This window comes from Halobacteriovorax sp. DPLXC-1, assembly GCF_036903125.1.
Taxonomy (GTDB): domain Bacteria; phylum Bdellovibrionota; class Bacteriovoracia; order Bacteriovoracales; family Bacteriovoracaceae; genus Halobacteriovorax_A; species Halobacteriovorax_A vibrionivorans.
The window spans coordinates 1-115,343 of the sequence record NZ_JAYMCO010000003.1; the positions used below are offsets into that span (position 1 = coordinate 1).

General features: G+C 35.3%; 104 protein-coding genes, 1 rRNA gene and 1 pseudogene (1 of these 106 running past the window's edge). 64 read left to right on the plus strand and 42 right to left on the minus strand.

Annotation, left to right across the window (positions count from 1 at the left end; genetic code table 11):
- From rrf to VCM44_RS10030, 16 genes are all read left to right on the plus strand, one after another.
- Positions 1-99 (plus strand): 5S ribosomal RNA (gene rrf / locus VCM44_RS09955); the annotation flags it as partial.
- 119 nt (positions 100-218) lie between these two features.
- Positions 219-2,651, plus strand: a complete 2,433-nt coding sequence (locus VCM44_RS09960; protein ID WP_334678713.1) for a DNA translocase FtsK — start codon at positions 219-221, stop codon at positions 2,649-2,651.
- Between the two features lie 186 nt (positions 2,652-2,837).
- Positions 2,838-3,620 (plus strand): 30S ribosomal protein S2, encoded by a 783-nt coding sequence (rpsB, locus tag VCM44_RS09965; protein WP_115362264.1) that lies wholly within the window; start codon positions 2,838-2,840, stop codon positions 3,618-3,620.
- Positions 3,621-3,646: 26 nt separating this feature from the next.
- The gene (gene tsf / locus VCM44_RS09970) at positions 3,647-4,531 is read left to right on the plus strand and encodes a translation elongation factor Ts (RefSeq protein ID WP_115362262.1); all 885 of its coding nucleotides are present in this window, start codon (positions 3,647-3,649) and stop codon (positions 4,529-4,531) included.
- A gap of 67 nt (positions 4,532-4,598) precedes the next feature.
- Complete coding sequence (gene pyrH, locus VCM44_RS09975; protein ID WP_115362260.1) at positions 4,599-5,306, plus strand: UMP kinase; 708 nt, start codon at positions 4,599-4,601, stop codon at positions 5,304-5,306.
- A 10-nt stretch (positions 5,307-5,316) separates the two neighbouring features.
- Complete coding sequence (frr, locus tag VCM44_RS09980; RefSeq protein ID WP_115362258.1) at positions 5,317-5,874, plus strand: ribosome recycling factor; 558 nt, start codon at positions 5,317-5,319, stop codon at positions 5,872-5,874.
- Between the two features lie 7 nt (positions 5,875-5,881).
- Positions 5,882-6,634, plus strand: a complete 753-nt coding sequence (gene uppS / locus VCM44_RS09985; protein WP_115362256.1) for a polyprenyl diphosphate synthase — start codon at positions 5,882-5,884, stop codon at positions 6,632-6,634.
- Positions 6,635-6,646: 12 nt separating this feature from the next.
- Entirely contained in the window at positions 6,647-7,465 is an 819-nt protein-coding gene (locus VCM44_RS09990; protein WP_115362254.1) for a phosphatidate cytidylyltransferase, read from the plus strand.
- 8 nt (positions 7,466-7,473) lie between these two features.
- Positions 7,474-9,024 carry an RIP metalloprotease RseP gene (rseP, locus tag VCM44_RS09995; protein ID WP_115362252.1) on the plus strand — a complete coding sequence of 517 codons (1,551 nt, stop codon included), beginning with the start codon at positions 7,474-7,476 and terminating at the stop codon, positions 9,022-9,024.
- Complete coding sequence (locus tag VCM44_RS10000; protein ID WP_334678714.1) at positions 9,024-9,617, plus strand: hypothetical protein; 594 nt, start codon at positions 9,024-9,026, stop codon at positions 9,615-9,617. The genes rseP and VCM44_RS10000 overlap by 1 nt, the downstream gene beginning before the upstream one ends.
- Before the next feature lie 36 nt (positions 9,618-9,653).
- Positions 9,654-10,250 carry a hypothetical protein gene (locus tag VCM44_RS10005; protein ID WP_334678715.1) on the plus strand — a complete coding sequence of 199 codons (597 nt, stop codon included), beginning with the start codon at positions 9,654-9,656 and terminating at the stop codon, positions 10,248-10,250.
- On the plus strand, positions 10,243-11,004 hold the full coding sequence (gene pssA, locus VCM44_RS10010) for a CDP-diacylglycerol--serine O-phosphatidyltransferase (RefSeq protein WP_334678716.1): 762 nt from the start codon (positions 10,243-10,245) through the stop codon (positions 11,002-11,004). The genes VCM44_RS10005 and pssA overlap by 8 nt, the downstream gene beginning before the upstream one ends.
- On the plus strand, positions 10,985-11,956 hold the full coding sequence (locus VCM44_RS10015) for a hypothetical protein (protein WP_120404083.1): 972 nt from the start codon (positions 10,985-10,987) through the stop codon (positions 11,954-11,956). Before pssA ends, VCM44_RS10015 begins: the two co-directional genes overlap by 20 nt.
- Positions 11,943-12,707, plus strand: coding sequence for a tRNA pseudouridine(38-40) synthase TruA (gene truA / locus VCM44_RS10020; protein WP_120404084.1), 765 nt, complete (start codon positions 11,943-11,945; stop codon positions 12,705-12,707). The genes VCM44_RS10015 and truA overlap by 14 nt, the downstream gene beginning before the upstream one ends.
- Before the next feature lie 111 nt (positions 12,708-12,818).
- Positions 12,819-14,099 carry a trigger factor gene (gene tig, locus VCM44_RS10025; protein WP_120404085.1) on the plus strand — a complete coding sequence of 427 codons (1,281 nt, stop codon included), beginning with the start codon at positions 12,819-12,821 and terminating at the stop codon, positions 14,097-14,099.
- A 94-nt stretch (positions 14,100-14,193) separates the two neighbouring features.
- Entirely contained in the window at positions 14,194-14,940 is a 747-nt protein-coding gene (locus VCM44_RS10030; RefSeq protein ID WP_115362238.1) for a hypothetical protein, read from the plus strand.
- A gap of 34 nt (positions 14,941-14,974) precedes the next feature.
- Here the strand turns inward: VCM44_RS10030 and VCM44_RS10035 are convergent, their stop codons facing one another.
- The 5 genes from VCM44_RS10035 to hisC form a co-directional block, all read right to left on the minus strand.
- Positions 14,975-15,625, minus strand: coding sequence for a hypothetical protein (locus tag VCM44_RS10035; RefSeq protein WP_115362236.1), 651 nt, complete (start codon positions 15,623-15,625; stop codon positions 14,975-14,977).
- A 131-nt stretch (positions 15,626-15,756) separates the two neighbouring features.
- Positions 15,757-16,386 (minus strand): flavin reductase family protein, encoded by a 630-nt coding sequence (locus VCM44_RS10040; RefSeq protein WP_334678717.1) that lies wholly within the window; start codon positions 16,384-16,386, stop codon positions 15,757-15,759.
- Between the two features lie 2 nt (positions 16,387-16,388).
- Positions 16,389-17,495 (minus strand): homogentisate 1,2-dioxygenase, encoded by a 1,107-nt coding sequence (locus VCM44_RS10045; RefSeq protein ID WP_233500258.1) that lies wholly within the window; start codon positions 17,493-17,495, stop codon positions 16,389-16,391.
- Complete coding sequence (locus VCM44_RS10050) at positions 17,495-18,499, minus strand: fumarylacetoacetate hydrolase family protein (protein WP_120404089.1); 1,005 nt, start codon at positions 18,497-18,499, stop codon at positions 17,495-17,497. The genes VCM44_RS10045 and VCM44_RS10050 overlap by 1 nt, the downstream gene beginning before the upstream one ends.
- Positions 18,496-19,629, minus strand: a complete 1,134-nt coding sequence (gene hisC, locus VCM44_RS10055; RefSeq protein ID WP_115362230.1) for a histidinol-phosphate transaminase — start codon at positions 19,627-19,629, stop codon at positions 18,496-18,498. Before hisC ends, VCM44_RS10050 begins: the two co-directional genes overlap by 4 nt.
- Before the next feature lie 130 nt (positions 19,630-19,759).
- Between hisC and VCM44_RS10060 the strand changes: the two genes are divergently transcribed.
- From VCM44_RS10060 to VCM44_RS10085, 6 genes are all read left to right on the plus strand, one after another.
- Positions 19,760-20,170: a DUF309 domain-containing protein gene (locus VCM44_RS10060; RefSeq protein WP_115362228.1), complete on the plus strand. Its 411-nt coding sequence runs from the start codon at positions 19,760-19,762 to the stop codon at positions 20,168-20,170.
- Positions 20,171-20,173: 3 nt separating this feature from the next.
- Positions 20,174-20,908, plus strand: coding sequence for an EI24 domain-containing protein (locus tag VCM44_RS10065; protein WP_115362226.1), 735 nt, complete (start codon positions 20,174-20,176; stop codon positions 20,906-20,908).
- Entirely contained in the window at positions 20,889-21,821 is a 933-nt protein-coding gene (locus VCM44_RS10070) for a hypothetical protein (RefSeq protein ID WP_334678718.1), read from the plus strand. The genes VCM44_RS10065 and VCM44_RS10070 overlap by 20 nt, the downstream gene beginning before the upstream one ends.
- Before the next feature lie 51 nt (positions 21,822-21,872).
- Positions 21,873-22,409, plus strand: coding sequence for a GNAT family N-acetyltransferase (locus VCM44_RS10075; protein WP_334678719.1), 537 nt, complete (start codon positions 21,873-21,875; stop codon positions 22,407-22,409).
- Positions 22,410-22,501: 92 nt separating this feature from the next.
- Positions 22,502-23,014, plus strand: a complete 513-nt coding sequence (locus VCM44_RS10080; RefSeq protein WP_334678720.1) for a hypothetical protein — start codon at positions 22,502-22,504, stop codon at positions 23,012-23,014.
- 36 nt (positions 23,015-23,050) lie between these two features.
- Positions 23,051-24,004, plus strand: a complete 954-nt coding sequence (locus tag VCM44_RS10085) for a hypothetical protein (protein WP_334678721.1) — start codon at positions 23,051-23,053, stop codon at positions 24,002-24,004.
- A gap of 26 nt (positions 24,005-24,030) precedes the next feature.
- Here VCM44_RS10085 and VCM44_RS10090 read toward each other — a convergent pair whose 3' ends face one another.
- From VCM44_RS10090 to VCM44_RS10110, 5 genes are all read right to left on the minus strand, one after another.
- Complete coding sequence (locus tag VCM44_RS10090; RefSeq protein ID WP_162929488.1) at positions 24,031-26,697, minus strand: valine--tRNA ligase; 2,667 nt, start codon at positions 26,695-26,697, stop codon at positions 24,031-24,033.
- Between the two features lie 116 nt (positions 26,698-26,813).
- Complete coding sequence (locus tag VCM44_RS10095; RefSeq protein WP_115362217.1) at positions 26,814-27,572, minus strand: hypothetical protein; 759 nt, start codon at positions 27,570-27,572, stop codon at positions 26,814-26,816.
- Positions 27,569-28,618, minus strand: a complete 1,050-nt coding sequence (locus VCM44_RS10100; RefSeq protein ID WP_334678722.1) for a hypothetical protein — start codon at positions 28,616-28,618, stop codon at positions 27,569-27,571. Before VCM44_RS10100 ends, VCM44_RS10095 begins: the two co-directional genes overlap by 4 nt.
- Positions 28,605-30,545: a hypothetical protein gene (locus VCM44_RS10105; protein WP_115362213.1), complete on the minus strand. Its 1,941-nt coding sequence runs from the start codon at positions 30,543-30,545 to the stop codon at positions 28,605-28,607. The genes VCM44_RS10100 and VCM44_RS10105 overlap by 14 nt, the downstream gene beginning before the upstream one ends.
- Positions 30,526-32,556, minus strand: a complete 2,031-nt coding sequence (locus VCM44_RS10110) for a heterodisulfide reductase-related iron-sulfur binding cluster (protein WP_115362211.1) — start codon at positions 32,554-32,556, stop codon at positions 30,526-30,528. Before VCM44_RS10110 ends, VCM44_RS10105 begins: the two co-directional genes overlap by 20 nt.
- A gap of 261 nt (positions 32,557-32,817) precedes the next feature.
- On the opposite strand from VCM44_RS10110, the gene VCM44_RS10115 reads away from it, so the two are divergent.
- Positions 32,818-33,660: a hypothetical protein gene (locus VCM44_RS10115; RefSeq protein ID WP_115362209.1), complete on the plus strand. Its 843-nt coding sequence runs from the start codon at positions 32,818-32,820 to the stop codon at positions 33,658-33,660.
- A gap of 3 nt (positions 33,661-33,663) precedes the next feature.
- On the opposite strand, the gene VCM44_RS10120 is transcribed toward VCM44_RS10115, so the two are convergent.
- Entirely contained in the window at positions 33,664-34,512 is an 849-nt protein-coding gene (locus tag VCM44_RS10120; protein WP_115362207.1) for an Hsp33 family molecular chaperone HslO, read from the minus strand.
- Positions 34,513-34,594: 82 nt separating this feature from the next.
- On the opposite strand from VCM44_RS10120, the gene VCM44_RS10125 reads away from it, so the two are divergent.
- From VCM44_RS10125 to VCM44_RS10170, 10 genes are all read left to right on the plus strand, one after another.
- Positions 34,595-36,901 carry a PD-(D/E)XK nuclease family protein gene (locus VCM44_RS10125; protein ID WP_334678723.1) on the plus strand — a complete coding sequence of 769 codons (2,307 nt, stop codon included), beginning with the start codon at positions 34,595-34,597 and terminating at the stop codon, positions 36,899-36,901.
- Positions 36,901-40,104: a UvrD-helicase domain-containing protein gene (locus VCM44_RS10130; protein WP_334678724.1), complete on the plus strand. Its 3,204-nt coding sequence runs from the start codon at positions 36,901-36,903 to the stop codon at positions 40,102-40,104. The genes VCM44_RS10125 and VCM44_RS10130 overlap by 1 nt, the downstream gene beginning before the upstream one ends.
- 86 nt (positions 40,105-40,190) lie before the next feature.
- Positions 40,191-40,895: an outer membrane beta-barrel domain-containing protein gene (locus tag VCM44_RS10135; protein WP_158536881.1), complete on the plus strand. Its 705-nt coding sequence runs from the start codon at positions 40,191-40,193 to the stop codon at positions 40,893-40,895.
- Positions 40,896-40,906: 11 nt separating this feature from the next.
- Positions 40,907-42,298, plus strand: a complete 1,392-nt coding sequence (locus tag VCM44_RS10140; protein WP_334678725.1) for a hypothetical protein — start codon at positions 40,907-40,909, stop codon at positions 42,296-42,298.
- On the plus strand, positions 42,298-45,126 hold the full coding sequence (locus VCM44_RS10145; RefSeq protein ID WP_334678726.1) for a tetratricopeptide repeat protein: 2,829 nt from the start codon (positions 42,298-42,300) through the stop codon (positions 45,124-45,126). The genes VCM44_RS10140 and VCM44_RS10145 overlap by 1 nt, the downstream gene beginning before the upstream one ends.
- Positions 45,126-46,025 (plus strand): hypothetical protein, encoded by a 900-nt coding sequence (locus tag VCM44_RS10150; RefSeq protein ID WP_334678727.1) that lies wholly within the window; start codon positions 45,126-45,128, stop codon positions 46,023-46,025. The genes VCM44_RS10145 and VCM44_RS10150 overlap by 1 nt, the downstream gene beginning before the upstream one ends.
- Entirely contained in the window at positions 46,022-46,282 is a 261-nt protein-coding gene (locus VCM44_RS10155) for a hypothetical protein (protein WP_115362193.1), read from the plus strand. Before VCM44_RS10150 ends, VCM44_RS10155 begins: the two co-directional genes overlap by 4 nt.
- A 9-nt stretch (positions 46,283-46,291) precedes the next feature.
- Entirely contained in the window at positions 46,292-48,190 is a 1,899-nt protein-coding gene (locus VCM44_RS10160) for an AgmX/PglI C-terminal domain-containing protein (protein ID WP_334678728.1), read from the plus strand.
- A gap of 158 nt (positions 48,191-48,348) precedes the next feature.
- Positions 48,349-49,101, plus strand: coding sequence for an outer membrane lipoprotein-sorting protein (locus VCM44_RS10165; protein ID WP_115362189.1), 753 nt, complete (start codon positions 48,349-48,351; stop codon positions 49,099-49,101).
- A 1-nt stretch (position 49,102) separates the two neighbouring features.
- Positions 49,103-50,386: a hypothetical protein gene (locus VCM44_RS10170; protein WP_120404099.1), complete on the plus strand. Its 1,284-nt coding sequence runs from the start codon at positions 49,103-49,105 to the stop codon at positions 50,384-50,386.
- Positions 50,387-50,444: 58 nt separating this feature from the next.
- Here the strand turns inward: VCM44_RS10170 and VCM44_RS10175 are convergent, their stop codons facing one another.
- The 5 genes from VCM44_RS10175 to trxA form a co-directional block, all read right to left on the minus strand.
- Positions 50,445-50,954: a biopolymer transporter ExbD gene (locus VCM44_RS10175; protein WP_115362184.1), complete on the minus strand. Its 510-nt coding sequence runs from the start codon at positions 50,952-50,954 to the stop codon at positions 50,445-50,447.
- Positions 50,955-50,969: 15 nt separating this feature from the next.
- A complete protein-coding gene (locus VCM44_RS10180; protein ID WP_115362182.1) occupies positions 50,970-51,497 on the minus strand; it encodes an ExbD/TolR family protein in 528 nt (175 codons plus the stop codon).
- Between the two features lie 14 nt (positions 51,498-51,511).
- Complete coding sequence (locus tag VCM44_RS10185; protein WP_115362180.1) at positions 51,512-52,165, minus strand: MotA/TolQ/ExbB proton channel family protein; 654 nt, start codon at positions 52,163-52,165, stop codon at positions 51,512-51,514.
- A 210-nt stretch (positions 52,166-52,375) separates the two neighbouring features.
- Entirely contained in the window at positions 52,376-52,957 is a 582-nt protein-coding gene (gmhA, locus tag VCM44_RS10190; RefSeq protein ID WP_115362178.1) for a D-sedoheptulose 7-phosphate isomerase, read from the minus strand.
- Between the two features lie 64 nt (positions 52,958-53,021).
- Positions 53,022-53,360 (minus strand): thioredoxin, encoded by a 339-nt coding sequence (gene trxA, locus VCM44_RS10195; RefSeq protein ID WP_330220808.1) that lies wholly within the window; start codon positions 53,358-53,360, stop codon positions 53,022-53,024.
- A gap of 183 nt (positions 53,361-53,543) precedes the next feature.
- Here trxA and VCM44_RS10200 point away from each other — a divergent pair, with 183 nt between their 5' ends.
- Complete coding sequence (locus tag VCM44_RS10200; RefSeq protein WP_115362174.1) at positions 53,544-54,041, plus strand: RDD family protein; 498 nt, start codon at positions 53,544-53,546, stop codon at positions 54,039-54,041.
- Here VCM44_RS10200 and VCM44_RS10205 read toward each other — a convergent pair.
- Entirely contained in the window at positions 54,038-54,505 is a 468-nt protein-coding gene (locus VCM44_RS10205) for a GAF domain-containing protein (protein WP_115362172.1), read from the minus strand. The two genes, VCM44_RS10200 and VCM44_RS10205, sit on opposite strands and share 4 nt — an antisense overlap.
- Positions 54,506-54,577: 72 nt before the next feature.
- On the opposite strand from VCM44_RS10205, the gene polA reads away from it, so the two are divergent.
- Positions 54,578-57,244 (plus strand): DNA polymerase I, encoded by a 2,667-nt coding sequence (gene polA, locus VCM44_RS10210; protein ID WP_334678729.1) that lies wholly within the window; start codon positions 54,578-54,580, stop codon positions 57,242-57,244.
- A 2-nt stretch (positions 57,245-57,246) separates the two neighbouring features.
- Here polA and VCM44_RS10215 read toward each other — a convergent pair whose 3' ends face one another.
- The 6 genes from VCM44_RS10215 to VCM44_RS10240 form a co-directional block, all read right to left on the minus strand.
- Entirely contained in the window at positions 57,247-57,738 is a 492-nt protein-coding gene (locus tag VCM44_RS10215; protein WP_115362168.1) for a hypothetical protein, read from the minus strand.
- Positions 57,720-60,362, minus strand: coding sequence for a hypothetical protein (locus tag VCM44_RS10220; protein WP_334678730.1), 2,643 nt, complete (start codon positions 60,360-60,362; stop codon positions 57,720-57,722). Before VCM44_RS10220 ends, VCM44_RS10215 begins: the two co-directional genes overlap by 19 nt.
- A 51-nt stretch (positions 60,363-60,413) precedes the next feature.
- The gene (locus VCM44_RS10225; RefSeq protein ID WP_334678731.1) at positions 60,414-60,947 is read right to left on the minus strand and encodes a hypothetical protein; all 534 of its coding nucleotides are present in this window, start codon (positions 60,945-60,947) and stop codon (positions 60,414-60,416) included.
- Between the two features lie 28 nt (positions 60,948-60,975).
- Positions 60,976-62,607 carry a hypothetical protein gene (locus VCM44_RS10230; protein WP_334678732.1) on the minus strand — a complete coding sequence of 544 codons (1,632 nt, stop codon included), beginning with the start codon at positions 62,605-62,607 and terminating at the stop codon, positions 60,976-60,978.
- A gap of 49 nt (positions 62,608-62,656) precedes the next feature.
- Positions 62,657-63,622: a hypothetical protein gene (locus VCM44_RS10235; RefSeq protein ID WP_334678733.1), complete on the minus strand. Its 966-nt coding sequence runs from the start codon at positions 63,620-63,622 to the stop codon at positions 62,657-62,659.
- A 139-nt stretch (positions 63,623-63,761) separates the two neighbouring features.
- A complete protein-coding gene (locus tag VCM44_RS10240; protein WP_334678734.1) occupies positions 63,762-65,528 on the minus strand; it encodes a chloride channel protein in 1,767 nt (588 codons plus the stop codon).
- A gap of 206 nt (positions 65,529-65,734) precedes the next feature.
- Between VCM44_RS10240 and groES the strand changes: the two genes are divergently transcribed.
- Positions 65,735-66,022, plus strand: a complete 288-nt coding sequence (groES, locus tag VCM44_RS10245; protein ID WP_115362156.1) for a co-chaperone GroES — start codon at positions 65,735-65,737, stop codon at positions 66,020-66,022.
- 28 nt (positions 66,023-66,050) lie between these two features.
- On the plus strand, positions 66,051-67,694 hold the full coding sequence (gene groL / locus VCM44_RS10250) for a chaperonin GroEL (RefSeq protein ID WP_115362154.1): 1,644 nt from the start codon (positions 66,051-66,053) through the stop codon (positions 67,692-67,694).
- Positions 67,695-67,789: 95 nt separating this feature from the next.
- On the opposite strand, the gene VCM44_RS10255 is transcribed toward groL, so the two are convergent.
- A complete protein-coding gene (locus tag VCM44_RS10255) occupies positions 67,790-67,927 on the minus strand; it encodes a hypothetical protein (RefSeq protein WP_334678735.1) in 138 nt (45 codons plus the stop codon).
- Positions 67,928-68,210: 283 nt separating this feature from the next.
- On the opposite strand from VCM44_RS10255, the gene VCM44_RS10260 reads away from it, so the two are divergent.
- Positions 68,211-68,618: a response regulator gene (locus tag VCM44_RS10260; protein WP_115362152.1), complete on the plus strand. Its 408-nt coding sequence runs from the start codon at positions 68,211-68,213 to the stop codon at positions 68,616-68,618.
- A gap of 27 nt (positions 68,619-68,645) precedes the next feature.
- Here VCM44_RS10260 and VCM44_RS10265 read toward each other — a convergent pair whose 3' ends face one another.
- Positions 68,646-69,035 (minus strand): hypothetical protein, encoded by a 390-nt coding sequence (locus tag VCM44_RS10265; protein ID WP_115362151.1) that lies wholly within the window; start codon positions 69,033-69,035, stop codon positions 68,646-68,648.
- A gap of 136 nt (positions 69,036-69,171) precedes the next feature.
- Here VCM44_RS10265 and lepB point away from each other — a divergent pair, with 136 nt between their 5' ends.
- The 11 genes from lepB (at position 69,172) to VCM44_RS10320 (ending at position 79,060) form a co-directional block, all read left to right on the plus strand.
- Positions 69,172-69,936 (plus strand): signal peptidase I, encoded by a 765-nt coding sequence (gene lepB / locus VCM44_RS10270; protein ID WP_334678736.1) that lies wholly within the window; start codon positions 69,172-69,174, stop codon positions 69,934-69,936.
- A gap of 643 nt (positions 69,937-70,579) precedes the next feature.
- Positions 70,580-71,023: a hypothetical protein gene (locus VCM44_RS10275; RefSeq protein ID WP_334678737.1), complete on the plus strand. Its 444-nt coding sequence runs from the start codon at positions 70,580-70,582 to the stop codon at positions 71,021-71,023.
- A 30-nt stretch (positions 71,024-71,053) separates the two neighbouring features.
- Positions 71,054-71,449 (plus strand): hypothetical protein, encoded by a 396-nt coding sequence (locus tag VCM44_RS10280; RefSeq protein ID WP_334678738.1) that lies wholly within the window; start codon positions 71,054-71,056, stop codon positions 71,447-71,449.
- Positions 71,427-72,110: a class I SAM-dependent methyltransferase gene (locus VCM44_RS10285; protein ID WP_158536879.1), complete on the plus strand. Its 684-nt coding sequence runs from the start codon at positions 71,427-71,429 to the stop codon at positions 72,108-72,110. Before VCM44_RS10280 ends, VCM44_RS10285 begins: the two co-directional genes overlap by 23 nt.
- A 56-nt stretch (positions 72,111-72,166) precedes the next feature.
- Positions 72,167-72,856 carry a hypothetical protein gene (locus tag VCM44_RS10290; RefSeq protein WP_133296941.1) on the plus strand — a complete coding sequence of 230 codons (690 nt, stop codon included), beginning with the start codon at positions 72,167-72,169 and terminating at the stop codon, positions 72,854-72,856.
- A 123-nt stretch (positions 72,857-72,979) separates the two neighbouring features.
- Positions 72,980-74,626 (plus strand): ABC transporter substrate-binding protein, encoded by a 1,647-nt coding sequence (locus VCM44_RS10295; protein WP_115362140.1) that lies wholly within the window; start codon positions 72,980-72,982, stop codon positions 74,624-74,626.
- 90 nt (positions 74,627-74,716) lie between these two features.
- Positions 74,717-75,676, plus strand: coding sequence for an ABC transporter permease subunit (locus VCM44_RS10300; protein WP_233500257.1), 960 nt, complete (start codon positions 74,717-74,719; stop codon positions 75,674-75,676).
- Positions 75,673-76,683 carry an ABC transporter permease subunit gene (locus tag VCM44_RS10305; protein WP_115362136.1) on the plus strand — a complete coding sequence of 337 codons (1,011 nt, stop codon included), beginning with the start codon at positions 75,673-75,675 and terminating at the stop codon, positions 76,681-76,683. The genes VCM44_RS10300 and VCM44_RS10305 overlap by 4 nt, the downstream gene beginning before the upstream one ends.
- Positions 76,684-76,758: 75 nt before the next feature.
- Positions 76,759-77,478: an ABC transporter substrate-binding protein gene (locus tag VCM44_RS10310; protein ID WP_334678739.1), complete on the plus strand. Its 720-nt coding sequence runs from the start codon at positions 76,759-76,761 to the stop codon at positions 77,476-77,478.
- Positions 77,475-78,137 (plus strand): ATP-binding cassette domain-containing protein, encoded by a 663-nt coding sequence (locus VCM44_RS10315; RefSeq protein ID WP_334678740.1) that lies wholly within the window; start codon positions 77,475-77,477, stop codon positions 78,135-78,137. Before VCM44_RS10310 ends, VCM44_RS10315 begins: the two co-directional genes overlap by 4 nt.
- The gene (locus VCM44_RS10320) at positions 78,134-79,060 is read left to right on the plus strand and encodes a FecCD family ABC transporter permease (RefSeq protein ID WP_334678741.1); all 927 of its coding nucleotides are present in this window, start codon (positions 78,134-78,136) and stop codon (positions 79,058-79,060) included. Before VCM44_RS10315 ends, VCM44_RS10320 begins: the two co-directional genes overlap by 4 nt.
- On the opposite strand, the gene VCM44_RS10325 is transcribed toward VCM44_RS10320, so the two are convergent.
- On the minus strand, positions 79,050-80,138 hold the full coding sequence (locus tag VCM44_RS10325) for a S1C family serine protease (RefSeq protein WP_334678742.1): 1,089 nt from the start codon (positions 80,136-80,138) through the stop codon (positions 79,050-79,052). The two genes, VCM44_RS10320 and VCM44_RS10325, sit on opposite strands and share 11 nt — an antisense overlap.
- A gap of 124 nt (positions 80,139-80,262) precedes the next feature.
- Here VCM44_RS10325 and VCM44_RS10330 point away from each other — a divergent pair, with 124 nt between their 5' ends.
- Positions 80,263-81,165 carry a phosphatidylserine decarboxylase gene (locus tag VCM44_RS10330; protein WP_115362126.1) on the plus strand — a complete coding sequence of 301 codons (903 nt, stop codon included), beginning with the start codon at positions 80,263-80,265 and terminating at the stop codon, positions 81,163-81,165.
- On the opposite strand, the gene VCM44_RS10335 is transcribed toward VCM44_RS10330, so the two are convergent.
- Complete coding sequence (locus VCM44_RS10335) at positions 81,129-81,908, minus strand: endonuclease/exonuclease/phosphatase family protein (protein WP_115362124.1); 780 nt, start codon at positions 81,906-81,908, stop codon at positions 81,129-81,131. The two genes, VCM44_RS10330 and VCM44_RS10335, sit on opposite strands and share 37 nt — an antisense overlap.
- 114 nt (positions 81,909-82,022) lie before the next feature.
- Here VCM44_RS10335 and VCM44_RS10340 point away from each other — a divergent pair, with 114 nt between their 5' ends.
- From VCM44_RS10340 to VCM44_RS10350, 3 genes are all read left to right on the plus strand, one after another.
- Positions 82,023-82,328: a hypothetical protein gene (locus VCM44_RS10340; protein ID WP_115362122.1), complete on the plus strand. Its 306-nt coding sequence runs from the start codon at positions 82,023-82,025 to the stop codon at positions 82,326-82,328.
- A gap of 9 nt (positions 82,329-82,337) precedes the next feature.
- Positions 82,338-82,832: a hypothetical protein gene (locus tag VCM44_RS10345; protein ID WP_120404112.1), complete on the plus strand. Its 495-nt coding sequence runs from the start codon at positions 82,338-82,340 to the stop codon at positions 82,830-82,832.
- 180 nt (positions 82,833-83,012) lie between these two features.
- Entirely contained in the window at positions 83,013-84,599 is a 1,587-nt protein-coding gene (locus VCM44_RS10350; protein ID WP_334678743.1) for an amidohydrolase, read from the plus strand.
- Here VCM44_RS10350 and VCM44_RS10355 read toward each other — a convergent pair.
- Positions 84,596-85,006 carry a hypothetical protein gene (locus tag VCM44_RS10355; RefSeq protein WP_334678744.1) on the minus strand — a complete coding sequence of 137 codons (411 nt, stop codon included), beginning with the start codon at positions 85,004-85,006 and terminating at the stop codon, positions 84,596-84,598. The genes VCM44_RS10350 and VCM44_RS10355 overlap by 4 nt on opposite strands.
- Positions 85,007-85,075: 69 nt before the next feature.
- Here VCM44_RS10355 and VCM44_RS10360 point away from each other — a divergent pair, with 69 nt between their 5' ends.
- Entirely contained in the window at positions 85,076-86,788 is a 1,713-nt protein-coding gene (locus VCM44_RS10360; protein WP_334678745.1) for an ABC transporter ATP-binding protein, read from the plus strand.
- Between the two features lie 15 nt (positions 86,789-86,803).
- Here the strand turns inward: VCM44_RS10360 and VCM44_RS10365 are convergent, their stop codons facing one another.
- The 3 genes from VCM44_RS10365 to VCM44_RS10375 are packed head-to-tail and all read right to left on the minus strand — an operon-like array spanning position 86,804 to position 92,422.
- Positions 86,804-87,784: a glycosyltransferase gene (locus VCM44_RS10365; RefSeq protein WP_334678746.1), complete on the minus strand. Its 981-nt coding sequence runs from the start codon at positions 87,782-87,784 to the stop codon at positions 86,804-86,806.
- A gap of 8 nt (positions 87,785-87,792) precedes the next feature.
- Positions 87,793-91,476 carry a methionine synthase gene (metH, locus tag VCM44_RS10370; protein ID WP_334678747.1) on the minus strand — a complete coding sequence of 1,228 codons (3,684 nt, stop codon included), beginning with the start codon at positions 91,474-91,476 and terminating at the stop codon, positions 87,793-87,795.
- 1 nt (position 91,477) lies between these two features.
- Positions 91,478-92,422 carry a methylenetetrahydrofolate reductase gene (locus tag VCM44_RS10375; protein ID WP_115362108.1) on the minus strand — a complete coding sequence of 315 codons (945 nt, stop codon included), beginning with the start codon at positions 92,420-92,422 and terminating at the stop codon, positions 91,478-91,480.
- 357 nt (positions 92,423-92,779) lie between these two features.
- Here VCM44_RS10375 and VCM44_RS10380 point away from each other — a divergent pair, with 357 nt between their 5' ends.
- Both VCM44_RS10380 and VCM44_RS10385 read left to right on the plus strand, forming a co-directional pair.
- A complete protein-coding gene (locus tag VCM44_RS10380; RefSeq protein ID WP_158536876.1) occupies positions 92,780-93,664 on the plus strand; it encodes an aldose epimerase family protein in 885 nt (294 codons plus the stop codon).
- 2 nt (positions 93,665-93,666) lie between these two features.
- Positions 93,667-94,407: an inositol monophosphatase family protein gene (locus VCM44_RS10385; protein WP_115362104.1), complete on the plus strand. Its 741-nt coding sequence runs from the start codon at positions 93,667-93,669 to the stop codon at positions 94,405-94,407.
- Here VCM44_RS10385 and VCM44_RS10390 read toward each other — a convergent pair.
- The 10 genes and pseudogenes from VCM44_RS10390 to VCM44_RS10430 all read right to left on the minus strand — a co-directional run bounded on the left by VCM44_RS10390 (position 94,400) and on the right by VCM44_RS10430 (position 105,057).
- Positions 94,400-97,531 carry a DEAD/DEAH box helicase gene (locus VCM44_RS10390; RefSeq protein WP_334678748.1) on the minus strand — a complete coding sequence of 1,044 codons (3,132 nt, stop codon included), beginning with the start codon at positions 97,529-97,531 and terminating at the stop codon, positions 94,400-94,402. The genes VCM44_RS10385 and VCM44_RS10390 overlap by 8 nt on opposite strands.
- Positions 97,532-97,635: 104 nt before the next feature.
- Positions 97,636-99,072 (minus strand): RNA polymerase sigma factor RpoD, encoded by a 1,437-nt coding sequence (gene rpoD / locus VCM44_RS10395; protein ID WP_233500263.1) that lies wholly within the window; start codon positions 99,070-99,072, stop codon positions 97,636-97,638.
- Positions 99,046-99,387, minus strand: a pseudogene (locus VCM44_RS15155) (RNA polymerase sigma factor region1.1 domain-containing protein); the annotation flags it as partial. The pseudogene VCM44_RS15155 and the gene rpoD, both read right to left, overlap by 27 nt.
- 18 nt (positions 99,388-99,405) lie before the next feature.
- The gene (gene dnaG, locus VCM44_RS10400) at positions 99,406-101,289 is read right to left on the minus strand and encodes a DNA primase (protein WP_115362098.1); all 1,884 of its coding nucleotides are present in this window, start codon (positions 101,287-101,289) and stop codon (positions 99,406-99,408) included.
- A 21-nt stretch (positions 101,290-101,310) separates the two neighbouring features.
- Positions 101,311-102,063: a tRNA (guanosine(46)-N7)-methyltransferase TrmB gene (gene trmB, locus VCM44_RS10405; protein ID WP_115362096.1), complete on the minus strand. Its 753-nt coding sequence runs from the start codon at positions 102,061-102,063 to the stop codon at positions 101,311-101,313.
- A 117-nt stretch (positions 102,064-102,180) separates the two neighbouring features.
- Positions 102,181-102,381, minus strand: a complete 201-nt coding sequence (locus tag VCM44_RS10410) for a hypothetical protein (RefSeq protein WP_115362094.1) — start codon at positions 102,379-102,381, stop codon at positions 102,181-102,183.
- An 8-nt stretch (positions 102,382-102,389) separates the two neighbouring features.
- Positions 102,390-102,602 (minus strand): hypothetical protein, encoded by a 213-nt coding sequence (locus tag VCM44_RS10415; protein ID WP_115362092.1) that lies wholly within the window; start codon positions 102,600-102,602, stop codon positions 102,390-102,392.
- 135 nt (positions 102,603-102,737) lie between these two features.
- Positions 102,738-103,706 carry a hypothetical protein gene (locus VCM44_RS10420; protein WP_334678749.1) on the minus strand — a complete coding sequence of 323 codons (969 nt, stop codon included), beginning with the start codon at positions 103,704-103,706 and terminating at the stop codon, positions 102,738-102,740.
- A complete protein-coding gene (locus tag VCM44_RS10425; protein ID WP_334678750.1) occupies positions 103,703-104,659 on the minus strand; it encodes a hypothetical protein in 957 nt (318 codons plus the stop codon). The genes VCM44_RS10420 and VCM44_RS10425 overlap by 4 nt, the downstream gene beginning before the upstream one ends.
- Entirely contained in the window at positions 104,647-105,057 is a 411-nt protein-coding gene (locus tag VCM44_RS10430) for an NUDIX domain-containing protein (protein WP_115362087.1), read from the minus strand. The genes VCM44_RS10425 and VCM44_RS10430 overlap by 13 nt, the downstream gene beginning before the upstream one ends.
- 164 nt (positions 105,058-105,221) lie before the next feature.
- On the opposite strand from VCM44_RS10430, the gene VCM44_RS10435 reads away from it, so the two are divergent.
- From VCM44_RS10435 to VCM44_RS10450, 4 genes are all read left to right on the plus strand, one after another.
- Positions 105,222-105,854, plus strand: coding sequence for a site-2 protease family protein (locus VCM44_RS10435; protein ID WP_158536875.1), 633 nt, complete (start codon positions 105,222-105,224; stop codon positions 105,852-105,854).
- A gap of 25 nt (positions 105,855-105,879) precedes the next feature.
- The gene (locus VCM44_RS10440; RefSeq protein WP_115362084.1) at positions 105,880-106,776 is read left to right on the plus strand and encodes a segregation and condensation protein A; all 897 of its coding nucleotides are present in this window, start codon (positions 105,880-105,882) and stop codon (positions 106,774-106,776) included.
- 21 nt (positions 106,777-106,797) lie between these two features.
- The gene (gene scpB / locus VCM44_RS10445; RefSeq protein ID WP_334678751.1) at positions 106,798-108,327 is read left to right on the plus strand and encodes an SMC-Scp complex subunit ScpB; all 1,530 of its coding nucleotides are present in this window, start codon (positions 106,798-106,800) and stop codon (positions 108,325-108,327) included.
- Between the two features lie 117 nt (positions 108,328-108,444).
- Positions 108,445-109,476: a pseudouridine synthase gene (locus VCM44_RS10450; RefSeq protein ID WP_115362080.1), complete on the plus strand. Its 1,032-nt coding sequence runs from the start codon at positions 108,445-108,447 to the stop codon at positions 109,474-109,476.
- 31 nt (positions 109,477-109,507) lie between these two features.
- On the opposite strand, the gene VCM44_RS10455 is transcribed toward VCM44_RS10450, so the two are convergent.
- Positions 109,508-111,481: a hypothetical protein gene (locus VCM44_RS10455; RefSeq protein WP_334678752.1), complete on the minus strand. Its 1,974-nt coding sequence runs from the start codon at positions 111,479-111,481 to the stop codon at positions 109,508-109,510.
- A 366-nt stretch (positions 111,482-111,847) separates the two neighbouring features.
- Here VCM44_RS10455 and VCM44_RS10460 point away from each other — a divergent pair, with 366 nt between their 5' ends.
- From VCM44_RS10460 to VCM44_RS10475, 4 genes are all read left to right on the plus strand, one after another.
- Positions 111,848-112,261: a response regulator gene (locus VCM44_RS10460; RefSeq protein ID WP_115362076.1), complete on the plus strand. Its 414-nt coding sequence runs from the start codon at positions 111,848-111,850 to the stop codon at positions 112,259-112,261.
- Between the two features lie 15 nt (positions 112,262-112,276).
- Entirely contained in the window at positions 112,277-113,113 is an 837-nt protein-coding gene (locus tag VCM44_RS10465) for a chemotaxis protein CheX (RefSeq protein WP_115362074.1), read from the plus strand.
- Positions 113,114-113,260: 147 nt separating this feature from the next.
- The gene (locus tag VCM44_RS10470; protein ID WP_334678753.1) at positions 113,261-115,249 is read left to right on the plus strand and encodes a chemotaxis protein CheA; all 1,989 of its coding nucleotides are present in this window, start codon (positions 113,261-113,263) and stop codon (positions 115,247-115,249) included.
- Positions 115,250-115,274: 25 nt separating this feature from the next.
- Positions 115,275-115,343, plus strand: partial view of a chemotaxis protein CheW gene (locus VCM44_RS10475; RefSeq protein ID WP_115362070.1) — the beginning only. The gene runs 405 nt beyond the window's last position; 69 of the gene's 474 nt are visible here — the first part of the coding sequence; its start codon is at positions 115,275-115,277; its stop codon lies beyond the right edge, outside the window.

Below are 115,343 nucleotides of genomic sequence, written 5' to 3' on the forward strand. Positions count from 1 at the left end.
GGGGAAACACCTGATACCATCCCGAACTCAGCAGTTAAGCCCGCTAGCGCCAAAGGTAGTGCCAGGGTAACTTGGTGTGAGACTAGGAAGATGCACCTTCTATATAAAAAGCCAGATCAATGATCTGGCTTTTTTTGTTTTAGGGGTTAAAAATCTTTTAAATCCTATCTATAAGCCTTTTCTTTTGCCTTTAGCAACATTTCATATACAATATTAATATGAAGAAAAATATCCTTAAAACTCAACTACTTATACTATTTGTTCTTACGTTATTTTCATTTACATCTTTCTATTTCGGAAATGATCTACCTGATAATTACTTTACAATTACTTCAGAAAACTCAGGCAATATATTAAGTTATTATTTTTTTTCATTGGTAAAGTTAGCTTCTTACTTTAGTGGGCCATGGATTTTAATACCTTTCTTCATTTTTTCTATTTGTCATACTTTCATTTATGATAAGCGAGAGTATTTAGTCGATGTATTGAACTTTTTTCCATTAGTATTTGTTTCTGGAAGTCTTTCATTCTTATTTTTCCAAGATAGTTTAGGTTTTGGTCTTCAATACGCATTTAAAAATGGATTCACAACACTTTGGTTATCTATCTATACAGCAGCAGCTTTTATTGCCTTTTTATTTGGGACTTTTAGAACTGGATTTAAGGATTCTATTGTAAAAACATTCTATTTTGCTAAGTCTGTACCGGCCAAAACAGTGAAAGCTAAGCAGGTTCTTCTTGCTCCCTTAGCTAAAAAAGAATCGATTGCTCAGATTGAGCACGATAATAGTCTAAAAAGGAGAATGGATAATATTCTCAAAGATGACTCTAAAAAAGAGAAAAAAGAAAAAAGTGGCTTATTTGATTCTTTAAATAAAATTAAAACTCCATCTATTTTAAAGTCTAAAAAAGACGATGATGTATCAGATGATTCAAAAGATGAGGATATTGAAGATGCTATTATCAAGCCTACTTTAACTGCAAATACTAATAAGCAGGATAGTGCAGATGAAAGTCAAAAGGCGGAGCAAGTTGATCTTCAGCAGCAACAGGCTTCTAGCGAAGAGAAATCACCACAAAGAGACCCTCAGGTTAAGAAGATCCATGTTACTGCACCTTTAAATAGAATCGCTGATAGTGAAAATGATAATCAATATTTTGATATTGTTGATACTGCAAAAGAAAGTACTGTTGATAAGGTTTCAAATGAGCCAGATAAAGCTTACTTTGAACAAATTATTACACTCCTAGAATCAAAGCTTACAGAATTCAAAATTGAAGGTGAAATTGTAAACGTACTAAAAGGTCCTGTTGTTGATACCTTTGAGTACCGACCTGGTGCAGGTGTTAAGGTTTCAAAAATTACGGGATTAGCAGATGATTTATCTCTGGCCCTTTATGGAGCCCCAATTAGAGTTGTTCCTGCGATGTCTGGTAAGGATACCGTTGGTATTGAAGTCCCTAGAAATCCTCGTGATATCATATATTTAGATGAGGTTTTAAGTTCTCAAGAATTTCAAGACTCTAAATACTCTCTTCCAATTGCAATGGGGAAGAATGCATTTGGTGACTCATTTGTTATCGACTTAGCGACATGTCCACACATGTTAGTTGCTGGTGCAACAGGGGCCGGTAAGTCAGTATTTATTAACTCTCTACTCGTTTCTCTTCTTGTGAAGAAGTCACCTGAGAAAATGAAGTTAATTCTGATTGACCCTAAACAACTAGAAATGGCACTTTATAAGAAGCTACCTCACTTATTGATGCCTGTTGTGACAGATGCCAAAACAGCATCAATTTCATTATTGTGGGCCTGCCAAGAGATGGATCGACGTTATTCAATTCTTGCAGACTTTGGTGTTAGAAATATTTCTGGATTCAACGAAAAACTTAAGCGTGCGACACCGGAGATGCTGGCAAAAATTCATCATCACTATGAGGATACGACAGCTGAAAATTACGAACTTCCGTATATTGTTATTATTGTTGATGAGTTCGCGGACCTCGTACTTACAAAAGCTGGGAAAGAAATTGAAAATAATATTGCACGTATTGCTGCAAAAGCTCGTGCTGCCGGTATCCACTTAGTATTAGCAACTCAGAGACCATCAGTTGATGTTATTACTGGTGTTATCAAGTCTAACTTCCCAACTCGTGTTGCCTTTAGGGTTTCGTCTCGTACGGACTCAAGTACTATTCTTGATAAAATTGGAGCAGAAAGACTTCTTGGTAAAGGGGATATGCTATATAAACACGGAATTAATACACAACGTGTTCACTCTTCATATGTTGATGAAAATGAAATTGAAGCACTTACTAATAAGTTAGAAGCACTTGAGCCAGGCTTTGATGAAAAAGCAATGGAATTTCTTGAGAATGGTGGAGAGGTTGAAACAGATGATTATACATATGGTTCTCATATCTCGACTCCATCTTCATCGAACTCAGGAGATGCACTTTATGATGATGCGGTAAAAATTGTCATGGAATCACGCTCAGCGTCAGCCTCAATGTTACAAAGAAGATTGAGAATTGGTTATAACCGAGCAGCAAATCTTATTGAGGAACTCGAAAAGCGTGGTGTAGTTGGTCCTGCTCAAGGGGCTAAGCCGCGTCGCGTCCTTGTCGATGGTAATTCGGCATCATTATAATCTCGAAAGGCCTTGTGCGAGTCTAGTTCAAGGCCTATACATCCTTAAAAATATTACAAAAAAATATTGAATCCCTGAAGTCATCGTGTTAAAAATGCACCATCGCAATATCGCGAAATAAACAGCTGCTCGAAGGGTTGGTCCGTTCGGTTCGAGTTAGTGTAATTAACCAACTTAGGAGTAATAATGTCAGAATTAAACATCAATGATCTATTAAAAGCTGGTGCTCACTTCGGTCACCAAACACACAAGTGGAACCCAAAAATGAAGCCATATGTATTTGGTGAAAGAAACGGTATCTACATCTTAGATCTTGCTAAAACAATTCCAATGGCAAAGAAAGCTCACGATTTCCTAAAGAAGACTGCTTCTGAAGGTAAGCCAATTCTTTTCGTAGCTACAAAAAGACAAGCATCTGAAACAGTAAAGAATGCTGCTGCTTCTTGTGGAGCTTACTACGTAACTAACAGATGGCTAGGTGGGATGCTTACAAACTACAAAACAATTAATCTTTCAATCGATAAACTAAGAAAAGTTGAAAAGATGAAAGAAACAGGTGACTTCGAGCTTCTAACTAAGAAAGAAAGAATCAAAGTTGGAAAAGAAGTTGAAAAGCTTGAGAAAAACCTTGGTGGTATCAAGGATATGAGAAAGCTTCCAGGTGCAGTTGTTATCGTTGATCCAAATAACGAAAGAATTGCAGTAAAAGAAGCTAACAAGCTAGGTATTCCTGTTGTTGCAATCGTTGATACTAACTGTAACCCAGAAGGTGTTGACTACATTGTTCCAGGTAACGATGATGCAATCAAATCAATTACTCTATTCTCTGAGTACTTCGCTGGTGCGATCTCTGCAAGTGGTGGAAAGACTAAAGCTGCTGCAGGAACTAAAGCTGCCGATAAAGCTCTAGAAGAAGAAATTCTTTCTAAGTACGAGAACGATATTGATTTAGCTGGTGAAGAAGAATAATTAAATCATAATTAGCGAGGTATAAGATGGCTATTACGGCAAGCGCTGTTAAAGAATTAAGAGAAAAAACTGGTGCAGGTATGATGGACTGTAAGAAAGCTCTTACAGAAACAAACGGAGACCTAGAAGCGGCAGTTGATTTCCTAAGAACTAAAGGTCTAGCAAAAGCTGCTAAAAAAGCAAGCCGTGTTGCTGCTGAAGGTACTGTAGTATCTGTAGTTGATGGTAACAAAGGTGTAATCCTTGAAGTTAACTGTGAAACAGACTTCGTTGCAAAAGGTGACGACTTCCAAGGTTTCGCAAAATCAGTTGCTGAATGGACTCTTGCTAACAAGCCTGGTTCTGTTGATGAACTTAAAGAAGCTAAGAATGCTGAAACAACTGAACTTACTATGAAATGTGGTGAGAAGATTGATCTAAGAAGATTCTCTGCAGTTGAAACTACAGGTGTTCTTGGTTCATATAACCACGGTGGAAAAATTGGTGTTCTAGTTGATCTAGATACTGATAAGGCCGATGCTCCAGAAGTTGCGGAACTTGCAAAAGATATCGCAATGCACGTTGCAGCAGCTGCTCCAACTTTCTTAACTTCTGATGACATTGATGAGTCATACAAGAAGAGAGAAGAAGAAGTTTACCGTGCACAACTTAAAGAAGAAGGGAAGCCTGAGAACATGATCGATCAGATCGTTAAAGGTAAACTTGGAAAACTTGCTAAAGAAGTTTGTCTTGTTGAGCAAGTATTCATCAAGAACCCAGACTTCACTATCAAGAAACTTGTTGCTGATGTAGCAGGTAAAGTTGGTGGTAACATTACTGTAAAAGCTTTCCATAAAATCAACCTTGGTGAAGGGATTGAGAAGAAAGAAGATAACTTAGCAGACGAAGTTGCTAAGATGACTCAACAGTAAAAATAATTACTAAATATAAGAAAAGGGCTTTTATAAGCCCTTTTTTTTTGCAAGGTTTTGGGGACTTATGAAATATAAAAGAATTCTATTAAAGCTATCAGGTGAAGCTTTAGCAGGGGAAGCTGGTTACGGTGTTACACACGATGTTCTAAATCAAATCTCAGAGGAAGTTAAAGATCTTGTAGAGATGGGTGTTGAAGTAGCTATCGTTGTTGGTGGAGGAAATATTCACCGCGGTGTAGCTGGAGCAACTAGAGGAATGGATCGTACTTCATCTGACCATATGGGAATGCTGGCCACTGTTATAAATGCACTTGCAATGCAAGACTCGTTAGAGCAAAAAGGTGTGTTTACAAGAGTTATGTCAGCTATTGATATGCAAGAGATTTGTGAGCCATATATCAGACGTCGCGCTGAAAGGCATTTAGAAAAGAAACGCGTTGTTATCTTTGCAGCTGGAACAGGTAATCCATATTTTACAACTGATACAGCGGCAGCGTTAAGAGCTAATGAAATTGACGCACAGGTAATCTTTAAAGCAACAAAAGTTGACGGAATTTATGATAAAGATCCTATGAAATATGATGACGCAGTTAAGTTCGATCAATTAAAATATATCGATGTATTAAATAAGGGAATCAAAGTTATGGATTCTGCCGCTATCTCACTTTGTATGGATAATGAGATGGAAATTGTGGTATTTAATATGTTTGAAAATGGAAATATTGCAAAGGCCGTAAGAGGTGAAGCAATAGGAACAAAAGTTATTAAATAAGAGGTGTAAAATGATTAATGAAATTAAAGCTGGCCTTGAAACAGATATGTCAAAAGCAATTGATTCTCTAAAGCATCAACTGACAAAAGTAAGAACTGGACGTGCATCAGCATCTGTTCTTGATGGTGTTATGGTTGAGTATTATGGAGCTCCAACTCCAGTTAATCAGGTTGGGCAAATCTCAACTCCAGAGGCTCGATTACTTCAAATTCAACCATTTGATAAAACACTTATAAGTGAAATTGAAAAATCAATCATCAATGCAAATTTAGGACTAACTCCATCAAACGATGGAAACCTAATTAGAATTCAATTCCCAGCTCTAACAGAAGAAAGAAGAAAAGAGCAGGTAAAAGAAATCAAAAAGATTGGTGAAGATAGCAAGATTCAAATAAGAAATGCCCGTCGTGATGGAAACGAAACGGTAAAAAAGGCAGAGAAAGCAAAAGAGATTTCTGAAGATGATTCAAAGAAGTTTCAAGCTGAAATTCAAACTGTTACAGATAAGTTTACAAAACAAGTTGATGAAATCGTAGCAGGAAAAGAAAAAGAGCTACTTACTCTCTAATAGAAATATGGACTTTCAAGTTAATAAACTTAAACATGTCGCAATTATAATGGACGGAAATGGGCGTTGGGCACAGAACCGCGCCCATCGTCGTGTTTGGGGTCATGTTCGTGGAAGTTCTGTTGTAAGTAATATCGTTGAAAAAGCAGATGATATGGGGGTTAAGGCTTTAACCCTCTATGCATTTTCAACAGAAAACTGGGGACGTCCCCCTTCTGAGATTAGAACCTTATTTCTACTTCTAAAAAAGTTCTTAATTAAAGAACGAAATAAAGTCTTAAAGAATAATATCAAATTCAATATCATTGGTGATATCTCTAAGCTTCCAAAAGATACAGTAAAGATTATCGATGATCTAAAACGAGATTCAAAAGATAATACAGGCTTAAAGCTCACATTTGCGTTTGGCTATGGTGGGAGAGCTGAAATTATTAGTGCTGTTAATAAATTAATTGCTGAAGATATTGAGGTAACTGAGGAGAGTATTTCAAATGCTCTTCATGCGCCTGAACTTGGTGATGTAGACTTAATGATTAGAACTGGTGGCGATCAGAGAATTTCAAATTTCTTATTATGGCAAATTGCTTATGGTGAGTTGTATTTCACTGAAACAATGTGGCCAAATTTTACTTGTACTGAATTTGAAAAAATTATCATGGAAGTTGAAAAACGTGAAAGACGCTTTGGCCAAGTAACAGAAACAGAGTCATTGGCAGCAACAAAGACTCAAGTGAAAAATAATTTTAGATTAATTAATTAAACGGACTTAATAATGACAAATACTCAGAAAAGAATCCTATCTGCGATAGTGATGATAGGAATTGTGGCCATTGCCTATTCAATTGGTGTTATCGGGATTGAAGTTTTACTCATACTCGTTAGTGCCGCCTGTCTTTTTGAGTTTAGTGTTAATTTCCTTTCTTTAAAAATTGGAAGCCTTTTTTCTATCTTAAATTTCTTTATTCTAATAGGTGTTCAGTCTTGGGCAACATTGAATCCACAGATTTTTGGAAATCAGCTGATCCCTCTGGCGGGATGTTTAGTGAACATTTTACTTATGGGATATTTGTTCATTTCACCAATGGACTCCATGAGATTTGTTAAGTTTCTAAAAAGTATTTCTATAATGTCGATGGTTATCTTTTTGATTCCATTTTTGAACTTACATTCACTTCTTCATCGAGAAAATTGGCAAGGCCTTATAATCATTCTACTTATCTTTAACTTTGGAATGGATACTGGGGCCTGGTTCTTTGGTAAGAACTTTGGCCGAACAAAGTTGTGGAAAGCGGTCAGTCCTAATAAGACAATAGAAGGGCTTATTGGTGGGGCCTTAACTTCAGGTATCCTAGGAACTTTGGCCTGGTATTATTTAATTGGTAATTTTGAGGTAAAATATATACTGATCTTTTTTATTTTGGGGATTTTAAGTCAAGTTGGTGATTTAGTTCAGTCAAAATTTAAAAGACAGATTGGTGTAAAGGACAGCTCAAATTTAATACCTGGGCATGGTGGAGTTTACGATAGGATTGATAGCCTATTATTTGTCATCCCTTTTTACACCTTATTATTAAGCGATAAAATTTTATAAGGAATACCATGTTAGAAAAAGTCGTCATTTTTATTTTATTTTTAGGACCTCTTGTATTTTTTCACGAGCTGGGACACTTCTTATTTGCCAGACTTTTTGGAGTAAGAGTTGAAGTCTTTTCAATTGGCTTTGGCCCTAAATTATTTAAGTGGAAAAAAGGTGATACAGAGTACGCGTTTTCTGCAATCCCTCTGGGGGGATATGTCAAAATGTATGGAGACGATCCATTTAATAAAGATGGTGTTCCTGAAGAAGAAAGAAAATATTCATTTATTCATAAGAAAAAGTGGCAAAGATTTTGGATTGTTTTTGGTGGGCCATTAGCAAACTTTATTTTGGCATTTTTTATTTTCTTTGCATTATTTTTAACTGGAGAAAAAGTTCCTGAGATAAAGATTGGGAATGTTACGACAGAGTCAAAATTTTATAAGCTAGGCTTCAGAAGTGGAGATATTGTTAATAAAGTAAATGAGCATCGTATTACTTCTCCAAGTGATATCGTGTTAGAGAGTGATGGCCATATTCATTCGATTACAGTTAATCGTTTAGGAGAATCAAAAGAGGTTTCAGTTGATATGAAGCCCGAACAGTTCTTTCAAGAGCTAGTTAACTATCCTCCGTTTTTACTTCTTCCAATAGTAAAATCAAAGAATGGCGATATTTTCTTAATTTCTAATAGCAATAAGCCTAGTACAAAATATAGCTTAGAAGAGTTATCAATTAACACACAGAAAGTTTACGTATTTCCAGTTAAAAGTATTGATAGTGAAACTAATAAACCAATATTTGATAAGAACGCTAAAGTTGTAAGAGAGATCGAAGTAAGTGGTGACTTAAAAGAATCTCTTGTCGCTAATGACTTATACCCAATGGACTTAATCATTAAGAGTGTACAAATGAAGTCTCCTGCAGACAAAGCCGGTTTATTGGCCGGTGACATTATTACAAATGTTGGAGGAGAAAGAGTTTACTCTTTTGATCGACTTAGAGGTCGAATTCAAGATACTGATGGGGCAGCGAGCTTAAAAGTAATTAGAAATGGTAAGCTTAAAGATTTTCAGATCACTCCAGAAGTGAAAACTCAAGGTGATGAAACAGTTAAGTTAATCGGTGTTTATAGTTATGGTATTTATGCTCCTGGTAGATATGTTACAACAGAGCCAATGAATTTCTTTTCTGCAATACCAAGAAGTTTCTATCGTACATGGGATGGAGTTGTTAAAACTTTTGAAGGCTTCAAGAAGTTAATTACGGCAGAGGTATCTTTAAAGAATATTGGAGGCCCTTTATCAATTGGAAAGGTTGCTTCTGACTCTTTTAATACATCAATATCGTATTTCTTTCAGTTAATGGCATTAATCTCAATTAATCTTGGAGTTATTAATTTATTTCCTATCCCTGTCTTGGATGGTGGGCATATTGTTTTTCTTATTTTAGAGGCTATAAATGGTGGGCCACTTTCACGAAGAAAGCTTGAGATCGCTCAACAATTTGGTCTTTCGGTACTTCTTCTATTAATGATTGGAGCACTGTTTAACGACTTTACTAGATTTTTCTAATGGCATACTTATTTATTGATACATCACATTTACTTCACTTTGGTCTTCTTGATGAGAACTTCTCATGGATAGAAAGTGAAGTTGTTGAAACAAAGAAGACATCAGAAATTCTGCATGCAAAAGTTCACTCTTTATTAGAAAAGCACAACATAGAAATAGCTAGTCTAAAAGGACTAGTCACTATTGCGGGGCCCGGTTCCTATACTGGCATGAGAGTTGGAGAAGGTTTTGCACAAATCTTTGAATTAGAAAAATTACCGGTATTTTCATTCTATAGTTCAGATATCCCTGAAATGCTCGGAGACACAGATGGGCATTGGGTTTTTCCTGCCTTTAAAAGGGAGTACTATATTCGTACAAGTGGCGAGGAAAAACTTCTAAGTGAAGAAGACTTTGGAGCGTTTGCCTCTGGTGTTGATAAGTCCCTCTTATATACTCATGGGGAAAATGAATTAAGCTCTCAATGTGCTAAGGATACTCGAGATATTCTAATCTCACGGCCACAGTCCATATTTAAGAAGGTTATTTCTGAAAAGATGAGGAAGAGACCTTATTATTTTAGACCCCTACATGTTGAATTTAAAAAGTCTTAGTATGACATGTCAGCATAATATTGGTACTTTATAAGAGTGAAAATATTTTATCTATCTAAGTCGACTATTAATTTCATAATTGTCATAGCATTTCTTCTAATGCTCTTGTTTAGCTTTTATATTTTATTAATCTATCTTTTATTAGTTAGTCTTTTTCTGTTTTTATTTCGTCGAAAATTTATTTTCTTCAAAGAGGATCAGGTTACAACTGCTGGAACAATTTACGCACCCGTTTCAGGTAAGATCTCAGAGATAAAAACGATTGATGATCAGAAGACAGAAATTTCTATAAAAATGAATCTCTTAAGTGGATATGGTATTTATTTACCAATTTCAGGCCGCTTTAATAATGTCTCTTTTAATAATAAAGAACACGGAAATAAAGTAACGATAGAAGATAGAGACAATAGAAAGATTCGTCTTTTCTTTATCAATTCTATATTTAAAAGAAATCCAGAACTCGTTGTTCTTCCAGGTGATTTAGGAAGAAGACAAGTTGATTTTGGATTTTATCCTTTTGGTGCCACCGTTAAAATGGAGTTAGACAACGTTCAATCTCTGGTTAAGCTTCATGAAAAAGTTCGTGGTGGTGAAACAATTATTGGACGCTACAATGAGGAATCACATGAATAAATATGATACACAACCACATCGATTAACATTTTTTCTACCAAATACATTCACAGCATTAAATATGGGTTGTGGTTTTGCAGCTATCATTATGGCAACAAAGGGCCTTTATTATGGTGCTTGTATGATTCTCATCTTGGGTGCAATTTTTGATAGTGTTGATGGACGTATTGCTAGATTAACAGGGACTCAATCAGAATTTGGTGAGCAGTTTGACTCAATTAGTGATGTCATCTCTTTTGGTATGGCACCGGCCTTTATTATTTATTTTAAATATTTTCAGGATCTTGGTCGTGCGGGAATGATTATTTCTTTCCTCTATCTCCTATGTGGAGCACTTAGGCTTGCAAGATTTAATGCTAATATTAATAAAGTTCCTTCTAACTACTTTCAGGGGTTACCAATTCCTGGAGCGGCCATTGCTATAATTGGTTTTATTATGGTGACATTGGAATTCGACTTTGGAATGTATAGAAATTACTATGCAGCCGCTTATGTTGTTTTCTATGCCTTACTAATGATCTCAAATATTCCGTTTAATTCTTTTAAGAATTCTGATTATGTTAGAAAGAATCGAAGAAAGGTTCTAGCTTTAATACTTCTAATCCTTGTTATGGTCTTTATTTACGAGAAACTGATGATTTTCGTGCTCATTTCTGCTTATGTGCTTGGATGTATGGTGTATAATATATTCAGTAAAGACACAAAAGTTGAAATATTTGACTGGGAAGACAATGATGAAGAAAACGAATCTTAATCTCTATATTTTATTAATAGGATTATTATTTTCATTTAATGGTTTTGCTGAAATATCTGGCCATACTGTTTCAGGAGAGTTGGATCCTAAAGATTCTCCTTATGAAAACTCAGACTCTAGTGAACCATCTGATAATACTTCTGTACCTAATATTTTTGGCTCTGTTCCTCAACAGTATACAGAAGAGGAGCTTAAGGGTGCTCAAATGTCTGCCAAGGATAAGAAGTGGCTCGAAAGTGCTTCTGAAGAGGACTCAATTCTTTTTAAATCTCATAAGAATGAATACGCAGAATTTACGACTGAAGAAATTCTAAAAGATAGCTATCAAGCAACAAAGTCGCAGATTGGCTTCTCTTATATATATGATACGTTTGATTATTATGATAATTCGGGAACATTCGAAAATACCTTTAATAATAGCTCAGCAGAAGCTGACTCAGTCCAAGCCGGTTATTTATTTGCAAGTTATAAGCATTATTTCCAAAGAAATTATATTTCAACATTCTTTCAAGGAAATGTTGGTGTCTCTTTTAATTCGGGAAAAGGAAGCTTTAATACAGGGGCCTTATCTCAAACGACATTCAACTTATGGATTTTTCCTATCGATTTAAATCTTGGTTTAAAGATTAATCCGAGTCGCTATTTTTCTTTAACTCTGCAAGGTGGACCAACTATCGCTCCAATATGGCAAAATCGAGATGACAGAGAAGATGGTGAAGACGGAAAAGATATAAGACAAGTTGGATATGGCTTTAATGGATCTGCATCTCTTGATTTTTCTATTTATAATATATTCCCTGAGTTTGGCCTAAGCTTGAAAAAGTTTAGTGATGTATCTGATATGAGCATTAGTTTAGTGGCCAGAACAATGGAATTATCTGGATTTAAAAGAGAAGATTTTAAAGTAACTGGAACCTCTTTCGGGATAGGTTTTAACTTTGAATACTTATAAGATTACTTTTTCATATAATGGTAGCGGCTTCTTCGGTTGGCAAAAGCAAATAGATCAAAAAAGCATTCAGGGTGAAATTGAAAAAGTCGTTCAAAAAATTTCTAAATCTCAAGATATTCAGGTTGTAGGATGTGGACGAACAGATGCAGGAGTGCATGCTGTTAAACAAGTTACCCGTGTAAAAATGCCTCTGAAGATTGAAGAAGATAATTTAAAAAATGCATTAAATAGCTTATTGCCTGAAAGTATTAGAGCAAGCCATGTTGAGATGGCCCATGATGACTTTCAGCCTGTGTATGATGCAAAATCAAAAACCTATCGTTATATCTTTAGTTTAAATAAAATCTCCAATCCATTTTTAAAAGATACGGTCTCTTTTATTGGGAAGGATATTAATCTAACTAAGATGAATGAGGCATGTAAGATCTTTATTGGCAGTCATGACTTTGAGGGATTTTCCACTAAAGGAACTCCTGTTAAGACGACTATCAGAGAGATAACTAAGTGCCACATCTTTAAAGAAAATATAAATTATGGGCCAGGGTTAAGTGAAGATGTTTACATCTTTGAGGTTTCTGGTAGTGGATTTCTTAAGCAAATGGTTCGACTAGTTGTGTCAGCAGTTTGGTCATATGCTGAAGGAAAGATTGAAGAGAGAGATATTCTTAATCAATTTAACAATCCGAGTGAGAATAAGATCGCTCCAACAGCACCACCACAAGGTCTTTACCTCTTTGATGTTCAGTATTAACCAATCTTATACACCTAAAACCCTGATATTCATTGACTTTTTGGCCTATTCTGGCTAATTTCGGCTATTCTTAATTATAATAATGTCGCATAGCGTAGTGAGGATTTATTCATGACTTATAAAGTAGAACAAGTTAATGACTGTACTAAGAAATTATCTTTTACATTTGATAACCTAGACCTTTCAGAGCAAATTACTGTAGCTCTTAAAGAGAAGCAAAAGTCTGTTTCAATTAAAGGTTTCAGAAAAGGTAAAGCGCCAATCGCTATGGTTGAAAAGCTATATCGTCCACAAGTTGAAGGTGATGCTCTAAATCGTTTCGTACAAAAAGAACTTTTTGAAGCAATCAATAAAGAAGATCTAAAAGTAGTTGGTTACCCTAACTTCGAAAACATGGATTACAAAGATGGAAAATCAGTTTCTTTTGATGCTGTCGTTGAAGTATTCCCAACTGTTGAACTTAAAGATTACTCAAAACTTTCTTTCACAAAAGATAAAGTAGAAGTAACAGATGCAGATATTGAAAAAGTACGTACAAACTACTTAGCTCCTAAAGCTGAAATGGTTGAAGCTGCAGAAGGTACTGCTCTTGAGAACGGACTTTTCGCTGTAATGAACTTTGAAGGTGAAAAAGCTGACGGTGAAAAACCAGAAAATATGAAAGGTGAAGAATACCTTCTAGAGATTGGCTCTGGTCAATTTATTCCAGGTTTCGAAGATCAAATGATCGGTATGAAAGCAGGTGAGAAGAAGACAATTGAACTTACTTTCCCAACTGAGTATCACGTAGAAGAACTTAAAGATGCAAAAGTTAAGTTTCATGTTGAACTTCTAGAAATTAAAGAAAGAAAACTTCCAGAGTTTACTGACGAAGTTGCAAAAGAGCTTGGTTTTGAATCTGTAGAAGATTTCCAAGTTAAAACAAGAGAAAACCTAACTAAGCAAAACGAAAGACAAGCTGCTGAAAAGTTAAATCAAGAAATCCTTGAAAAACTAATTGAAGAGAACTCTTTTGATGTTCCTTCAACAATGGTTGCTCAACAAAAAGAACACTTAAAGAACGATCTTGCTAATAACCTAAAGCAACAAGGTTTCACAGAAGATATGCTAGGTGAATACTTTGAGAAATGGGCCGGTGATCTTGATGAGAAAGCTCTTTTCCAAGTTAAGTCAGGTCTTATTCTTGAGAATCTTGCAACTAAATTTGAAATTGAATCAACTGAAGCTGACTTTGATGCAAAAATTGAAGAAAGTGCAGGTCTTTCAGGACTTACAGCTGATCAAGTAAAAGAATTCTACACAAGAGATGAGCGCATGAAAGCAAACCTTATGTATGCAATCCGTGAAGAAAAAACTTTTGCAAAACTTCATGAAGAACTAAAAATCAAATAATTTAAAAGGCCCGCTCAAAGCGGGCTTTTTTATTCCTTCTTTTAAAATCTCAAATCTCTAATATAATTATTAAATATGTTTTTTTGGAGAATTTATGAGATCGATTATTTTTACCTTTATTTTATTATCATTAATGAGCTGTGCTCAACTCGATTACAATATCCCAACTTCTCGTCTCGATAGTCCGGAAACAGCTGGTGGGCTTGGTAAGTTTGATGTTGCAATAGGTGCTGCAAGTGGATACGACGTGGATCTTGCTGAAGCTTATGACTTTGTTATTAGTGGAACGACTACACAGGAATCAGTAACAGGGCCAGAACCCTTATTAACTTTTAAAGGGAATGTTGGACTGATGCCTCGTCTTGATATTGGACTTCAAACCTACCCTGATACATCTGATCTATTAAAGGTTAAATACCAATTTATAGGAGGTGATCGTTCAACAAGTGGTCTAAAAGTATCTCTCCAAGGAGAGTTTGGCTTTGGCTATCATGAGAATGGAACACTAAATACAGATTCGAAATCATACACAACAGACCTTAAGGCGAAGTCATTAGGAGCTTCCTTAAATGTTGGCTATCGTGTTAATCCAGACTTGTTATTTTATTTAAATACTGTTTTTATGGAATATAAAGTTGACGGTGTTTTAAAAGATGGCGCTACCGTTGAGTATGATGGAGAACAGTCACCTGAGGTTATTCTTGTTTTACCAGGATTGAGGCTTGATTTTGATAGTGCCTACGTTCAAATAGAGTCAGGTTACTCTTTCTTGAATTCTTCATATAAAGAGAATAACTCTGATGATTTTACTTACGGATTAAGCTTAGGTTATACATTTTAAAAATAAAAAAGCCGCTGATTTCAGCGGCTATCTTTTAATCAATAATTTCATTCATTTCATAAATTACATCAAAGTCTTTTCCAGTGAAATCGGCCTTAATATTATTTTCACCTTCGCAGAAAATATTAGATGCTTGCTGTTTATACTTCTTTTGAGTATTTGGATCGATTGCATTTAAGACAAGATCTACTTTTCGACATACTTTTCCATCTATCTTAACTTTTGATACTTTTTCAATATCCATATAATTTGAACAATCACGATCATTTTGTGGAGCAGTTTCTACTGAAGAGTATGAATTGATATGGATACTTCTCGTATCAGAGAGCCCACGCATTAACTGAATACCAAATTGACGAGTATCTTCTATATGGAATTGGCGAAAATCACCTTCAATTACATCAGAATAAAATGCTCTCGTTGAATAACCAATATTTACAAGTGCTTGATCGTTATTAATTTGTTTATTCTTTGCGGCTTCAAGCATTTGAAAACATTTATTAAAGCTTAGGTTTTCTTTAATCTTTACTTGTGAACTTCCACCTCCATTAAGAATTGAAGATAGTCCATTTCTTAAGTTTTGTGATTGAGAAGGTGATAAGTTTAAGTTTGCTGTTAAATTATCAAATAGGTCTGCTTGAGCAGATGTTGATAGGAGCATTGTTAAAATAAGTAAGTTCTTCATATTTATCCTCTTTCTAATTGTGTGTTTCTATAAAGAGAATAGCTAATAATGGGAGGTAAGTGGCTGAAATTGGAAAAATTACTAGGGGTGTAAAGAAAGTATTCAAGCCCCTAAGGGCTTGAATTTATTGGTCATTTTTGGATTTGTGCCTTCATTAAGCGCTCAATTTGAACTCTGTGATCACAGACAATCCAGTCATTTCCGGCACCACGTCCAATTGGAGCATACTTATCTTGATCAATTCGTCCTTCATCAAGAAGCTCATCTTCAACGTGAACTCTCACAACTTCACCTGTAACAAATGTTCCCGTTCCCGGGACATCACCATAACTTAGAGAGTCTCTAAACTTACATTCAAAATGTATTGGCGATTCCTTCATTCTTTTTGGAGTGACAACTTCTGAATCAAGTTCTGTTAATTTTGCAAAATCAAATTCTGATTCACCATGAGGAAGCTCAGTTGAGCAAAGATTTACCTTTTCATAATTATGTTTTGTAACAAAGTTTACGACAAACTCTTTTTGGCGAAGAATATTTTTTAATGTGTCTTTTTGCTCTCCATCGCTTGAGCGAATCATTGGAGTAAAGCCAATAATCATTGGGTTTGCACTAACAACTGTGAAGAAAGAGAATGGTGCAATATTACTTGTTCCATCTTCATTTACAGTTGAAACCACAGCAATTGGCCTTGGAACGACTGATCCAATTAGTAGTTTATAGTTATCTTTAAATTCTTGTTTTGTTGTATCAAAAGTTGCCATAATTACATCCAGCTTTTCCAGTAGTCTTTATTTTCATTCTCTTCAAACCACTTAGTTGGTTTTAGAGGGTAGCGAGTATCAACCATGACAGCATACTCGTCAGTGTATAATTTATCTTCACCTGCTTTAAAGGCTTTTGGGTGTGGCCCGTGATGAACGCCTTGAGGGTGAAATGTAAGAGCTCCTGCATCGATATTATCACGAGAAAAGAAGTCTCCTTGATGATAGAAAAGGACTTCATCAAAATCGATATTAGAGTGATAGAAAGGAACTTTAAGAACCTTATGTTTCTTATCCTCAAGTGGTCTTTCTACAAATGAGCAAACCACAAAGTTCTTTGCTACAAAAGTTGTGTGACCTGATGGTGGAACATGATAGCGATGACTCATGATAGGGCAGATATCATAGATTGAAATCTTCCATGGATAGACTGATCCTTTCCATCCTTTTGCCGTAAGAGGGTTAAATGGATAAGTGATGGTTGTAATTTCACCAAGCCTTTTAACTCTTACCTTATATTCTGACCAATCTTGATCTGAACCTAGTGCAGCTTCAGGTGTAAACTTCGCCGTCTGATCATAAAGTGCATTTGGCCCAAGAAGTCCACGTGAAGGCTCTTCAAATTCTGAGCGAGACTCAACTTGGAAGAATTTAGCCTCTTCAGTAATCTTTATTATATAAGTTGTACCGCGAGGAATAACGATGTAATCACCCTTAACAAAAGGTATGTGTCCATAAATTGTTTCAAAAGTTCCACTACCTTCGTGAACAAAGTAAAGTTCATCAAAGTCTGCATTTCTTAAAAAGAAGTCCAGAGACTTTGTCAGTGTTCCAAGACTTAGTTCACAATCTGTATTAGCTAAGATCGTTTGAAAGTCATCTTTAAGATCTGGATGTGAAAAAAGTGAAGGAAGATTCTTAGGTTTTAAGTCTCCCGAAATATCTGTCCAGTTAACTGGTGGTTGTGTGTGATAAAGTTGGCTGACTCGCCCAAAGAAGCCATTGCGTCCATGTTCTTCTTCATATAACCCCTCGGGGATATCAACGTGTGCCTGCTTAGTGTAGACACCGCTTGCTTTAAAACTTTCCATTTTATTATCAGTTGCCATTATCTAGTACCTCTTTTAGATCCTATTTTATTGGTTAACTTTCCAATACCTTCTACTTCAAGTGTGATTTCATCCCCAGGCTTTAGCCATTTATCGATCTCAAGTCCACATCCTGTACCAACTGTACCTGAGCCAAAAAGATCACCAGATAGTACCCATTCGTCTTGAGAGACGTGAGCAATCATTTGTGCCCAACTGTAATGAGAGTCTCCAGAGAATCCTTCTGACCATTTCTCACCATTAACCGTTGCAGTCATTTTAAGATTTGGTTCTTTAAAATCAAATTCATCAAATGTTGTAATAACTGGTCCAATGACTGAACAGAAGTCTTTACCTTTGGCCGGCCCAAGACGGACGGCCATTTCTTTCTTTTGAATATCGCGAGCTGATATATCATTTAGGATAGTGAAGCCAAAGATATAATCCTTTGCATCGTCTTCACGAATATTAATTCCATCTTTTGCGATTACCATTCCTAGCTCTAATTCATAATCGAGAATTTCTGTATAACTTGGCCAAAGAACTTCTTGTTGATGGCCAATAAAACCATGAGTTGGTCCTTTGTAGTAAGCAGGGATCTCATACCAAGCTTCTGGAATTGGCTCTTTTCTTTTTTTGAATCCAGCAGCAACATGTTTTTCATGTGCATAGAAGTCGCGATAATTTGGAATTTTATCAATAGGAGTTCTCAAATTAACATCATCAGTTTTAAAGGCAATTGGTGTACCATCTTTAAGAGTAAGATCACCTACTTTTTCTAAGAATAGATAAAGGCCATAACATTCCCCTAAGAAATCAATTGGATCATCTTTTGTTTGAAGAATCTCTAATAGAGAAGGAGGGCAAACATGATTGGCCCTTTGCCAAAAATTAAAATAACCTTCTCTTTCATAATCACATGCCCAAACGTTGTTAGGGTCAATGACAAGACCGTCATCAGTGAGAATTCCAAGTCTTGCTTCTGGTCGATTTGATCCATGAGTTATGTACTGACAAATTTTCATACGAGATCCTTTCTAAATCTTTTGTTATATGCAGGTAGTATTCTGTCAAAAGCTTCAAAGAAGTGCTTCATCTCATCCTTCGTTCCAATACTGATGCGTACGAATTCTGGCATTTCATTGGCAACAAGTTTTCTTATAATAACACCTTCATTAAGGAGTTCCTCAAACATAAAGTCACTTGCTTCACTACTGCCTGTTTTAATTGTGACAAAATTTGTTATGGACTTAATAGGAGAGAAGTCCCTCTCTTCTAAGAAGCTCATTAGTTCATCATATCTTTTTCTATTATTTCTAAGTGTACGATCTAGGTGTGGTTGATCCTCAAGTGCGCCAACAGCTCCAAGTTGTCCAATTAAATTAGGTTCAAATGGAAGCTTAACTCTAGAAAGATAGCCTATTAATTCTGCATGGCCAAAACCGTATCCGACGCGAATTCCAGATAGGCCATAGGCTTTAGAAAAAGTTCTTAAAGTAAGAACGTTATCATATCGGTAATTCATTGAGTCTGGGTAATCTTCTTGATCTTGAGCAAATTCAAAGTAGGCTTCATCAAGTATTACGAGAACATGTGGAGGTACGTACTCCATTAGATAATCAAATTCTTCTTTTGTAATATAAGTTCCAGTCGGATTATTAGGATTTGCAATATAGATGACTTTCGTTTTATCTGTAATATTTTTAGCTAATGCCTTTACGTCAAAGCGATAGTCTTCAGTGAGTGGAACTTTATTAAGTTTTGCTCCTACACTTCGTGCAAGAATATAAAAACCAATGAAAGTATTATCACATGTTAAGACTTCATCATCCGGTCTTAGGAAAGCTCGAGCAATATAGGCCATAATACCTTCAGAGCCATTACCTAAAATAATATTTTCAAGTTTTAAATCGTATATATCTGCCAGTTTAGATTTTAAAGCATATGCATGCATATCTGGATAACGATGAAGATCCCAGAGTCCTCTTGTCATTTCACGAATAGCAAATGGAGATGGCCCAAGTGGATTTTCGTTTGAGGCAAGTTTTGAAACTCTTGTTAGTCCTTTCTCTCTTACAACTTCATCAATAGGTTTACCTGCTTGGTAAACTTGTAAGTTTTTTAAATATTCTGGGACAAGGTCTTTGCGGTGCATGTTGCTCCTTATTCTTCTAAGTAATTTAAATTGATATTAACCTGAGTGATTCTAACTTCTTTAGTGCTAATTGAATAGTTTTGACCGGTGCATCATGTACTTAGGATTAGGATGATTTAGACTATCATTTATGACGAAATATCACTTTGGACAATTTACCCCTGAACATCTAGAGCTTATTCAAGAAGGTCTAGAATTATATAACACTGGGCACTATTGGATGTGCCATGAAGTTATTGAAGATCTATGGATGGATGCAATGGGAGATAATGCTCGTTATGTTTATTGGGTAGTTATTCAACTAGCTACGTCTCTCTATCACCATGAGGATGACAATCTTAATGGAGCAAGTGGGATGGTTAATAAAGCAAAAGGTAAAATTGACTTCATCGAAAAAAATCACGTGGAGTCAGATATAATGGATAAATATTTAGACTGGCAAAGGCTTAAGAGAATAGTAAAGAAGATTCCACATTCTCCAAAGCTTTCAGACTTTAAAGAGTTAAAGTCTTTTAAATTTCCATTAAAACAAGGTGTATAAAAAATGGTAAGTAAAATTCCATATTTCTTTTTTCGCTCAATGAATATTTTAAAATCAGATAAGAAGATGATTCTTATTGCATTATGTCCGGTAATTATTGGCTTTGCTCTCTATTACTTTTTAGGACAATACGCATTTAATGAAGTCTCAACATGGGGTCATGGTTATATTAATGAAAAGTATCCAGATCAAGGATGGGTGAGTACTGTCTTTTCTGGTGTGTTGATTGTCTTATTAGGCGTTATTATTAATTGGACTTTTTTCCTTGTTATCTCTTTTATCGCCTCTCCATTTAATGACATGTTAAGTGCAAGAGTTGAAGTTATATATAATCTTCAAAAAAAAGAGTCAGACACTCTTGTTGCTACATTTAAAAGATTACCTAGCATTCTTTTAAACGAAGTAAAGAAAGTAGGAGTCATTGTTATTTTATCAGTGATAAACATCGCGTTTGGATTTGTTTTTCCACCAGTTACTTTTATTTTAGGTGGATTAATCTTAGCAATTTCTTTTATCGACTACTCATGGGCAAGACATGAGCTTAGAGTCTCAGAATGCATTAGAGATGTAAGAAAAGGCTTTCTTCCTTATTTACTTGGTGGAGTTTGTTTTATGTTTCTTATTTCGATCCCTCTTTTAAATCTATTTTTCTTACCTCTAGCAGTTGTCTTTTTTACTGTTATCTTTTGTGAGTTAAGAATAAATAAGCAGGCAAGTAATGAAGAAGTTTCTTCTTAGGGTTACAGGAGATGCAACAGAGTTCGCCTCTGTTTTACCTGTAGTACAAGCGATATTGAATGAGAATGAAGATAATCAAGTGGCCATCGTTTACAATGATGGGCTTGAATTAGAAGACTTTTGGTTACCTTCTCGTTGTTGGGCCTATCCAATATCTAAAAAGGAAACAGAATCGATGTTTGCTGCACATAAATTTGCTGCAAATCTTCACGATATTTTTAATACTGATTACTATATCGACTTTATTAGCGATATGTATTCTGCATTCTTAGGTTTGGCCTTTAGAGCAAATATAAAAATAGGATTACAAGGTGGCCCAAAAAGCTTTTTCTATCAGGTCTCACTTCCTGAGTTCTCAGGAGAATTTCTTGATGAAAAAAAAGTTAGCAGTTTAAATGCAATCGAAGGTGACTTTAATAACCCTGCAATCGATAATTCTTTCACTCATCAAAATATAAGAAATATATTTATCTCTTTTCCACATAAAATGGATGTAGCATTCATTGAAAAAATTAATTTTATCGCAGAATGTTTACCTACGATAAAACTACATGGTTACATATCCCCACAAAGCGTGGATATCTATGATGCCGTTAAAGTTCATGGAGCAATAAGCCTTTTTAGTGAGTCTTCAAATGTTTTGGCCCGTCGAATCGATGAGTTTGATGGAGTTATAACTGATAATCTGGCCATCGCTCAAATGTCTCGAAACCGAGGTCAGTTAGCATTTCTTATTTGTGACGAAGATGATGAACTACCACAGTGGAAGTACATGCCTGAGTCAATTGGTCGACTTAATTTTAGCGGAAGTTCTCTTCTTTCATACGGTATAAGTGAGACGATCTCATTGAAAGCTTTTCCTGATTTAGAAGATTATATCTTAAATTATCAGTCACTTAGGCTCGTTCCTTAAGCACAAAGCCCCAACGTTGCGGGCCAGTGGGAAAGTTGATAAAATAAACCTATGGCGGCCGCAAAAGATCATACATTTGCACCATTTGAAATCCTTCCTGTCGAGGTTGATGATATCAAATCTCTGGCCCGCATTTATGTTGATTGCTTTTGGGAAAATTACAAAGGCATTCTTTCAAAAGAATATCTCTACTCACTTAAATACTCCGACGTTCAACAAACTTGGGAAAGAAAAATTCCAAGACGCCCAACAGAGGGGGGGACACTTGTCTTTCATGGCCCTGATGGTGATGTTGCTGGATTTATCGATTATGGACCAGCGAGAGAGCATGAACATGGTATCCCTGGTGAAATTTATGATTTTTATATTTTAAAAAAATATCAAAAGTCAGGAATGGGTAAACAGTTATTTGAAGCAGTTGTGAAAGATTTTAAAAACCGTGGTTTTGATTGCTTTTATCTTTGTACATTTAAAGAGAATCCTTCAAAAGGTTTTTTTATCAATAACGGTGCTAAGTTGTTGAAAGAGTCTCCATTTGAATTCAACGGGGAAGTTTACCAAGAAGAGTACTTCTACTTCGAAATATAATTAATTACTTAAATTATCTGTAAAAACTTCATATTCGAAATAAATTAACTATATTTATGGTAGTTTCCACCAAATCAAATTGGAGGAAAGTAATGAAAAAAGTTATCTCAACGGCGATACTATCGCTCGTTCTAACTGTAATTCCTGTACGTTCATCAAACGCTACAATTGGAATTTACACTGCATTTTTTAGTCCTGCTGCTGCTTCAAAGTTGGCACTTACAGGTCTTGCAACTATCGCTGTCGGTTATGGTGGTTCTTACGTAATGAAGAAAACACTATGTGATGGTGAAAAAGGTTGTCTAGCACCTATGGTTGCTGGTTGGATTATTGGTATGATCTTCTTAAACGAGGAATCAGGTGTTGCTGAGTTTAAGAAAATAGATCTTAAAACGGCCGCTGATCTTGGCTTAACTTCTGTTGAAGTTGATTCTTACAATGCTGAGATTGAAGAAGTAAACGCTGTATTTAGTGAAGTCATCGCAGAGTTAGATAAAGATTCTTCTGATGAAGATGCTGCTGATGTATGGCAAGAATACGAAGAATTCTTATCGCCAAATACATTTAAAGTAATGAAGGCATTAGCAACTCCAAAGGTTGATTAATAAATTATGGAGGCAACTGCCTCCATATTTACTTTAATGATGAAAGTAATCTATCTATTTCTTCTATTTATATCTCTATCGACGAATGCTCTTGCAGCACGAGTTGTCCTAATGTCTTCTTTAGACACACCAAGAATTTGGTATCATAAGAAAGATTGGGAGATCGAAAGACCATTAAAGAAAATCTTTAAAAAGCACTTTGAAGGCTCAGGTTATGAAGTTGTTATCAAAGAAAAGGTAGATCAGGTAACTCTTTGGAAGGAACTACAGAATCCGGAGAACCTGGCGATATTTTGGGTTTCTCATGCTAAGGGACAGGCCCAAATAGGTGCTGGTATAAATTCAGAGTCAGCAGTTGTCGATTACTATGGAAATGATGTTAAAGATCTATTTAAAACAGTTCATAAAAACCTAAGGTATCTAGGTGTTGTTGGATGTAATGCAAAAGAGATGTTGGAATCGTTTACTAAAAATGGCTATTACAAAAATAATAAGAAGCTAGTAACTCACTCATTTGATAAAAAAGTTGAAGTTAGAAGAGGATTACGTCGTTCAATAAAATATTCTGCAAATGCTTTAGGACATTATAAAAATACTTTTGGCCCAGGTGGACGAATAGATATTGAGAGTGAATTACTAGAGGATTTTCAATCATATAATAATGAAAATAAAGACCCAAAATTTTTCGAAATCAATTATGAAAGGTTTTCACAAGTTGACTCTGAAAGTGTTGCCATTAAAGTGAATGGATTAGTTTTAGATGTATTAGAGTCGCAGAAAGCTGGTGAATTATCTAAAGGTACTTTAAAACTACCTCATGACTTAGATCCAAGAAAAATTACTGTTGATTCAAATCGGTTTTATTCAAATAAGAAACTAGATCTAGGTGAGTTTATATTCGTAGGTAGAGAGATGAGCTGGAAACCATTTGCTAAAAGAGATGGCACTCCAATAGGAGCAACTCGAAATATATATCGATTAAAGAAATAAAAAGGCCTCTTTAAAGAGGCCTTTTTTTATGATTTGAATTGTTCGATTTGTTCTTCTAGTGATTTTATTTTTTCTTCAAAGCTTGCGGCTTTTTCTCTAACTTCTGTAACGACTTCATCAGGTGCATTTGCCATAAACTTTTCGTTATTTAATTTCTTGCCAATTTTATCTAGCTCTTTCTTTGTCTTATCATAATCTTTTTCAAGACGTTTGATTTGAGCATCTAGATCAATTACACCATCAAGCTTTAAGAAGATATCCGTGTGAGTTGTTGCTTTCATAATACACTTTTTCGGGTTCTCAGTAGATTTGGCTGCAATCTCTACATCTTTTGCACGAGCGAGATCTTGTAAGCCTGCCATATTGTCTGCAAAGTAAGAAGATGCTTCTTCATCATCTGTTAAAAGGACAACTTCAACCTCATCTTTAGGTTTAATATTTACTGATTGTCTTAGGAAGCGAATACTTGAGACAACTTCAATAAACTTATTCATCTTAACTTGTTCACTTGGGTAGTTAAGAGATGTATCGTATTCTGGGTAATCGGCTGAGATTAATAGGTCTTCGTTTTCTTCCTTTAAGTATCCCCATAGCTCTTCAGTGATGAAAGGAGTAATTGGGTGAAGAAGGGCAGTGATCTTTCTAAAGCAGTACTTTAGAACAGTTGCTCTTTGAGTTTTTGCTTCTTGATCATCTCCGTTAAGAGTGTTTTTAGAAAGTTCAATAAACCAAGAACAGAATTTATCATATACAAATGAATATACTTCAGAACATGCATCGTCGTAGCGGAAAGCATCGAGTGATTCATTGACAACTTTCGTTGCATCATTAAGTTCTGATAGTATCCATTTCTCTTGATCATCAAGCTTTGCAGGAAGTTCTTTATTTGCAAGATCTAAGAATGGTGAGATGAAACGGAAAGCATTCCATATCTTATTAATGAAGTTTCTGTATCCTGCGATTCTTTCTGGATCAAGATTAATGGCACGATTGTAACCAGAGCCTGCTGCTAGTGTAAAACGAAATGCGTCTGCACCATATTGCTCAACCATTTCAATCGGATCAATTCCATTACCAAGAGATTTACTCATCTTGCGACCAAGTTTATCTCGAACGATTGCATGGATATAAACTTTATCAAAAGGAACCTTGTTAGAGAATTTTGTTCCCATCATCATCATTCTAGCTACCCAGAAGAAAATGATATCAAAACCTGTAATAAGTACTGAAGTAGGATAGAACTTATCGAATCCTCTTTGTTCCATTCTTTCTTTATTTGGCCAGCCAAGTGTCGTCATTGGCCATAGCCCAGAAGAGAACCATGTATCTAGTACATCAGGGTCTTGTGTATAATCTTTTGTACTACACTTTGGACAAGAGCTTGGTTCAAGTTCTTCGTCTGCCCATTGGTGCTCACAAGAGTTGCAAGTAAATACTGGAATTCGGTGTCCCCATAAAAGCTGGCGTGAAACACACCAATTCTTTGGTTCACGAAGCCAAGCAAAGTAAGTGTTCTCCCACCCTTTAGGATAGAATCGAGTTGTATCATCCTCAACTCTTTCTACAGCTTCTTTGGCCATAGAATTTACATCAACAAACCATTGCTTTGAAATCATTGGCTCAATAACAACGCCTGATCTTTCTCCATGACCAACTTGATGTACGTGCTTTTCTTCTTTAACAAATAACTCTAGTTCTTTTAACTTTTCAACTACGCCTTTACGAGCTTTCTTACAAGGTAGGCCTTGCCACTCTAGTCCGTGCTCATTAAGAGTTCCGTCTAGATTAAGAATATTGATTATTTCAAGATTATGTCGTTTTCCAATATCAAAGTCATTAAAGTCATGACCAGGTGTAACCTTAAGGCAACCAGTTCCTTTTTCAATATCAACATGCTCATCACCAACGATTGGAACCTCTCTATTACATAGAGGAACAATCGCTTTCTTACCAATTAAGTGAGCGAACCTTTCATCATTTGGATTAACGGCAACAGCTGTATCTCCAAGAAGAGTTTCTGGTCGTGTCGTTGCAATTTCTAGCTTAATATCACTATCTTTTACAGAATATAGAATATGATAGAAGGCACCATTAACTTCTTTGTGATCCACTTCTGCATCAGAAATTGCTGATTGTAGTTTTGGATCCCAGTTAACAATATAATCTGATTGATAGATAAGGCCTTCATTATAAAGAGTCACAAATGCACGTCTTACAGCATCATTTGCCTCAGGGTCCATTGTGAACATTGAGTAATCCCAATCACAACTTGCACCCATTACTTTTTGTTGGTTTGCAATAACACCACCATATTGCTCTTTCCATTCCCAAATTTTCTTTAAGAAGTCCTCTCGAGAATAGTCGTGCTTTGTTTTCTTCTCTTCGTTCCAAATTAGCTCTTCAACTTTTGATTGAGTTGCAATACCTGCGTGATCCATACCAGGAAGGAACAGAGTTTCATATCCTTTCATTCTTTTAAAACGAATAAGGGCATCTTGTGTTGTTATATCAAGAGCGTGACCTGCGTGAAGAATACCTGTGACATTTGGAGGTGGCATGATGACGCAAAAAGACTCACCTGTCTTTCCGGCTTTTGGAGCGAAGTACTTTTCACCTTCCCACTTTTTATACCACTTTTTCTCAACATCATTTGAGCTATAAGTCTTCGGTAAATCTTCGAATGATTTTGTCACAACTTTCTTCCTTTTATCGATTTAACTATTTGAAATTATATATCATATGATACACATTTTTTCTTTTAAAAATAGATGGGTAAACTATTGAAATTTCAAAAATATATTGATGGGATCTACCAAGAATCCACGGGATCTGGGAGTTCTTCAGGTGCTTGATAGTCAGGATCTTTCTGGGGAGTTGTGTCAAAAAAGAGTTTATCAACTGCACGGCGTGCCTTTATAAGATCAATGTCATTAATTGAAATATACTGGCCTTTAGTATTTTGATTACCAGTTCGTGATGCTACTTGAAGGTTTCTGTTAACAACATTAAAAACTTCTAAGTTTGTATCAAGTAATGTTTGCTTTCTTGTTGCAGCTGGTTTCCTTAGTGTCTGAATCCAAAACTGAAGATAGCTTATGCGATTCATGAATTGGGAAAGCTCTTTTGAAGCTTTTTTATTTCTATCAGTACTTTTTATATAAGCATTATATTCTCGAAGAGTTTGGTTAGTTAGTAGCTCCCCCAAGTCTTTTAGAATTTTCTTTGCAATTCTTTTAGAAAAATACATCTCTTGATTTAACTTAAGCACTTCTTTTTCCAGTTCATTAAAAAGGCCTTGAGAAATATCAATATGTTTGTATTCTTTTGTCGTCTTTGTTTTTAAAACAGTATCCATGATAGAAAGCTCAATAAAATCATTATCAATAGGGGCCAAAAGGTTTTCTCCCAGTATGACGACTTCTTCTTGTGTGATTTTACTATTTAAATATAATTCTAAGATAAGGTCTTTGAGATATGGACTTACATTAGAAGCAAATTTGATTTCCTTCTCGCTAGGTGCAGATGCTAGGATTGAAAGAGTAAATAGAAACGAAATAATTAATTTCATAATTGTGATTTAATCTCCTCGTTTATTGAATATTTCCCTTCTTTATTTGTTAGTAGATAGATTTTATCTTTATAAGGAATAAGAACTTTTTCATTTTGAATCGTATATGTCGAAACATAATTTAGGTCTGTTCTTTTAAAAAGTTTCTTTTCTTTAAGATCAAATGAGACGAGCTCTCTTTGATTAATTAGATTTGAATTTTTACTCTTTAAAGTCAAAATGAAGTTTAATTCACCACTATTATATTGAAGATTATAAGCTGGACCGTATGTTGTATTAAAGAGTGGCGTCTTTTTAGTATAGTCGATTGAGCCTTTCTCAAGGCTTGAGAGTTGTACATATGACTTATTTGATATGGCAGTCTCAAGAATATAAATTCTTTCATTATCACTTGTTAGACTAAGTTTAGAATTTGTCGTATCAAATTCATGTAATAAAAACTGCTTTTTGGATCTGTTATTATAGATTGAAACATATTCGTAAAAGTCTTTGTTTCTATCAGTGAAGTAGATGAGACTATCATCGAAAATAACCGTTTGTGGACGATAGAGAAGATCCCTTGTTTTAAGTGGGATCTGGAAGCGATCCAAATAGTTTCTTGTATTGATAACTTCTATAAAGAGCTTATCTTTGTCTTCTTTCGTAAATGAAATATAGCCACTTTTTTTATGGAACTTAGGATATGAGCCTTTAGAGATAAAATTAAGTTCGTTGGACTTTATATTATAAAAATATATCTCAGAATCTTGAAAGAAACTAAAATTCTTAAAATGATTCTCTTTCACACTGATAATATAAAGATCATCATTAACTTTAATTACATCAAACTCGCTATTAGACTTCTTTTCAATGACAACATTTGCTCTATTCTTTGCTGAATAAGCTAAAGTGTTCTTACCCTTTAGATAAAATGTAACACCTGTAAGGCTGTCGAGCTTTAAGTTATGAACGTTTTGTCTTGTTGAAAACTCAAGGAGCTTAGTCCTGGCCATAACTAAGCTATTCGATAGTATCAAGATAAGTAAAAGAGCTTTAGTAAATGCCATAAAACTCCCATGCTTTTAAAGGTGATAGGGTTGAATAACGTGATAATGCAGTGAAGACGTTTGCCCAGAGCATAAGTCTTGGGGAGTTCACATCGTCAATTGCCCCTCTGAAACTCAAGTAGGTATTGTTGTTAATCTCTTTATGGCCATCGATTATAAATGGCATAGGAGTACAGATTCCAAGTTTAGTGCTTTGGTAATGTGATGGATAAAGATCTTCACCACAACCCATTCCGTGAATTATTCCGTTTTTCTTTTTATCTAAAAAGAACTTAAGAGAAGAAAGAGAGTTAATCTCTTGTTCCTTTAGTCTTAAAAGATTGATCATTCGATCATGAATTGAGGAATCAGTTGAGTTATACTTTGTTTTAAAATAATCAAAGGTTAATTGTCCTTCACTCCAAATTTCTTTAATCGCTCTATTGTCTAACATGATTTTGTACTTACAAGATACAGTACGACATGCTACTTCTTCAGGAACAATCCAACATCCAGCTTTATATTTTAAGCGAAGGGGATTGTATTCTTTTTTGGAAACTTCCTGGCACTTGATTCTATTTGATACTGTTTTGGTTTGATAGAGCATATTAGCTACAACCATATTTAAAGCATTGTAATTTTCTTTTGAGTTACCTGGAATATAAGGAAGACATTTCTTCTCCTTACTTATCGAAGTATAACAAATCTTTAGAGGCCACTTATCTTCTTCATCTGACTCAAGATAGAGCCCATAAATCTTTTCATAGCTTGGAAATACACAGTCATTGCTTTTTATATCATTTGTTGCAAAGTGCTTTATCACTCTTGCTCCATTTACAATGGCAAGATTTCCTATGAACTTTGGACAATCATTAAAATTATTTTTTAATCTCGAAACCATTAATGTCTCAGAGACTTTTTGACAGTCTGGCATCGGATAGAGAACACTTCCTTCTCTAGGTCCTTTCGTTTCACATACTTCAGGTCTTTGTCTTAATAGCTTTATACATTTTATATATTCAACATCTTTTAAGTCTTCTTTCTTAAAGATGTTCTGACATCTTTGCTTAATATAATCTCTTGATCTTTGTTTATTTCTTATTAATGCCCAAAAGTCTTGCTGAGCATAATTATTACAGAATTTTTCTTTTCGATTTAGGTTAGAACAGAAGTTTCTAAAGTATAGAAGATCTTTTTCCTTAATTTCTTCAGTATAAGTCTTTGCTTGTCTTCTAAGTGAGTTTATATAACTTCTTTCTCTAATTGAAAGATCATTTTCTGTTAAATTTTGACTAAGTTTAGAGGCAAGATCAATTGTATAAGGGGCACTACAAATATGATCGACATTTATATTTGCACTTAAATTATTATATTGATCTAAGCATTGTCCTTTGGAAGTTGGAAACTTTGGTGTAATTTTTTTGAAAGTATCTGCTAGGAGTCCTTTTTCAAATACACGACTTTGTTTAAAAGAAAGTCGACAGTTGCTTTTATAATAGTGAGATAAGAAAGAATCAATCGGGACAATTGCCTTTGTCTTTTTCTCTCCTTCTGTTACCGTAGCTTCCACGTTTAATAGGGGAGTTCCGTTAATGTTGATAAGTCGGTTTTTTAATAGAGTATAGATTGAACAATTATTAATACGATACAGTTCTTTGTAATAGTCTGGTGAATAAAGAAGAATTGTATTTATTTGGCGTGTTGATAATTCAATTCTTTCTTCATCTTTAAAGATTTGTCTTATTTTCTCTTCATTAGAAGGATTTAAAATTTTTTGACCTATGTCCTGACGATACAGGTTTAGCTTTTCCTCAAATGATTCAAGGAGTCCTTTCTCTGGTAATGTTAATTTGGCTTTTGTTTTTTGAGGTGTATTTGATTGAGCATATAGACTAGGCCCAGTTAGTACTGAGCCTAGTATAATTAATTTAATCGATAGTTTTTGCAAGAATTGAGGCAACGTCCTCAATCTCAAGGTTTTCTGTACCTGTCTTTTCGCTAATTCCACCCTTAAAGTTTATCATACAGAAAGAGCAGGCCGTAGCTAATTTCTCAACTTTCTTCTCTCCAACATGGGCAAGTCTGTTAACGGCAGGATCATTTCCTTCCTCAACTTCGTACCACATGTTTCCACCACCCATACCGCAGCATAGAGCAGTGTCTTTAGTCTTATCCATTTCCTTGATTTCAACACCTGTTGCTTCAAGGATTTGTCTTGGTGCGTTGTATTCACCGTGATGGCGACCAAGGTAGCAAGGATCATGGAAAGTAAGATTTTCTTCTACTTTTTTCTCTGGCTTTAGTTTTCCTGAGCGTAGAAGGTCTGCGAGAAGTTCTGTGTGGTGAACTGTATCGAAGTCACCATCATCAAATTTCGCGTATTCTTTACCAATAGTATGAAGACAGTGAGGACAGTGAGTTACAACCTTATCAAAGTCATATTGATTCATATTGGCAATATTTTCAATTGCGATTTCAAAGAAAGAGTATTCATCACCAATTCTTCTGATTGGGTCACCATTACACTTTTCAGTTTTCCCCATTACAGCAAAGTCAACGCCTGCCTTCTTTAGGAGTTTAACAGTATCTTGAACTACTTTTTGGTTAGATGCATCGTATGAACCAGCACAACCAACATAGTATAAATAATCAACTTTCTTTCCTGCTTCGATTACAGGAACATCAAGTCCATCTGCCCACTTAAAGCGATCATCTTGTGAGATTCCCCAAGGGTTTCCATTGATTTGAACCTTTTGAACAGCTGTCGCAGCATCTGCTGGAACTTCACCAAGTGTAAGAGTCTTATATCTCTTTGCACCCATGATGATGTCAACGTGCTCGATATTTGCAGGACATTCTTCCATGCAGGCACCACAAGTTGTACAAGAGTCTAGCTCGATTGCTGAGTAAGTCGAGTTCTCCCAGAAGTCAGCATCGGTTTCACCTTTAGCTGCTGTATCAAAAGCAAGATCACGTGCTTTTGTGATAATTGTTTTTGGATCTAGTGGTCTTTCTGCGATATTGGCCGGACATACTTGTGTACAACGCCCACATTCAACACATGCTAGAAGATCAAGCTTGTTTTTAATTGTTAACTCAGAAAGTTTACCTAAACCAAATGTTTCTGCTGTTTCATCTTCAAAGTCCATTGGATCAAGAAGGGCCCCGCGTCTTTTTGGTGTAACAAGGGCAGCAAATGGTAGAACAAAAATATGAGAAAATTTAGTTGTTCCACAAGCAGCAACAAATAGCATTGTATTTGCCATGTGAACCATCCACATTCCACGATAAGTATATGCCCAAGCTTTCTCTGAAAGTGGAATGCCTTGGAATAATGTAGCAAGGAACCATCCAACAGGAGACCATGTTGCTTCACCAACAGGCATACCTGTTCCCATGATTCTTACACCTTCAATTAAGTAACCAAGAACGACAAGAGCAATTAGCATACTGTACATAAATAATTCTTGCTTTGGCTTAGTCGCTTTTAAGTAGTCAGGCTTATCAATATATCTTCTTTTGTATGCAAGAGCGATTCCGGTAAGAACCATTAGACCTGCAATATCAGCGAGGAATGAGATTACGATGTAAACATTACCTTTATAGATTTTAAAAGGTGTATCGGCATGAATTGCAACTAGGTCAGTAGCAATCCAGAGAATTACAAATCCCCAGAAAATAAGGCCGTGGAAGATTGCAACATTTAAGAAACGAGGCACTTTTCCTGTTAGAAGCATCGTTTTGAAAAACGAACTCCAGTTTAACTTTTCAGGGAAAAGATCTTTTAAGCCTTTTACAGCATCGAATCCTTTCTTACCTGTAATAAATTTGGCTTTTTCATAAAGCCCTTTGAACATAACAAAGACCGCTGCAAAAAATAGGATGTACATGACAACCTTAAACGAGTATGGAATATTCCAAAATATTTCTCGCGTAGCAGCATCAAGAGTTTGATTCATTTCTTCCCTCGCTTACTTTTTGTAGGTGAATAACATTTTTAATAATTTCAATCTTATATATATGGTAATATACCATAAGTATCCTTATTTAAAGAGTCAGAAATTATGTTGTACAATAAAAAAAACTTAATATTATTAATACTCTTCGGCTTATTTTTTTCTTGTTCAAGAGTAAAAACCATTAATTTAAAAAATCATTCTTTCAATAACTATCCCTCAAATTTAGTTTTTATTCAGATACCTGGCCTGAGTGAAGAGCACATGGGCTACTTGCACTTTAAAAACTTAAATTTCAATGCTCAAACAGAGCTTGAAAAGTATTCTTGTTTTGGAAAGATGTGGTCTTATAATATGATGACTGTAACTCCAGACATCGACGACCAGCTTCTAACACAGCTAAATGGATATTCACTTCCAAGTAATAGTTGTGAAAAATATCAGAGAAGAGCAATTTGGGATGTTTTAAATGGATCTGGCTATAGTTCTTCGGTTATTTATCGTGGCAAAACTCCAAAATTTAAAGAAATTGATAAATGTAATACAAATTTCTACAAAAATACTCGACTATTCGTCTCAGGGGCCAAAGAAAAAGTTGCAAGTGATAAAGAAACTTTTCACTTTCAACAAAAGAAAGAATATCAAAAAGGTAGTACTTACTATGATAAATCGTGCAAAAGAGATAAGTGCTTCTCAACAACAACAGATTTATTTAATCATGTCCTAACTGCGATGAATGATTCGAATCGTCGCTTCATTAATATTGTTGATTACGAATTACTTAATATTTTGAATAAGCAGGATGTGAAAGGGTTTACCTCTTATATGTCTAATCTAAATAACTTTCTTATCCAAGTAAGAAAGAGAATTAGTAAAACAAACGATTATTTAATTGTCGTTAGTTCGGCTTCTCCAAAGGCCATTGATTGGAAAAGAATTAATAAAAAATGGAGAAGTATTCCTATCGCTACAAATAAAAAGTCACAGTTAATGGCCCCTGTTTGGGCAGATGGCGCTTTGGCAGAAAATTTTTGTGGACTATATTTAGAGTCTGACTTAAATCGACGCTTCTTCTGGCGTTCAGAAGAAACGACATTACCGTTTTAAGCTCTATTGTAGATTAAGTAAGTTTGTAACTTCTTCTTTTGTAATAAGGTATGCAGTTTTACAGTAGTCACATTTTGTTTCTACCGATAGGTCTTCGTGGAAAACATCGTCAAAGCCACTTGATCTTACAACACTGGCCACTCCTGTTACCATACGATCACGAGAACAGCTGCACTTAAATTTAATCTCAGTTGAAGTAAGGTAATCATAACCTAGTGATTCAAACTTCTCTTGAATTGGACCTTCTTCATTAAGTGCTTCTTTGAATATTGTATCTAAAGACTCTTTGTTTTCAGCAAGAAATTGATCAAGGCTGACAGACTCAATAACTTCTTCCTTATCGACATTTACTTCTGGAAGTTTTGTTATCAGTGCAACTTGGTCACTATCCTCACTAAGAATAATTGCTGAATTCATTTGATATGATCTTTTAAAAAAGTCATTAATGATTCCATTTACATTTTTATTTTTAACTTCAATGATACTTGTATAAGGAGATTTAGAATGAGGAAATTGCTTAGCAGTTCTAAGGTGTCCTGAGATCTTTTTTGGCATCTCTGGTAATTCTTCTGGAAGAATTAGAGTTCTAAAGAAGCCTGCCTGATTCATTTCAAGTTTGAATCTAAAATATGGTTCTTGTGAATCTAAAAAGATCCCCATATTTTCTTGTGGCTTAAGAAAGTTGATCATTGGAAGAATTGAAAGAGTAATATCTCTTAAAAATGCAAAGCCTTGCTGGTTGACACCGTGAATTAGTGCAAGATCGTGAATAACCTTCTGCCCCTCTAAGAAAGAGATTGCAAATGTTTTTTCTTTATTAATGAAGTTGAATAGACGACTTTCTTTAATCACAGTAAAATTCTCCTTGTATGCGCTTTATATATCGTTTTTCGAGTAAAGTGTCATTAGGAAGCTTAAAAAAAGGTAACGTTACGTGTTAAATCTCTACTTATACGAGAATCAATTCGATGAATTGCTGGCCAGCAATGAGAACATTAAAAATTGGCAAATTATCTGTCCTTCACCACAAAGGGCCGATCTCTACCGAGATATTCTTATTCGTCGCGGACTCGCTTCCACTTGTGAAACTATAACAATTGCAAAATTCTTATCAGATCACCTAGAACTTAGTGAATCTCAAACAAAATTATCAAAATCTGAATTAATGGTAGACCTATGGACTTTTTGGAAGTCTGCTGTAAATGATGACTACGAAAAATTTCATTTTAGTTTCGAACTCTTCACTGAAGTACGCTCTTATGATCTAAGTCAAAATCTTATTGAAGAATTAAGTCAGTTAGAGACTCTGGAGAAGGAGTGTATTGCTGGGCTGATGAGATTTCATACATATGTTGAAAATTTCAATATAGTAGATGAACAAAAATCGTATCAATTAGTAAGTGAGCAATTTAGGGCCGAAGAGAATATCGGATATATCTTTATTGGATTTGATCACCTTAATGCAAATCAAATAGATATGTTGAAGGGGATGGGGAATAAAGCAGAGGTCTATGTTCCAATTAGTAAGGAGGTCTTCAACCAATGTGATGGTAAAGTCTTTTGGCCAAATTGGATAGAGACGCAACAGTTGAAAGAGGAAATTGATTTTGAAAATATTGATTGCGAATATATTTCAATTCCATCTGGACGAAGTGCAGAATATTTTAGTGAATTGATAAGGCAGGACAAACAATTAATTAGTTTTTCAAACAGCCTAGACCTGTCTCAAGTCAATTCGTTACTGATACCTGAAAAGAGGTTTAAAACTGATTTTGCATTATTTTTTAGTAGCGTTGATCAAATTACTTCAAAAATCCAAGAACAACTAAATCTCAATGGTGGAGTTTTAAGTTGTGATGATATTCAAAAGTTTTTAACTAAATTAAGTCTTCTAAATTTCAATGAAGATAATTTTATTAAATTGAAAACAATCCTGTCTTTTAAAAATGAAATTAAGGCTTACTCAGAAAAAGCGACGATTAACGAAGAACTCAGAAGCTCAGATCTGAAGCTAATTAAAGAAGTATTAGGGCTGAATCTCCCAAGAACATCTGTTGTTAATTTAACTAAAGATGACACGGGAACGATTGGAATAAGAGATAATCTTTTAAGTTTAGAAGATTGTGAAAATAAATATCTTTATATTTCAAAGGATGACTTAGGAGCTTTAACAACAGCACAAAGATTCTCAAATGATGTCTTAGTTATCTTTAGTGCTTTTGGTCCTCTTCAAAGTAAAGCCTTAGATATTGCAAGTTTGAGATCATTGATAAGACAATTTATTCAAAGTGGTGGAAAGCTTATTCTTGAGGAAGGTTTGCTACACGGTAACTCTATAGCAGAGTCTCTTTTTGATGGCGTAAATCTTAACGATTATAATTTAGAAGTAAGTAAGAGACTGAGCTTTGAAAAGAGGGCCCAGCAAAAAGCGAGTGTCGGTGAGAAGTTGTCACCTTCATTTATTCAAACTTATATTGATTGTCCAAAGAAGTGGCACTTGAAATATGCACAAGGGGTTGATCTTGATGTTTCATCTTCGGCGTTTATTGATAGAAGATATATTGGGACAATTAATCACAGTGTAATTGAAGCGTATGTTGAAAAGCATGAAAGCTTTAGTGAATCTATATTGAGAGAGTTAATTAAAAACACATTGAATCGTTTTATTGTTGAAAACTCGCTACTTCCAGAAAGAATTGATATTGAAAGCTTAAGGCTTGCGATTGAATCATATTGTTCGTCTATTATTATAAAGTTGTTAGAAATAAAGAAAGACAAAGATGTCGAATTAATTTTTGAAAGAGATATTTCAAAAGTTAATGAAGAGTATAAAGGTTTCATTGATCTTCTAATTAAAAAAGGAAATGACTTTTATGTTTATGACTTTAAGACATCTGGAGGTTCAATACCTAATAAAACAGATATCGTTGATTATCGAAAAATTCAGCTTATAGCATATTATAGAGCATGGTCACGTGAACATTCATTAAAAGGTGGCGGATATCTCTGTCTTGAAAACTTGAAGGACTCATTCTTTATTGGGGATGAAGTATTCTTTGGAGAGTTCCATTCAAAGTCTAAACAGATCGAAGAAGTTGACCTTGATGAATTCCAGGATCATATGAAAGAAATTATTAAAGAAATGGGCTCGGTAGAGACTTGGCCTGCAAGACCAATGAGTAATCAAACATGTACTTTCTGTGTCGCTAATCCTGTCTGTGCAAAAGGAGAGATACAATAATGGCCATTCAATTAAATGCAGAACAAGAAAAAGCAGTAAAGCATGATGGTGGTGTTCTTCTAAACGCTGGTGCAGGATCAGGGAAAACACGAGTAATTATCGAACACTTAGCTTATTTAATAGAGGAAAAGTATACGGCCTTGGAAGAACAACAGGTTCCAGATATTGGTCAATACTTGAAAGCTTACCTTTCTAAAATAGTCGTTATGACATTCACTAAAGAAGCCGCTGGTGAGCTTCAATCTCGTATGTTTGATCGCTTTAACGATGTTGAGGATAAAAATAAGAAGAAGATAATCGATGAGGCCCTCGAATCCTTAGGTATTTCAACGATCCATAGCTTCTGTTTAAAACTAATTAAGAGAGGCTATATCTTTGGTGCACCTGCTAATCTTGATATCGTCGATCGCTTTAAAATAAATGTAAAAATAGAAGAGCTTACAAAGCAGTGGTTTAATCGAAATCTTAATAATCCAAAAATAGAAATATTTCTAAAAAATATTGATGCACTTACTAGTTCGATGCAATTTGTATTTGCTAGTCCTGAGTTACGATATGAGTGGCAAACACTTGATGTTGATCATGTAGAATTTAATGAAGAAGAATACTTTGAGAATATTTTAGGTCTTTTGGGATGTTCCGATATTTTTAAATGTCATTACTCGAGTGATACCTATTCAGAAGAACACGCAAAAAAAGCATGGTGGAAGCATTTAAATGCAAGCGAGTCATTCTTTTCTTCTAATAAGTATGATTGGGGAAATATTAAAAAGTTTTGCGAAGTCTATAAGGCAAATAAGCCACGTAAATCGAAGGGGATACCACTTGAAGTTGGTGAGTTAATTGAAGATGCAAATAAATTACTAAAGTTTGTTGAAAAAGAAGGTGAGAACTTCGATCAATTTTTTGCTAATGAAAATATATATCGTGAGTGGTTAAGCTTATATAAAGAACTATTTAATTATATTCAGGAACATTATTATAATTACCCCGGTATGGACTTCTCAGATATCGAATATTTAACTTTGAAATCTTTAGAGGAGTCTGAAGAGTCAAGAAGGCTCTGTCAGGAAAACTTCGATTATATTATTGTTGATGAGTATCAAGATACTTCACCTGGACAATTTCAAATAATACGTCATGCAATAGGTGATAATTTTAAAAAGCTTATGTGTGTTGGTGACAGGAAACAGGCCATCTACGGTTTTCGTGGAGGAGAGATTGCCGTTTTTAATCAAACAGAAAAACTGATTCCTCAAAATCTCTATATGTCTAATAACTATCGATCAGAAGAAGCAGTTGTTAAATTTAATAACCAATTCTTTGATACCATCTTTGGTTTGGGTGAAAAATACCAAGGGCACGATCAATATAGTGTAAAGGTCGATTATCAAAACTTTCCAGCTGATGTGAAAGAGTCCGCTCTAGGTAGTGTCAAAGGGCATATTGTTGATCTTGAAATGGAGGTCGAAGGAAGACTTACCTCTACTGTTTATGACGATATTGAAGCCAGTTCAATTGCTGAATTAATTGAAAAGAAGTTCAAGGAAAATCCACAAGAACAAATTTGTATTCTTTATCGTACTCTGGCCCCGTCAAAGCAATTGATTTCAAATTTGATGAGTAAGAAAATACCGTTTGTTGCTCAGGTTAAAATTCCATATGGTGAAGATCCGTTGGTAATTATCTTTAAGGCTTTTATTAATTTCTTGATTGAAGCAGATAAAGAAGGGGCGGATTCAAAGAGGTTACAGGCTATTGCTCGTTATTATAATTTTATAATTAATGGAGTATGTCGACATTACTACAATGAGTATCGAGAGTTTACAATTGAAGATCTCGTTAAGATGAAAGGGACGTACAAGAATAGTAATGTAGAATATGCGTTTTGGTCTTTTGTATTTGACCTCGGACTATCGAGTTCTACATATAAGAATAATTCAGAAAAGATAAATGGAATTATAGGTGGCGCTAAAGGAGATATAGATCAAATTTATAAAATCTTGAAGTCTCTTGAGAAGGACTCTTATAGTGCAAGCTTTTCATATCTATCTAATGCGAATGTAAGAATTATGACAACTCACGCTTCAAAGGGTCTTGAATTTGATACAATTATATTAGGTGGTATTCATACAAATGGACGTACTGTTGTTGATACATCAAAGTTTGGTTCACTTCCTGGAGCCTTGTCTTGGGGAGCTGATATACATACAAAGAAGTTAAACTCGTCTCCTAATTTAATTCTAGAAAAACTAATCAAAAAGCAAAAAGAGTTTTCAGAATCAAAACGACTATTCTATGTTGCCTGTACTCGGGCCGTTGAAAATATTGAGTATTTTGATATCAGTGTAAATGGGAAGGAAGTAAAGCATTCAGATAATAGCTGGATTGTACCTCTTCGGACTCATCGTCTAAACGAAGTAGAATGTGATGACTTTTCAGTTGCATATGAAGTTAGCTCGTCAAATCGTTCACCAATCTATTTCATGGATGCACTTGGAATTAAAAATGTTGAATCAACTACAAAGCTAGGACTAATTTCAGAATTATCAGTTACAAAGTTATCTGAACTGGCCTTGTGCTCACGAAAGTTTTATTTAAACCAAGTTTTGAAATTAGATGAAGACTTTAAAGAATTCGCAAAAGAGAATGAAATTGAAACTCCTTCTGCATTCGGTGTTTCTGATATCGACCGTGGAAATCGTCTGCATTTTCTTGTTGAAAACTTAATTAAGGGCAAGGACTTAAAGTTTAACAGTCCTCAGGAACAAGATATTGTGGAGTGGGTAAATGAATATATTCAAAAGTCGGCCCATGAAAAGATTCTAAGTGAGCATCAAATTAAGTTTTCTTTCTTTGGCCAGATGATAACTGGGATTATAGATGCTTTAGTCTATCAAAATAATCAAGTAGTGGAGATATGGGATTTTAAGTCAGGTCTAATTGATGAGGATAAGCTGAGATCATATTTCTTCCAGCTAAAAACCTATGCTTTTGGTCTGAAATTAATCAATGAAAATATGGCAAGTACTATAAATCTTAAAGTTTTGGCCCTTGATGAGAAGAGAATTATTGAAGAGAAAATTGAAATCAGTAATGTTGAAAATGATCTCTTCGAAGTGTGGAAAACACTAAGTGATTTGGTCGGAAAAAGAATTAAGCACTGTTCATCTTGTTTGTATGGAAATTTATGCCACCAATAAGCGACTTAATTAGTACTTAACATCTTATGTTAAAATAATCTCTGTAAATCCAACTATTTGAAAGGCAGGACGCTAAAATGATTAGGATGATCTTTGTATTATTTTTAACTTTTCTAACGATGAAAACTTTCGCGGCAGAAACGGATCTTTATAATTTTTCATGGCTTGATAAAGATAAAGAAATTTATGTTTTACAAAATCGTAAATTTAAAAAAGTAAATCGTTTCTACGTTAGTGGAGGTTTTGGGAAAACACTATCAGGTGCTTTCGTTGATTCTACATCTCTACAATTAAGAGCTGGTTATTTCTTTCATGAAGAGTGGGGGGCAGAGTTTATTTACGCTTCTAACTCAGGTGAAGAAAATGATACGGCCGCTTCAGTACGTAATAGTAATGGAGGAGGAAGTGGGTCTATTCCATTTCGTCGCATTGTAAATGATTACATCGGTGCGATGGCCCTGTGGTCACCATTTTATTCAAAAATTAATACATTTAACTCTATTGTCTATGTTGATTGGATCTTCGGTCTTGGTTTTGCAAAACTGAACGAAACAAATAATGGTCCTGAAGTTAGAGCTGGTTCACCAAACCCTGGCCTAACGGTTGATGAGTCGCATACTGGATTAATGTGGAATGTTTCATCTAAGTTTTATGTAAACACTTCTTGGAGTGTTAGAGCAGATATTAACGGAATCTTATATCAAGCGGCACCTGCTAGAGAAGCGGGATCAGAGTCAGATCAACTATATTCAAATATTGATCTAACTTTTTCTGTTCAATTTGATATTTAAGGGAAGCTGTTGTGTTAAAGAAATCGATCATTGCATTTTTACTCATGGGGCAAGTCTTTGCTCTCGAGTCTATTTGGACAGACTTAACCAAATCTCGAAATCGCATCGCACGATATCCCCATATTATTAAACTCCTAATCGAAAAGGAAATGTATCATACTGCTGTTCCATATGTGAAAGAGTACTTGGTTACATATAAGGGACGTACTAATAAAGACTTTGAAAGACTTTTTGAAAAGGTTGTCTCTAAAGTAGGTGATAGACAATTTGTTCTTTTACCTGAGCAATATCTTAGCAAGATTGATTCTCCGACTTTAAAGTACTTACTTGCAAAAAAACTATTAAAGAGAAGAAAGTATAAAGAGGCCCTACAAACATTAAATGGAACGATTCCAGCAGGGCATCCTGTAAAAGCATTCTCTCTTCACCTTGAAGGGATGGCGTTTACAATGCAACGAGGTTTCCGCGCCGCTATTTCAGCTTTTGAAAGATGTGTTGATATGTCCACTTCAAGTGATGATGAGGTGAGGGCCAGACAATTACAAATAAATCATGACTATTGTTTAGCAGGTATTGCTCGTGTTAAATATGAGCAGAAAAAGTTAGATGATGCAGAATTATCATTCATTGATGTCGATAAGAGATCATATATTTGGCCTGAGCTTCTAATTGAGGAGGCTTGGAATAGTTATTACAAGGGTGACTACAATAGAACGCTTGGTAAGTTAGTTACATATAAAGCACCGGTACTTAACTATATTGTTAATCCAGAAATTAATGTTTTAAAGGCTTTGAGTTATTTTAAACTTTGTTTATACGATGATATGTCTAAGATCATTGATGATCACTATGCGGAGTTTGATAAATCTAAACAAGTCATCGATAAGATGATTGCCCGTAAACATTCTCTTGAATGGTATTTTAACTTTATTAATTCATTTGTTGATGGAAAGAAATACTATGATCCTTTAACGAATAAACTCCTTAGAAATGTTTCTAAAGACCCAGCATTTATACAGCTTTTTCAAAGTTATAAAGCTGGCTTAAGAGAAATATCAAATATCAAAAAAGTACGTAATCGTCGCCTTAGAAAGATTCTTGCTATAAACCTTAAAGACTCTCTGATGCTTCAACAAAAACTTATTGGTTCATATACTAAGAGAACTTTTAAGTTAGTTTCAGCACAACTTGAAAAGTCATTCATTGGTCTAAGTTATTTAAGACTTGAAGCTTTAAATGCAAGAAAGGCTAAGTTGTATAGTGGGATTACTGATACAGGTGCACGTGGCGATATTAAATATTTAAAAAGAAATTCGAAGCAATACTTCTGGTCATTCAACGGTGAATTTTGGGCCGATGAAATGGGTGACTATGTATTTGCTCTTCGATCGGAGTGTCAATAATGATTAAAGTATTATTACTAGCATCTCTTATAAGCTTCAGTTCCTATGGAATTAAATTAAGTCCAAAAAGGGACCGTATCGTCTCTGTTATCGATATGGAACTTAAAGAAATCAGTAGAATGAAGCGTTATACAAAGAGGGATAATACTTTAGATCTTAGAATGGCCGAACTAAACCTTGAAAAAGGTCGTATCATTCGTGAACAAGAAAATGAAAACTTTTTTAAACTAACTCCAAAGCAAAAGAATCAAATCGATAGAAAAAAGTTTTTTTCGGTTTCTGACTCATACTATAAGAAAGCTCGTGGAATAGGTATTTCTATTTTAAAGAAAAAACCTAACAGAAGGGCCCGCTCTCATATCTACTACATTCTTGCTTATAATGAATTAGAGAATGTAAACATGGAAGATGCAAAGTCGTTATTTGTAAAATCAGTAAGATCAGCTCCCAAAGGTGACTTCATCGAAACTAAGTCTCGACTTGCTCTAGGTGATATTTACTATCGTGAAGGTGATTTTAATAAATCTAGACAGTATTACAATACAGCAATTGGTAAAATTAGAGACGATAAATGGTATACGAAGTATCTTTATAACCTTGCATGGTCAAACTTTAGGGTAGGACGAAAAAATACTGCGGTAAAGCAAATGGAGCAGGTTTTTGAACTTTCTAAGAGTCCTAAATATATAGATAAACAAGATATGGCATCACGTGATGTCGGTTATTTCTACGCAGAAAGCGGTAAAACAAATAAGGCACTGAAGTTTTATCAGAATCAAAATACAGATGCCGAGAAAAACTTCTATGACATGGGAATGATCCTTATAGGAAAACAAAAATATTCTCAAGCTGCAGATATGTTTGGAAGAGCATTCAATGGCAAAAATCCAAAGTATAAAGCAATGTCATTAGTTCAGCTATTAATGATTTACGATAAATATGGGAATAATTCATATTTCCTTAGATATGCAAGAGCGATAACAAAGTCGCCATTAAATGCAGAACAAAAGAAAGAAGCACTATATTTTGTTACGAAAAGAGCGGCACAACTCCAAAAAGAATTAGAGATGTCTCATAATAAGAAGCGTCCCAAGGTAATGAAGTCTAAGGGTAAAACAGCTGCTGAGTTATATTTTATTTCACAACAAATTGATCCTAAGCTAAGTGAAAGAGCACTCTTTTTTGCTGGTGAGTCATATTATGCAGCTAATGAATATCCTGAGGCACTTTATATGTATGATAAAGTCTTATCTACTGCTCAACCAGGTTCAACTTATTATAAAAGATCTCTAGCGGGGATGATGATTGTCCTAAATGATCGTAAGATTTCTAAATCAACACGTAATAAGTACTTTGAAACAATCTTCACAAACTATATCAAAACAGAAGAATCTAAATCGAAAAAGAATAAAGCAGTAGAAAAACTATTTTCTTTCTACGTAGATGAAAAGAAAGATGTTGAAAAAGCAAAACAAACATTCTTTGTGTATGCAAAAGAGAATCCAAGAAATATATCTAAAAATGAAGCAATGATTGGCCGTATTGTAGACATGTATAAAACCCAAAAAAATAAAAAGGGACTTATGTCCTTTGTTGGGGAGCTAAAAGGTCAGGGAATTCCTTTAAAGAGAGGATTTGTAAATCATCTAAATAAGATTATTCTTGTTGCACAATTTTCAGATATTCAAAAGGCCAATAAAAGTGGTGATAAGATCACTGCGTTAAAGGGATATCTTTTCATTTATAAAGATCCAGAAAGTACCGCAGATGCTAAGAGAAACGCTGCTTATAATATTGCCGTTCTTTTTTATGAGTCAGGAAATGTCGGCTTAACTGCTAAATGGTTGGATCGAGCAATTGAGGAAATGACCACTACTGAATTAGTAAAATTCTATGAATCTTTTAATAGTATTATAAGTGAACTATTTTTGAGACAGAGAGTTGCTGATGGAATGTCATTAACACAAAAGTTACTTGGTAAGACATGTGGTATTAATAATAAGAATAAAGAAAAACTTCTAAAGAACTATATCGTTATGGGACTAGCAACTCGTAATGATTCAAAGGCCGTAGCATTTGTTGATCAACAATCAAAATGTCGATTTAATAATTCAACGATGCTAGCTTCTTATGAACAAATCTTTGACTACTATATAGACTTTAAACAAATTACTAATGCAGATAAGATTTATCGTGAAAGATTGTCAGCATATACAAAAAATCTATATCGTAAGTCTGAATATGTTGGAAAGTTAGCAAAGTTATCTCGTGAACAAGGTAATAGCTCTCGTTACAACAATGAGCTTAATTATATTTATCGTAGGGTTAAAAATAAGAAAAAACTTGCAATTGAGACGATCGATGAAGTTGCCCTAGCTGAAGTTGCAGATGTAGAAAGAGCTGTTAATAGCTTTAATGCAATTGAGTTAAGCTTCCCTGAGAATAAATTCAATAACACTATGAAAGGCAAGTTTGCACGTCTTGAAAGTATCCAGAATCAAGTAACAAAGATTGTGGCCATGGGCTCTGGTGAAGCGATGGTTAAGAGTTACTCATTACTTATTAGTTCATATGATAAGTTCTCAAAAGATGTCGCTACTTTTACACCGACTGGGAAGTCTCAGGAATATGTAAACTCTTTTAAGGGAAGTATGCAAAATGTATCAGCAAACCTCGCTTCAAAATCAAGACAATTAAAAAGAGAACTAGATTCTTTGATTAATAAGAATGATGTTCTAACAGTAAACTTTGGAACACTTTCTCGACAGGGGTTAAGCCTTCCATCGATGACAGGTGCTGTCTTAATGGATAAGAGGGGGAATCAGTAATGAAATTTTTAAATATTTCTCTTTTGATATTACTTTTGGCATCATGCGCCTCTGGTGGAAAGACTGTACAGAAATTAGGTGGCGAAGAAGCTGAGCAAATTGAAAACCTATCAAATGAAGATTTTAAACCGAAGAAGCAAGTTCGTTATAATGCTGATGCCGATTATCATCTTATTAATGATCTAGTTGATGATGTTTTAGAGGATGAATCTTTAGATAAGGTGTCTAAGGAAAGATTAGAAAGCATTGATGAGAAGAAAACAGGCCTAGTTGGACTTTGTTATCTTGGAAATACAAAAGAAGGTCTCGCGAAGCTTGACTCTCTTTATGAAAAAAATAAGAAGAATCCTGCATATTGGAATCAGCAGGGGATTTGCTCTTATAAAACAGGTAATAAGAGATTAGCGAAGGTATATTTTAATAAAGCTGTCGCTTTAAATAGTAAGTATATTCCAGCTATTAATAATATTGGTGTTATCTCAGTTGATGAAGGTAAAGATCGCAAGGCCATTGCAGCTTTTAAACAAGTTCTTTTAATTAAGAGAAACAATAAGACAGCAATGTTTAATCTTTCAAATATATACATCAAGTATGGGCTTTATAGTAAATCAACAGCAATGCTTAAGAACTTATATCGCGTTAATAAAAAAGATCGCGATGTGATAAATTCGCTGGTTTATTCTTATTTGTTTGATGGGAAACCTAAGTTTGCTTATACGATTTTAAAAGAAATGAATTCTGATTACTTTGAAATTCCAAGTCTTAAAATCGCTTTATATTATTCTCTAAAACAACTTAAAAGCGAACACGCTAAGAGGGTAAGAGAAGATATCGAAGATATGGATTTAAATGCAAAAGATAAAACAATCTTTCAGCAGATTAAAGGGTTAACAATATGAAAAGAATTATAACAACGGCCTTATTTATCTTGTTGTCACAAGCATCGTTTGGTCAAAAGTCTGTAAACGATAAAGTTATTTATAAGTACAAGAAGTTTGAGAAATTTAATTTAGATGAAATTAGTGTCGATGGTGAGCTGGGTGCTCCTGGCGAAATCACTGTTTCAAGTCGTTATCTTAGACAATTTAAAAATAAACTACCATCGAAACCTAATTTTCATCTTGAAATGATGAAGGGATTAGATCGAATTAGATAGGGAGACCTCGTGGATCAAGGAAGATCATTTTATTTAAAAGGTAAAAAGGATATACGTCTACCTCGTAAGAATAGAATTATCCTAGGGGCAAGTGACTCTTGTGATGTAAGAATGAGAGGGGCAGGAATAGATGATATTCATTGTCTTATTGAATTCGCACAAGATAAGACATCAATATATAGTATGTCGACAAAGAATCCCGTCAAAATAAATAATGAAGAAGTCGTAACGTGTGAACTTAGAGGGGGAGAGACTATTACAATTGGTAATTACTCTTTTACCTTTGGTGAAAGTAGTGAGCTACCTCCTCAACAATTAATACATCCACAAGAAGTTGTTAGAAACTTACCGAAACAACCTAAGTTTAACGATGAAGTCATTCAAAAGAATCAAAAGGATAGTGATTACCAAGTTAATTATCCTTTAAGTATGGATGATAATGTAAAGTTCTCTGAGTATATTTTTGAAGAACCAGATGAGATTTATCCAATCTTTAAATACAGTGTCGATAAAGAAGCTGCTGAAGTAATCATTCTTTTTAATGGAAAGATTGTTGGACTCGATTATATTCCACATAAAGACGGAAAGTATAATCTCGTTGGAATGAACCCACGTGGCAATGATATTGAATTTCCATATTTAGGAAAAAAAGATAAAGTTGAGCTATTAGATATAAAGAAAAATGATGTTGCTGTTGGAAGAATTCCTGGATTTGAACATCGTACATTTTTAAATAATAAAAATGCTAAAAATTCATTACGTCGTGATGATATTCATATTTTTGAAAAAGATAATTTAAAAGTATTTATCAGAGGTACTGAAGCACCTCCAATTGTAAAATCGGCACCAATCTTTAGAAGAGATAAGGAATTAAGAAAGTACCTGGTTTTCTGTGTGCTAGTATTCGCTGTTTTTATGGGGGGAATGCTTAACTTCCAAGTCGATAAAGAGATTGAGAAAGAGAAAGTTCCTGAAAGAATTGCAAAAATCTTATATAAGCCAAAACAGCTTAGAGTGACTAAAAAGAAAAATGTCATTAAGAAGGAAACACCAAAGAAAGTACAAAAGAAGGCTCCAGTTAAGCAAGAGGTTTCAAATACTCCTAAAGAGCAGAAGCCTTCAAAGAGTAGGGGGGACCGAACTGCTAAGGCTTCAAATTCTACTCCAAAAAAAGCTGCTCCTAAGAAGGGACCAACAAATGATAAAAAGGTTGTGAGAAAGTCCAATAAAAAAGCAGGCAAACCTTCTCGAACAACTAAGAAGGCCTCTAAAGTTAAGAAGCTTTCTAATAACAGAAAGAGTAGAGGAAAAGTCGATGTATATAAGTCACCGTCTTTCACATCTTCAATGAACTCTTTGATGGCAAAGGGCGGATCACTAAGTTCTTTTGCTGATGCTGGTACGACTGAAAGTTTTAAAGATGATAGTAATGCTCTTTCAACGGGTGAGTCGGCCCAAGTTCAAAAGGCTGATGTTAAAGCAGAGGTTGGCTCGCTAAGTAGTAAGACTCGTGGAAAACTTTCTTCTTCGTTTGGTACAGATGGACTAGTTCATAAAAAGAAAGTTTATATTGCTGGTGTCCCTTACCGTGAAGTTATTCTTGGATCAATGGATCGTAATGATATTATGAGAATTCTAATGGAGAACGTTCCTCAATTCCGTTACTGCTACCAAAAGGAATTAGATGTTCAGCAAAAGGCCATTTCAGGTGTTCTTGCTATGGACTTTGTCATTGGTGCATCAGGGAATGTTACAAGAGCTAAGGTGACGAAAGCTGATAAGGCCGTGCCACGTAGTGTTAAAAACTGTGTTGCAAATCACCTTAAAACAATTCAATTTCCAAGACCAAAAGGTGGAGCTGAGGTTGCTGTTCACGTACCTCTTAACCTAAATCCAAGCTCTTACTAAGTATATTCAATCAATATATGATGCCCCTTGTTGTAAATAAGGGGCATATTTTCAGCTATTTAATGAATCCATTACTATTATCAATACTAAATATTCAATCATTGTGATGTGAATGATAGTATCTTGTGGAAACAGACCAACGATAATGAGGTAGGATAATGAAATTTGTTAAATTTTTCTTAATAATGTTTTCTCTTGCAGTTCTTGCAGATGAGAAAGGTCTTGAGATTGCAAAGAAGATGGATGCGGCCAATAAAGGTTATATCGGTGACACATCGACAATGGAGCTTATTTTAGTTGATACAAGTGGCGTTGAGATTGTTAGAGAAATGCTTGGTACATCTGGTGAATTTGAAGGCGTTGATAAAAGTCTTATGGAGTTTAGAAAGCCATTAGATGTAAAAGGGACAAAGCTTTTAACTTGGACATGGAAGAGTTCTGATAAGGATGATGACCAGTGGTTATACTTACCTTCTCTAAGAAGAGTAAAGAAAATCAACTCTCGATCTAAAGGGAGCTCATTTATGGGGTCTGAGTTTTCATTCGAAGATATCGGTGGTCAAACAATCGAAAAATATAATTATAAGTTCTTAAGTGAAGATAAGAATACTTGGACTCTAGAGCGTAAAGCAAAGGGAAAGAGTTCTTATCTAAGAGTTATTCTACATGTATCAAAGAAGTATTTAGCGCCAGTAAAAACTGAGTACTACAACAAAAGAAATGAACACATTAAGACTTCGACAATGAGTGAGTTTAAATCTTACACAGTTGGAAAAAGAAAGATGTGGCGAGCTAACCAAATTGATATGGTTAATTTAAATAATAAGAAGAAATCAATATTTAAATGGAAAAATAGAGTTATTGGTAAGAAAGTAAATGAGAACGATCTTACTAAGAGGAAGTTGAAGTAAATTGAAGAATATATTTTTTACAGTAATTATTGGGGCCCTCTCTCTAGTATCTGAAACTGCATATGCAGATGGCAGGGGAGAGATATCGTTAAATTATCGTTACTATACTCAAAAGAAGTATACTGATGTTTTATTGGGAAATGAGAAACAGCCTACTGATTTGAAGTTTGTTAAGTTAAGTCTTGAGGAACGTGATGATTGGAAAGGGTGGGAATACAATCTCTCTCTAGTTGCTCGTGCCGATGAAAAATATCAAGAAAATAGTTATGTGGACTTTAATGAGTTAAATATCGGACGCAGTCTTGGTAATTGGCAATTCTCTGCTGGTTATCACATGTTCATGTGGTCTCGCTTAGAGGCATATCATGTTGTTGATGTTCTTAACTCGCGCATAAATGATGGAAATATTGAGCGATTTGAAAAGCTTGGTGAGAAGTCCATTGTTGCCAGTCATTATACAAGTATCGGTACGATGAAGTTCATCTATATGCCATATTTTACGGAAGGCTTTTATCCTGATCCATTAATGAGAATTTTTGATGGGCTAGAGCCGGTAAGGCAGAATGTCGTTTCAGGAAATGAAGTTAAAAGTAGTGACGAAGAAGATCAGTATAATCAATTCGCAGTCTATTACGCTCATCAGTTTGGAGATCTCGATCTGACAGTATTTGCCATGGATCATATTGATCGAACGAGACCAATATTTGGCGCTAGACCATCAACACCGACAACGCTTGAAGCATTCTATGTTGATGTTTTAGATATTGGAGCGGCCGCAACATTTTTTTGGGGCGAGCAAACTTTTAAATTCGAATACCTCTACTCTGATTTTAATGCAGATGATTCAGTTGCTATTCTCGATTATACAGGTGGAACGAGAGAAGTTTTTGATTATCAATTAGCTTCTATAGGTCATGAATATACTCATAACTACGCAAATAATTGGAGTTCTAGTTTTTACACTGAATATCAATATGTTCTAGGGGTTGGAAAAGAGAAGAGAAGCCAGGCCCAGATTTTTCAAAATGATCTCTTCATCGGTCATCGTTTTGCTTTAAATGATGCTTATTCAAATGAGTTTACACTTGGGCTGTATATTGACCTTGAAAGAAACGGTGAAGCTTTGTATTACTTAAGCTATGAGAGACGCCTGAATAATGCATGGAAAGCCAAGGTTAACTTTAGGGGAGTTACAATTGGAGATGATGCAGAAAGTGATCGTCGTGGTCTCTATATCCTAGATGGAGATGATGAATTAGGTGTCACGCTAACTCGTTTCTTTTAGATTTATCAAAATAGTATTAATAAAAATAAAAAGGCTCCTTACGGAGCCTTTTTTTATTCTATTCTTGTCCAAGGACAACGAATTTATACTTTTGAAAACCTGCCTCAGCAGCAGTATGCATGAGTTTTTTGATATAGTTGTACTTCAAAGACTTATCAATTACGAGATTAACTATACCTGAGAAATTCTTCGCATTAGGTGTCGTCTTTGCAATATCATCAATTTCTTTCTTTTTGGCCACTAACTCGTTGTAGAGAGGAAGAATTAATCTTCCGCCTTGAGAGTAGAGACGTCCCTTGTAAGTTTCAGTGTTGTGAACTTCTTTATCATCAACCCAAATGACCTTAGGTGAAACTTGTACAACAACTCCTTGCTCGTTAATTGATTTCGAAACTGAGTGAGGAATTGTAATATCTTTTGGAATATTTAAAATTACACCAGTTGTATCGTAACTTCTAATTAGGAATACAAGTAAGATAACAAGGATATCAAGAAGGGAAGTGATATCAATATCAAGTGGTTCCTTCTTTCTTCTTATTCCTCTATTTCTTATCGAACGTTTTCTCATACTTTACCTATTGTCTTAAGACTGAGTGTCACCAAAGATAATATTATTAAATAACTCAGTGACTTTTGTGTCTTCGCCATTTCTTTTCGTCCAGATCTCTGGATCTGTTTTCTTTAGATCGCGTACTGCATCCATAATCTTAATGAGTTCTTCATAAGTAATATTTGCATTAGGGATAAAGATGACTTCTTTTTCATCAACATAGCTTTTCTTTAATTCGATGAGCTTTTGACGAAGTTTGAAAAGATCATATTCTCCGCTGGCCGTTTTACCTGCGCTGAAGATTCGTCTTTCATTAGGTCCAGAGTGGAGGCTAATATTGCTTTGATTGATCTTTAAAGTAAGATCAAGTCTCTTCTTATCTGTTTTTGGAGGTTGGCTGTTTGAGATAATTGGAACATCAGAGCCAATCTCATAGATTCTAACAAAGTTAGCAGACATAAGAAGGAAGAAGATAAAGATGAAGACCGAATCTAAAATTGGAATTAGATTCAGCCTCTCAACTTTCTTATTCTTATATTTTCGACTCGGTTTTCTATACATAATTAATTTCTTTCTTACTGCTTACTTTCTTCTGTGCTTAGGATATCCATTAGCTTTACAGAATATTCATCGATTTCATTAATGATCTTTTCAGACTTTGAACTTAGGAAAGAGTGAATGATCATAATTGTGATGGCAACAAGTAGACCTAGGAAAGTCGTATTCATCGCTTGTGAGATCCCTTTAGCAAGTAGTTCTGCTTTTTGTGTAGGATCAGCTGCAGCTACAGCTGCGAATGAAGCGATTAGACCTTGAATTGTTCCCAGTAGTCCAAATAGAGTTGAGATATTTGCAATTAACTGAAGATAGTTAAGTCTAAGTTCAACCTTAGGGATAACTTCAAGTGCAGTAGCATCAATTGCATTTTGAATTTGTTCTGGTTTTGCTGACGCTCTTTCAAGTCCACTTCTTAGAACTTTTGGTAGGGCCGCGTTCGATCCAGAGCAAACACGTGAAGCACCTTCAACATCATTTGCCATGATGTAGCGACGAAGTTCATTCATAAAAGAAGCTCCATCAACATCAAATTTAAAACTTAATTTAAAGAATCTCTCTAATCCAATTGCCAGACCTACGGCCCAGATGAATAGAATGATCCACATGAAAAGTCCGCCGTTTTGAAAAAAAGCAGCGATTGTGTTTACGGATGATACAGCAGTGCCTTCCATTATATAGCTCCTTAAAATTGTGTACTAACTTAAGATTATTTTAACTCATAATCGCGTCAAATACTTGATTTTAAAGACTTGGAAGTTTGTGCCGGTTCTTTAGTAATTTTCTGGGACATCGTGCGTTCAAAAGTTGCCACAAGGCAAGTTTTGACGAGCAGATGGATGTGACAAAAGTAAAGCTAGCCGAAGGCGCGGCTTTACGACCCTTTAGTAATTTTCTGGGAAAACCTGGCGCTCAATACCTTCGATAAACGTATGAATAATTTTAATGTGCATTTCTTGAATTCGATCAGAAAGATCAGCTTCAATCACAAGAGGGAAGTCCACAAGGTCTTTCATCTTTCCGCCACCTTTTCCAAGTAGCCCAACAACTTTCATTCCCTTTGCGTGAGCAGATTTAACTGCTTCAAGACAATTTGGAGAATTTCCAGAAGTTGAAATTGCAAGAAGAACATCGCCCTTGTGTCCATGTGCTTCAACATATTTTGAAAAGATATACTCAAATCCGTAATCGTTTGCAACACAAGTAATGTGTGAAGGATCTGCTACCGCCATTGCTGGCATCGCGGGACGATCTTTACGAAAACGCCCAGTCAGTTCTTCTGCAAAGTGCATGGCATCGCACATTGAACCACCATTTCCACAGCTTATTACTCGGCCATTATTTTTAATAGCTGAAACCATTTCATCAATTGCATCTTGCATAACTTTGAAATTATCTTCGTTAGCAATAAACTTTGTTAATGTTTCTTGAGCGTGATTAAAAGCGTGAGAAATAAAATCATTCATTATTAGATACCTTTTCGATCCTTGATAAAGATAAAAGAAAAGCCTCTTTGATAGAGGCTTTATATTACATTAATTCTTCTAAAGACTTTTTAATTTCTTCTTTCGTCTGAACACCAACAAGTGTCTTTGTTGCTTGTCCATCTTTGAAGAAAATCATTGTTGGGATCCCACGGATTCCATATTGTTGAGCAAGCTCACCATTATCATCAACGTTAACTTTAACGATGCTTGCACCTTCACCAATTTCTGATGCAACTTCGTCTAGAACTGGCCCTAGAGTTTTACAAGGTCCACACCATTCTGCCCAAAAATCAACTAGAACTGGCTTTGCGTTCTTTAATACATCAGATTCAAAATTTGCTACGTCAGTTTTACCAACAGTACTCATATAATTATCCTCCAGAGCTTTTTTGCTCTTCTTTCTTTCAGTCTACATTTATAACTTAAAATATTATTTTTGGCTATTAGTGATCATCTATTGGTCTATAGAGAAGTTAAAGTATTTCTTTACTTAATATTCCTTATTTGAACGTGGTGCAAAAAATGCCTTGTTTTCTAATAAAATTCATAGGATAAGATATTTATTATGGATAGAAAGTACTTATTGAAGTCGGCCATAAAGGTTGCACGTTTTTCAAGGATATTAGCAAAGGCAATAGACCTATTTATTGTTCTTGTGTTATCGCTATTTCTCTATCCAATCGGTATTCTTTTTTCCATTGTTTATTTAACTTTTGCAGATGCGATCCAAAATGGTCAATCGGTAGGAAAGAAGTTTATTGGCTTTCGCGTTATCTCTCTTGTTGATGGAACACCTTGTTCATTGAAGCAGAGCTTTGTTCGTAATCTGCCTTTTATTATTCCACTTATTTTTGCCATTATTCCAGTTCTTGGTTGGTTTATGGCCGTGATAATTGGTATTCCAATGGTCGGAATTGAATTATATCTTTTATATAAACTAGATTCAGGTCACAGATTAGGTGATGTTATGGCCGATACTACAGTTATGGCCAATGATGACACGATGCTCGCTATTAAAAAGAGACAGGCGAATTGGTTTGAAGATCAAGGAACTCCAACCTAATTAAATACTCTGTTAATTATCTCTTCGAGGTTTTCTTTATCTATATCATTGAAACTTGCTTTCACATCACTATCAATATCTAACACTGAGATTAGCTTTCCATTTTCTAAAACAGGCACGACAATTTCAGACTGGCTCTTAGGATCACAAGTGATGTGATTTTCAATTGCATAAACATCTTCAACAATTTGTGTTTCTAAAGATTGAGCAGCTGTTCCGCACACTCCTTTACCAAATGGAATGCGTAAACAGCCAAGAGTCCCTTGGTAAGGGCCAACAACGAGTTCAGATTCTTTTGAGTTATCAACATTATAGAACCCACACCAATAAAAGTGTGGAAAAGCCTGCTTTAATACACAAGAGATTGTGGCCATTTTTGCAATTGTATTCGATTCACCTTCGCAAATCGCAAAGATATCTCTTTTTACATTATTATACAGCTCTTGTTTTTGTGCATTGTCCATAACTTGGTCCTATATTAATCATTAACAGATTCAACATAATTGGCTAGATTTATAGCATAAATTGGAGATTATATGTCAAAGAAAAGATTAATCGTCGTCGACGTCAGTAACTTTATATTCCGTGCGTTTTTCGCAATCCGTCCAATGACGGCACCAAATGGTACACCTGTTAATGCAACGTATGGTGTTCTTTCAATGCTTCTTAAAATTATGGCCAATTATAGGCCGACTCATATGCTCTTAGCTCGAGATACATCGGGAGGATCATTTCGTAATGAAATGTATGAAGAGTACAAGGCAAATCGCTCAGAACCACCAGAGGATTTAGTTCCTCAATTTTCTCTTATTAAAGAGTTAATTGATAAAATGGGACTTCTAAATGTTGCAGATGAAAATTATGAAGCTGATGATATTATCGGCTCATCTGTGACTCAGTGGAAGGATGACTTTGATGAAATTCTTATAGCCTCAGGTGATAAGGATTTAATGCAATTTGTAGGTGGCAATATTAAGATGCTGGATACGATGAAAGATGTTACCTACGATGAAAAAGGCGTCTTTGAAAAGATGGGTGTTCGCCCTGACCAAATTGTAGATTACTTATCAATGGTTGGAGATACATCAGATAATATCCCTGGTATGCGTGGGATCGGAGCAAAGGGAGCGGCAAAGCTTCTGGCAGAACACGATACATTAGATAAGTGCTTTGAGATTTCAGATACGTTTAAAGGTAAAAAATTAACAACTGCTTTTACTGAATATGTTGATGATGCAAAATTATCACGTGATTTAATTAAGATTGTTACAGATATTGATTTAAAATGTAAGTCAGAAGATTCCGAATTAAAGTTCTATCCTACAGATGAGTTACTTGCATTCTTAAAAGAGCTTGGAATGAATTCCATGATTAAAAGAATGGAGGATCTAAAATATCAACTTTCTATTGCTGATGGTGAAGATGAAGAAGGCGAAGTCGCATCTCCTTTCGAACATCTAATTGTTGGAAAAGATATTAAAGAAGATGAGTTTAAAAAGTTAATTAAAGAGAGCAAGAAACTTGCAGTGCAGACTGAGTTTGATAGTTCTGATATTCATGCTCGTAATCTAGTGGCCTTAAACCTCTCATTTGATGATAACAAGTCGTACTTTCTCGAAGTTGACCAAAAGAATGAAAAAGAATACTTAGAGTTAATTTATAGTGATGAATCAAAAGAAGTTTATAGTGAACATTCAAAGAGGGATTATTCGCATTTATTCAGGCATAAGGTTTTATTTAAGGCAAAGAATTTTGATATCGTTCAGGCCCATTATAATGTAAGTCCAAGTATGAGGCATAATATTGAGGCTATTTGCACTAATGTAAATGTTAATGTCACAACGCTTGATAAGAAGAATCCATATATAACTTCTCTTGAAACAATTGAAGAAAGATCTACTTATAGTGGCCTTCGCTCAATTGCTATATTTAGACTAGCAAATCTTTTAAAAGAAGAGCTTAAAGAAAAAGAGCTTGTTTCTGTATATGAAGATATTGATAATAAGCTAATTCCTATTCTTGCAGAGATGGAGTTTGAGGGAGTGTGTCTAAATAAAGAATTCCTTTATGATATGGCGAGAGACTTAGAGGAGAAGCTTTCAGTTATTCAAAAGAAAGTTGATTCATTCTCTGTAAATGACACGATTAATTTAAATTCTCCAAAACAAGTAGGAGAGTTTCTATTTAACGAATTATCATTTCCTGTTGTGAAGAAAACAAAAACTGGCTACTCAACAGACTCTTCGGTTTTAGAAGAGCTTGCAGCGAAGAATATAAATGAAGTACCAGGCTTGATTTTACAATATCGTGAACTAGGTAAGATCTTATCAACATACGTTAAGGCTCTTCCTGAAATCGTTAATGAGAAGACTGGAAAGGTGCATACAAGTTTTAATCAGCATGTTGCTCAAACTGGAAGATTATCTAGTGTGAATCCGAATCTTCAAAATATACCTATTCGTTCAGAAACAGGAAGACTTGTAAGAAAGGCATTCATCGCAACACCTGGAAATATGCTACTAGCAGCCGACTATTCTCAAGTTGAACTAAGAATTCTTGCTCATTACAGTGAAGACCCAACAATGATAAAGGCATTTAATGAGGACAAAGATATTCACGCACAAACAGCAAGTGAAATTAATGATATTGCTTTAGAAGATGTAACTTCGGATGAAAGATCGAAGGCCAAGGCCGTAAACTTCGGTCTAATGTATGGACAATCATCTTTTGGATTGGCCTCAGCACTTAAGATTTCAAGAAAAGATGCTAAGGCCTATATTGAAAAATACTTTGAAAGATTTTCTAAAATTAAGGGCTTCTTAGATGGGCTTAAGGAAGATGCAGAAAAGACAGGGTATTCGATTACAATGTATGGTAGAAAGCGTTTTTTACCAGACATTCACTCTAATAATCGTACGGTAAAAGCAAATGCTGAAAGAATGGCGATTAACTCACCAATTCAAGGTACTGCTGCTGACATCATTAAGTGTGCAATGATTAATATCCATGAAGAAATTCAAAAGCGTGGATTAAAGTCGAAAATGCTTCTTCAAGTACACGATGAGCTTATATTTGATGTTCCTGAAAACGAATTAAATGAAATGAAGACATTAGTAAAAGAGGGAATGGAAAACGTTGTTAAGCTTAAAGTACCATTAAAAGTTGAGCCTTCTCTTGGTGTTAACTGGTACGACTTAAAATAACTCTAAAATAATAAAGCCGAGTAAACTTCCTCTCCACAGTAAATTAATTGTGGGGAGGAAAATATATTTCCATAGCCTCTTTCAAAGAAAATAATAGCATCGTATTCATTTGGACATAAGTTTTGAAATAGGAGCTTTTTGATTTCTTTAGATCTACTTGATACAACATCGTATGGAGTATCATATTGGATAGTTATGTATTCCTCTTCAAATAAATAATTAATAAATTCATCTGTGCTTATAAGTTCACCACGATGTAGATACGTTGTGATGTCATTAAAGATGAAAGTTGCATTAATAGAGTCAGAAAAACATTCATCGCATATTGATTCGAAAATGATACCTCGACTCGAACCATCAAGACACCCTGGATCCCTACATTCAAGATGTATTTCTTTTTCAAAATTTTCTGTCCAAACAATATCAAGCTTTATTGCAAAAGCATTTGAGATTGTAAGAAGCATGAATAGAAGTATTAATGCTTTCTTTTGCATTTTGAAAATAGCCTTGTGAAATGTTTATCAATCATGACGGTGAGTTCATTGTTACATTCTTGAACCTTAAACTTATATCCGTTTATAATCTTTTTAGATGCTAGGATTGTTAATTCATTTTTTTGTATGAGTTCGACAGCTGCGAGTTCTTCTTTGTCTTTAAGACAATTTCGACCATTTAAAAGAGTTGAACGGCAGCTTTTTGGAATCTCGCCATAGCGTTGGTATGTCGTTTTTAATTTGTTCAGGTCAAGTTCCCATCTTCTTGGAATATTATCAAAATCAGTGAGTCCCTGATAGAGACTGTATAGGGCCCGAGCGATATAGAAAAATGGACCAAGTTTAGAGTTGAAGTAAGTTAGTGTATTTGAAATTCCTTCAAAGTTAATTCTACATGCAGCACATGCTGCGACACCATCTGTTTGTTTATCACTAATATCGGAACCACTGTTGGCGATGATATCACCACCTTGGCGGTCAACACATGCACCCACTGATATTCCTCGAAAGTGATATAGATTTGTAGGGCTGTTATTACTTCCTGTAATTGATACTGCACATGGTACACCAATTAGAGGGCCAAATTCAGTAATTAATTCTACATTAACCTTAGATTTTTCATATTCTTTATTAAGTTCAATTTGTCCATCTTCGATCATTTTATTAAATGAAGTAACGTAACCAGGAGTTAGACTTACACGTGTGTAAAGTACACCTGGAGTAAACCAGCTCATGAGTCCTTGGCCAATATCGGATACAAATCGAGTCATAACTTGTTTTGTTTTAAAGTAAGGGTCGTAGACTTTACAAGCAACCCTTTCAGCATAGGGATTGAAGAGGTCTGAAGATGGCTGTGAGAATTTTGATTTCCAAAATAAGTCACCATAGTAAGTAGCACGAGATGTTTCAATGATACTGATGATTGATTTTCTTAAACAGTGACTAATTGATCGACAAATAATGTCACCATTTTTGTAGATGATGAAGTCTTGTGAAAGAGCGTCACTTTCATAATGCTTGTCTGGAAAGGTTTCAAATGACTGATCAGCACGAGTTTTGTCAATATACCATTGATGAAAACCTTCATATTCTATTTCAAAACTTTCATCCCAAATCTCTTTTTGCTTAAGACCTTTACAATATGATCTCGTCTCATCCATTAGTTCTTTGTAGTAATCAATGATTTTATTGTAGGGAGAGTCTGTAAAGAGAATGTCGAGATTATCAATTAACTCAGTTCCTTTAAGTCCTTCAATATGCTTTTTCGTAAAACTGAATATATCATCAGATATAACAGACGCCTCTGCACAAAGATAGTAGAGGTCATTTTTAATAATATTTCCATCAAGATTTCGAAAGTAAAAATCTAATTGATCTCTAACTTCTTTTGGATCGAGCCTTTTTCTTACTAGGGTATAAAATGTTAAGGCATCAATTAGCTTGTTTTTTACATAATTCTTAGTCTGTGTTTGGTTTTTGAATATCTGTTGAATCCAAGCATCTGCATCATCGTAAGAGCCAAGGTCTAAGATATCTTTATTAACATTAGCAAATGGATCTTTTAATAAATCATTTTGAACGCCTTCAGAAATAGGGGATAGAATATCGAGTTCAAGCGCTTCTTTTTCAAAGTTTCTACGAGAAAACTCTCGGAATGAATTCTCTGCAAGTCTCTTATTATTACAAGTAGGCATGATATCACTACGACATCCATTAGGAGAAAATAGAATATAATCTTGAGTGTTTGAATTGCGAATTATGTTTTCATATTTTGTGTTTTCGACTTTCAGATTCTTCATTGCCCATGCAAAGTAGAGTTTCATCGAATTCCAGTAATCAAAGCCAACTTTTTTATCCCAATAACGCTCTTTTATATTTTTAATATCAAATTGATAACCAGCTACTTGTAAGTTCTCAAGTGTATCAATTCCATCCATGCGACATTCGTCTACTGTTTCTCCTATGTCGCTAAGTTGTTTTGCAATCCTATTCAGGTCTTGGATACTTGGCTTTTGTCCAAAGAGATTTGCCTGTAATGGGCCAAATTTTTTTACTTTTAAACATTTGTACGTATTACTATCTTTAATGTACTTAGAGTTGAAGTAGTTACTATCCTCAAAACTGTCATAAAGACGATGCTTTAATCGATGGGAAGAAGTCCAAATATTTTCAATATAATAATTAAGTTGCGGGCATTGTAACTTTCCATAACATTCTTTAAGCATTGTTCGGTACTTAACAGGAATATTATTTTCACTATCAAGATGTGGGAGGAGTGGAAGCTGGCCGGAAAGTAATTTCTCATGAATCTCTTGTGTTAGTCTCGTTGTTTTATTTCGAAAGTCTCGTATAAGTTCTTTGGTAATTGTTGCTCTATCTTGTCCTGTCCTATTAGCTAGGCGATATGCCGCTTTTGCTGCAATCGTATTATTTAGAAAAATAAACATGGATCGTGTTGGCTTTTTGGAATCAATGGCACATGAAGCACGATTTCTTAACTGAACCTTACTTAATTCCACATCTAGATCATTAAGATCTAAGTTTTTCCACTCATTCCACTTCGTACCAGCAAGAGTACTTAGTGAGACCCAAAAAATAAAAGCAATAAAAAAACCTCTCTTCATAGAGAGGTTTTATAATTTTGAGTTTTTCTTAACAATTAAAGAAAAAGTTAATTATTGACCGTTTTTACCGCAATTACCTGATTTCCCGATGATCGTCGTATAGAATAGGATCATTGCTTCATCGGCAGGAGTGAAGCCGCGGCGAGTATTACCATCTGTATCAAGTAGGCCATACATGTAACGGTTAATAGCAATATAAACAGACTTAGGTACTTTAATACGTTGAGTACACTTACCGTTGTAGTATCTAACGTTGACTCCCCAGTATTCACCACTGATTTGTCCACCGTATCCTCCTGTGTAGATATTCACACCACTACCAGCTTGCTGATTCATACCTTCTCCGATATTGAATCCTACTTCAAAGCCTCCAAATTTGTTTTCTGTGGCGAATAAAGTACAAAGTCCTTTTCGACAAGAGACTTTAATGTCTTCCTCAATTTTTAGTAAAATTTCCTCATTTGAAAACTTTTCAAATTCAAATTGGTCCTCACCATTACCAAACATGTCGTCGATATCTCCGCCATTTTGGGCAAACGTCAAGCTACTTCCAAGTAGTAAAATTAAAAATAAAAATCCCTTCATACGTTTCTCCTCACTTTTATTGGATGAATTAAAAATCAATATCTCCTAAGTCATCATCGTCATCGTCATTGTAATCATCATTCGGGTTAGTACAGTCAACAGCAGGGGGGATATAGTTATTAATTACATTAACTGATTGGCCCCTGCTAACAGTTTGTTTTAAATTAGTAACTTCTATGTCTTCGTTTTCATCGTATTTAATTTCAAAATTTAAAGTGATGTTGTAGTCGTGGTTTTTCTTAAGAACACATGAGTTTTCAAAACAGTAGTCATTCACATATGGTGGCCATATATAGCTATTAAAGAAATAACTAATAGAATTTATCGTACTCATAACAGTTGTATGATTGCCACCAGTGAAATTTATTTCTTTAAACTCTGGGTAATCAGGTAAAGGTTGATATGATGTTGCTTTTCCAAACGATGGGATGTCTGGCAAGGATCCACCGTTTTGTGGCATGTCCGGTATAGATGTTGGGCGTAATTTTAAAATATTTTTAATCTTTCCTTTATACATTAAATAATTAAATTCTTGATCATTGAAATTTGCTTTGATCTGATACTTTCTTCTCTCTGAAAAGAATTTCTTACTTAAGTTCTTTCCTGTACCAGTTACTAGCCCCGTCCATTGTGCAGGGATAATGCCACCATCATACCATGATGATAGATATTCTTTTTTTCCATCCTCAAGAAGTTCGTAAAGGACAAACTCAGCGGCAAGGGGTTGTGTGTAGTCACAAGGAGATGTACATAGTCCATCGTTACATGTTCTTTTACACTGATTACTTGCAAAGATTGGAACAAATAGATTTGCTGTATTGTTAATGTAACTGTTGAATATAGGCTTTGATAGGTTCAAATTATTTACTGACCAAGTCGATGGCCAAACTGGTATGCGAGGGTCTTTGTACCTATCATTTATTGTCGTATTAATTAAATTTGAATTCGGATTTGTTGAGTACCTAAATTTAATACTCTTTAGTGATTCTAAATCACCAGAAGTTCCAGATGCATCACCGGTACTATAGATCTGAACTAAACCTAGTATATCTGATTGATACATTTTCTGTGATTTGTAGTAATTATCATTTTCGCATTGTTTATTAACATTAACTTCATATGAGATACTTGAATCGATATGTGGTTTTACAAAGCAATAATAACCGTAAATAGATGCTGTGTTTTTATCGATTTTCTTTACAGCACAACCTGGCTGTCTAAGAGGGATATCTAATCCCTTTTCGGACTTGTCTGTTATTTTAATAGAGATACATTTATTTAGAACTTTTCTTCTTTGTTTAAGTCGCTCATGTCGATATGACTTAGTTGTATCTTTTTGAATAGGTGAGTTTTCAATTTTACAATAGTCGTTTGAGTTGTATGTGATTAAATCATTGATACTATAACTCATAAATTGATCTGTTAATAAGAAGTTCTCTAAGCCTAGAGAAATCATTAGATATTTCTTCTTTGTCACAAGTCTGTGACAATTAGTTGCTTTAATTGTTGGGTTATTTTCGGATATAAATTCGTTATTATAAAAAATAGTTTGTTTATTTTCATGTGATACTGAAACGTTAATATTGCTTGGGGCAGATATATACTCACAAGCACTAGAGATAAACTGAAAAAGTACGATTGTAAGAAATAGTTTTAACATAATCAGTTCCCCATGAGAAAGGAGGAGGGCGCACCCTCCTCTTGTTTTATTATTCAGTTACATCAGCTTCATTTACTGCTGTTTCAGTACAAATTCTAGCAGCGTGCATACGCCACTTACGAATTGAGTCAATCCCAGTTCTATTTCCTTCTCTAAATTTATATCTGAATACACACCCTCTTAAATCTGATGGAGAGTGATTTGTGAAGTGCTCAGCTACTTGCATTGCTGCTAGAGACATCCATGAAGTACTCTCAGTGAATTGTGTATCAGGGTTACCATTCACACCTTTGATTCTACAAAGAGTTTCAATCTTAACTTCTAATCCCGCTAGATTTTGGTATGTTCCTGAAGCTCCTGGAGCATAAACGATATCATCATTGAAGTCCCAATCAGTGTTATCTGGAGTGCTGTCACCATCTGGTCTAAGATCAGAGATCGTTACACGTCTTTGAAGTGCATGGTTAGGTTGAGCTGATCCAGTGTAGTCAATTTGAGTAGCTCTATAGCAAATGTCTAGGAAGTACTCAGTTCCGTATCTTTCTGACCCTAGGTTGAATACAAGACTACCAAGTTGTCTGTTGAAACGACTAGCGTCGTTAAACAAGACTTTACCAGATTGGTTTGCAGACTTGCTGTGAACCTGTTGTGTTTGTGGATCAATTGCATCACCGTTTTCAGACCATGCATAAGATGTAGCTTCTAATGTATCCATTAGCCATTCACCATCTCCTTGATGGTTATCATCTTGGAATCCTCCAGTACACACACAGTCACATCCGGGTCCAGTTGGATCTTCTTGACAGCTTTCTTGCTGTGAACCCGATGGTGGTGTACATGCATCTAGAGTTTCTCTGTTGTAACAAACTCTGTCGCTGTAACCTTGGTGTTTGATACCAGCGTTACATGGATAGATTGATGATCCAGATGAGTATACATCGAAGTCAAATGAAACATATGCAGCGTTGGCCGTAAATGCACCAAAGAACAACGAAAGTGCTAAAAGTTTTTTCATTACCCTCTCCTTTTTAGTTAGGTTGTTAGACAAAAAATATTGATGAAGAAATTTGTAGCAACCCAATTTTTGAAAGTCGATAGGGGTCAAGGTTAGGAAAGGTGAATTTGACTTTAATTAACTGCCTTTTAAGAATTGCTTAACTAGATTGAAGGTTTTCTTTAGAGACTTCTTCCGATTCTTTCGCTTCTGTAATTTGGTAACCAAATTGTTTGACGATATCTTTTGGGGTTAGGATTCCAATGATTCTTTTTTCATCAAGTCTTGAGACGACCGGTAGACGGGAGATATGGAATCTTTTGAGTCTATGAAGTGCAATATATAAACTCTGATCAGGATAAATCTTTATAATTTTCTTTTCGCAACAATGTTCAATTTTCATTTCACCATTGCCCTTAGCGTGTTGAACTCGAAGCTCTGATGTTGACATCATTCCAAGTAGTCTTCCATTTTTTAAAACGGGAAATCCTTGTAGTTTTGGATTGTGCTCTTCAATGTCTTTAAGTGTTTCTGCAACAGATAGACTTGCACCATAGGTAATAATATCTCTAATCATTGCATCTTCAACATGTAGTTGATCAAGAACTTCTAGGTCTTCTTTTGTTGGTAGATGAATTCCATCTTGTGCAGATATTTGTTCATAGATTGATTCGTTCTCTGTTGGTTTTGAAGAGAGCATATAGGCAATGATATTTGCAATCATAAGTGGAAGAATAATATTGTAGTCTCTCGTCAATTCAAAGACGATGAGTATTGAAGTAAATGGAGCTCTAATAACTGTTACAAAAAAAGCTCCCATTCCAACTAATGCATAAGCTCCAGTGTTTGTTGTAATCTCTGGAAAAAAGGCATTGGCAAGTGAACCAATTAAACTCCCAAGAGTTGCTCCCATTAAAAGTGTTGGCATGAATAGACCACCAGATATTCCAGCTGAATAACAAAGTGATGTGGCAAGAAACTTTAGACAGAACATGATAAAGAGAATTTTCGGATCAAGAATTAACGATAGTAGAGTATCTTCAATCGTTCCGTGACCACTACCAATTACGCTAGAGTGAACTTGGGTCATAAGTGCAATGATTAAAAAGACAATCATCATATATGTTAGCTTATGGCTTTTCATATATTTTCGATTAAATTCTCTAAAGGTAAGAACTGACTTCATCCACAGTGGTCCAATAAAGGCACACACAATACCAATTGTTAAATAGAATAATAACTCACGGTGATCATGCATCTTATAATAAAGTTGCTCAAACATGTGAGTTTGTCCTGTTAAGATCTGTCCTGTAACAGAGGCAACAACAGAAGAGATAACAATTGAACCAAGTACTTTTGCGTTTAGATCACCCACAACTTCTTCAAGTGTAAAAACAACAGCGGAAATTGGAGTTGCAAAAGCGGCAGCAATACCACCAGCTGCACCTACGGCAACGAGGGCCTTTATTTTCTTTTTAGAAAGATGAAATGAAAAACCTAAGCGAGATGCAATTCCGGCCGCTATTGTTACAGTCGGTCCTTCTCGTCCAAGTGAAACACCTGAGCCAAGGGCCATTAATGTTGTAATTGTTTTTGCGAAAGTGTCTCTAAGGCTAATTTTTCCATGATCAACAACTAGTGCCGCTCGAACTTTTGGAATTCCAGAACCCTCTGTGAATGGAAACTTTCTTGTGGTTATCCAGCCAGATATAAATAGGGCCACACCTCCAAGAAGAACGGATTCCCATGTAAAAGTTGAATCAGTTTTTAGTATATGTTGGAGCCAGTGGACTCCTTTTTGAAGGCCTACGGCCACGAAAGCTGATAAAACGCCTGTAATTAGCGTAAGGACAAAAAATGTTCTCTCTTCTGCAGTTTCATCCTGCAGGAATTTGCCTAAAAGTTTTTGGTTAAACTTTAGCTTCATACAGTATTTATCGGTCTCAATCCTTATTTTTATAGGATAACTTGTTAATTTCTCGCAATATCTCATATTCTTAAGATTCCGTGAAGGAAATTGTGCTTGGTGCCATCAAAAAAAGTTGATACATAACCTTGACATGTATCCGTTTGCTACCAAGTTATGTATAAAGATTATGAATTAAACAAAAAATGTATTTAACTGGAGGAATTATGCAAGTTAAACCATTACAAGATAGAGTTCTTATTAAAAGAGTTGAAGACGAAACGAAGACAGCTGGAGGGATTATTATTCCTGATAACCACTCAGAGAAGCCTGCTCAGGGAGAAGTTATTGCTGTTGGTCCAGGTTACCGTTTAGATAATGGATCTGTAGCAGAACTTGCTGTAAAAGAAGGAGATAAGGTTCTTTTTGGAAAGTATTCAGGAAGCGAAGTTAAGCTTGAAGGTCAAGAGTACCTTATTATGAAAGAATCAGATATCTTAGGAATTTTAGTTTAATCGAATCGATTACATATAGGAGATAATTATGGCAAAAGAATTAAAGTATTCAGAAGAAGCAAGAGGACTAATCCTAGACGGTGTTAACCAACTTGCTAATGCAGTAAGAGTTACTCTAGGGCCAAAAGGTAGAAACGTAGTAATCCAAAAATCATTTGGAGCTCCACACATCACAAAAGATGGTGTTTCTGTTGCAAAAGAAATTGAATTAGAAAATAACTTCCAAAATATGGGCGCTCAAATGGTTAAAGAGGTTGCTCAAAAAACAAATGAAGATGCAGGTGATGGAACAACAACTGCAACAGTTCTAGCTCAAGCAATTTACACAGAAGGTGCAAAACTTGTAACTGCTGGTCACAACCCAATGGATCTTAAAAGAGGGATTGATACAGCTGTTGAAAAAGTCGTTTCAGAACTTAGAAATGTTTCTAAAGAGATCAAAACAAATGAAGAGATCGAACAAGTAGGAACAATCTCTGCAAATAACGATAAAGAAATCGGAACACTTCTTGCGCAAGCTATGGATAGAGTTGGAAAAGATGGTGTTATCACAATTGAAGAATCAAAGACTGCTGAAACAACTTTAGATGTTGTTGAAGGTATGCAATTTGACCGTGGTTACCTTTCTCCGTACTTCGTAACTAATTCTGAAAAGATGGAAGTTTCATTTGATAATGCAAATATCCTTATTACTGATAAGAAAATTGCAAATATGAAAGAGCTTCTTCCAATCCTTGAAAAAGCTGTTCAAACTTCTAAGCCACTTTTAATCATCGCTGAAGATGTTGAAGGTGAAGCAATTACAACTCTTGTTGTTAATAAGCTAAGAGGAACATTAAACGTTGCAGCTGTTAAAGCTCCAGGTTTTGGTGATAGAAGAAAAGAGATGCTTAAAGATATTGCTGCCCTAACTGGTGGTACAGTTATCTCTGAAGAGCTTGGAATGAGCCTTGAGACTGCTGACCTTGCACACCTTGGTTCAGCTAAGAAGATCTCAATTGATAAAGAAAATACAACTATCGTAGACGGTGCTGGTGAAGCATCTGCAGTTGAAGCTCGTGTTTCTCAAATTAAGGGACAAATTGCTGAGACAACTTCTGATTACGATAGAGAAAAACTACAAGAAAGACTTGCAAAGCTTTCTGGTGGTGTAGCTGTTGTAAACGTTGGTGCTCCAACTGAAACAGAAATGAAAGAAAAGAAAGACCGTGTTGAAGATGCACTAAATGCAACAAGAGCTGCTGTTGAAGAAGGTATTGTTGTTGGTGGTGGATCTGCTCTTGTTAAAGCTGCAAACGTTCTTGCAGGTCTTAAGACAGATAGAGAAGAAGAAATGCATGGGATTAAGATCGTTCAAAGAGCTGTTGAAGCTCCTCTTAGACAAATCGCTACAAATGCAGGCCTTGAAGGTTCAGTAGTTGTAAACGAAGTTAAGAAGAATGAAGATGCAAAATATGGATTCAACGCTCGTGAAGAAAGATATGAAGATCTAATCGCAGCAGGTATCATTGATCCTGTTAAGGTTACTCGTTCAGCTCTTCAAAATGCTGCTTCAGTTGCAGGACTTATGCTTACAACTGAAACAATGATCGCTGATCTTCCAAAAGAAGATAATGGTCCAGCAATGCCACCAATGGGTGGTGGAATGGGCGGAATGCCAGGGATGATGTAAGCGCCCCCGCAAAATTGACTGGCTAAGGCCAGTCTATTGTTTGCGGCGCTAGCTCCCCAGTCTTTAGCTAGAAAACTATTTCAACAAGCCTGCATTTATGCAGGCTTTGTTGTCTCTGGAGCAATGGGAAAGCATCCGCAAACAAGAACGATATTTTCACGAAGTGAAAATGAGTAAAATACTTTCTCATATAACCGAAACACGCGAGCTACGCTCTTTGTTTCTTGAGTCACATCCATCTCTGCTTCAAAACTGCCCGTTGGGGCACTTTTGCCGCAAGATGTTCACGAAGTGAAAGTTAGCAAAAACCTCTCTTAAATAGCGGAACATCGGAGAATCGAACCCACGTCCGTTCCCACTCCACGCCCACCCCCAGAGGCGTAAAATGTTTTTACACTTAATTTTCAATCTCAATCATTTCAACGTATTACACTCTTTAATTAAACTAAATAAAGTTATTTTTTAGAATTCCGATATAATTTTTATTACGTTCTATTCTTTTTGGGGGAATCAAAAATGGACTATTCAAATATTAAGGCCTTAGTGGTTGATGATTTAGATTATATAAGAAGCTCACTCTTAAGCCTACTTGGTGATATGGGAATTACTAATATTCAAGAAGCAGAAGATGGAGAAATTGCCTTAGAAAAGATTCTTAATGAATATGAAAGCGGAGCCCCTTTTCAGGTGATACTATGTGACGTTCATATGCCAAATTGTGATGGTATTTCATTACTTGAAAAAATTCGATCTGATAAGAGAGTGGGGAGTGTTCCTGTGCTTATGGTTAGTTCTGAATCGGATGTGTCGATAATTAAAAAGCTTATTTTGATGGGGGCAGATAGCTACTTATTAAAGCCTTTCACATCGGATAATTTAGAAAAGAAAATTCACAGTGTTTTAAAAGTAGATCATGTGGCTTAAGAGATAAGCCACATGAAATTTATCTTATTATTGACGACGTAATTCGTATTGAATTTCTCTGAAGTTTGAATTGATACAACTCTGGTATGAGAAGCTAACACCATCTCCAAAGTTCATACAGTGGCTTAAGAATAAACCAAGGCTTCTTTCTACTTTATTGAAGTTGTTATTTACACAGCTTTCAAATGAGAAGCTTAAATCATCTCCAAAATTATTACAGTAAGAAAAGAACTCTCTTGGTAGATCAAATGTTAAACGACGAAAGTTTGAGTTAATACAATTCGTGAAACTTAAGCTTACTGTGCTTCCATAGTTAGAACAGTGTGATGGAAAAAATGATTCTTCTTCGGCATTACTTGCACTAACAGAAACAAATGCTAATAGTGAAAAAATTGAAACTAATAGATATTTCTTCATAAATCCTCCCTAATTATTTATAAATACAATTTTATGATTAAAGAAAATCATTCGGCAACTTAAGTTTTCTAACGCGTGAAGCCTTACAATGAAGACTTTGGGAGTTATAATACTTAGCATTATCAAGTGAGGAATTATGTTTAATAAAGAGAGTAAAGTAGAGGTTGAAAAACCTGCATTCTTATCTGCGAAATGGTTTAAGGATGAAGCGTGGTCATGGATCAAAATCATCTTAATTGTTTTTGGTTTTAGATCGACATTTATTGATCACTATCATATCCCAACAGGCTCTCTACTTCCTACAAATGCAATTGGTGATTCAATTGTAGTAAATAAAATGTCTTATGGATTTAAACTTCCTTTCACTGAATTTTTTAACCCTATTTATCTCGGTGGTCAGTCTCTTCCTGAAAGAGGAGATATTATTGTATTTGAATATCCAATAAACCCAGCGATTCTTTTTGTAAAAAGAACAATTGCTCTTCCAGGTGATACTGTTGAGGTTTATGAAAATAAGCTTTTCATAAATGGGAAAGAGGTTGAGAAAGAAGTTATAAGTGGTGAGAAGGAGAAAGAACTTCGAGACCTTTATGACAAAGAGCCAACTCTTAATCCTGAAGATATCAAATTCTACTATCAAAAAATTGGTGATAAGAAATTTACAATTGGTGAGAACCCAACATTTTTTAGACACCTTAATCAAGATAAGGTGACTGTTCCTGATGGCCATGTATTTGTGATGGGTGACAATAGAGATTACTCAAGTGATTCCAGAGTTTGGGGATTTGTTCCTATCAAGAATATTAGAGGGAAGGCGTTCATGGTTTGGATGTCTCTTGTCTACCCTTGGTCAGATAAACCATTTCATTTTAGGCCAGAACGAATCGGTACATCTCTTTAAGAAAACCTGACAATAAATTTTCTATGGTGCCAGAAAGGAAACTACTCAAGTACTAGTTTCCTTTTGGTCCTACCGTAAGTCCCTGTTTTTGTAGGACCGCTTAATCTTCTTTGGCGCGGCCTGTGGGGCGTTTTGCTCATTTTAGATGTCAACTTTTTGTAAGTTATTGAATCTACTATTAGTTAATTTTGGCACAATTCCTGCTTATATATAAGTAACCAAGGGGCATCGGGACCCTTCCAAAATTAGGACGATTTTGGGTTAATTGCAATAGGACGTTGCAGTGGTTACTGAGAAGTTACACTTATGAATTTAAGGTATCTTTCGGAAAAAAACGGGCCTAGAGGTTAGGGCGACAGAATTGTAAAAAGCACGAAGCTTGAAATTAATCCACCTCTAGGCCCTTTTAAAACATTGATAAAACTTGGTGTCCACGGATGGACACAGAAGAAACATGGAAGTTATAAAGCTTTGGAGATACATCCCTCTCTCCCTATGATTTAATCCAAAGCTTAAGAAGCCGAGAGCAATGTGTGTGGTATTTATTTAATCTTGCTCTCGGCTTTTCTATTATTTACCGGCAATTTTTTCCCCTTAGTATTTCAACATAAACATCCACTCCAATAGAACCGATGTGTTCATTGTGAGAAAGTCTAACTATGTAATCTATTTGCAATTTGAAAAGAAGCTTGGCGAGGAATTCCTCTATATGTCGAGAGTATTTTCTGAATTTGGAATAAAGCTTGTTCCAATGAAGTTAGGTGACTTTAAGTCTATCAGAATGCGTGAGCATCAATTTATTATTGCTTCTGTTCGCGATATTCGATCATTCGTAAATTACAATAAGTTATTGAAGAGATATCTGAATTATATGCTCAGACAAGGAAGTGTAACTCTATTTGAATTTAGTTCATTTTCTATTGTTCATGATGATTCAATCTTAAAAACAAAGCGCGTTTTTCAAGAAAGACTGCCTGTTAGTATGTTTCGTATGGCCGATCTTATTGGCCAAAACATGTTTAGTAAGCTTGTTACCAATTCAAGCCGCTGGCCAGGTGGCCGTAGGGCGAAGCTTCCAGAATACTAATCGGGAAGCCTTAGAAAAAAGTGGGAGAGAATGAGAGTTTCAAAAGATACTAGCCGTTTATTGATTATATTGAGGCAAGATGCAGCTAGGCTTGCGGATCGAATTATTACTCGTGAAAAAGAATACCTCCATATACTTTCAATGAAGCGAACGCGTGAACACTTTAATGCTGTTTTTCGTTCAAATTTTAAAACAATAACCGTTCAACAATTAATGCTCTTATCTGAAGAGCTCATTATAAGTCTAGAAGACTTCTACAATACTATCGACGATATGCATTGGTATTTAGTTCATACGGAAGATATGCCTGCTACTATTGAAGATAGAGTCCATGCTATGGTAAGAGATGTAAAAAATAAGTATGATCAATTAAATTTATATCTCAATGCTGAGCTGGAGACTCATGAAGAAAGCGATGTTGCTTAAATTCATTCTGATAAATATTTTTCTCGTTCAAATCGTTAGCGCCAGAGGAGTTATTTCTGGAAGTCGCTTTGAAATATTAACGGGGCAAAAAGCAAAAGAAAAAATCTCTAATGTATGGGATAAGAAATTTGCTAATCATGACTATATTTATGGAAAATCTCCGGCACAATTTCTTGCTAAGAATTATCAATTTATCCCTCGCGGCTCAACCGTTCTTGATATTGGAATGGGTGAAGGAAGAAATGCGGTTTTTCTTGCTACAAAAGGATATAAAGTTACAGGTGTTGATATTAGCTCTGTAGCAATTGAAAAGTCATTAAAACTTGCAAGACAAGCAGGTGTCCGAATTAAAACAATTCACAAGTCAGTTGATCATTTAAAAATTGCCGATAATTCATTAGATGCAATTATCTGCTTTTATTTTGTAGACAGAGAAATTTCTGAAAAACTAAAGAAATGGTTAAAGCCAGGTGGTGTAATCATTTACGAAGGTTATACTGTCGCCCATAAGAAGAAGTTCAATGACGATAGCATTGATTCTTATTTTTTAAAGTCTGCTGAGTTACTTAATATGTTTAATGACTTTAAAATCTTGAAGTTTGAGGAGCCTGTGCATGGTTCTGAGTTAACTCAATCAATTATTGCCCGAAAACCAATGTAGAAGGGCATCTCTTTCCCTTATCTTTTAATAAGTTACATCTGTGGCAAAATAAAAGTGTGAAGTACTTCATTCTATTTTCTATATTCCTTAGCAATCAAGTTGGTTTTTCCAGTACTTTGGAATTCAATAAAGAGTTGGGGTATTTCTCTGGTAGAGTTTCGCATGTTGAAGAAGCGGCGAGGCTTGTTCGATTCAAGCTTGATTTTGATAATATTAAGTATGTAAATAAGTTGGACGAAATAGATCTTTGGGGACTTCACCAAGAAGATAAGAAATGTCGTGCAATAGTAATGGGTAGAACAAGTGATTACCTCTTAGTTAGGGTTCCAAAATTTGACTCTTGTAATCGACACTCAACATTTGTGACAGGCCGCTACTATAATTTTTACTCACAAGATCTTGTAAATAATATTGCGATGGGTAAAGAATTAATTGAGATTTTGGCCAAGAAAAGATTGGCACTTAAATCAAAAATTAAACGCAATAAAAAAAGTCTAACGACGTATGCGCAGAGAGTCGAAACTGTTAATACAAGGTATGCTGTTCTTCGTGAAAAGCTTGAGAAAGAATGGCGCGACGAGCTGCGTCGCCTCGAAGAAGACCATCAACAGCTTGTTCGAAATACTGAGGGAATTCAAACACGTTTAAATGAAGTGGACTTTAAGCTTCAGCAATATCGCGTTGAGTCTAAGAATTTAAAAGAAGACCGTTGGTCCTTGGATCCAAGAAATTACATCATAAAATAATCATCTAAATATTTAATATTTTTTGCCTCTAGACAGACAAGAGCACGCATCTTAATGTGGCCTCTAGTCAATTGGTGTAAAATCTTATATCGTGACTCGCTAAACATAAAAAGGGATAAGTTTATGAAAAAAGGAATCTTTTTAGCTCTATTAAGTACACTTTTAATTTCAGTTGTAAGCTGTAATAAAGGTGGACCAAAAAAGGCTAATAACACTTTCTATTACAATCTTAGTGGTACACCTACTACTTTAAATCCATTATCTTCAACTGATGCTTACTCATCAAATGTACATTCTTATGTTTTAGAAGGACTTCTAAATAAGAATATTGACACAAATGAGTGGGAGCCTGGGCTTGCTGAGTCTTGGAAAATTGAAAATGACGGTTTTGATTTCGTTTTCACAATTAGAGAAGGCGTTAAGTGGCATGATGGAAAACCATTAACAGTAGAAGATGTTAAGTTTTCTTTTGATGCAATTATGCACCCTGAAAATAAATACAAAACAGCTCACATGAAGTCATACTTTGCTAACTTCAAAGAAGCTGTCATTGAAGGTCCAAGAACAATCCGTTTTAAGGCCAAGAAAAAGTACTTTGGTAACTTAATGTCTGTTGCAAGTGGTGGATACCTTGCCATCGTACCAAAGCATATTTATGAGAACCCAACAGAAGAACAAGAAAAAGAGTTAAATAAGACTCTTATTGGTACAGGTCCTTATATCTTTCAAGAGCTTAAAAGAGGGAAAGGTATTTCTCTAGTTAAGAATAAAGATTGGTGGGGTTATAAAACAGACCTTTATAAAGATGATTACTCATATGACGAAATCTTCATGAGATTTATTAAAGAGTCTTCAGTTGCTATTCAAAGACTTGAAAAAGGTGACCTAGACTTCAATGCTCTTTCTCCAGAGGAATATGAGCAGAAAACGAATGGCCCAAAATGGGGTAAAGACGTTTTAAAAGTAAAAGTAGAAAATAAAGCAGTTAAAGGTTACGGTTTTGTTGGTTGGAACTTTAAGCATCCAATCTTTAAGTCAAAGCAAGTTCGTAAAGCAATGAACTACTTAATGAATCGTAAAGAGATGAATAAGAAGTTCCGTTTTGGATACTCTGCACTTGCGACAGGTCCGCTTTACCTTCAGTCTGAATATGCAAACAAAGATGTTAAGCCAATTCCTTTTAATGTTGGTGAGGCAATTAAGATTCTTAAAGCTGACGGTTGGGCCGATACTGATCAAGACGCTATTCTAGATAAGGTAATTGATGGAAAGAAGACAAAGCTTTCTTTTACAATCTTAAATCCTTCAAAAACTTTTTCTAAATACCTAACGATGTATCAGCAAGATGCTAAACAAGCTGGTGTTGATATTGAAGTTAAGTATATTGAGTGGAACTCATTCATTAAGGCTCTTGATGAAAGAAACTTTGATGCTGTAACACTTGCTTGGTCAGGTGGTTCTCTAGATTGGGATCCAAAACAAATTTGGCACTCAGACTCAGCAGCAAATAATGGATCTAACTTCATTTCTTATTCAAATAAAGAAGTTGATAAGTTAATTGATCAAGCACAGCTTACTCTTGATAAAGAAAAGAGAAAGAAGATGCTTAAGAAAGTTTATAAGTTAATTGCAGAAGATTATCCATATATCTTCCTTTTTAACGATCGCTTTGCTTTCTATGGAAACACTAAGCGTATGCAAAAAGAAAAAGACACTTACACTTACGGAATTGGTTACGGAAGTAAGTGGTCAATTAAGCAACCTAAGTAGAAGTTAAATAGGTAGGAGTAGAAGTTGTTTAACTATATCGTACGAAGATTAATGATTATGGTCCCGACGTTGATCGGGGTCAGTATCCTTATGTTTGCGATGGTTAACCTGGCACCAGGTTCTCCAATCGAGCAAAAACTTCAGCAAATGAGATTTGGTGGAGTAGGACAAACAACATCGGATACAAGTTCAAATAATGGAGCTGTTTCACAAGAAGTAGTTGAAGCACTCAAGAAGCAATACGGCTTTGATAAACCATTACATATTCGTTATGTAATTTGGCTTAAAAACTTAGCAACGTTAGACTTTGGTGAATCGTTTACTTATGAAGAGCCAGTTATTGATGTTGTCATGAGTAAACTTCCGGTCTCAATTCAATTTGGACTTGTTTCATTCATCATGTCTTATTTGATATGTATTCCGCTTGGAGTAATTAAGGCCGTTAAGAGTGGAACGAAGTTTGATGCTGTATCATCTTTCATTTTATCAGGGCTTTACTCAATCCCTCCTTTCATGCTTGGTATTCTTCTTTTAGTTTACTTTGCCGGTGGTACTTTTGTTGACTGGTTCCCAATCGGAGACCTCGTTTCAGACTACTACGATGATCTAGGGATTTTTGGAAAAATTACAGATCGTATTTGGCACTTTGTGCTTCCTTTAATCGCATACATGGTAGGTCAGTTCACTGTTCTTACTCTTCTTATGAGAAACTCAATGTTAGATGTTATCTCTCAAGACTATGTACGTACTGCAAGAGCGAAGGGTCTATCTGATAAGATGGTCTATATGAAGCATGCTTTAAGAAATGCTCTTATTCCAATTGTTACAGGTTTTGGACACTTCCTATCACTATTCTTTGCTGGATCACTTCTAATTGAGCGTATTTTTAACCTTGATGGTATTGGACTACTTGGTTATCAGTCACTTTTAGAAAGAGATTATAACGTAATTATGGGACTGTTCTTCATTCAGACTGTTCTAATGTTCATCGGAAACTTAATCAGTGATGTTCTATACACTGTTGTTGATCCAAGGATTGATTTCTCATGATTGAAAAATTTATTGAAAATGAACTTACACTTAAAAGATGGAGACGCTTTAAGAAAAGAAAATCTGCTATCGCAGCTTGTATTTTCTTATTTGCATCATTGCTCCTAACGGCAGCTGCACCTTTAATTGCAAATAGTAAGCCTATCTATATGACATACCAAGGAAAGTCATATTTCCCTGTGTTTAAAGATTATCATCCAAGAGATTTTGGTATCACAAATGTTTATGTAACTGACTACCGAAAGCTTGATATGGATAGTGCTATTTGGCCAATTGTTAGATGGGACCCATACGAATCGAATAAAGATGTATATGAGTATCCAGCTCCTCCAAGTGATGAAAATATCATGGGGACAGATGATCGAGGACGTGACGTATTCACAAGACTTCTCTACGGTTATAAGTATTCAATCGCTTATGCATTCTTAGTTTGGCTTCTTTCGACTGTAATGGGAGTCTTCTTTGGTGGTATCATGGGATACTTTGGTGGGAAAGTTGACTTCTTCGGACAACGTGTTGTTGAGATCTTCAGTACAGTTCCAGTATTCTTATTACTTCTAACAATGATTTCAATTTTTAAGCCGACTCTAACACTTCTAATTTTCATTTCTTCTATCTTTGGATGGATGGGAATGAGTTACTATGCTCGTGGAGAGTTCTTGAAGAATAGAAAGCAAGAATTTGTTGAAGCTGCTCGTGGAATGGGAGCATCGACTTCAAGAATTATTGTAAAACATATTCTACCAAATTCACTTGGGCCAATTATTACTTTTGCTCCATTTTCAATTGCTGCTGGTATTTCAGGACTAGCTTCACTTGATTACCTAGGGTTTGGACTTGCTGTTCCAACGCCATCTTGGGGTGAGTTATTAAATCAGGCACATCAAAACTTTAGAATTGCTTGGTGGCTAGCTGTTTATCCATCAGCTGCACTATTTACAAGTCTCTTCTTACTTGTACTCGTTGGAGACGGAGTAAGAGACGCACTTGATCCAAAAATGCAATAAGAGGTAAGCGTGAGAATATTCATCTTAATATTCTCCGCTCTCTTTTTCTTTAATATTTTCGCACAAAAATTTAGAGTGATTTCAACACTTCCTAGTTACACAGAAGCAATGTATTTTCTAGATGCACAAGATCTTCTTGTTGGTGTTTCGGATTATTGTAATTACCCGTCTGATGCTAAGAAGTTACCGCGCTTTGGTACTTCTTTTGAAATTAGCCTAGAGAAGCTCATTAAAGAGAATGTGAATACTGTCCTATTGGCCGAAGTTCAAGGGAGTCGAATAAAAGAAAATCTTGAAAAGGTAGGAATAAAGACAATTGTAATACCATATAAGAAGTTAGCTGATGCAACGGCAATGTTTGAAACTATTAATAAAAATTTCAATTTAGATAAAGATAAGCAAATAAAATTATTTCAATCAAAAATGAGTTCATTATTAAGTCCTTTAAAGAAGAAGAAAAAGGTCTTAATGGTTATCGATGAGAAGTTTAAAAACTCTAAACTTCATGAATTGAGGGCCATTGGAACTGGTAATTACTTCAATGAAATTATTACCAGGCTTGGCGCAACAAATGTTATTTCTAGTAATGGTTATCCTTTGTTAGATCTTGAAAACCTTTTAAAGCTCAAATTCGATATTCTAATTAGAGTCTCAGATCGAAAGATTGAAAATGCAAAGAATTGGAGATCTTCAATATTTAAGGATAAAATATACCTATATGAAAAAGACTATGCTGTTGTTCTTGGACCTCGAACTTTAAACTTAATAGAAGACTTCAGAGAAATATTAAAATGATTAAACTAGAAAATGCATCCATTGACAGTCGAGTTCAAGTGGAGCGCTTCACGTTGAGCGAGAAAAGCTGTGGTGTCATCGGTCCAAATGGAGCAGGTAAGTCTAGCTTTTTGAAAATGATTGCACAACTTGAAGACTTTCAAGGGAGTATCATATGTGAAGGTGATGTTGCCTATTGTGGTGACGCAACCTCTTTGCAGAGTGATATGCTTGCTAGTGAGGTTCTTTTTTATGCACGTGGAAATAAGGCCCAAAGTTCAGACTTTTTAAATCATCTTATAAAACATTTTAATTTTACAACATTACTCAATCGCCCTGTCTCAACATTAAGTGGTGGTGAAAAACAGCGATTAAATATAATTTCAATTTTTTATTATGATTGTGATTATACGCTCTTAGATGAGCCAACTAATTATTTAGATCCTATATACGTTGACTTACTTTCTGAATTTTTAAAGAGCTGGGAGAAGTCTCTTTTTATCGTTAGTCATAATCTAAATTTTGTAATTGATAATTGCCAACAACTTCTTGCCTTCAATGATGGTTGTGTGAGCTTTGATGGAAAAACTTCAAAAGCTTTAGATGACAAAGCATTTGATAAAGTCTTTTTAAAAGAATTCAATTATCAAAGCTTTGATGGAAGAAGGTATATTTTATGAAAAAAGGTATCCTGCTTTATTTTGTCGCTATTATACTAATCGCTCTTGCGCCTTTTTTAGGACGTAGCGGATTTATTGATTTTGATAAGCAGGGTCTCTATATATTAGAAAACTTAAGATTTCCTCGTGTTTATTTGGCCTTTATTGTTGGTGGACTTCTTTCTATTATTGGAAATACTACACAAGTCATTTTTAGAAATCCTTTGGCGACACCTTATACATTAGGTTTTTCAAGTGTTGCTGCACTCGGATTAGCAATTGCTGAACTCGGATTTGAAAGTTACTCATTAGGTGCTTATATTGCCCTATCTTCAACATTTCTATTTATTCTTCTATTCCTATATTTAAATAAGTTTTCGTCTCAAAAAGTTCTTCTCTTTGGAGTGTGCTTATCAATATTTTCTTCAAGCGCTATCGTCTTTGTTCAAAGTCTACTTGGAAATGAAAGTATTGCACGTCTAATAAGATGGATGATGGGAAGCCTTTCAATTGTTGGTTTTGAAAGCTTTACTTATACATTACCTCTCTACTTAATCGGCCTCGTCTTTTTTATCGCGAATCGAAGAAATTTGGCCATGATATCAATTGGTGAAGACTTTGCAAAAACAAGAGGAGTTAAAACTCGTCAAGTTAATGCAACTCTGATTTTAATTTCAAATCTTCTTGTTGCAATCATTGTGTGGCAATGTGGACCAATTGGCTTTGTTGGGCTTATTATTCCGCATATTACAAGACGCTTGATAAGTGCAAATTATCAAAAAAATCTACTTCCAACTTTTATTTTTGGAGGCGCTTTCTTAGTTCTTTGTGATCTCTTATCTAGGGTTATATTGGAGAATAGTATTATTCCAATTGGTGCGATTACAGCATGTGTTGGAGCACCAGTATTAGTACTCCAACTGTTTAAAAAGCCTAGCGCTTAATTTCTTCTAGTTTAACTTTTGCTTTCTTAAGTGCGCTACCGCGACGGTAAAGAACTTCCACAATATCACCAACTTTGTATTCGTAGAGAATATTAAAAATATCATCAAAATCGTTAATTTCTTTACCATCTACTTTTAAGATAACATCTCCTAGCTTCACTTCTCTTGTTCTAGGATTTTGTGAAAGACCTTTTAGTCCTGCCTTCTCAGATGGCCCGCCTGGCCTTACACTTTGTATTGGGAGCCCTTTTTCTAGGTCTATTCCGTAGAAGTAAGCAAGCTCTCTTTTTTCAGCAATAGCAATTCCTAGTCCTGGTCTTTTAACCATTCCGAACTTGATTATTTGAGGGACAATTTTCTTAACGATATTAATTGGAACAGCAAATCCAACTCCTGCCGATGATCCTGAGCTTGAAAAGATCATTGTGTTAACACCAATAACATTTCCAGAAGAATCAATAAGTGGTCCACCAGAGTTTCCTGGATTAATTGAACTATCTGTTTGTAACATTCCGCGAATTTCTACTCCACCAATTCCTTGTATTCCTCTTTGTTTTGCTGAAATTATTCCTGTCGTCACTGTTGCATCCAGACCAAATGGTGATCCTATGGCAATTGCTTTTTGACCGACTTGAACATTATTTGAATCTCCGGTCTTTAATGGAGTAATATCTCTAGGGACTTCTAGTAACTTTAATACAGCGATATCCTTTGCTGGCTCAGTTCCGACAAGTGTTGCTTTGTATTCTTTTTTATTATTATTAAAACGAATTAAGAAATTATCGGCGCCTTCAACGACATGATAATTGGTAATAATATGTCCATTTTTGTCCCAGATCCATCCAGAACCTTCACCTTTTACGACTTCTCTTGTTGATGAGCTAAAGAAGAAGCCGCGACGTGCTCTTAGCTTGCCAAGACTAGAGATATTCACAACAGAGTTCACTGAATCTTTAAATATAGAAATAGTATTCTTTTCAGACTCTAATCTTGCTTGGCCTTCGTCAAATAATGCATGTGTATTAAACGAAGCTAGTAATAAAAAAGTTAAGAAAAAATGTCCTATTTTTGTTCTCATAATAATCCTCATATTCTTTTTATTAACTCTTTTGACGCTTATCCCATTATACATATATAATCATATTTAATGAATTCTTGATTCAGATAAATGTCAAATTTTTGTAAGAACTCTGAGGGGATAAGTGGATATACGCTATTATAATCGATATACGAATAAGGTTGAAGTTGAAAAGGTTTATGGAGATGGAGCTGTTCGTTTTTTATACTCAAACCCTATTGGAAAGCTTTTGTCTGGTGCTGTTACTTCATCAATAGTGTCGACTTTCTATGGTGAATTACAAAGTATGACATTTACAAAGAATAAAATTCCAAAATTTGTAAAAGATTTTGAAATTAACCTTGATGACTATTTGCCAGCTGAAGGCCGTTCATTAGATGATCCATATGGTAGCTTCAACGAATTCTTTATTAGACGATTTAAAGATGGTAAGCGTGAATTTAACGCTGCTGAAAACGAAATGCCTGCTTTTAGTGAAGCGAGATATTTTGGATATGAATCAATTCAGAATAGTTATAAAATTCCAGTAAAAGGAAAGTATTTAAATTCAACTGAATTACTCCAGAATAAGAAGTGGCAGGATGTCTTTAATGATGGCCCACTATTATTGGCAAGATTGTGTCCAGTTGATTACCACCGATTCCACTATCCACTAGATGGACAAGTCATTGACTATTATAAAGTTGATGGTACTTATCACTCGGTAAATCCCATTGCTTTAAAAATGAAAAATGATATTTTTTCTACGAATATACGTGAAGTAACGATTATCGAGACTGAAAAGTTTGGAAAATTAGCTTATGTTGAAGTAGGGGCCACGATGGTTGGCCGTATTGTTCAAACAAGTGATCTTAAAGAATGTAAGCAAGGTCAGGAAAAAGGTTACTTCCTCTTTGGTGGATCGACTGTAATTGTATTAGGTGAAAAAGGTAAGTGGTCACCTTCAGACGATATAATCAATAATACAAAAAATGGTATTGAAACTTATATTCACTTAGCAGATATCGTTGCAACTACAGGAAAGTGATCCGACGGGTATATCCCATCACTTTCTTCCTTGTGCATTAAGATCTCTTCGCATTTTAATTTATCTTTTGAACAAAGAATCCAATCAATGCGTGAGCCATCTTCTCGTTGTCCCTTAAAGCTATGGTGACTTTCACATTCTTCATGCTTGTGCTCAAGCCATGGGTCTATGAGCTCGGGGATTCTTTGATTGATAATTGAGCGCACTTGCTCAAAAGGTGATTCGTTAAAGTCTCCTGTCAGTATGACTGGATAATCAGACCTTAGACGGTTTATTTCATTGATAAGAACATTTATTTGCTCTTGTCTTGTATTAGTCTTTAAATGATCAAGGTGAGCATTCACAACAAAGAATTTCTTATTATTTGCTCTTGCTTCTAAAATTGCCCATGTACATACTCTAGGAAACGCACTTCCAAATGATTTTGAAGCTGCTATATACGGTGTCTCAGATAGCCAGATGTCTCCAGAGTGAATAAGTTTAAATTTTGAAGGCCTATAATATATAGAGGGATACATTCGATCATCGATCCATTGACGATTTTCTTCAACAATCTTAAGTCCTTGGAGCAGTCCTTCAAGGTCCTTTAGTTGAGGTTGCCACCCTTCTTGGGTTCCAATAATATCAGGATGATAGCCATTAATTGCGCATGCCAGAAGCTTTCTTCTATTGTGCCAATCGTGTTCTCCATCTGCTGGATTATCGAAGCGAATATTTGATGTAATTACTGTGAACTTAAACATATTTCATTAATGAAAACATATTTTTCATCAATAGAAAAATAGAAAACACCAGATTCAGCACTCTTGGCCTTAATTATCTCTTACATTTACTTTCCTTTTAACTAAGGAGGACTGATGTCTAAACAAATCGAATTATTTAATGAAGTAAGAAAAAGGTACCCTGATTATACCTATAAAAAGTTATCAGCTTTATTTGAAATTCAACAAACACGACTATTTCGCTTGATGACTGGTGCGTGTGATTTAAAGGCCAGTGAATACTTTATTATCAAAGAAAAATTAGAATCGAATTCATCGGAGATTGGAGAATTAATCCAGTTCTTAGAAAAGCATTCATTTGGCTTAAGTCGTAATGATTGTATTGAGTTTAAAAGTGAAATTGAAAATAAATTATTTCTTAGAAAATTAATTGGTGCTTAGGGAGCTGATATGACACGTTTACTTATGATTGAAAGAGCCATTTTAGAATCTTGTGGAAATAGTAAAAAAACAATATTTGAGATCGCTGATGAAACAGGTATTGATATTTCCATGATTGGTACCCTTTGTATTCGCTTGAAGAAAAAAGGAATACTAGCGAGAAATCAGAATCACTATTATATAAATAAAGATGCAAATAGCTTAGTCGTTGCGAATTCTCCAGAGAATATAAGAAAAGAAGTTCGCGAAGTAACAAATTCAATGATTGAAAATTATTTTACAAGAAAAGAAAATCGCTCTCTTAAACTACAAAAAGTATATGTCGATAAAACAGAAGAGTTAATATTAAATTCAATGCTTGATCAATTAAATCGCTTCGTTGAAGACTTACAGAAAAATCATAAGAAAAACTCAAGAAATATCGTAAAAAAACAAAAGGTTCTTATGTGGGGACACGGTAATTATAACGATTTAATTGAAAGCTCTCTTCAATTAGCGAGATAATATAAGAAAACTTAAATTATGTTTAATTGAGTCACCTTGTGAAATGAAATAATCTTTATATATTTCATTTCACGAGGTTTTTTTATGAGGTTTTTACCTATATTCCTAATAATAATTACAATTTTGAGCTGTCAAACAAAAGAGAAAGAGACTTTGTACTTTGGAGGGAGGATTCTAACAATGGATGGGAAGTCTCCAGCATACATTGAAGCTGTTGTAGAGAAGGGTGGAAAAACAGTTTTTACAGGAGAAAAAAAAGAGGCATTTAAAAAGTATCCTGATGCAAATAGAGTAAACTTAGAAGGTAAGGCGATGTTACCAAGCTTTCTTGATTCTCATGGGCACTTTGTTGCTGCTATTCAAATGGTTAATCAAGTAAATCTTTCAATACCTCCAGTGGGAAATGTAGAAAGTATAAAGGATATCCAAAAGTCATTAGTTAACTTTCAGCGCTCAAATCAAATACCAAAAGGAGAATGGGTTGTTGGTTGGGGCTATGATAATGAAGGCTTATTAGAAAAACGACATGTTACAAAAATAGACTTAGATGAGGTTCTTCCTGAACATAAAGTAATGCTAATACATGTCTCTGGGCATGGGATTGTTCTAAATTCAAAGGCATTAAGTTGGGCCAATATTAATAATGAAACGAAAACACCGTCAGGTGGAGTCATTGCGCGCTTAAATGATTCAAATGAGCCAACTGGTCTTTTAATGGAGACAGCCTACTTCTCTCTTGTTTTAGATAAGTTGCCTCCGATGTCCGAAGTGGATATGCTCAAGCTTCTTGATAAGTCACAACAGTTATATGCTTCATTCGGTTATACACATATGCAGGATGGTGCAACATTAGCAAAAGATATTAAATTTTTTAAAAAAGCTGCAAAGAATAAAAGTCTTTATCTAGATCTTGTGGCCCTTCCTGTATTTACTGAGTATGAAAAATGGTTTGATAAAGATGATTTTATATTTGGAAAATATGAAAATCACCTTAAGTTTCAGGGAGTCAAAATGCTACAAGATGGGTCACCTCAGGGAAAAACAGCATTTATCAGTGATGAGTACCTTACTGGAGGTCCAGGAGGTCAGAGACATTGGCACGGAGAAGGAATATTAAAAAAAGATGAGTTTTTGAATCTTTTTAAATTATTTTCTGATAAAGGCCTTCAGATCTTCACCCATGCTAATGGTGATGCTGCTATTGATGAAGTTATTGAGGCAACAAAATTTTCCGGTATAGATGCATCAAATGATCGACGCTTTGTCGTTATTCATTCTCAATTTCAGCGTCCTGATCAATTAGATGAATATGTAAAATTAGGTCTGACTCCATCTTATTTTACTAATCACACATTTTTTTGGGGAGATGTTCATATTAAGAATATTGGGAAATCTAAGGCAAGCTTTATAAGCCCAATAAAGGCCGCTGTTGATAAAGGGTTAATATACTCGAATCATTCTGACTTTAATGTAACTCCTCTGGATCCATTTTTTATTCTTTGGACAGCTACTACAAGGAAAACACGAGAAGGAGTTATTTTAGGTGAGGAACAACGTGTCGATATGTATACCGCATTACAGGGATTGACAACTGGGCCAGCTTATCAAGTATTTGAAGAAGAAAGAAAGGGGAAAATCAAGGTTGGATTTTTAGCGGATTATGTCATTCTAGATAAGGATCCGATGAGGATAACAGGTGATGAAATTAAGGATATTCAAGTAATTGAGACAATTAAAAATGGAAAAGTAGTCTATTCAAAAAATTAACCAACGAATCCAAATTCGTTGAGCATTTTTTCAACGAGCTCTTTTAAATTATATTTTAGCATTTTATTTTCCGGAGACATTGTTGAACATTCAATATATCCAATCATTTTTTTGAAGTCAGTTTTTCGGCCTTGATTTTCTAACCAATTATCAAATAGAATTATAGCTTCAATCCATTCACGAACAGAGTATTGAGTTTTATCAATATAAGAAAAAAGGAGCTCTCCATTTTCTTTATGATTCGGCGATGACTTTAGATGCTTTTGTAGGTAACTAAAGATTGTTTTTAATTCATCTTCGCTTCTTATATTATTTAGTAATAATTCCAGCCTTTCATCAGATAAAAAGCTAATTGGGTATTGTGCCCTGAGTCTTTGGAAATAGTTTTCAGTCATAGTACCTAACATGGTGTGCAAATTAATAATTTTGTTCTAAACTAACGAAGTTATCTATTTATAATTTAGCAAGGGTTTTACATGTTTGAAACTATTAAAAATATATGGCCATTGATACATCGCCATCGCTTACGAGTTATCGGAAGTATGCTCTTTGGTGTTGGAATGGCCTTGATTAAAGGTGGGCAAGTTGCGCTCATTGGTCCTTTATTTAATAAAGGTTTATCACCTGATTCGACTATGGAAGATATCTTGAGTCTTGTGGGTCTTCTATGTTTACTTGCCTTGATTAACTTACCGGTAAGATTCTTTCATTTTTATTGGATGGAATATTCAATGAATGACGCTATCTGTGAGATTAGAACGAAGATTTATTCAAAAATCCAAGATATTCCAATCTCATTTTATACAACAACAAAGCAGGGTGATGTCATTTCAACAATCTTAAATGATACAATGATCTACTCTCAGGGGATTAGTGGGATTATCACTATGGTCCGTGAACCAGTGACGCTGATTGTACTTCTTGGTTATGCATTTTATATCGACTGGCAACTAACTTTAGTTACTTTTGCAATCTTACCTCTAATGCTCTTTGTTTTTACATTCTTTGGAAAAAGGGTACGTGCTCATCAAGAAGATGTTCAAAGGCGCTTATCTGACATGACTCATATTATTGGTGAAGGTGTTGGTGGACAAAAAATTATCAAGGCCTTCAATCTTCAAGACTATACAAGAAATTTTTTCAAAAGTTATCAGAGAGAGTTTTTTGAATTTCAAATGAAAGCAGAAGTGATGAGGCAGTTTTCTCATCCTCTAGTTGAATTTATTACAACTTTAACTCTTTCTGCCGTTATTGTTTTTGCTCAGATTAAGATTTCTGGAAGTTCAATGAGTACGGGAGACTTTATTACTTTTATTGGTATCATGGCAATGATTCAAGATCCGATTAGAAAAACTAATGACGGAAACTTGAAGATTAATCAGGCACAAGCGGCAGAGAAAAGAATTTTTAAGTTTTTAAAAGTTGAAAATGAAGCTGATCCTGGAACTCAAGAAAACTTTGAGTTAAAAGAAAGAATTTCATTCAAAAACTTAGACTTCTCGTATGGTGATAACCAGGTCATTAATAACTTAAGCTTTGATATTGAAAAAGGTGAGAAAGTAGCGTTAGTTGGACTTTCTGGATCAGGTAAATCGACCTTGATTAATGTTCTCTTAGGCCTTTATCCAGTTAAAAAGGGAAGTTATAAGATTGACGGAGTTGACTCTTCTGACTTTACACTTAAAGGCTTGCGCGAATACTTTGGCCTTGTTTCTCAGGATATTTTCTTATTTAACACTACAATCAGAGAAAACCTGATGTTAGATAAAGATGTATCGGAAGAGAAGTTGGAGGAAGCACTTAAGGTTGCTCATGCAACAGATTATATTAATGAACTACCTGAAGGGCTTGAGACTATTATAGGTGATCGAGGAGTAAGGCTTTCAGGAGGTCAAGCTCAGAGGTTAACGATAGCCCGTGCTTATCTTCAAGATAATGATGTATTTTTATTTGATGAAGCTACTTCTGCCTTAGATAATGAGTCTGAAAAAGTCGTTCAAGAATCATTAAATGATCTAGCAAAGAATAAGACAGTTGTTGCAGTTGCTCATAGGCTTTCAACAATTCAAAATTACGATAAAATAATTGTTCTAAAAGATGGACAAAAGATTGAGCAGGGACGTCACGAAGAACTGATGGCCTTAGGTGGTGAGTACAAAAAACTATATGAATTAAGTATGAGATCTTAAGATAGCGAAGGCTACCTAGAATGGTAGCCTTTTTCCTGCTCTAAATGGGTGTATCCACTCTGGAGCCACTTTATTTAGCTTTTCACCAGACATGACAATTTTATACTTTTCTAAGAAGTCATTTGTGAAGTTTTCCATGGAAAAGTTTTTTAAAGCATAATTTCTAATATATTCACGATCATAAATGTCTTTAGTTGTATTAAAGTATTCGATGATCTCTTCATGAGAATAGAATGTTCTTCCTGTACCTTCCACAATTAAATCAGGAAGTGAGCCAAAACTTGAGCCAAATACTGGTAGACCTTGAGTCATGGCCTCAATAATTGCTAGTCCAAAAGGCTCGTGCCAGCGAACTGCAAACAAGAGTGCATCACATTCGCGCATTAGATCAAGCTTGTGTTGTCCACCTACCATTCCATGGTTATGAATGAGAGGATGCCAACCAAATAATTTTGAACCACCGCCACAAATATGAAGATGCTTATTTGTCTGTCTTGCTATCTTTACTGATTGTTTTAAATTCTTAACTCGCCAAGATGCTTTTGCTAGAAATAGAAGATTCTTAATATCTTTTATCTCTTTTTCTTTATAGATGGCAGGATACTCTTCCATATCAAGGCAGTTGTTTACGTAGCTTGTTGATCCATGATTCCTTGCATGGGACTTGGAAACAAAAACAGTGTTTAGATCAAACTTTTCACCAGGAAAACCATTACCTCCAATATTAATTAAATAAGGAATATCAAGTTTTATATCATCATTGAAAAATTGATGAATAACATCTGTGTTATCAGGTACAAGTTGTTGCCAATTATCTTTCTTTGACCAAGGTATATGTTGAATACCGTATTCTGTAACCTGGCTCTCTGCTGGTCCAATAAATGTAACCTTATGTCCGAACTTAATGAGTTCTTTCATATGCCAAAAAACAAGTCTTTCGACACCACCATATGTTTTGATTGGAAGAGCGGTGTGATGATGAATACAAACGTGCATATTAATTCCTATAGAATTGGCCTTAGCCATCTTTCAATTTCTTCTACTTTCTGATTTTTTTGTTTGGCATAAGACTCAACTTGGTCCTTTGCAATATTCAAAATATTAAAGTATTTTGCGCCAGGGTTAAAGAAGATGTAGCCTGATACTGAGCTCGCTGGATACATCGCATAGCTTTCAGTTAAGATTGCACCAGTATGTTCTTCAACCTTTAGGTATTCCCAGATTTTACTTTTTTCAGTGTGATCTGGGCAAGCAGGGTAACCAGCGGCAGGTCTAATTCCTGTATACTTTTCTTTTATAAGCTCCTCAAGTGAGAGTTCTCGCTCTTTTTCAATTCCACACATTTGACGTGCTCTTTCGTGGATTAGTTCAGCATAAGCTTCAGCTAAGCGATCTCCAACGGCCTTAACCATAATTGAAGTATAGTCATCACCTTTGTCTTCAAAAGTTTTTGCATACTCTTCAACCTCTTTACCAATTGTAACGACAAAAGACCCGATATAGTCTTGTTTATCTCCTTTAGGAAGAATGTAGTCTGCTAGAGATAAATAAGGTCGATTGTTTTGTGTTTTCTCTTTTTGTTGGCGTAAGAAATTAAAAGTACCAAATTCATTCTTATTTTCATCGAGAAGGATTACTTCCTCCTCTTTTGAATATGCTGGCCAGAATCCAAGAACGGCTTTGGGTTTGAAACGATTATTATCGATAATATCATCGAGAATATCCTGTGCTTCTTGATATAACTTCTTAGCTTCTTCACCATAATCTTTATGAGAGAGAATATTTGGATAAATTCCTTTAAGTTCCCAAGTCCAGAAGAAAGGAGACCAATCAATATACTTGGCAATTTCTTTTACTTCAATATCGTCGAACTTTCTTTCACCGATATACGGAGGGGTAAATTCCTTAAAGGTATCCTCTGGATTAATGCGGTTTCTCTTACGTGCTTCCTCAAGAGGTATTGTCGCCTGAACAGAGTCTTTTTTATTTTCAAAATATTCTTTTGTTCTTTTTTGATTATCTCTAAGATCCTTAATAAAGTTTTCGCGAAGCTTTTCATTTAATAAGCTGTTACATATTCCAACTGTTTGAGATGCATCTCCTACATGAACGACTGGACTTGTACATTCTGGTGCAATTTTTACTGCAGTGTGTGTCTTACTTGTTGTGGCACCACCAATTAGAACTGGTGTTTCAAGTCCTTGACGATTAAATTCTGCAACATTATGGATCATTTCATCAAGTGAAGGAGTAATCAGACCACTAAGGCCAATGATTTTTGCATTATGTTCTTTTGCTGCCTTTATTATATCTTCACAGCTTACCATAACACCTAGGTCGACAACGTTATATCCATTGCAGGCCATTACAACACCAACAATATTCTTACCGATGTCGTGAACATCACCCTTTACTGTTGCGATAACAAAAGTATTCTTCTTACTTTTACCTTCCTTATCTTTTTCCATGTATGGTTCAAGATAGGCGACAGCTTGTTTCATGACTCGAGCACTCTTAACTACTTGTGGGAGAAACATTTTCCCTTCACCGAAAAGTTCTCCAACAATACCCATACCATTCATTAATGGGCCTTCGATAACATCAAGAGGTGAGCCTAGCTCTTGTCTTGCTTGCTCTACATCTTCTTCAATAAACTTTCCAATCCCTTTTACAAGAGAGTGAGAGATTCTTTCTTGAAGAGTGCCTTCACGCCAAGATAAGTCATCTTCTTTAGCTTTTGATTTAACGCCTTTAAATTGTTCGGCGTAGTCTATTAGTTCATCTGTTGCATTTTCTTTACGATTAAAGAGAACGTCTTCAATTTTTTCTAATAGCTCAGGTTTAATATTTTCATAGACTTCAAGCATTCCAGCATTAACAATCCCCATATCAAGACCTGCTTTAATTGCATGATAGAGAAAAGAGCTATGCATTGCCTCGCGAACGACATTATTTCCTCGGAAAGAAAATGAAATATTTGATATCCCACCACTCGTAAGTGCACCAGGGCAAGTCTCTTTTATTTCTCGTACCGCTTCGATGAAGTTAATTGCGTAATCATTATGTTCTTCAATTCCTGTTCCAACAGTTAGAACGTTTGGATCGAAAATGATATCTGTTGCTGGAAAACCAACCTCTTCTGTTAGAATCTTGAATGCTCTTTGGCAGATTGAAACTTTTTCTTCTTTTGAAGCAGCTTGTCCTTTTTCATCAAAGGCCATAACAACAACGGCAGCTCCATATTGAAGGATCTTCTTAGCATGTTCTTTAAATTGTTCTTCCCCCTCTTTTAGCGAGATTGAATTTACAATACTTTTTCCTTGAACACACTTTAGGCCTTCTTCGATAACTTCCCATTTTGAAGAATCGATCATAATTGGTACTTTGCAGATGTCTGGCTCAGAAGCGATAAGGTTTAGAAACTTCACCATACAAGCCTTAGAGTCCAGAAGACCTTCGTCAAAGTTGATATCAATTATATTGGCACCATTTTCAACTTGTTGGCGGGCAACATCTAATGCAGCTTCAAAGTTTTCTTCTCGTATTAATCGAGCAAAGCGAGGAGAGCCGGTTACATTTGTTCTCTCTCCAACCATGATAAAAGGTCTTTGCCCATGGTGATTTAAATTCAGTGGCTCAAGCCCTGATAGTCTTTGAGTCTCAGGTAAATCGTGAATACTACGAGGCCTAATATCTTTTAAATGATTATAAATTGCATTGATATGCTCTGGTGTTGTTCCACAACATCCACCCACAATATTAACTAGCCCAGACTCCGCAAAATCAGTTAGAAGGGAAGCTGTTTCATTTGGCTTTTCATCATAACCAGTATCACTTAGAGGATTAGGCAGTCCTGCATTTGGATAGCAGGAGATATAACAATTTGAAACTCTTGATAATTCTTCAATATATGGACGCATCTCCTTTGCACCTAAAGCGCAGTTAATACCAACGCTAAATGGCCTTGCGTGTTCGATTGAATTCCAAAATGCCTCAACAGTTTGTCCTGAGAGGGTTCTTCCCGAGGCATCAGTAATTGTAACTGAAAGCATAATAGGAGTATCAAGATTATTGTCATCGAGATACTTTCTCATTGCAAAAATTGCTGCTTTTAGATTTAAAGTATCAAAGGAAGTTTCTGCAAGAAGTAAATCGGCGCCACCATCAATTAGCCCTTTTGTTTGTTCGTAGTAATTATCCACGAGCTCATCAAAAGTAATCCCGCGGAATGCAGGATTATTAACATCAGGAGAGATCGAAGCCGTTTTATTTGTTGGCCCAAGGGCCCCTGCTACATAGCATTTCCTATCAGGATTCTTATCCATAAATTCAAGGCAAGCTTCTTTTGCAATCTTTGCAGCTTGAACATTTATTTCATAGGCATATTCACTGAGGTTATAATCATCTTGTGCGATTCGCGTTCCAGAGAATGTATTTGTTTCAATGATATCAGCACCGGCTTCGAGATATTTAAGGTGAATTTCCTTTATAATTTCAGGACGAGTCAGATTTAATAGATCATTGTTTCCCTTAAGATCAATTTTAGTATCTTTAAAAACATCACCTCGAAAGTCTTCTTCTTTTAGATGGTATTGTTGAACCATTGTTCCCATAGCACCATCAAGAAATAGAATTCGGTTTTTTATTTTGTCTTCAAGCTGACTACGAATATCAGTTACATTTGTCATTTTAGTATAGGCCCTTTAAAACTTTTGATACATTGTCACAATCATTCATGACATAGAAGTGAACAGAAGGAACATTTGCATTTAATAATTCTTCTGTTTGTTTTCGTGCCCAGTTGATTCCAATCTCAATAATGTGATCAGGGTTTTCATGGGCCTCTGCTACAAATTCATCAGGAAAATCAACGTAGAAGTGACGAGGGACATTTGAGAATTGATTCATTCTCTTAATAACTTTTATTCCCGGTACGATTGGAACAGTAATGCCTGCTTCGCGACACTTATCAACAAATTCAAAGTACTTGCTATTATCAAAAAACATCTGAGTTACAATATAATCAGCACCAGCATCTACTTTCTGTTTTAAGTAATGGATATCTGTTGCAAGATTAGGAGCCTCGAAATGCTTCTCTGGGTATCCAGCAACTCCAACACAGAAGTCTAGTGGAAAACTATTTGAAATATCGTCGAGGTATACACCTTTATTTACATCACTTATTTGTTCAACAAGATCTTTGGCATAGAAATTTCTCTTTCGAGAAAGATCATATTTCTTATTGTAATTAAGAGCATCGCCTCGCAATGCTAATACATTGTGAATCCCTAGGTAGTTAAGTTCGATTAGAGCATCTTCGGTTTCTTCTTTAGTGAAGCCTTGAGTGAGAAGGTGAGTTACAGTATCGATCTTAAAGCGATTTTGAATAACTCCACAAATACCAACAGTACCTGGACGTTTTTTATAGATTTTTCTTTCAACAGAACCATCACTTTTTTCATTATAATATGCACCAGCGGAATGAGCTGTTACATCAACCCATGAAGGATTGAATGGTAAAAGTTTTTTTACAATATCAGTTACTGCAGAAATATTCTTTCCTCTTGGTGGAGGAACAATTTCAAAACTAAATAATGGACTTGTGGCCTTATCGATGTGTTCAATTACTTTCATTAAATCTAAATCCCTATGTGTTTGTTGTGAAACCTTATTTTAATCATTTATAAGCGATAAATAAAGCTTTAAGGGAAGGTAGGGGCCTCAAGTTTTGAGGCCTTAGGTTAATTCGAATGAATCTGAGTAATTTGAATTTTTAGACTATTGAGGCAGGACGAATGAGGGAAAATTTATTTAAATAAATCCATCAATTTGTTGAAGATGTTTTATCTAAGGACTCTTCGATTTCGTATATTTTCTCTATTTGGAATGCAGAGGTGATTTCATATTGGAATAATATAAGTATTATCAGGGGTTTATGAGTTTCATGTTGAAAGAAAAGCTGATATGATAGTAATAAGTGAGGATTCATCGATGGAAGAGAATCAAGTATACCATTTAGAAAGTGAATTTATTCGCGTATCAGTATCGTCTCTTGGGGCGGGACTTCTTTCTATCTTTGACCTCGAGTCAAATGTTGAATACCTTTGGCAGGGGCATCCTACTTTACATCCATGGAAGCCTCAAATTCAATTTCCAATAGTAGGAAAGCTTAAGGATGATCAATACTGGCTTGGCCGTAAGTATTATCGCATGCAAAAGGATGGTTATTTAAAAGAGCTTCTATTTGAAGTAAAGAACCAGAGGCGCGATCGCATAACCTTTGTCCACACAAATACTAATGACACAGAGCTTATCTTTCCTTTTCGTTATAGTATAGAAATAACTTATATGGTCTATGGGCCAAAACTTACTGTTTCATTTGTTATTAAAAATCTAGATAAGAAAGAGATGTTCTTCTCCCTTGGATTTGGGCCTACATTCAATCTCCCATTAGGGTATGAAAGTGTCGAAGACTGCTTTATCGAATTAGATCGTGAAGAAGAAAGAGGAGCTTACTTTTTAGAAAATGATCTCGTTAATTTTCATGATGCTGATAATAAGAAGATTATGAATAATCGAAGGATTTTTGTTAATCAAGAGAACTTCAGAGGCGAAGAGATGGTCTTTAAGGACATTATTTCTTCAAATGTTACTCTTAAGAACTTAGTTAATGAAAAATCAGTAAATATAGACTTTGGTAATATACCATATCTATCGATATGGACTTATCCAGGTGCAAAATTTGTTCGTATTTCACCAGCATTTGGAGTTACTGATGCTCTAGATTCAAATAATGATTTCTATATGAAAGAAGGACTTGTTGATCTTGAACAAGAAAAAACTTTTAAGCATGAGATCGTCTTTCACATAAGGTAGATATGTATCGAAATGAATTAGATAAAATAAAAGAAGGTATTCACAATAAACTAGAAAGCTTGTCTTGGGGCGATATGTCCATTGAAAGAAAAGCAGATAAGAGTATTGTTACTGAATTTGATATTTTTGTTTCGGACTATATAAAGAAGGTCTTTGAAGAGTCTGGTCATAATTATAATTTTTTTTCAGAAGAAGATCAGGAGCGTTTTGAATTTCCTGTCATTGTGCTTGATCCAATTGATGGAACACGTGAGTTTGCCAAAGGTTATGGTGAATGTGCAGTTTCGATGGCGATATTGTATTCGGCAGATATCAAAGATGAAAGAAACTTTGGCTGGATCTATAATCCATTTACAGGGTTTGAAATTACAAGTGATGTGAAGTTTCCATTGGGAAGTCGACATGCTCATGCTGATGCTATAAATATAATGATTTCTCGTTCAGAGTGGGAGAAGGGTGCATATAAGAAGGACTTCTCGAAGAATTTCCGTATTGCTCCACTCGGCTCAATCGCTTTTAAACTTGGACTTCTTGCCGCAGGCGCATGTGAATGTGTCATCTCATTTCGCGATAAGAATATTTGGGATATCGCCGCTGGAGTAGTGATATGTCATTCTAGAGGAATTTATTCTGATGAAATCACTGATCTAGCAGACAAGAAGCTTAATGGGCCATTTATTTTTTGCCGTGATGAGCTAAAAGATATTGTCCATGAAGAAATTGAGCGCTTGAAGTCTAGTTAAAGAGCTCTTCAAAGTCTTTCATTGTTAATTTACCGCTAAATAACTCATCTTCATCTTCAGGAAGAAGTTCTTTAAATAGCTCTCTTTTGATTTCTTGTAACTTTAAGACTTTCTCTTCAACAGAGCCTTTAATAATTGGCCTAAAAACGTTTAAAGTATTTTTCTGACCGATACGGTAAGCTCGGTCAATGGCCTGAGATTCTACTGCTGGGTTCCACCATGGATCCATTATGAATACATAACTTGCTGCTGTTAGGTTTAGACCAACACCACCGGCTTTAAGAGAGATTAAAAATAACTTCGTTTTTCCACTTTGGAACTCATCAACTGCCGCTTGACGTTTTTTTACGTTAAGAGAGCCATCGATTCTAGAGTACTTCCAAGTCTGCTCGTCAAAGGCCGAGCCAATGATATCAAGATATGTTGTAAACTGTGAGAAGATAATGACTTGATGACCTTCTTCAACAATTTGCTCTAAACTTTCAATGAGATAGTCTACTTTAGTAGAGGCCAAGCTTCGAATATTTTTTGTCATCTTATTCGAATGATTTTGCCAAAGGCAACTTTGTCTAAGCTCGAGAAGACCTTTTAGAATCTCACCATACTTCTTATTCTTTGGAGCATTATTAATATTGTTCTTAATTGACTGAAGTTTATTCTTATAAAACTCTTCTTCCTCATCATTGAAGCTAAGGAGAACATTATTTTCTAGTTTCGGAGGTAAGTCTGTCAGAACCTGGCTCTTTGTTCGTCTAAGAATAAAAGGTGCAGCTGTTTTTCTAGCATATACTCGTGACTTAGGTGTTGAGCTCGATCTTATAAATCGTAGATCTCCCCAAATTCCAGGAATACTTAAGTCGATAATATTATAGAATTCTGCCAAATCATTTTCGACAGGGGTACCTGTGAGGCAAACTCTAAAGTTTGCTTTAATCTTTCTAGCTGAATGAGCACCGAGAGATCTCATATTCTTTAAATGCTGGACTTCATCAAGAACCAGAATATCATAATTTGTTTCTTCAAATTCAGCTTCAAGCTCTCTCTTTAAGATACCGTATGAAGTTAGAATAACTTTTGCTTTACCATCTTCTGGAAGCTCTCTATCTGCGCCATGATAAATATGGACATCAATATTTGAGAATTTCTTAAACTCATTCTCCCAGTTCAGTAGGAGAGAGACAGGGCAAACAATTAGAACCTTATCGATTTCGTCATAGATACTATCGATAAAAGCAATTGTCTGAATAGTCTTACCAAGACCCATATCATCGGCAAGACAGGCCCCAAGCTTATTTTCATAAAGAAAGTTTAGCCAATTATATCCTGTTTTTTGGTATGGCCTTAAAATATCATCAAAGTGCTTTGATAGTGGGTAATCAGGGATTCCTTCAAGATTTTGTAGACGTTCACAAAGTGCAACTTCTTCATCTGTTAGAGCTCCCTCAAGCCCAATCTTTTTGAGTTCAAAAAGTTCAAATATTCTTGCGCGAGAAAATGGTAGGATGAATTTTTTGAATTTACCTTCCTGTATTTCTTCTTTTGCTTCAAACTTTGTATATTTTTGAACAAATTTTAAAAGATCCTTTTGCTCATTATTTAAAAGGACGACACCACTTTTTGTAATGGCGATATTATTTTCTAGATCGACGTTCTTTATAACATCTTGATCGAGCTCATCGATCTCAAGCTCGAGATCAAACCAGCCTGAACGTCCAATTTGCTTTCTTTCAAAGCGAATACGAGAGTTCCAGCTTTTGAGTTCATTATTATCGTAAAAGATCTCAACACCATAAGGTTTAGTCACACTAAATAGTTTTGAAAGTCCTTGAGTGATTTGAGACATGGAAACTTGAAAAATAACTTCGTTACTATCTCTATAATGATAAGAGTAGCGGAAAAAATGATCTCCAAACTCTGTAACCATGATTTTAAAAATTAATCGTTGAAGTTTATTGTCATATTTATAGAGTTTATGATTTTCATGATCAAAGCTAAGTGTATATTCTTTGCTTACAACTTCAGAGATGATACGAATCCAAGCTGACTTTTTACTCTTACCAGAAAGAGATTTCTTATAACCATCAACACCTGTTTCAAAATAGTGCTGAACTTCTCTTAAGAAGTTATATGCTTCACTTTTCTTTCTAAATAAATCGAGGTATCCACCTTCAAAAGTAAGGGAAGAGAAGAATTGTGGTGGTCTTGTTCTCTTATCTTCCTTATTAAAGAACTCTACAGAAAAGTTATTATATCCCTTTCTTTGAGAGTTATTGATATAAACTCTTAAATCAGGAGACTCAATTTCATTAATATCAAATTCATTACCTTCTACTTCAAAGGAAATATACTTTTTTAATCTTTCTGAGTAGGCGAGATTTAGTGCATCATCAATTTTATAAGAGTGAATATTAGATCTTAGAGATGATACAAATTCTCTTACTTCACTTGGAAGAGAGAAGAGTTCACCAGTATCCCAGTTAAAGAGATAAAGATTTTCAAAAACGCTTATATTGCGATGGGTTTTATCGTCATCTTTAATAGCAAAGCGAATACTAGACTTTAAGTCATCTTGAAAATCAATTCGCTGCTCTTTATTAGGAGCGATATTAAAGACAAGTTTTCCATTCAATGTTTCAGGAATTGGAAACTCAATCGTCTTCTTATTAGTAAGTGAATAATTAAGAGTTGAATATGTTGGCCCATGTGGAGCATTTTCTAATTCATGCGGGCCATTAATAATAGTTCCGTACTCAAGAGGGTAGACACCATATCCTCCAATTGGGGGAAGTTGTGTACTATTGTCACTTTGGTCGCCAGAAGTGGCCATATAATACATAAATAGGGCCGCAGTATGATGGCAATGTTTCTCAGCTGTCCACTCTAAACAATCACAAGTGGTTGAAAGAGGTGGCTCATCAGTACCTTCAAGACGTTTTTTATAGACGACTTTCGATTCGTAAGGACGATCTTCTTTAATGATTCCTGTTGTGATGAGGTAACCATCAAGACTACCTTTCTTAAATGAAAGGGATACTTTTCCATAGCCGAGAAGTTTTCTGGCCTTAGAAATGGCCAACGTCGTAAAATATTTTTTTGCTAGATCGAGTCCAGGTTCTTGTGTCATAAATAAGCTTTATCTTTAAAAGTCTTATTATAACGTAAAATTAGAGAATGTAATAGTCATTGTTCTGTTAAAAAGAAAGGCCCCTGAATAGGGGCCTAAAATACTTAACTATTTTCGATATACGATTTTAGAAGTTTTGCTCTCGATGGGTGTCTTAGCTTACGAAGCGCTTTTGCTTCAATTTGTCTAATACGCTCACGAGTAACGAAGAAGTCTTGACCAACCTCTTCTAAAGTGTGGTCTGACTTTTCACCAATACCAAATCTCATTCTAAGAACTTTTTCTTCTCTTGGTGTAAGAGTTGAAAGTACTGAACGAGTTTGCTCAGATAATGTAATACTCATTACAGCATCGGCAGGTGAAATGATCTTCTTGTCTTCAATGAAGTCTCCAAGAGATGAATCTTCTTCTTCTCCAATTGGAGTTTCAAGAGAAATTGGCTCTTTAGAGATCTTTTGAACTTTCTTAACCTTATCAACTGGCATTTCCATTTTCTCAGCAATTTCTTCTGGAGTTGGCTCACGCCCAAGTTCTTGGATAAGTTGTCTTTGAGTTCTAACCATCTTGTTAATCGTTTCAATCATGTGAACTGGGATACGGATTGTTCTTGCTTGGTCAGCAATGGCACGAGTAATTGCCTGACGAATCCACCAAGTTGCATAAGTTGAGAACTTATAACCACGACGGTACTCAAATTTATCAACTGCTTTCATTAGACCAATATTTCCTTCCTGAATTAGGTCAAGGAATTGTAGTCCACGGTTTGTATATTTCTTAGCAATTGAAACAACAAGTCTTAAGTTGGCTTCAACAAGTTGAGCTTTCGCGCGGTCAGCTCTTTCTTCACCATTAGTGATAATCTTATAAACTGTTTCGATATCATCAAAGCTCATTCCAGCTTCTTGAGATAATCTTCTTAGTTTTCTAAGGATATCTTCTTGGTTACGAACAAGTTGTTCTACTTTAGCATCTGTTGTGAAAAGCTCTTTTGCAAATGCACGTTTAAATGCATCGTCTTCCATAATCTTCTCATGAAGTTCACGGTATGCTTCAATTGTCTCTACTTCAAGGAATTTAAAGATACGATCTTGTTGTTCGTAAAGGTCTTTAAATTGTAGATAGTATTTCTTAACTGGCTCAACAAAGCTATTAATGATTTTTCTATTGAAAGTTAGATCAGCAAGATCTGTTGCAATACGGTCCATTCTTTCTTTCTCTGATTTAGAGAATTTTTCAAATGTTCCATCATCTTCATTAACGTTTTCATTGTAGATACTTGTTAATTCATCACAAAGGTTGATGATTGTCTTCTTAACTTTATCAACATCTTTTTGAGTTGATTCGTCATCAAGACCACGTACAAGCTCTCTAACAAACTCTGTCGGGTTTTCTAGTTCAGTAATACGATCTTTTAGAGTGATGATCTCTGCGATTGCGTGTGAAGACTTTAGACATGAAAGAATAATTTCTCTTTCACCTTCTTCAATTTCTTTTGCAATTACAACTTCGCCTTCTCTTGTTAGAAGAGCGACAGATCCCATTCTCTTTAAATATAATTTTACTGGATCAGTTGAGGCACTTCTAAGTTCAGCTTTCTCTTCTTTAGAAAGTGTTTCTTCGATAATTTCTGTACCATCAAGTTTGATCCCCTCATCTTCTTCTTCAAATTCTTGCTCTGTAATTTCGATTTCAGCTTCGTTGATAGCAAGCATGATGAGGTCAAGTTCTTCAGGAGCAATGATACTTGCTGGAATCGCATCATTGATTTCTTCTGGAGTCAGGGTGTCTTGATCCTTACCTCTAGAGATAAGTTTTTCAAACCCCTTTGATTTTAAAAATTGTGCAGCACTTGACATGTTCGGTTTCTCCAATTTTTACTTCAAAGTAAATAACTTTTTTTCGATGTCGTGAATCTCTTTTAACAACTCAGTTAATTCAGATTGAGTTTTTATCTCACTTCTTTTTAACTTTAGGAGTTGTCTTTTTTCTCTAAGATTTTCTTTAATTAATTTTTTTCGAAGGTCATTAATTATTTTTACAGCTTTCTCTTTTTCTAGTTGGATTCCTTTATTTTTTATAATGCCTTTTTTGATAATTTCTTCAAGGCCGTATTCGGAAGAACTCGAAAGTGCAAAGTTTTTAAATTCCCTCTGATCTATCTCAAAGATTAAATTTTTTAGATTCAAAATATATTCTTTTACCCTATCTGACTGCATAAAATCAAGTAGATCGGTCATTTCATCATACTCAAGGCAATCCGGATGTTCAATGATAGCAAGCAATAAAGTTTCCTCTGTTTTGGAAATCTTATCCTCTTCTTCAGGGTAACTTGGCATCCCGTTTGCAGAGTCTTCCACAAAGTTTGCCATATAATCTTCATCGTATGCAGGAGGTTCCTCTTGCGGGGTATTTTGATTAGTAATTTTAGGTTGAAAAGTTGAGCTCTTCGAATCTTTTAAGAATTGTCCATAGTTATCGAGAATACTCTCTTTACTAGACTCTAGGCCAAGTTTCTTTGCCCATGAGACAAGCCTTTCATTGGCATTAAGGTCATTGCCAAGAGGTGAAACAATATCAAAGGCTTGTTTAAGAAGATTTAACTTTTCGTCGAGAATCTCTATTGGTCGCTGAGGAAGCAACTTGTTAAATTCATAGTCAATAAAGGCCTGGGCATTATCAATTCGATCTTGGAAAGCAAGAGTACCTTCTTTATCAAGAAAGTCATCAGGATCTTTATGTGGAGATAAGTCGACAAACTTAGGTAAAATACCGTGTTCCAAGAATTGGCGGTTTGTTCTTTGCGATGCTTTATATCCTGCTTCATCATTATCCAGAGCAAGATAAATATTTTTCGTCATAGACTTTAGTGTACGCAGGGAATTGTCACCAAGGGCCGTACCCATGATAGCAACGCTATTTTCGAATCCTTTCTTGTAAGTTGCAATTTGGTCCATATTTCCTTCTACGACGATAACGCTATCGCGCTTTCTAATGAAAGATTTTGCAAGATGGAGGCCATAGAGTAGGTTTCTCTTATTAAATATGAACGATTCTATAGAATTCATGTACTTAGCGTGTTGATACTCGTGAATTCTTCGGCTTGTGAAGCCAATAACTTTACCGTAGTGGTCCCAAATAGGAAACATAATGCGCTCCCTGAAAGTATCATAATGGGACCCATTATCTTTATTGTGTTTAATAATTCCTATTTTTAAGGCCGTTTGAAGAATTTCATTTCGGTCTTTTTTGGGAAGAGAGCATACATAGTCATAGACACTATTCTTCTTTGGAGCAAACCCTAGTTGATAGAGGTCAGCAATTTCATCACTCAAGTGACGATTTTTTAGAAAGTCTAGATACTGCTCTGGCTTGAGGTTTCGGCCAGATTGAAAATATATAGTTGATGCCACCTTAAGTAGTTTTTCAGCATAAATGAACTCTTTGGATTTCTCTTTCTTATTTGTGTAAGAGTCAAAATCAATTCCAAATTTGTCACATATATCCTTCATTGCTTCAATGAATTCCATGCTTTGCAGGTTCATAACAAAATCAAAGTGACTGTGACCGGCTCCACATGAGAAGCATTTATACATTCGTTTATCGTTGACGACAGACATAGAAGGGTTTGTGTCATCATGGAAAGGGCAGACTCCATAGAGATTATTTCCCTTTCGAACTAAGTGCACACCATAGCGCTCGATTAAATCTGAAATCGGGATCTCGTTGACGATTTTTTCGCGCAGTTGTTGTAAAGACATGTGTGTGACTAACCTAGCTAATTAATTTGCTTTTTTGGATTTTAGAACAAAAGCTTTAATATTTACACCTTGCTCGATAAATATTTTCTCAAACTTCGTCTTAAATTGGCAAAGTAAGTGATCTGGAGCATCATTCCAAAGGTCTTTAGTTTCTAATTCAAGTTCAAATAGATCCTGTTTTTCAATAACTTCCTTCATCCACTCAGCATATCCATCGTGATCTGTTTTAACAAAGAAGTATCCACCTGGCTTGATAACTTTGTAAGCTCTCTCTAAAAAAGGAAGTTGAAAAAGTCTCTTCTTGTGATGACGTGCCTTCGGCCATGGATCAGGGAAGAAGTAGAAAACCTTATCAAGCTCGTTTTCAGCAAAAAGATGCTCAATTCTTTCACCTTTTGCTCTTAAGTATTTGAAATTTCTATATGGTAGTGATTTTAATTTCTTTGCTAGGGCGTAGCTTCTCTTAAAACGATAATCGAGTCCGACAAAGTTTTGGTCGCGATATGAGTCACAGTATTGGAGCATGAAGTGTCCGTAACCAGATCCAATCTCAAGACATAATTCACCATCTTGTTTGAAAACTTCGCTATTCCATTTCCCTTGGTATTCTTCGGCCTCTTCATCTCGAAGAACGAACTCACTAAATTCAGTTAGTTTATCGTGGTATGGATTACGATGCTTGTATTGGAAGTCTTTTGAAAAAGACTTATCCTTATTTTGTTCATAAGCAAATGGATCGTTTGTCGCTTCTTGAGCGTCTGATTTTACTGGCAACTTGAACTCCTAAATGATTATTGCACCTAGTTATCAAATTCAAGTCGCTCAGGCAAGGTATTATAGGCTCTATTAAGAGATTCTACATACTTGGATTAAGAGAATTTTATTGAATTCTTAGCGATTGAGCATTTCTTCAATAATGCGTGCAGCTTTTTTGACTTGTTCTGGATCTTTGAATCGATCAGCAATAGCTTTTTTCAATTGTTCGATCTCAAGTTTGTCTTGCTGCTTATTGTGCTCTTTTGATGTAGTGGGTGCTTCATGCTCGTGTGAGCGAGCACCCATGTATAAATTTGTGTATTTTTTTACACCCATTGGATATCCTAAGCTGCAGCTTCAGCTGAGCTCTTTTTCATTGATGATACTCTTTTCATGTGATCTTCAATTACTTCATATAGTTCTAGTTTTGTTGAATAAGGATCCATTCCGTCTGGCATCGTTGAGTAAACAACCTCATCGTTAATCTCAGCGAAAATAAACCAGTTATTACCTAATTTTTGGAATAGTACTTCTGTGCCTTTGTATGAAACTGTCATAATCTTCCTCCTGATTTATGCTTAGCAATCCTTGCTAAAACAATGACACTAACTATATCGACACTTAAATTTATTAATTAAAAATATATGAGCTTTCTTTTAGACGGGGAAAAAACTACCTAGGTCGTCTAAACCCTAGTAACGATAGGTGATTCCGACATTATAGCCAAAGGTTCCTTCAAGCTCTGTTGAAACGGAAGGTGAGGACCATAGTTGCCCATGAGTAAACTGAGCATCAGAGTCAAGTGTTGATGGAAGCTTAATATCAATCACTGGGCCGTGATAGAAGTAGGTGTGTTTTGAGCTGAATGCTCTTTTATGAGATAGATTAACTGCAAGGCGAATATTGAACATCATGCCAGAAAATAACTTCTCTTCAGCAATGGAATTTGTCTGGTCATCCTGAGAAATAAAACGTCTTTGATAATTAACACCTACTTGAAGCATCGATTCGATTTCAAAGTATTGTCTTTTATGAAAGGTGTATGAAACAACAGGCCCTAATGTAAAAATTGAACTACTTTCTTTCGTAAAAATATCTCCATTTAACTGATACTCACTCTGTCCTGTTGAGATACCACCATAGAAGCCAAAGTAGAGGCGGTTCTCGTCATCAAAGCTTGCAGGTCTTAAGTATTTGATATTTAGACTACCCTCAAAACCATTGCTCTCTCTTTGAACTTGAGAGGTGTAGCCGTAACGCGAAGTTGGCCCTTGCTTAAATATGAGGTCCACTTGGGCCCGGTTTGTAGGATGGCCTTTTAGGGGATATTCATCAGGAATTGGTTCATCTATTACATAATCAGTTGGGTCGTTCTTTACATAGATTGTGTTTCCAATTTCCTCTGAGTCATTATTTAATACCAGCTTAATGAAGTCTTTCCTAATATAGGCCTTTCGTCCATCTCTCGTTAACGTAACATAATAGTTTTCATTATTTAGATAGTTCGGATGTAAATAAACACTGTCACCCTTTCTGATGCGCATAAGAATTCTTCCACTAGCATTGGGCTCGCTTACAACTGGTGCTTCATGAACTCGTATAATTCCTTGAGTTGCAAGAGTATTAAAAGTCAGTAAGAGTATTAGGAATACTTTTATCATATGGAAACCTCAAACTCCTTTCCTATACTGAGACTTAGCATTGTCGCTGAATTATCATCAGTAAGTGATGTATTTGGAAAGAAGACATTTGCATCAAATGTATATGTTTGTATTTTTAAGTCAAAATTTAAGAAATAACTTTTGTAATTATAGCTAAAGTTGGCCCCAAATGAGTCAAGAGAGTGGTCTACTGACTGACCAAATACTTCGGCCGAAGAATATAGTGAACGATTGGCGCCAAGTCCGGCCGTAATAAATGAATCATCGTTAATACGATATCGGTATTCAATTCTTAAGCCTATAGAGTAAGTATTAAATTGAACTTCTTGTCCGCTATTTTGTGAGAGGTACTCGAAGTTTACAAATACTGGAAGGTCCTTAAATGTCTCGACACCTGCTTCAAGAGTGAAGTTTGTAGCATTAAGAGATAGGCCATCTGTGAAGAAATTAGGCGATGAAGAACCAACTCCTGCTTGAAGGTGTAAGTAGGTATGGATCTGTTTTTTATCAAATTCCACGGCCTTAAATTTATCTCGATTAAAGGGTTTAAATGTTTTCTCATGGAAGGTGAGAATATTCTCTAAGTGGTTTAAATTTTGTCCTTGTGTGACATATTTAACATCCTTCATTTCACCGCTTTTAGGAACAAGGTAATAGTATTTTGATCCTGGTCTTATTTCTTGTGTACGAATAATCGTATTCTTTGGTACTCGGTAAAACTTTGTTCCCTCTAGGTTTTCAACAAGAGAGTTCTTTAAAATAACACTTCGAAATGTACGTACTTTGAAATTATTCTTAGTGTATTTAAAGCGCTTACGATAGTTGATTTTTTGAGCATTATCTTCTCGACCAAGCTCTAGTAGGTCGTTAAAGAGCTTCTCTTCATTTGCATGGCTTGCATTTGAAAAGAAAAGAGTAGTCATCAATAATTGGAGAAGAATTAACTTAGACAATTTATGGCCTCTTGAAATGCTAGAAAATTACTTTCGTATTTAAAATCTTTGGATTGGACTTCGTTTATAGGAAGCCATTTAAATCCTTGGTGTTCTTCTTTTGATATTGTTATTTCATCCTTGTTAGTGAGGGCCGCAAAACAATATTCAATAACATCCTTTCCCCAGCGATCATGAAATTTAAATTCTTGGGAGAGTTGAACTAATTCAGCTTCCTCAATTCCCGTTTCCTCTAAGAGTTCTCTTTTGGCCGCAGTGAAAATATCTTCTCCAGACTCAACAGATCCTGTTACATTTTGCCAACCAAATCCTCGATCGGCTTTCATCTCAAGGAGAAGGAGGGCCTTTTTCTCTTTGTGCAGAGTGATAATTTGGACTTTTTTATGCAGTGAATTCATATCTTTATTATAGCAAAATTTTGAAATTACAGTGGCTTGGGCAAAAAATGGGTAAATTTCTTTAATTTGTCTTACATTCCGTTCATTTTGCGTCGCAATTTTTTGTCGATTCCCGTGGTTTTTGGTAGATTATTGCGATGGATTTAATGCAGATAATAAATAAATTGACGTTGGCCTTACCAGGCTTCTTACTGGCAATCTCGTTTCATGAGTTTGGTCACGGATGGATGGCCAAGAGATATGGAGATGATACGGCCGATAGACTTGGGCGCTTAACTTTAAATCCAGCTCCACATATTGATCTTGTGGGAACAGTTATCTTTCCACTTGTTGCTATTTTTGCTGGATGGATCCCATTTGGTTGGGCAAAACCAGTTCCTGTGGATGTTCGCCGCTTTAAAAATATTAAGTCAGGACTTTTTTGGGTTAGCTTTGCAGGCCCTGGAGCAAATTTATTGCTGATGGTGTTTTCTGCTCTTCTTTTTGGAATGGTTTACGCCTATGTTCCTGCAACATTCTCACTGAAATCACAATTCATACAAATGCTTGAATACTCTGTAATGATTAATGTCGTCTTAGCAGTATTCAACTTGATTCCATTTCCGCCATTAGATGGCTCAAAGATGGTAGCAGCATACTTAGACTACAATACAGCACGCAAATATGAAGAGCTCCAAAGATTTAGCTTCGTTTTCATCCTAGTACTTTGGTTTACACCAATTTTAGGCTATGTGATTCGACCAGTAATGGGGCTTGGATTGATTTTAATGAATGGTTTTGCAGCTATTCTTTCCTAGCAATAGGATTTTGAGGGATTAACACATGTTAGACACAACGATTAAGGTTAAAACGGATACGTTTGATGGCCCCTTGTCTCTACTTCTTCTATTAATTCAGAAGGAGCAGATGTCAATTAAGGAGCTTGATCTTACAAAGATCACAAAGCAGTACCTGGATTATCTTGCAAATATGAAAGAGTTAAACTTCGATATTGCAGGTGATTATTTATTCTTAGCTGCAACTCTTGTTTTACTTAAATCTAAGAATGCCGTCACAGAAGAAGAGCAGGCAAAACTGCACAATCAATTGGGAGCAGAAGGCTCTCTTAATATCACTTCTCATGCAGAACTTGTTCGCCGCCTTGAGGAGTTAGCTCTTTATCAAAAAATGGGACAACGCCTGATGGAGCTACCACAAAAAGGTGTTGATATCTTTGTTAAGCCAAAGATTAATCGCAAAGAGATTGTAAACTCAATTCTTACACCAATGGATCTCGAGAAGTTAACTGATACGATGATTGACTTTATTTTCCGTCAAAATCGTAAGTACACGGTTGTTAAAAGAGATCGTTTATCGATTAAAGAAAAACTAGAATTCTTAAAGAGTTATTTATCAGTTGGTCAGAAAACTAATTTGGAAGAGCTTTTAGAAAACGATAGTAATAGTCGAATTGCAACAACGACTGGTGAGAGTACTGCAAAAGTTTCGGCCGATGGTAAGAATACGATTGATAACGTTGTTATCACTTTTATTTCATTATTAGAGCTAGCAAGACTTAAGCGACTAGAGATTTTTCAAAATGAAAACTTTGGTCAAGTCTATGTTGATGTTGTTAGATCACTCGATGACTTTGACGTAACTCAGGCAGATGGCTTTGAAGATGAAAATACAGCTGAGCAAATTGATGCTCAAGAACTAGAACAAGCAATACAACAATAGCATACATATTTAGAGAGATTTATGATGGAAAACAACACAATGAATGAAGATTTAAACTTAGAGTTTGTATCGACAGATGAAGAGATGCTTGAAGAGCTTGAGATGGCCCTTATGCCTTCAGATGATGATCTTGAGTATCCAGAAGAATACTTAAAATTAGAGTCAGACTTTGCAGATGAAAAACTTCAAGAAGATAAGCTTTGGAAGGCGAGAACTGGCCTTAATGAAGAGACAATTTGTGGTGCAATTGAAACAATTGTTTTCATGAGCGATAAGCCTGTTCCATTAATGAAGATTAAGGCTCTAATTGATGATGATATTCCACTGAGAGTAGTTCACGAAGCAATTTCAAGACTTCAGGAAGAATACGAGTTAAAGCATCATGGTATTCGACTGCAAGAAGTTGCTAATGGTTATCAATTTAGAACGAAAGCAACTTTCTCTAAATATGTTCAAGATTTATTTAAAATTAACGAGCTTGTTTTATCTCCAACAGCTCTTGAAGTACTCGCTATTATTGCTTATAAGCAGCCAGTTTCAAAAATTGAAGTTGAAAAGATCCGTGGTGTTGATAGTTCTCATATTGTGCGCGGACTTATGGATAAGAGACTTGTTAAAGTTGCAGGACGCTCTGATGAAGTCGGTAGACCAGTTCTTTATGGAACGACTCCAGAGTTTTTAGAAGTATTTAATCTTGCAAATATTGATCAACTACCACCTGAGCACGAGCTATCTGAAATTGCTACTCAAGGTGTGGGGAAAATTGAAGATATTAAAACTCTTGTTAATGCTGACCTTAAGTCGCGCTTTGACCAAGATGAAATTGAAGAACTTGATAATATTGCAGCATCAATTAAGTCGATTGATTCTGAAACAGCATTTACAAAATCACTTAGAGTTCAAGAAAGAAAACGTAAAAAAGGGGAAGGAGATGAAGTATCTCTAACTGCCTTTGACCTACTTGAGCAACATCTTGATAATTCTCTTGTTACTGGTGCTAATAAAGAGTCAGCTAGCTCTGAAATATTCACGGCCATTACTTGTCCTGAAGTTATTGAAGACCTTTCTAAAGGTCCATTTAATGTACCTGAAGAAGAGGAAGATGACTTTGAAATGATCGATCTAGATTCTGGTGAAGTCATAAAAGATGAGCCAATAGAATTTGAAGATAATAATGAAGATGAGTCTGAGATTGAGGCACAAGAAGTTGAAGCTCAAGATTCTGTTAATGAGGCCCTTAGTGAAGTGGCCGAAGCAATCTTAACTCCTGAATCAACTGAGAAGAAAGTTGAAGAAGTTGAAGAAATTGCAATTATTGATGAAACGAAAACGGACAATGAAGCCAATGAGCTGGCCCAGGCCCTTGATGATGCCTTCTCTAAACTTTTTGGTGGAGAGACTTCACTACCTCAAGATGAGATGGCCGTTGACCTTGATGATAGCATCAATGAAACAACTCAGAATTTAATTAATGGGGCCCGTGATTTGGATCTGGACCTTGATTTCTTAAATAACAAGGACTTAGAAGATTCAGACTCACGTCCTGAGTAATATATAATCAAGAAATAATTACTTAAATACTTGTAAAAGCTTACGTTTAGTTCTATCTATGCGTAAGCTTTTTCTTTATAACCTTTTAACCGCCGTGATGGCAGATAGGAGTATCAAATGTCTAAACTAGTACGTTTACAAAAATTTATTGCTGATTGTGGAATTACTTCACGTAGGAAGGCCGAAGATTTAATTGTTCAAGGTCGTGTGAAAGTTAATGGAATCACAATTAGAGAATTAGGAACAAAAGTAGCACCTGAAGTTGATGCGGTCGTAGTTGACGGTAAAGCAGCTGATCTTGGTGCTGTTGAAAAAATCTATATGGTTATGAATAAGCCTCGTGGTGTTATGACAACTGTTAATGACCCAGAAGGTAGAAAGACTGTTATTGATCTTTGTAAAGAGATCAGTGAGAGGATCTATCCTGTAGGTCGTCTGGACTACCTTTCAGAAGGTCTGCTTCTCATGACAAATGATGGTGATTTTGCAAACCTTGTTATTCACCCAAGTTCAGATTTAACTAAAGTCTATGAAGTTAAAATCTTTGGTGCTGTTAATGAATTCCTTCTCAAGAAATTAAGAGCTGGTGTTTATATTGATGGTGTTATGACAAAACCTAAGGCGGTTCGAGTTATTAAGCAACTTGAAACAAAGACTTGGTTAGAGTTCAGAATTACTGAAGGAAAGAATCGTGAGATTCGTCGCATGTGTGAAGGTGCGGGACTAACTGTTGATAAACTAAAGCGTGTTGCAATTGGTGGACTAACAGTTGATGGAATTGCCCCAGGTTCATATCGTTTAGTTTCAAAGAAGAGTCTTCTTGCAGCTATTGGTATTGATAACGTTGGAAATAAAACGGCAAAAGCTGTTGAATATATTTCAAGTAAAAAATCAGTTAATCTTAAAAAGAAAGGTCATCAAAACTGTACTGCAGCTGATGATAAGGCCTTCACGAAGTTCAGAAAAGAAACATATTACAAATCATTAACTGATATTGCTGAGACTAAGAAGGCGAAAGAGAAAGAAATTCGTCGTCAAGCTTGGGAAGAAAAAGAAGCTGCTCATAAGAAGAGACAGGAAAAGAAGAAGGCTCGAATTGCTAAGAAAGAGCTTAATGAAAAACCAGTTCACGTTGAATTTGTTAAATAATAAAAAAGCCGCTTATCTAAGCGGCTTTTTTTTAATCATTTATGGACATCTGGATATCTTCTATTCTTGTGTCTATTCTTAAGTCTTCACCATTTCGTCGAATATATCGATCGAGGTATTCTAATTGGCCATAAATCTCTTTATAGTCATTAGTTCCAAATTGTAGATCAACTAATGTTTCTGAATCATCTGTAATTAGTAAGTCAAAATAGAGGTAATCCTCCAGATTATCTTGTGGTAGGAGATCTGCAAGTATTTGCATAACATGGTATTCATTTCTTAATCTCTTGAGCTTCTTTGTGAACTTCTCCACTTTTTCTTGATATGGAGAATCACTCTTAATAATATTGTAGAAGTACTCAGCTAACTTTTTTGATTTCCTTAAGTACTCACGCTCAAGTTGCCACGTGTAAAAGTGATCAGTCTTATGAAGGTGACGATTTGATAAACGAATAACGTCTTTACCTTTTAACTTTTCTTGCATGATTGAGATGAATTCTTCCAGAGTGTATTTATCAAATACTGAAAAGGCAGGGCCTTTAAAAATCATCTTAAGATTTGAACTAAAGTTAACGTATCTCCTCTCTAGTGAGATACTATCTAGTACATCCTTCTTGAAACGTTCAGGAACAATCCCTTCCAGAACCTTCTTATATCTTCTTTGCTCTGACTTTCTAAATTCATTGTCACGTCTTATGAAGTTCATCCCGACATTTAAGAATTTATGATCCTCATGAGAAGAAGTAAGGCCATAATAAGAGAGAACCTTTTCTTCTTTTGTATCAAAAATTTGAATTGTGATTTTGGATTCTGATCTCTTCGTATAATTAGGATAATAGAAGGCGATTGTAGAGCCATCTAATCTCTCGAAGTTGAATCGGTTGTTAATATAGTGGCCACGTGAGCTAAGCTTTAGAAAATCTAAGTCTAGAGTGACCCCTGATGAATTTGAGGTATAGCGGTTGTGACCTTTAAAGACTCTTTCAACTCTTGGCGCCTCTTGGTCTTTGTCTGCAACTGCAAGACGATCGACATCTTCAAGGTTTACTACGTAGTAGCGATCGAGAAGATCTGTATTTAATGATTCAGCAAGAAGTTTTGCTTCTTTGAATTTGAATACATTATTGAATAGATTATTATAGACCTTACGAACTTCTTCATCTTTTAGATCAAAAACATAGTCAGATAGAATAATATTACCTTTTGTTTTCGATGTATCGAGTTTGATCCAGTCTATTTTATATTCATGATCAACATCAAATCCTAGAATTTCGAAGCTGAATAATTCGACACCAAAGCTACTTTTAAAACTAAGTCCTCTGGCCTTCTTCTTTTCTGCAATAATCTTAACTCTTACTTTTTGATCTTCAAGTTTATAGACTTGAATAAGAAATTCTCCTGCAAAAGTATAAAAACCAGTGAGACCTGTTTTTAAGACAGGAGCAACGTCACTATATGAAAAACCTGTAGTAAGTGCCATTGAAGCCGGTATGGAAATGAAGTCTCCTTCATTTAAACGATCAACGTATTTTGCTCTAATAGGTAGCTTGGCAACGTTAAATGGTAGTGCCTTCATAGCATCAATCTTTTTAACATATTGACGTGAAATAATAACTTCGTTTTTACGATTCCCCTTTAAAAATAGAGGTGATTGTAATTCAGGAAAAAATGTTCTTTTGCTATCGTGATCTATTTTAAATTCAAATCTGTCACGTCTTGTGTATTGGCCTGGAATATAAGACTTATCGACTTCATATTCATACTTACCTTTCAAACTTAGGCCATCATATAAGTCGATCTTGAAGATATCGGTATCGAGGCTAATAGTTAAACTATTAAAAGCATCCACAAGATTACGCTTTATATTCTCTTTGGTTAGGTAATTCTTTAGAAAATAAGTAAACTTACTCTCTTTTTCTTCCTTCACTGGTTCTGAAATTTCAGGGTTTGCAGCAGAGGTCGTTAAGCTAATTAAGAATAATGTGAGGATAGTGAATTGTTTCATTCTTAGGTTGTATCACATAACTAACTGATATAACTGTAGGTGTGTAAACCTTATCTATAGCTGTATAGTGTGTAAACGGCCGTAACATATTGAACTTATATAACAGCAATTTTTGGTGACAATAATTAGAGTCAAAATAAGTCTCATTGTTTGTAAGGGAATTTGTTTATAGAAATGTTAGCAAAAGTAAAACATTGACATAAATCAATATAAAAAAAATCTCAATATCTCCGATAAGTCATCATAGTTACTAAGTTTTCAGTGAAAATCTCATTGATAAATATTTATGGGAAAGAACGTACCAAATATTTAGAGTGATATCACGGTGTTATAGTAGGAAATATACATTCCCCAGGAGATAAAGAAATGTACGATTTAAAGAAGTTCTCTTTCTTAATTGTGGACGACATGAGCACAATGAGAAAGATCGTTAAGAAGCTGTTGCGTGATCTAGGTGCTGACAAGTTTGTTGAGGCTGTTGATGGAAAAGATGCTTTAAAAAAGATTGTCGAAAACAAAGGTGGACCTCACGAAATCACATTTATTATCTCTGACTGGAGTATGCCAAATGCTACCGGACTTGATTTGTTAAAAACAATAAGAGGGAGTGAGAACTTCAAAGAAATGCCATTTGTTATGGTTACTGCCGAACAAGATGTTGCCCAAATTCAAGAAGCTATCGCAAGTGACGTTGATGGATACGTAATTAAACCATTCGACTCAGATTCTTTTAAAAAGAGACTGTCGTTAGCACTGAAAAAAAGGTTTCCACAAGGATAACGAGGAGAGCTTGTAATGGGCATGGTAGAGAGGATTACCAAAAACCACTTTTCCGTATTAGTCTTTTCGGGAGATATCGATCAGGATTGTGTTAAGTCACTTGCAATGATCTTTGATGCTATCTTAGAAGATGAAAAGGATAAGTTGATTATACTAGACTTCAAAAAAGTCGAGTATATCTCACCAAATATTTATAATGAGATTTTTAGGTTATTTTCTTCTGCGCAGGAAAGAAAGATCTTAATTTATACAATCAATGCAAAGCCAAAGCTAGTTAGAGAATTAAAGAGTGATTTCGTTGATCAGAAATTCAATTTTACAGACTCAATTACTAGTAAGTTAGAAGAACTTAATCTTAAAAAGAAGAGAATTGTTCTTGATGTAAACTTTGTAAATCCATTTATTCAAGCAGCTATTGATACTTTTGGAGTTCAGGCAAATTTGAAGGTTTTACCTGGGAAAGTCTCTAAGGCCAAGGACTTTGAAAGTTATGAAATAGGAATAATTGGATCAATTGATATTCAAAATGAGGCGTTTGAAGGAAGATTACTGATTTGTTTTCCCGATGCTGTATTCATTAGTATTTATAATGCCATTTTTGGTGAAGAGTATATGGAACTTAATGAAGATGTGAAGGACGCTATTGCTGAATTCACAAATATTACTCTTGGGCAGGCCAAGGCCACACTAAATCAAAATAAAGGAATTGTCATAGACCGAGCGATACCATCAGTTTTACTGAGAGAGAACTTTGATGAGATCGAATTAAACAAATATGAATCACTAATGATCCCTTTAGCAACTAAAATGGGTTCATTTTATATTTATATTCTCCTAGGTGTTAACGAATAGTTAATAACTTAGGTTTTAAATGAAATGATAAGTATTTAAGAAGTAAAGATTATTTACAGAAAGTTTTAATAAGTGCCCAAAAACACTAATTTATTTTTCAATATGTCCGAAAAATAGATGAGATAAAAACCAAACGAGATGTGATTTATGGATGAGTTTGAATTAGAATTAAAAATGGATTTCCTTGAAGAGGCAATTCAGCTTCTAGAAGACTGTGAGGAATCTTTCCTTGAACTTGAGTCAGGTGTTGAAAACCCTGATGATCATGTTGATAAGATTTTCCGTCTTGCTCACAACCTTAAGGGGACTTCAAGGGCCGTTGAGTTTAGTGATGTGGCAGAGTTCACACACGAAATGGAAGAGTTGATTTTAAAAGTTAAGAAAGGAGAGGTGGAAATCTCTGCTGATGTAATTGATGTCTTTCTAAAATGTTCTGACCATTTAAATCATATGATCGTAGGCCTTAGAGAAGATATTGAGGCCCGTTTTGAATCCGATGAAATTATTGAACTTATCAAATCCGTAGGTAGTGCTGACTTTGAGCATGAGGAATTAAAAATATCAAATCTTCCTGAGGAATCTGAAGACTTTAACGAGGAAGTCGTTGCTGAAGATGATTCACATGAGTCTGAGGACTCTGATGATCTTGAGGAAGAAGAATTAGAAGAGATTTTTGCTAGTGATGAAGATGGTGAAGATGAGGAAGCGCTAGCAACTCGTCCAAGTAATGACGATATTAGTGATCTAGACCGCCTCTTATATGGTGATGCAGCTGGTGAAGAAGTGGACTTAATAGCACCTGTTAGTGCAGAGAAGCCGCAAGAAAATGTTATTCCTATTGAGTCCGTAAAGAAAGAAGAGTCAGCTAAAAAAGAAGAGAAGAAAGCAGAACAAAAGGTAGAGCCCAAACAGGCTGCTGCAGCTCCTAAAAAACCAGCTAAACCAGAAGAAACAATCCGAATTGGTGTTAGCCGAGTTGAAAAATTAAATAACTATGTTGGAGAGCTTGTTATTCTTCAAACAGTACTTAGTGAATGTGATGATCTAGTTATTGATGATCATGTCCGTAAGAGTGTGAGCCACTTAGCAAAAATCACAAAAGAAATTCAAGATATCTCTATGAAGATGAGGATGGTTCCATTAAAGACGACATTCTCAAAACTACAAAGAATTGTAAGAGATACATCAAAGGCGCTTGGAAAAAAAGTAAATTTAAATATTGTTGGAGAGGACACTGAAGTTGATAAGAATATCTTAGAGCAACTTTCTGACCCTCTTGTCCACATCGTTAGAAATGCTGTTGACCACGGACTTGAAGCAACTAGCGACGATCGCCTTGCTGTCGGTAAATCTGAAAAAGGTGAAATCCAAATTAAAGCATATCACGAGGGTAATAGTCTTGTGATTGAAGTTAATGATGATGGAAAGGGAATCGACCCGGCAGTTATCAGAAATAAAGCAATTGAAAAAGGTATTATTAAGAGCACCGATAAAATTGCAGATCAAGATGCCATAAATCTAATTTTTGCTCCAGGATTCTCAACTAAAGAAGCAGTTAGTGAGATTTCAGGACGTGGTGTTGGAATGGATGTTGTTAAAAGAAATATCCAAGACATCTCTGGTGCTGTTGAAGTTAAGTCCGTATTAGGAAGTGGTTCTGTTTTTAGAATTAAACTACCACTTACAATGGCAATTATTGAAGGGATGGTAACAAGAGTTGGTAGTGAAAACTACGTTGTTCCACTTAATTTAATCCATGAGACTTTATCTGTAACAGAAGAAAATTATCGCAAGGTAAATAATGTTGGTGGTTGTGTTGTTCTAAGAGGACAGGTAATGCCAGCCTTCAGATTAAGCAAGTTACTAGGGCATAAACCACAAGAAGATAATAAGAATGAAATTGCTCTTGTTGTTAGAACAGAAGATATGGACTTCGTTATAATTGTAGATGATGTTCTAAGAAGACAACAAGTTGTTATTAAGAGTTTAGGTAATGACATAAAAAATACGCAAGGCTTTATGGGAAGCTCTATCTTGGGTAATGGTAAGCCTGCTTTAATTTTAGACCTGAAAGAATTAGTGGTTGATAAAGTCGCAAAAGTTAAAAATAAAAGTTCAATAAGAAACGTCGCTTAATTTAAGCATTTGATGTGGGGATATTATGGAAAAAGAAATGACAGATGTAACACAAAGATACTTAGAATTTAAACTTGGAGAAGAGCACTACGCA

What these genes read in the sequence shown, in the direction of transcription:
- VCM44_RS10185 (WP_115362180.1), bottom strand. Translation starts at nt 52,165, where the DNA reads ATGGAAGGCACTGCTGTATCATCCGTAAACACAATCGCTGCTTTTTTT.
- VCM44_RS10110 (WP_115362211.1), bottom strand. Translation starts at nt 32,556, where the DNA reads ATGAATCAAACTCTTGATGCTGCTACGCGAGAAATATTTTGGAATATT.
- VCM44_RS10365 (WP_334678746.1), bottom strand. Translation starts at nt 87,784, where the DNA reads ATGCACGTTTGTATTCATCATCACACCGCTCTTCCAATCAAAACATAT.
- VCM44_RS10300 (WP_233500257.1), top strand. Translation starts at nt 74,717, where the DNA reads ATGTTTGCGATGGTTAACCTGGCACCAGGTTCTCCAATCGAGCAAAAA.
- pssA (WP_334678716.1), top strand. Translation starts at nt 10,243, where the DNA reads ATGAATAAATATGATACACAACCACATCGATTAACATTTTTTCTACCA.
- VCM44_RS10115 (WP_115362209.1), top strand. Translation starts at nt 32,818, where the DNA reads ATGGGCTACTTGCACTTTAAAAACTTAAATTTCAATGCTCAAACAGAG.
- VCM44_RS10325 (WP_334678742.1), bottom strand. Translation starts at nt 80,138, where the DNA reads ATGAGAACAAAAATAGGACATTTTTTCTTAACTTTTTTATTACTAGCT.
- VCM44_RS10075 (WP_334678719.1), top strand. Translation starts at nt 21,873, where the DNA reads ATGGCGGCCGCAAAAGATCATACATTTGCACCATTTGAAATCCTTCCT.
- VCM44_RS10315 (WP_334678740.1), top strand. Translation starts at nt 77,475, where the DNA reads ATGATTAAACTAGAAAATGCATCCATTGACAGTCGAGTTCAAGTGGAG.
- VCM44_RS10460 (WP_115362076.1), top strand. Translation starts at nt 111,848, where the DNA reads ATGTACGATTTAAAGAAGTTCTCTTTCTTAATTGTGGACGACATGAGC.
- VCM44_RS10175 (WP_115362184.1), bottom strand. Translation starts at nt 50,954, where the DNA reads ATGAGAAAACGTTCGATAAGAAATAGAGGAATAAGAAGAAAGAAGGAA.
- VCM44_RS10305 (WP_115362136.1), top strand. Translation starts at nt 75,673, where the DNA reads ATGATTGAAAAATTTATTGAAAATGAACTTACACTTAAAAGATGGAGA.
- VCM44_RS10180 (WP_115362182.1), bottom strand. Translation starts at nt 51,497, where the DNA reads ATGTATAGAAAACCGAGTCGAAAATATAAGAATAAGAAAGTTGAGAGG.
- VCM44_RS10085 (WP_334678721.1), top strand. Translation starts at nt 23,051, where the DNA reads ATGATGAAAGTAATCTATCTATTTCTTCTATTTATATCTCTATCGACG.
- VCM44_RS10340 (WP_115362122.1), top strand. Translation starts at nt 82,023, where the DNA reads ATGTCTAAACAAATCGAATTATTTAATGAAGTAAGAAAAAGGTACCCT.
- VCM44_RS10035 (WP_115362236.1), bottom strand. Translation starts at nt 15,625, where the DNA reads ATGAAGAACTTACTTATTTTAACAATGCTCCTATCAACATCTGCTCAA.
- VCM44_RS10080 (WP_334678720.1), top strand. Translation starts at nt 22,502, where the DNA reads ATGAAAAAAGTTATCTCAACGGCGATACTATCGCTCGTTCTAACTGTA.
- frr (WP_115362258.1), top strand. Translation starts at nt 5,317, where the DNA reads ATGATTAATGAAATTAAAGCTGGCCTTGAAACAGATATGTCAAAAGCA.
- scpB (WP_334678751.1), top strand. Translation starts at nt 106,798, where the DNA reads ATGATGGAAAACAACACAATGAATGAAGATTTAAACTTAGAGTTTGTA.
- groES (WP_115362156.1), top strand. Translation starts at nt 65,735, where the DNA reads ATGCAAGTTAAACCATTACAAGATAGAGTTCTTATTAAAAGAGTTGAA.
- uppS (WP_115362256.1), top strand. Translation starts at nt 5,882, where the DNA reads ATGGACTTTCAAGTTAATAAACTTAAACATGTCGCAATTATAATGGAC.
- VCM44_RS10385 (WP_115362104.1), top strand. Translation starts at nt 93,667, where the DNA reads ATGTATCGAAATGAATTAGATAAAATAAAAGAAGGTATTCACAATAAA.
- pyrH (WP_115362260.1), top strand. Translation starts at nt 4,599, where the DNA reads ATGAAATATAAAAGAATTCTATTAAAGCTATCAGGTGAAGCTTTAGCA.
- VCM44_RS10295 (WP_115362140.1), top strand. Translation starts at nt 72,980, where the DNA reads ATGAAAAAAGGAATCTTTTTAGCTCTATTAAGTACACTTTTAATTTCA.
- groL (WP_115362154.1), top strand. Translation starts at nt 66,051, where the DNA reads ATGGCAAAAGAATTAAAGTATTCAGAAGAAGCAAGAGGACTAATCCTA.
- VCM44_RS10465 (WP_115362074.1), top strand. Translation starts at nt 112,277, where the DNA reads ATGGGCATGGTAGAGAGGATTACCAAAAACCACTTTTCCGTATTAGTC.
- VCM44_RS10415 (WP_115362092.1), bottom strand. Translation starts at nt 102,602, where the DNA reads ATGACAGTTTCATACAAAGGCACAGAAGTACTATTCCAAAAATTAGGT.
- VCM44_RS10280 (WP_334678738.1), top strand. Translation starts at nt 71,054, where the DNA reads ATGAGAGTTTCAAAAGATACTAGCCGTTTATTGATTATATTGAGGCAA.
- VCM44_RS10215 (WP_115362168.1), bottom strand. Translation starts at nt 57,738, where the DNA reads ATGCAAAAGAAAGCATTAATACTTCTATTCATGCTTCTTACAATCTCA.
- VCM44_RS09990 (WP_115362254.1), top strand. Translation starts at nt 6,647, where the DNA reads ATGACAAATACTCAGAAAAGAATCCTATCTGCGATAGTGATGATAGGA.
- VCM44_RS10045 (WP_233500258.1), bottom strand. Translation starts at nt 17,495, where the DNA reads ATGGCAACTGATAATAAAATGGAAAGTTTTAAAGCAAGCGGTGTCTAC.
- VCM44_RS10225 (WP_334678731.1), bottom strand. Translation starts at nt 60,947, where the DNA reads ATGAAGGGATTTTTATTTTTAATTTTACTACTTGGAAGTAGCTTGACG.
- hisC (WP_115362230.1), bottom strand. Translation starts at nt 19,629, where the DNA reads ATGCACCGCAAAGACCTTGTCCCAGAATATTTAAAAAACTTACAAGTT.
- VCM44_RS10100 (WP_334678722.1), bottom strand. Translation starts at nt 28,618, where the DNA reads ATGGCATTTACTAAAGCTCTTTTACTTATCTTGATACTATCGAATAGC.
- VCM44_RS10345 (WP_120404112.1), top strand. Translation starts at nt 82,338, where the DNA reads ATGACACGTTTACTTATGATTGAAAGAGCCATTTTAGAATCTTGTGGA.
- VCM44_RS10375 (WP_115362108.1), bottom strand. Translation starts at nt 92,422, where the DNA reads ATGAAAGTAATTGAACACATCGATAAGGCCACAAGTCCATTATTTAGT.
- VCM44_RS10450 (WP_115362080.1), top strand. Translation starts at nt 108,445, where the DNA reads ATGTCTAAACTAGTACGTTTACAAAAATTTATTGCTGATTGTGGAATT.
- VCM44_RS10235 (WP_334678733.1), bottom strand. Translation starts at nt 63,622, where the DNA reads ATGAAAAAACTTTTAGCACTTTCGTTGTTCTTTGGTGCATTTACGGCC.
- VCM44_RS10360 (WP_334678745.1), top strand. Translation starts at nt 85,076, where the DNA reads ATGTTTGAAACTATTAAAAATATATGGCCATTGATACATCGCCATCGC.
- tig (WP_120404085.1), top strand. Translation starts at nt 12,819, where the DNA reads ATGACTTATAAAGTAGAACAAGTTAATGACTGTACTAAGAAATTATCT.
- VCM44_RS10420 (WP_334678749.1), bottom strand. Translation starts at nt 103,706, where the DNA reads ATGATAAAAGTATTCCTAATACTCTTACTGACTTTTAATACTCTTGCA.
- VCM44_RS10265 (WP_115362151.1), bottom strand. Translation starts at nt 69,035, where the DNA reads ATGAAGAAATATCTATTAGTTTCAATTTTTTCACTATTAGCATTTGTT.
- VCM44_RS10220 (WP_334678730.1), bottom strand. Translation starts at nt 60,362, where the DNA reads ATGAAGAGAGGTTTTTTTATTGCTTTTATTTTTTGGGTCTCACTAAGT.
- VCM44_RS10285 (WP_158536879.1), top strand. Translation starts at nt 71,427, where the DNA reads ATGAAGAAAGCGATGTTGCTTAAATTCATTCTGATAAATATTTTTCTC.
- VCM44_RS10030 (WP_115362238.1), top strand. Translation starts at nt 14,194, where the DNA reads ATGAGATCGATTATTTTTACCTTTATTTTATTATCATTAATGAGCTGT.
- tsf (WP_115362262.1), top strand. Translation starts at nt 3,647, where the DNA reads ATGGCTATTACGGCAAGCGCTGTTAAAGAATTAAGAGAAAAAACTGGT.
- VCM44_RS10095 (WP_115362217.1), bottom strand. Translation starts at nt 27,572, where the DNA reads ATGAAATTAATTATTTCGTTTCTATTTACTCTTTCAATCCTAGCATCT.
- lepB (WP_334678736.1), top strand. Translation starts at nt 69,172, where the DNA reads ATGTTTAATAAAGAGAGTAAAGTAGAGGTTGAAAAACCTGCATTCTTA.
- VCM44_RS10070 (WP_334678718.1), top strand. Translation starts at nt 20,889, where the DNA reads ATGAAGAAGTTTCTTCTTAGGGTTACAGGAGATGCAACAGAGTTCGCC.
- VCM44_RS10150 (WP_334678727.1), top strand. Translation starts at nt 45,126, where the DNA reads ATGAAATTTTTAAATATTTCTCTTTTGATATTACTTTTGGCATCATGC.
- rpsB (WP_115362264.1), top strand. Translation starts at nt 2,838, where the DNA reads ATGTCAGAATTAAACATCAATGATCTATTAAAAGCTGGTGCTCACTTC.
- VCM44_RS10335 (WP_115362124.1), bottom strand. Translation starts at nt 81,908, where the DNA reads ATGTTTAAGTTCACAGTAATTACATCAAATATTCGCTTCGATAATCCA.
- gmhA (WP_115362178.1), bottom strand. Translation starts at nt 52,957, where the DNA reads ATGAATGATTTTATTTCTCACGCTTTTAATCACGCTCAAGAAACATTA.
- VCM44_RS10350 (WP_334678743.1), top strand. Translation starts at nt 83,013, where the DNA reads ATGGATGGGAAGTCTCCAGCATACATTGAAGCTGTTGTAGAGAAGGGT.
- VCM44_RS10155 (WP_115362193.1), top strand. Translation starts at nt 46,022, where the DNA reads ATGAAAAGAATTATAACAACGGCCTTATTTATCTTGTTGTCACAAGCA.
- VCM44_RS10130 (WP_334678724.1), top strand. Translation starts at nt 36,901, where the DNA reads ATGGCCATTCAATTAAATGCAGAACAAGAAAAAGCAGTAAAGCATGAT.
- VCM44_RS10200 (WP_115362174.1), top strand. Translation starts at nt 53,544, where the DNA reads ATGGATAGAAAGTACTTATTGAAGTCGGCCATAAAGGTTGCACGTTTT.
- VCM44_RS10050 (WP_120404089.1), bottom strand. Translation starts at nt 18,499, where the DNA reads ATGAAAATTTGTCAGTACATAACTCATGGATCAAATCGACCAGAAGCA.
- VCM44_RS10135 (WP_158536881.1), top strand. Translation starts at nt 40,191, where the DNA reads ATGATCTTTGTATTATTTTTAACTTTTCTAACGATGAAAACTTTCGCG.
- rseP (WP_115362252.1), top strand. Translation starts at nt 7,474, where the DNA reads ATGTTAGAAAAAGTCGTCATTTTTATTTTATTTTTAGGACCTCTTGTA.
- VCM44_RS10430 (WP_115362087.1), bottom strand. Translation starts at nt 105,057, where the DNA reads ATGAATTCACTGCATAAAAAAGTCCAAATTATCACTCTGCACAAAGAG.
- VCM44_RS10355 (WP_334678744.1), bottom strand. Translation starts at nt 85,006, where the DNA reads ATGTTAGGTACTATGACTGAAAACTATTTCCAAAGACTCAGGGCACAA.
- VCM44_RS10440 (WP_115362084.1), top strand. Translation starts at nt 105,880, where the DNA reads ATGTTAGACACAACGATTAAGGTTAAAACGGATACGTTTGATGGCCCC.
- VCM44_RS10165 (WP_115362189.1), top strand. Translation starts at nt 48,349, where the DNA reads ATGAAATTTGTTAAATTTTTCTTAATAATGTTTTCTCTTGCAGTTCTT.
- VCM44_RS10060 (WP_115362228.1), top strand. Translation starts at nt 19,760, where the DNA reads ATGACGAAATATCACTTTGGACAATTTACCCCTGAACATCTAGAGCTT.
- VCM44_RS10205 (WP_115362172.1), bottom strand. Translation starts at nt 54,505, where the DNA reads ATGGACAATGCACAAAAACAAGAGCTGTATAATAATGTAAAAAGAGAT.
- VCM44_RS09960 (WP_334678713.1), top strand. Translation starts at nt 219, where the DNA reads ATGAAGAAAAATATCCTTAAAACTCAACTACTTATACTATTTGTTCTT.
- VCM44_RS10230 (WP_334678732.1), bottom strand. Translation starts at nt 62,607, where the DNA reads ATGTTAAAACTATTTCTTACAATCGTACTTTTTCAGTTTATCTCTAGT.
- metH (WP_334678747.1), bottom strand. Translation starts at nt 91,476, where the DNA reads ATGACAAATGTAACTGATATTCGTAGTCAGCTTGAAGACAAAATAAAA.
- VCM44_RS10410 (WP_115362094.1), bottom strand. Translation starts at nt 102,381, where the DNA reads ATGGGTGTAAAAAAATACACAAATTTATACATGGGTGCTCGCTCACAC.
- dnaG (WP_115362098.1), bottom strand. Translation starts at nt 101,289, where the DNA reads ATGTCTTTACAACAACTGCGCGAAAAAATCGTCAACGAGATCCCGATT.
- polA (WP_334678729.1), top strand. Translation starts at nt 54,578, where the DNA reads ATGTCAAAGAAAAGATTAATCGTCGTCGACGTCAGTAACTTTATATTC.
- VCM44_RS10145 (WP_334678726.1), top strand. Translation starts at nt 42,298, where the DNA reads ATGATTAAAGTATTATTACTAGCATCTCTTATAAGCTTCAGTTCCTAT.
- VCM44_RS10380 (WP_158536876.1), top strand. Translation starts at nt 92,780, where the DNA reads ATGGAAGAGAATCAAGTATACCATTTAGAAAGTGAATTTATTCGCGTA.
- VCM44_RS10015 (WP_120404083.1), top strand. Translation starts at nt 10,985, where the DNA reads ATGAAGAAAACGAATCTTAATCTCTATATTTTATTAATAGGATTATTA.
- VCM44_RS10455 (WP_334678752.1), bottom strand. Translation starts at nt 111,481, where the DNA reads ATGAAACAATTCACTATCCTCACATTATTCTTAATTAGCTTAACGACC.
- VCM44_RS10240 (WP_334678734.1), bottom strand. Translation starts at nt 65,528, where the DNA reads ATGAAGCTAAAGTTTAACCAAAAACTTTTAGGCAAATTCCTGCAGGAT.
- VCM44_RS10040 (WP_334678717.1), bottom strand. Translation starts at nt 16,386, where the DNA reads ATGGCAACTTTTGATACAACAAAACAAGAATTTAAAGATAACTATAAA.
- VCM44_RS10065 (WP_115362226.1), top strand. Translation starts at nt 20,174, where the DNA reads ATGGTAAGTAAAATTCCATATTTCTTTTTTCGCTCAATGAATATTTTA.
- VCM44_RS10000 (WP_334678714.1), top strand. Translation starts at nt 9,024, where the DNA reads ATGGCATACTTATTTATTGATACATCACATTTACTTCACTTTGGTCTT.
- VCM44_RS10320 (WP_334678741.1), top strand. Translation starts at nt 78,134, where the DNA reads ATGAAAAAAGGTATCCTGCTTTATTTTGTCGCTATTATACTAATCGCT.
- VCM44_RS10390 (WP_334678748.1), bottom strand. Translation starts at nt 97,531, where the DNA reads ATGACACAAGAACCTGGACTCGATCTAGCAAAAAAATATTTTACGACG.
- VCM44_RS10470 (WP_334678753.1), top strand. Translation starts at nt 113,261, where the DNA reads ATGGATGAGTTTGAATTAGAATTAAAAATGGATTTCCTTGAAGAGGCA.
- rpoD (WP_233500263.1), bottom strand. Translation starts at nt 99,072, where the DNA reads ATGGGATCTGTCGCTCTTCTAACAAGAGAAGGCGAAGTTGTAATTGCA.
- VCM44_RS10260 (WP_115362152.1), top strand. Translation starts at nt 68,211, where the DNA reads ATGGACTATTCAAATATTAAGGCCTTAGTGGTTGATGATTTAGATTAT.